Source organism: Anaerococcoides asporogena, from assembly GCF_029590275.1.
In the GTDB taxonomy this organism is placed as follows: Bacteria; Bacillota; Clostridia; order Clostridiales; family Clostridiaceae; genus JG1575.
Genome location: NZ_CP120965.1, coordinates 1,666,337 through 1,781,679, shown reverse-complemented (window position 1 = coordinate 1,781,679; position 115,343 = coordinate 1,666,337). Strand labels below are relative to the sequence as shown.

Genomic DNA, 115,343 nt, shown 5'->3' with positions numbered 1-115,343 from the left:
TCATCGTGTCCCGGATCCGTATCAATGATTACGGGTATCCTGTTCATCCCTATCTCCTTCAAGTTGTAATATCGAATCAGCCGAGGGCTGCTTTCTTCTTTGGCTTGGCGGTGCTTTCCCTGGGGATCAGTTCGAGTTTGATCACCATGGTGGAGTCACTGTGGTCCACGCCTTCGATGACATCGATGAGGCGGCGGACGGTGGCATAACCCAGTTCATAGCTGGGCTGGCGGATGGTCGTCAGGCCGGGGGTATTGATGCTGGCCAGGTAGATGTCGTCAAAGCCCATGACGCTGATGTCCTGCGGGACTTTGATCCGGCGCTCCTTCAGCGCCTTGATGGCGCCCAGGGCAATGAGATCATTGCCGCAGAAGATGGCGGTGACTTCGGGATCCATCTCCCAGGTGCGCATGGCTTCATAGCCGTATTCAAAGCTGAAGGGGCCGCCCAGGAGCAGGTTCTCATCGTATTCAATGCCGGCTTCGGTCAGCGCCCGGCGATAGCCTTCCAGACGTTCTTTGGAGACGCGGATGGTGAGGTCGCCCGACAGGAACAGGATGCGGCGGTGGCCCAGGCTGATCAGGTACTTCACCGCGTCGTAGGCGCCGGATTCGTTGTCCGAGTGAATGTGGCCCCGCACGCCGGGGAAATAAACATCACGGTCCAGCGTGACAATGGGCACGGAGATTCGAAAGCCTTCTTCCAGCTTCCGGTTGCGCTTGACGGAGGCCGCCAAGGCGATGCCGTCCACCTGTTTCTGGGTCAGGGTGTCAATGTATTCCATCTCTTTATTGAGATCGTCGTCCGAGTTGCAAAACAGCAGACTGTAGCCCCGTTCATGGGCACTGTCCTCTGCCCCCCGGGCCAGATCCGTAAAGAAGGGGTTTCGTACATCCGGAATGATGAGGCCAATGGTCCGCGTGACCTTGGTCTTCATGCTCCGGGCCAGTGAATTGGGCCGATAGTCCAGTTCCCGGGCAATCTTGCGAATTTTTTCGATGGTCTTTTCCCCGATGTCCTGATGCTTTCCGCTGATCACTTTGGAAACCGTTGCCGTCGATACGCCGGCGATCTGTGCGATGTCTTTCAATGTGACTGACATGCTGTCCGCTCCACCTCCTTCCTTAATCGATTAAGTAAACCGTTACCATCATATTAATTTACCGTCTTTCCCGTTGTCAATAAGAAAGCGGTAACATTTTCAAACTAATAAAATACCGTCATTTCCTGTTTCCCTTTTACCATTATTGTTGATATACCGATAAAAAACTTCTCTTTCATCCACTGTCCACAAGCCCCTCAGAAATCCCTTCCGACCGAAATTGCAGTTTCGCACCGATATTTCTCAACCGAATTGTTCAATCCGTGGAGCAAACCCAGAATTCTGGTCTGTCCCTCCTCGAACAACTCCCTTTCCAAAAAAGAAAAAAACGATGTCCCATTCGAACACCGTCCGCAGCGAACCATACGCTTTGTCTCTTATTATGTGGTTAAGGTAGTCAAATGGTACATCTCATGCTGTTCCACCTCCGCTTTGACAAACAAGGAGTGTCTGACAAAACCTTCCACCAGGGCATTGCTGGGAAAGCAGAGATTGACCTTATCCAGCTTCAGATTCTCTGCGCCGGACAGAATCAGCGAAGTGGCGATGCCTTGATGCCGATGCTGTGGGCTGACCCAGAGAAAATTGATTTTTCCGGCGGGGCTCATGGCCAGTGCCCCCACCATGGTTTCCCCTGCCTGAACGCTTAAAAACTGGTGTCCCTCCTGTTCGGCATAACTTTCTACATCACTCTGCCAGTTGATATGCAGATCGGGCAGGCTTCTTCTCAGGTTAACAATGGCTTCATAGGTCGTGCTCGTGACCGGCCAGTCTGAGGTTACTTGCCGCTGTAAGGTCTTAACCTCCGCTCCGAAGTACTTCAGGTCATACACCGGCTCATAGCCTAAGGTCTTATAGAATCGAATTGCCCGATCATTGCCTTTGATCACTTCCAGAAAAAGCTGCCTGCAGCCCTGAGCTTTCGCAGCCTCCAGGTGGTATCGATACAGCGCCTGGGCAACGCCTGTTCCCCTGTAGTCTGGCGCGATGCAAAGCGTGCCGCAGCGCATGGTAAGCATGCCATCCCAGTTTCGGATGCCGCCCAGGATTAGCCCCACCGGGCGATCCTGATCATCCGCAAGAAAGGAGACCTCTCGAGAATTGCCTTCCGGTCCGAAGAATCGTTGTTCAAATTCATCCTGGGACATGGTCAGGGGTACGACGTAATCCGAAAATCCGATGGAGAACGCCTGAAAGATGTCCGAAATTGAAACCTGGCTGCAGTCCTTATAAGTGATCATGTGTCAAAATCTCCCCTCTCCTCACGCTTTATCCTGCACGTACTTTGTTCCCTGCTGCATGGACAGCTCTGCTCTGGTCAGCTCCTTGCCCAGATAAGCAGCATGACTCAGTTCGGTGACCCATCCCTGGTCGATGATGGTCCAGTAGATGTCCCTGGCATTGTCCCCGCGGATCATCCGCAGGAACTCATTGGTATTGGCATAGTGCTCCACCAGAATTTTCCCGACCTGAGGCTTTGGCACAATGACAAAGTATCCGGCCGGATCCAGCTTCACACGGTGCGGATCCTTCCCAGCAGCCTGAACGACCTGTGCCGTCGAAGCGGTCATAGCGGTCATAGCTGTCGAAGCGGTCGAAGCGGTGGGAACTGTCGAAGAAACAGTCTTTACCGATCCTGGCGGTGTCCTATGCTGCAATGAACCGACCGTTGAGCCTTCCCGATCTTTCGTCCAGGATTCAGTCATGGGCTTCTCCATGGGCTTCTCCATACGATTCTCGAAGGAGTTCTTCATCGAATCGTCGATGGAATCAGATGCTGCATCCGAAGCGGAGCGAATCCTGTGAAGCTCATGGACTTCCCTGAGTTTCTCCAGGATGATCTCGGGATCGATGCAGCCGATCCGATCAATGAGAGTGATCTGCGCTCGGAAGGCATTGACTTCATCGATCGTCACATTCGTCAGAACTGGCTTTCGCCCTTTGGATCCGATCACTCTCCGGTGTTCATCGACTCCGTGATGGATCAGGCAGGAAATGGTGTTTCCGCTGAAATGGCCGTCGGATTCCTCCCCGCAAAGGATCAGATATCGGATCGAAGGAACGGCCAGGACATTCCGGATGATCTTATCAATGCCGATATTTTCTGTTTCGGCTTTTCCAACGATGCTCAATCCCCGAGGCTTGGCCTCATAGATCTGATCCGCCAGGTCTGGACTGGCCAGGGTTGTTATCGTGACCGGGCAGTTCGCTTCCAGGGACAGCACATGATACTCGCCCATGGCTGGCAGCCGCCCGAAGTAGTCATTCTCCCCCGATTCATTCGCAATCTCATGGGTACTGTTCAGTTCTGGAAAAATTCGATCAAAACCATTGGTAATTTCTGCTGACCAGCATTGCTTGCAGCCGAGTCAGTTGTACTCGCTTTTCTCCATCAAGTCCAGGAACCGCTGCACATCGGTCAGCAGTTCTTTGGGCTCATCTCCCGGAAGCTTCCGAAGTTCCCGTTTTACCGTCTCCAGGGTCCTCCCCATGCATTTGCATTTTATGCATTTCTGAACGTCTGCTGCACCAAGAACCAGCTCTCTGAATCCGGCAATTGATTCTTTTGCTGTCATATTAAGATCACCCATCTCCCACAATCGCCTAATCATATACGAAAGGACATTTATTTCCAGGCAAATCTATTCAGACTCATACTATTCGCCAATGCGCTGAAATATCCCACTTATTTGATGAAAAACAGCTTCTACTTTTGACCAATCCTGTGGTTCATCAGAATATAAAAGATTTTTATGGAGACTTTCATAATTCAATCGCACATCCCGATCCAATTTATGTTTCCATGACTCAAAATCATACGATCCACATGGATCATATCCATCGGGACACGTTCTCTTTAATAAATAAAACGAATCATTTTCTTTCGTAATCATTACAATTTCTTTTAGTGAGACCGGATCATTCAAGAAAGTTTGAATCTCCTTCATCGAGTACAACCTTACTACATCATATAAATGCCTGGCTTTCAAGCTTAAGGAATCCGAGTAAGCATGACGTTTTACAGCCATCACTTTGTCTAAAAAGGTTCTTTCTATGTTCAACACATTAATTGTCACGCTTTTCAGACCAAACTCCATAACATCATTGGAGTGATTATTAGACTCCAAATAGTCTTGAATGTAGGAGTTGAAGATTTTTTTCTGGAAAGGGTGGGGTTTGGTTTCTGAACCAATTTCCAACTTAACTCTCTCTATAGCTTTATGTTCCGGCGTAAACCAGATATAACAACTTTTATTCCGTTTGTTTCGTTCTGTAAAATTCTTTTCAGAAAATGCAGATCCGATTAGACATTGTTCAATTTTTTTTAGATTCTTTTCAATTGCATTAATGTTAATCTCTCCCGAAGGAATATAAGTCAAGTCGATATCTTCAGAAAATCTTTCAATGGAACCTGGATAACATTTACTCAGAGATGTTCCACCTTTAAAAACCAAGGAATCCCTGTATTCGCAAGTAGCAATATTGCTTAGTATTTCAGTAATAAAATAATCTTTTCTAATTGCTGTAGAAGGTATTTTTCGCCATTTACTCGTCAGACCAATCAGATCTTCAAATTCTTTACTTTCGTGGAATAACATTCAGGTCCTCCAATATCTTCAGATTATACTTGGAATTTTTACTCAAATACTGATCAAGATTATGATTGACCTTCTCATTGTCTAAGATGGCTTTCAGCGCAGCCAATGTGCTTTTTTTGAATGAAATATCCTTCAGTATTTTTTCGAGGTATTTATCTTCGTATTTTACGATCGTGCTTTTTATGTACTCCTGCAGCTGATTCGTCTGAATATCCTGTATTTCCTTTAGATGTTCAAGAACATCCAGCAGCTGGATCAGTGATTTGACCGGTTCGCTAAATGTTAGATTGGACTTTCTGATTAAAATATGCTGAACTTTACTTTGCGTATAATCTGTCTTATTCGAATAAATCAATATGGACTTGGCTAATTGTGTAGTTAATCCAAGTTGATTGTAAAGTCGATATCCTAACAGAACACCTTTGGTCTGTTTCTTCCCAAGAAAATACTCGATGATCTGATTTTCATCAGAATTGAGAGAACCAAAACGTGTCTGTTTTGGTTTACAATAGAGACCTTTTGATACCTTATATACTACCCCGGCTTCAGCCATCCTGGATAAATTTTTATGAAACGCTGCCGGAGTAACTCCGCATTTGTGAACTTCATCGAAAACTCTTCTTGAGTTAAAGACTTCTAGATCTTTATATTTTCCAATATTACTTCCCAATATATTTTTTGTTGACATGATTCAAGTGAGAAACTCACTCTTCACCTCGCTTTCTATTAACATGAAATGATGCATGATTTGACGGATGCGATGCATTATGTTAACCCTTTCATTCCATCCCTTTCAGATCTACTCAGCTTTTCTGACCCGAATACAGCAAGTAGTAAATCGAATTGCATTGTATTACTTTCACCATACATAGAATCGAAGGACACGTCAAGCTTTTTTATATTTTACTTGACATATATACCGCTGGAATCAGCTTAAATTGCTGACTCACAGCTTTAACATTCCATTAGTTCAAGGGTATAGCCACATCCCTCTGAATTCTTTGACTGATCCTTTTCGTTATTTTTTACCAATGTCTGACCTTGTGATGACTGAGTTCCGTGAGGTCTGATGGCCCTAATGAAAGATATTTTATACTTCAATTCGTAGTACCATGGCTCTCCTCTCAGGATTTCCTCTAATGCCTGCTCCACCCTTTCATCAGTATTTTCTCTTAAAGACGCATAAAAAGACAACAAGTCCACCTGGGGCTTATATGTAAATATTCCGGGGTTATAGTCCCAAAGTTCCAGCTCCACCAGTTCCTCATCTTTCATAAGATCCTGATTCGTGATTGGTTCCAATTGGCCTATTTTCAGTGCTTTTCGATCGATTGCCAAAACTGGATGACTCGGTGGATTGATCATGGATAAATCTGCCAACGCTTCCAGTACGGCACTAAATGCAGTTGAAGGCTTGGCGCAGGTTTTCCCGAACATCGAATTCTTGCTCTTTTATTGCAGCATCACTTCATTCCATTTGATCCGTACCCCTACCCTTTGGGTGGGCAGGGATCATTGCCATAGGAGTCCTTTGCACGGATTCTGCCTGTCTGCCCATGGATCACGACCTCTGATTTTTGGTTGGCTGCAATTTTCCGAGCTGATTTGACAGCCTCAGCCTGAGTTCGAGTTCTGACTGTCGCTTTCGAGTTACCGCTTCCTTTCACCTGCCAGCCGCCTTTCGGATGCGGCGTAACATGCTTGTTTTTTCCCATTTTTTGTTTCATCTCCTTTCGACTATTCTGTCATCCTTCGTATTCAACAAGGACCTTACTCCTGAAATTCAATATCCTGTTCCGCAATATTATGAATCTCAACTCGATTTTGAACCTCGATGACATTCACCAGCCACATCCGAGCATAGCAGTTCTTTATGAATTCATTGATGCGGTTGACTCCATCGATTGATTTAAGAGAGACCACCACCCCGAACTTGATCCCTTCGCCGAATTTATCTTCCAAACGCTCCATTGTCTTCAGACTGATCCCCCAGAGACCGCTGTCATAGCGTTTTTTGTCACGATTGTTGGATGTTTGGACTTCCCGGGTATGCTTCACATTGTCCCATTTACGATATAGTTTTCTCGCATCCTCTTCCCAGGTATAAGTACTCGTATCCATCCCCTGGTAATTGTTATTAATGGGCTTTAATATTGTTTTTGAATTTTTCTGGGTGATTCGACCCAATTGCAGATCCAATTCCGTATTCGTATAATCTACGCCCTGATTTCGTGAGCAGCAGGGAAAATAACACAAGGTTGCCTTTGCAATGAACGGGTGTTTTTCATTTTTCACGGGAACTGGAATATTGAAATTGTAGGTATCATATTTTTCTGAGGTACCATCCAAAATGAACTGAATCTCGTCATCCTGACTTTGAGTAACTTCCTCGATTCTGATCGGCACAATTCCGTGTCCGATCAGATTCGGATCATATTCCTGGCTGGACCAACCGGTTGCAGAATGGATCAGCAGCGCTTTCGCTACCTCTCGGTTAAATCCCAAAATATCGATAAGATAGGACATTTTTCGAGAAATCCATGGTGCTGCATAAGAAGTACCGCATACCTGTGCTTCGCCCACAGGAGTACAAACCCTGATTCCCTGCCTGCGATCCCCGCCATAATAGCTGATATCCGGTTTCGTGAAAAATGACAGGACTGGTCCGCTTCGGGAGTAACTGGCCGGTTGTTGATCAAAGGATACCGCATTAACTACCAGAGAATTTATGGAATCCGCCGGTGCGCCAATGGCCATTCCTTGACCTGCCGAGTTGGGAGGTTGATTGGTTCCGGCAATTACAAAGATGATATTGTGGTCAAATTGGAGCTTATCAAGGAATGCTGCTTCAGGCGAGATGAAATTCGGATTGATTTCGAGCATGGAACCTAGTGACAGATTCCATACTTTAATATCTGTATTTGAACGGACAATATCCCTGATATTTCTCAGAATTGAAAAGGAACTGAATTGTCCGCCGGTGGCAACTCCAAAATGGCGAACTCGAAATCTGCCGCAGCCATCATCCAACTCACGGTTAAAGGACGGACCATCCACAATGATCGAAGTTACGGCGGTTCCATGAGTAAAGTCATTGTTGGCGATTTGAATGGCAGGATCCACACAACTCTCAAAGGATACCCACTCAGAGAAATAAACCGATTCATCGAACATCGTGTCAATTACTCCGATGGTTGGTTCGTTATTCGGCGGTGGTATGCTTAATTTTCTATCCCTCAAGAATTCGAAGTCATCCTTCACCATCCTGGATATATCACTCACAGCCATAGATATCAGGTAAGGGGCTCTTTCCCGTAAAAGAGCCAGTTCATCCGGCCTGAGCTGGATCGTTGTTTCGTCCATCACCTTTTCAAAGGATAGATCAAGACCAATCTTCTCCAACACCGTTTTTACGTTATGATCCGTCTGAAAAATTGTGATGATTGAATTGTTCTGAACTGGATTGTCATTAACGAATACATCAAATTTTTCAATATAATGCACATCTGTAATGACGTACGTGAAATTTGTTTTCCTGATTCCTTCAGCCGGCAGTTTGATTTCTCCGGACTTAATTTTTTCCAGATCTTCATGGCTTATTGATCCCTGAAAAATCTGATTGACGATCTGAATACATTCATCCAGCCGTTTTATGGATTCTTCAATGACATCCAGTGACACATAATGAGTAATAATATGTTTTGGTGACTGATCCAAGGTAAACCGCGCGCCAACGATCGTTCTATTTGCAGTATTCTGACCTTTTGACATAAGCCCTTTTATCCGGTTGCTTTTAGTTGCGACTTTATTGTAATAAACGCTGACCAATGCTCCGTCGATATATCGCTCCTGACTCCAAAATTTGATCTGATGCTGCAGTTCATTTCTTAATTTTTCCATCTCAGAAACTTGAACCGATTGACTTTTTGGAAGGCTGGGCAAACCAGGCCGGGATGAATTAGGCGCCTGTTCAAAACGTCCTTTAAGCTGCAAGAGATTATTCATTCCTTAGACTCCTTTATCTCCCGTGATACCTGGCTTTTTGATATTCCGGTCAGTAATTCGATCTCACGAACAGTGAAACCCTTACTCTGCATTTCTTTGTAATCAGCACTACGGTTCTTTCCAAATGTCGATGCATACAATCGCTTCAAATAATCGTATTCGTTATTTGGATCACTGAATGCCAAACTAGTTTTTATCAAATTTTTCAATTCTCCTGGATAAGGGATCGGATCCATGCAATTTAAAATCTTGCGGTATAACCTCATATTCCTGCCGGCTTTTTTGAACTTAACCAATAGATCATTGAGAATAATTTCTCCTATCTCCACCAAATCTTCCCTGGTATATCGACTGAAATCGATCACGGAATCAAATCGTCTGATTAACGCTTTGTCAAAGGAACGAAACAAGTTCGTTGTTGCAATTAACATGACCTGATCACTGAGCCCGTCCAGGCCTTTTAAAACAGCCGAAGTTGCCCGCCCCATCTCCCTTAAATCATTGGAATTGATACGATCAATGGCAATGGCATCCAGTTCATCAAGTAATATCAGAATGCGCTCGGGGTGCGGAAAACGATTGATCTCATCAAACAATGCCGCTATATTCTTGGAAGTCTGACCCAATTTGCTGTCAATTACGGTATCGAAATTGACAGCAAACAATTCCCGGTCCAAGATTCGAGCCAATTGCTTGGCTGTTTCCGTCTTGCCTGTACCTGGCGGTCCTTCGAACAGAAACTTATTAACGCCAACATTATGGCCTGCCGCATTGATTATACCTACTACATTGTCTTTAATGGAATCTGGCAAGGGAAGCGGATCGGTGGTTACATTCACTTTTTTGAAATATCCGGATGTCGTTTCATCCATTTGCGGAACGAATGTATTCACATCCGATAATAATGCAATAATATACTCGGAGAGCTGATAATCATTTACGGTATCAAAGTGTTTTGCTATTTCATAAGCTTCATTGCGAAATGCAGCATCATTTTTTTCTGCGTGGTATTTAATCAAATTTAAAACGTTCTTCTTTTTCATTTCTCTTCACCCCTCACCTAATGATACCACTTCGGGACAACTTTGCAATATTAGGGACAAAATGCTATTTTTAACACTTAGATCCATTAAAAATTCGACCACGTTGAGATAACATGCGGTGTCAAAGGAACAGCCCGACTTCATCAAGCTGATGCTGAATGAAGTCGGGCTGTAAAGAAATGAATAATTTTTCGTATGAGTCAATCCATGACCAGAACCTGCCGGTCCGATTACTCGTTTGCGCCAGGGTTAAGGCATGAAGTGCAGATTTTTGGCGTAAACATAGCCAATCTTTCCGTCCACATAGACCTGCCACCAAGTGGAAGAGGTCTTTTTAATAATAATGAAAACGGAACTGCGGGGGAGCTTCGTGATGACGGAGTAACTGGTGGACGGACCGGTTCTGAGGTTGATGGGTTCCAACGTGATGTAGCGTTGAACCGGGGTAACAATACCCACCAGGTATTTCGCAGAAACATAACCAATCCATTGATCATACTTCACCTGCCACCAGGTATCATTGACTTTCTGTAGCTGTTGCAGCAGCGTTCCTACTGGTATCTTATGGATGATGGTGTTGGCTGTGGACGGACCACTGCGCAGATTCACTGCCGTTTTGACCAGATAGATCGTTGTATCGGCGGGCTCAGGCGGAGGCGTTGGAGCCGGCTGATCGATGACTGGCTTCAGGTAACTGCCGGAGACAAAGCCCTTGGTTGTGCCTGCCAGTATCTGATACCATGTGGTGCTGGGCTTACTGACCAGTTCGACCAGTGTGCCGATGGGCAGCTTCCTGATGATGCTGTAGGCAGTGGATGGGCCGGTACGCATATTTACCGCGGGGTTTACCTGATGAACCAGAGCAGAGTCAATTTTTTGCAGATAGTTGACTGATACATATCCTTTCTTTCCAAGATGTTCGATGAAATACCAGTTATTATCGCGATAGTTGACTTTCACAATGGTTCCCTTAGGTATGCTGCCCTGGGTGGAATACCAGGTGGACGGACCGCTTCGGAAATTCAAGGAAGTCGCGGTCACTTTGGCATAATAAGGAAATTCCGGCACTTCTACCGGCTCGCCGGCCGGAACCCATTTGGCATAGAGGCTCTGGGTGTATTCGTCGGCTTTGTCTTTGGCAAAGTCCCAGCATCGTTCGTAGGTATTGGTGTGGTACCAGCCCGCGAAGGAATAGTTTTCTCTGGTAGGAGGTGCTGGTTCAGCCAGATACCCATTGGAGGTAAATTGATTCGGAACAACGGTCCCACCCATTGAATCAAACACAATGTCGTATCCACGTCTGATGTCATATTGTGTCAGGTCGGTTCCATTGGGGTTCAGCTTGACGTTTTCCAGCCTGGTTTCATTACCGGCCATATCCGAAATGGAGACGTAGTCCAAGATATACGTGCCAATGGCTGAGCCAAGCGCCGGGTGCCCTTCATACACTCCCGGGGATTTTTCTCTCAGACTGAAAGAAAATGTCTTATGAAGAGTATTCATTGCCCAATCCGGTGCAGCATAACTTCCGGTAACGTCGCCTTTTAGACCCTGATCATCAGAAACTCGCACTGTCATGATGATCCCGTTCGTATAGCTGACCTTATTGTGAGAAATTGTCAGAGACTCTATGACCGGCGGTGTCGTATCCGGCGGTGTGATATAGTTCACCGTAATGTCACAGTGATCCAGCTTCATGGTCTGCAGCTCCTGCGGACCTCTGGTCGCGTTATGCAGCACTACTCGGTTGCAGCCTTTATCCTTCAGTGAAATTTGACTGATAAACCACGTTCCGGCCGGAGCCTCCTTGGGCAGGATCAGCTGTCCGGTGTATGTTCCATTGCCCTGACTGGTCAGTGCCACGTCCTGGTGTCCAAAATTAGGCCCTTCATAGTCGACCATGATGCTGCCGTCAATGCCCAGTCCGACATCACTGGCTTGAACCGTCACATTCACGGTCTCGCCCTGGAGCACGCTGGTTTTATCTACGGACACGGCTGTGACCACCGGTGGCGCGATGTCCTGGTTGGGATTGCTTACGATAAAATCCGCTCCGCTTAAATCCTCCGAATCCGACAATTCCGGATCCAGCACCAGGTTGTAGATTTCACCGAAGGATCCATCCGCAAATGGGATCAGTATATTTGTCAGAATATAGGTTCCGCTTTTTGCGGTCTCATCGATGGTTACACTGCCATGGTAGAAACCATCTGACCCGACTGCGAGTGTGAAGCGATAACTCGACTCATACTCCAAACTGGAAAAACCTGCCTCCAGTTCACCTGACACGCCGGTGACCCGATCGTCCAGATCCAGCGTCACGCTTACTTTGTCCCCTACTTTTGCTTCTTTCGGACTGGAGGTCACCGATACCACTCGCTTGAGCGGGACAGGCTCCGCCTGAGCGACCGACGCTCCACTCAATCCTTGGAACAACCCCAGAAACAGCACCAGTGCCAGCAGCGTGCTGATGCTTTTCTTTCCACATTTTTGGTTCATAGTACAAACCCCTTCGTTTTTTTCGCTGATGGGCCAAACCACAATTCTCGCAATGATTCAGCCTGCAGAACGATACTGTAATTATCTCTGAATTAAGGACCATTATCAAAGCAGTTCCGAATAATTACTATAAATAATTCTCAACACGTTAGGATTAAATCAAACTACGTTCAAATCTTTGATTTCTTTGTAGGATGTTCATGAAAATACATTGTTTTTTAAATAGTAAAAAAACTGCCCATCCCAGTTCCCAACACGCCGATCATGTCTTATGCGCCTTGGCGACCTGGTCTGATGGTTGTTCGGGAATCCCGGATCTTTGTGATTGCCGCTTCACGGGCTACTTCAGTGACTACTTCAATGACTGCTTCAATACCAATCTGACAGAAAATACAAATGACTGCGGTCCGCCCCATTCCTGGCTTTGCCAGGATATAAGGCGGACCGCTGAATACGCTGTTGGTCCGGTTGCGACCGTCAGACAACGCTATGTTTAATTCTAATTGCTTGGTGTCACATTTTCGTTCCGTTGCGTCCTTATGGCATGAGGTTCAGATACTTGGCTGAAACATAGCCGATCTTACCGTCTACGCAGACCTGCCACCAGGTGGAGGAGGTCTTCTTCATGAGGATGAAAATGGAACTGCGGGGCAGTTTGGTAATGACGGAGTAACTGGTGGAGGGGCCGGTTCTGAGGTTGACGGGATCCAGGTTGATGTAGCGCTGAATCGGGGTGACGATGTCAACCAGGTACTTGGCGGATACATAACCGGTATGATCCCCATCCTTCACCTGCCACCAGGTATCGTTGACTTTCTGCAGCTGTTCCAGCAGTGTGCCGACCGGCAGCTTGCGGATGACGGGATTGGCGGTGGACGGACCGCTGCGCAGGTTCACCGTTGTTTTGACCATATAGATCGTGGGATCGTTGGGGGCTGGCGGTGGAGTCGGTGCCGGTTGAGCGCTGACGGGCTTCAGATAGCTGGCGGAGGCATAGCCTTTGGTTGTTCCTGCCAGAATCTGATACCAGGTGGTGCTGGGTTTGCTGACCAGTTCGACCAGTGTGCCCACCGGCAGTTTTTTGATGATGCTGTAGGCTGTGGACGGGCCGGTGCGCAGATTGACTGCGGGACTGACCTGATAAACCAGAGAAGCGTCAGTCTTTTGCAGGTAGGTAGCTGATACATAGCCTTTCTTTCCCAGATATTCAATGGAATACCAGTTGTTGTCGCGATAGTTGACTTTAACAATGGTTCCTTTGGGGATGCTTCCCTGCGTGGGATACCAGGTAGATGGCCCGCTGCGGAAATTCAGGGATGTGGCGGTAACTTTGGCATAATGCGGGAACTCCGGTACTTCCACCGGCTCTCCGGCCGGAACCCATTTGGCATAGAGCTTCTGGGTGTAGACATCGGCTTTGTCTTTGGCAAAGTCCCAGCGCCGTTCGTAGGTATTGGTGTGGTACCAGCCGGCGAAGGAATAGCCTTCCCGGGTGGGAGCGGGCGGTTCCGTCAGATAGCCGGTGGAGGTAAACTGCTTCGCAACCCCGGTTCCGCCCATGGAATCAAACAGGATGATATATCCCCGCTTGACGTTGTACTGGCTCAGGTCAGTTCCCTTGGGGTTCAGCTTGATGTTTTCCAGCCGGGCTTCGTTGCCGGCCGCATCCGAAATGGAAACGTAATCCAGGATATACGTGCCAATGTCTGATCCAATCCCCGGGTTCCCTTCATAGACGCCCGGAGTTTTTTCAAACAGCATGAAGGAATAGGTTTTGTGGAGTGTATTCAACGCCCAGTCCGGTGCCGCATAGCTGCCGTACACGATGCGTTCCAGATCCTGATCATCGGAGACACGCATGGTCATGGTGAATCCGGTGCCCGAGGTGACCTCATGGTTGGAGATTGTCAGGGACTCAATGACCGGAGCGGTTGTATCTTCTGGCGTAATGGAACCTACGGTCAGATCACAGTGATCCAGATTCATGGTCTCAAGCGCTTCCGGATCCCTGGTGGCGTTTCCAAGGAACACCAGATTGCCGGCCCGATCCGCCAGGATGATCTGACTGATATACCAGGTTCCGGCTGGGGCATCCTCCGGCAGGGTCAGCTGACCGGAATAAGTTCCGTTGCCTTGACTGGTCAGCTCCAGATCCAGGTAGCTGTCCTCGGGTCCTTCATAGCTGACCAGGATGCTGTCCTCAATGCCCAGGCCGATGTCACTGGCCTGCGCCGTAACGGTCACGGTCTCCCCCTGCAGCAGGCTGGTCTTATCCACGGAGACAGCCGTGACGACGGGCGGTGTGATATCCTGATTGGGATTGTTCACGGTAAAATCAGCCCCGCTTAAATCTTCGGCTTCCGGCAGTTCCGGATCCAGCACCTGATTGTAGACTTCCCCGAAGGAGTCGTCTTCAAACGGAATCAGGATATTGGTCAGGATATAGGTCCCGGTTTTCGCTGTCTCATCGATCAGTACGCTGCCTCGATAAAGACCATCGGTCTCAGGTGCCAGAGTGAAGAAATAGACGGCTTCCTGTTCCAGATTCGCCACCGCCGCGAATAGTTCACCCGCTATGCCGGTGACCGTATCGGCCAGATCCAGCGTTATCGTTACTTCATCCCCGACCTCAGCCGTCTTCGGGCTGGAAGTCACGGAACCGACCAGCTTCGGCGCAACGGGTTCCGCCTGAGCGACCGACGGCACGCTCAATCCCTGAAACAGCCCCAGAAACAGCACCAGTGCCAACAGCCAGCTGATCCGTTTCTTCCCACATTTTTGGTTCATAGTACAAACCCCTTTGTCATATTCGCCCATGAGCCAAACCCTGATTCAATCAATGATTCAGCATTCATAACGTTATCATTATTATCTCCGAATTTATGAACTTTATCAAAGCTTTTCCGTATAATCAAACGGTTTTTCTTTAAAACAAGAGTGTTAAATTTTATATTCAATCATAAAGATGATTTTTCCGCCTGAATGTTACCCTAAAAAGTAGAAAACTTCAAAAAAGCACCTGCACCCGTCAGATCCTTGGGACAAGGATCTGACGGGTGCCTTAATAGTTCGACTATTCAATTCTTGGAGTATGTTCCTCTTTGAATATGTTCCTCTTCGAGTATATTTCTCTACGGTATGTTCGGCTTCGAGTGTTCCTCTTGGAGTGTTCCCCTTCGGCGTTCATCATTGACTATATCAATTTCGATTATTTCGTTTTTGGGAACAGGTACTGAAGACTGCGGTCCTCGGTGTAGGTCTTGAGGAACTCCAGGTCGTAGATCGTGGAGAGGACCTCGGGATTGATGCACTCGCCGGGCTTGCCGACTTTGACAACTCTGCCCTCATGGAGCAGGATGATCCAGTCGGAGAAGTCTCGGGCCAGGTTCAGGTCGTGCATGACGGCGACCACGGTTCGCTGCGGGGTCATTTCCTTGAGGCTTTTCAGGATGCCTATCTGATGGCTGACATCCAGATGGTTGACGGGCTCATCCAGGAGAATCCAGGGGGTGGCCTGGGCGATGGCCCGGGCCACGGACACCCGCTGGAGCTCGCCGCCGGAGATCCGGCTGACGGGCTGATCCTTGAGGTGGGTGGTTTCCGTGATGCGCATGGCGTCTTCGCAGATGCGCCGGTCCTCCGGCGTGGGATTGCCCAGCTGCTTGATGAAGGGATATCGTCCCATTTCCACTACTTCCCGGGCGGTGAACTCATAGTCGTTCTGGAACACCTGGGGGACGTAGGACAGCTGTCTGGCTTTTTCCAGGGGCCGGTAGCCTTTCAGAGGCCTTCCCTCGAGCAGGATCTCTCCTTGCGTGGGCTGGAGCAGTCCGAGGAGCAGTTTCAGGAGGGTACTCTTGCCGGACCCGTTGGGTCCCAGGATGGAGATGAACCGGCCTTTGGGAAAGGTCACGCTGATGTCTTTGAGTACGGGTTTGACATCGTAGCCGAATCCAAGATGCTTAACTTCCATCAGCTTTTCTCCCCTCCCCGGCTTCTGGCCAGGAGCCAGATAAAATACGGTGCTCCGAACAGTGCGGTGACCGCTCCCACCGGGAGCTCCGCCCCGTCGATGAGGGAGCGGGCAATGGTATCGGCCACCAGCAGGAAGATGGAGCCTGAGATCATGGCAAAGGGAATCAGGCGCTTGTGGGAGGGGCCCACGATCATGCGCATGATATGGGGCATCATGAGCCCGACGAAGCCGATGACGCCGGTAAAGGCGACGCAGACGGCCACAATCAGGGAGGAGTAGATCAGGATGCGGATCTTGACTCGTTCCGTCTCTACGCCCAGGGAACGGGCGACTTCCTCGCCGGAGGTAAGGATGTCCAGTTCCCGCCAGTTGGAATAGAGCAGGAAGGAACCAAGAATTACCACCGGTGCCAGGATGGCGATCTGGAGGTAGCTGACGCTGGCCAGGGAGCCCATGGTCCAGTAGACGATCTTGGAGACGTTCTGTTCGTCGAAGACCAGGATCAGGGACACGATGGAAGACAGAAAGTAGCTGACGGCTACTCCGGACAGGAGGAGCGAAGTCATGGAGGTACGGCTGCGACGCATGGCGAGGCTGTAGACCAGGAAGGTCGAGGCCAGAGCGCCGGCAAAGGCTGCCAGGGTGACTGCGCCGAATCCGGCAACGGACTCATTAATGCCCAGACTGATGGCCAGGGCGGCGCCCAGGGTCGCTCCGGAGGAGATGCCCAGGATGTAGGGATCAGCCATGGAGTTGCGGAAGACGCCCTGATAGGCGCAGCCGACGCCGGCCAGGCCGGCACCGGCGAAGATCGCCGTCAAAATCCGGGGGATCCGGATATTGAACAGAATGATTTCCTTGGATCCGCCCTGTTCCTGGGCCAGTCCCAGAAGTGCCAGGAGCTTGTGCCAGAGAATGGCGATAGTTTCGTCGACGCGAATGGCCGCATCGCCCATGGTGACGGATCCCATGCTTAATAGCAAAAGGAGGACCGCCAGCATCAGAAAGAGCGGCAGATAGCTTTTCTTTTTCTGTTTCATGGCATCCTCCTTGTGACCCTGGATCAACCAGGTTGATATGTCTAGTATCATGATACATCCATCAGCTGGTTCAGTCGATGAATGACACGGTTTTGATTTTCTTCGGGTTCTCTACTTGAACAGCTCCGGGTGCAGGATCCGGGCGATGGCTTCGACGCCTTCGGCCAGACGGGGTCCTTCGCGGTTCACCAGGTTGTCATCCACTTCCATGACGCGGTTTTCCTTGACAGCCGTCAGGTTCTTGTAGGGTTCAGTAGTCTTGAACTCCTCGGTGAGCTTGGCCATGGAGCCGATGACAATGTACTGGGGATCCTTCTCGGCCAGTTTCTCGGTGGTGAAGTTCCAGCCCTGTACGTCTTTGGCAATATTGTCGCCGCCGGCCAGAGTAATCAGTTCATGCAGGAAGGTGTCGCCGCCGGCGGTGTAGTCGCCGTTCTTGCCGAAGCCTGCCACGTAGTAGATGGAGACCGGAGCCGCATCCTTGACTTTTGCTGCCACAGCGGCGATGTCTGTCTGAATGGTTTCGGTCAGGGTCTTGGCTTCGACGTTGGCATTGAGCATGCGGCCGATTTCTTCCATGTTTTTGTAGGATCCGTCAATGGTGTTGCCGGTGAAGATCTGTACCACTTTGGCGCCGCTTTTTTCGATCTGTTCGACGACTTCCTGTTCCATGAAGGAAACCAGGATCAGGTCGGGATTCAGCTCAACGATCTTTTCCACGGAAGGTTTGGTCATGGAACCGACGGATACAACATCCTTGGTTTGTGCCGGGTAGTCACAGTAGTCGGTGCGTCCGACCAGCTGAGCGCCTTTGCCCAGAGCATAGACGACTTCGGTATAGGTGGGTGACAGGGATACGATCCGCTGGGGTTCTTTGTCAATGATGACGTCCTTGCCGTCAGCGGTCTTAAAGGTATAGGGATAAACCGTTTCTGCAGCAGCCTGAGCGGCTGTCGTGGACGGAGTGGTGGCTGGCTGGGTCACGGCCTGGGTGGAACCGGATGTGGTATTGGCTCCAGTGGCTGGTGACTGAGTCTGGCAGCCGGCGACGCTGAGCATAAGGAACGTAAACAGTGCGATGATTCTTGAGAATTTCTTCATGGTTATTTTTCCTCCCGGATATCTACATAATCCTGTTTGTTGACTGAAACATCATGAAAGGATGCCATGGTGCCGAGGGTGAACATCGAGCACTCCATGAGGTTCATGGCCAGGGGGCAGCCGGAGCCTTCGCCCAGGCGCATTTCCAGGTCGAGCATGGGGCGCAGGCCGAAGGCCTGCTCCACCGCCCGGGCACCGGACTCTTTCGTCTTGTGGGACGAAAATGCATAGTCCAGGATGCCGGAGTGGAAGCCGCGGGCCAGGGCCAGGGCGGCCATGGATATGACCCCGTCGAGTACGAAGGGAATGGAATTGGCGGCGCAGGCCAGGTAGGTTCCGGCCATGGCGCAGATGTCCGCGCCGGCCAGCTTGGCCGCTGCGTCCAGGATGTCCCCGTAGGGTCCGTTGATGGCCAGGGCATCGCGTACGACATTCACCTTATGTCGTACGCCGTCCCGGGTCAGGCCGGAGCCAAAGCCAGTGGTTTCCTCAGGGGGAACTCCGGTTAAAAGACTGATCACCGCCGAGGAGGTCGTGGTGTTGCCCACGCCCATTTCCCCTGCTCCGATCAGGTTGTAGCCGGAGTCGATCAGTTCCTGAGTTCTCCGAATGCCGGCCAGCACGTACTGGGCGGCATCATCCCGGCTCATGGCCGGACCAAGCCGCATGTTGTCCGTGGAGCGCCGCACCTTATAAGTAGTGTGGCCCTCAACATCTTCCAGTACGGCCAGATCCTCCAGGAACACCTCCACGTGGTAGAACGCGGCGATGCAGCCCAAGCCGGAACGGCCGCTGAGGATATTCAGGCATACCTTGTAGGTTATGTCCTGCGGATTGGTCGAGACGCCTTCCTGACAGACCCCATTGTCCCCGGCATATACCACAACCGCTTTTTGAAACGGCTGAGGGTTGCCCCGGGTGATGGCCCAGATCCTCTCCCGGATCTCCTCCATCTTTCCCAATGAACCCAGCGGCTTGCACAGGGAGTCATTGTATTCTCGGGCTTGAGCCAGATACTCCGCTTCAATCGGAGCAATCCGGCTTACGACCGCAGCGATTTCTTGTTCGAAGGCGCTGCCGTTGGGTTGGAAATTAAAAGAATTCATCGTATCACGTTCCTTGTTGAATTAAAAGCAAAAAGAGCAGTCGGTCGCCCTACTGCTCATGAAGTTAATCATTTCAACCAATAGTATTTTCCACCCGAAAATTTTTAGGATCCACGGAAGGCAGGTCTCCTGGCTCGTGTCTTCAGGCCTTGCCTCAACCCTTCCCCATCGGACTTCCCGATGAGTGGTTTTCTTGAGGTTCGTAGACACATACAGTAGCGGGGGCTGCTGTGGTTTTTCACCACATTCCCTTTTCACCCAAATTCTTGGGCACCTTCGATGATGGTTATTCAGTTACATTCCCATATTAGACTCCCACCCGAGTTCTGTCAATGCAATTTTCCCGGTTTATGATATATATCAGGCAAGCGGACATAGAACAAAAGAATCATAGCTATTCAGTGGTACTATTGAAAAAATGTTTGAATTACTGGAATAAAAATCGTTTCGATACATAAACGTTATCAACAAAAGTATTGCTTATAAATGCTATCCATTTCACTATGAAAGTTACCCCATGACGGATTTTCATTCTTCTCTCGGTCAGTAAGATAGTATTGGTATTTGTAAAGCATTTTCAATGCCGTCTGATCAGACAATTTTTTTCGGTAGAGGTAATAGATCAGTTCAAACATTCTAATTGCGTGAATGTTGTCCAGACCCGTTGACCACTCTTCTGCCTTTTCAATGAGCTGCAATGCATTATGATCATGAGCCGCAAAATATAGAAGTTCTTTTACAGCAATATACGCCAGCGACTTAACCTCTCCACGATCATCTTTATTGTCGAGTAATGGTTCGTATTTGGTTCGGGGTACAATTCTTGATTCAATTGCGTCCCTTAACATTAATTCTATTTCTGTCAAATCTGTATCTTTAAGCAGGGTTAAACGGGCTGCTTCAGGATCCATTTTCTGATCTATATAGTTTTGAGGTGAATGTCCGACCAGTTCTGCATAGACCGCCTCGTGGATAGCAAGGTTTGGGAAAGCTTGAAATATCGGTTCCAACCAAATCTCTTTAAACTGATCGAATTTAATTGGGCTCTTTGTAATTGGCGTTCGATCGGGAGGGATAAGGAAGTTCGCATCCAGGGTGATGGTTTGCTTCGGATTTTTAATAATACCTATAAAGGCGGTATTAGGATCAGACAGATGAATCTTCATTCTCATGCTCCCCACTAAAAAACGCATCAAGTTCATCAACATCTTCTTGTGAGGCTCTGATCTCAAAGCCAAATTCATCTGGAGTTCGATTAAATAATCGTAAAGTTTCTGTAAAATGGTCCTCATCAATAAGGTTATCTTCAAAATTCCGGATAATAATCTCAATCTCATTTGGTGAAGTACCAATGTTAAATGTTTGTTGGTTTAATTTTAGAAAAACGTCTTTATTAAATGCCTGACCAATTTTCCAATACTCCCCTTCAGGATCACGTTCTTTAACGGAATAAAGGTCTTTGTATTGATCCGGTGATATTGCTTTTATTTCTTCAAGCCTTCTGACCAAAGAACGGTACGGCAGCCACCATGTACAATGAAGTCTGGCAATGAACCTTATAAGGATTTTTGTTGGTATTTTTTGAAGTGATGATGTTCTGAATTCTTCTAGAATGATACTTTCAAGTACCTTTTTAGGCAATAAAAATTCTGCTGCAAAGCGATTAGCTTTCACTTCAATCAAATTACTTCCTTCAACTTGATCTCTGCTGAGATGTGATCCAGATTTTGTGTAATAGTGATATAACTCATGAGCAATTGCAAAGATTTGCTTATCAAAATAGTCTGCCGTATTCAAACCGATAAATGTTACTCTTGATTCGTTATCTTCAGAATGCATCAGTGCTGCTGAAAAAGCTGGACGATCACCTTCCGATTGGATGGGATATTCCAGCAATTTAATCTCTAAATTATCCAATATAGTGAATATGTCATTGGCAATAACTGTATCCCCTACATAGCCTTGAGTTTGGCGATTCTCTTCAGCCAGTTTTCGGATTTCTTCTATCTGTAATTCATTTAGCGTGATTGGATTCATTTTCAAATGAGCTCCTTAGTTTAATCTGTTGTCTAAGCGATAGCATCATAGAAAATAACCTTTCTACGCCCTCTTCTTCCCGTAGAGTCAAAGCTTCACTTCGAAGTGCAACAAAAGAATTGGTTCTATCTTTCTCAACAAACATTTCGGTTAGATCAAATCCCAGGGTATTTGATAAAGCTTCAAACTGAGTTATCGAAGGAGTATATTCCTCTCTTTCTATGCGACCAATTGTAATTCTGTTAATTCCTGTCATCATTCCCAGTTCTTCCATAGTTAGCCCTTTCTCTTCTCTTAATTCTCGAATGGTTTTAGCTAATCTTTGGTGTGATAATTCTTTCATTTGAATCCCCCCTTTCAGCAATCGACTTTATTTCTACTTTCATGATACAAATAATAACGCGGTAAGTCAATTTTCGTTATTATTATATGTCAATGTTATTATTTCTAACGCGAAGCCATTAGAACTGCACTAATCTTCTTCCCGGTAATAATTATGCTATCTATCATACATCGGCAAACAAATTAGCATCAATGAGGCCTAAGAATCCTGTTTTTCTAGATAATACCTCACAATCATCTTTTTCAGCATAGATAATCAAATGTATCATTAGATTATATCCACATAAGGACTGCCACATTTCCAGACAGCGCAAGTCATGAAGTGTGGCAGTTCTATCGATGGAATACTAGTTTTCACTTTTAGAATCGAAGCATGATGTTCGCTCTCTTGATTCGATCAGCGGGGCTGAACCTCATCCGGGATATAGCACTTGTAGCGCTGGTCACCTAGGCGTTCGTCAAACTCTGCTTTGGCTTCGAGGCGAGCCTGGGGATCGTTCAGAAGATCCAGGGCGGTCATGGCCATGACTTTAGCGGCGTAGAGCATGCCTTTATGGACCATGGGGGACTTGCCGCAGGCAACCCACTGCCAGGAATGGGGTGCGGTTCCCAGCGGATAACAGGCAGAGGTAAGCTGCACCGTAGGGGCGTTGAAGCTGGCATCTCCGACATCGGTGGAGCCTGGAATCGCCTCATCGGTCACTTTGTAGGGTGCCAGCTTTCGGGCTATGGGGCTGGCCATGATTTCTTCAAGTTCAGCTTTGTCGGAGTTGAAGTAGATGTTGCGGACAGAGCCTTTGGCGTTATTTTTGGAGGCTTCGTCCAAGCTGTTCCAGTAGGCCTTGGCATAATCCAGCTCTTCCTGGGTATAGTCGATTTCTCCCAGTTCCTCCATGTTGGCATACATCACCCGGCCCAGGCGGTCATTGACGATGTATTCGGAGCAGGCGCTGTCCCAGACGATTTCAAGCTGGGTTTCGGTCATCAGGGCTGCGCCCTGAGCAATCTTGACTACCCGATCGTAGATTTCTTTGACTTCCAGGGATCTGGGGGCCCGGATGAAGTAGAGCAGGCTGGCGGTTGGCTGAACCACATTGGGAGCTGGTCCGCCGGCATCGACGTAGGCATAGTGGACTCGGGCGGTGGGGAGGATGTGTTCTCTGAGGTAGTTGACTCCGATGTTCATCAGCTCGGCGGCATCCAGGGCACTGCGTCCCTGATGGGGAGCTGCTGCGGCATGAGCACTGGTTCCCTTGAAGTTGAAGTATACCTGGAAATTGGCCAGGCTGCTGGTTCCCCAGATCCGGTTCTCGCTCATGGGGTGCCAGGTAATGATGGCATCGAGGCCGTCGAAGACGCCGGCCCGGGCCATGAAGGCCTTTCCGGATCCGCCTTCTTCGGCCGGGCAGCCGAAGAAGCGGATGGTCGCCTTTGCTTCATCCCCTGCCAGAGCTTCCTTGACGGCCAGGGCGGCGGCCAAAGCACCCGCACCGAGCACATGATGTCCGCAGCCATGGCCGCTTTCTCCCGGGATCTGGGGCTGCTTTTGGACAAGGTCGGCGACCTGGCTGAGATTCGGCAATGCATCGTATTCACCCAGGAAGCCGATCACCGGCTTGCCGGTGCCCCAGGTGGCGATAAACGCGTCAGGCATCCCGGCGATCTCCCGCTGGATCTCAAATCCAGCTTCCGTTAACGCATCAATCAGTGCCTGCGCCGAGATGGGCAGATGGAACCGGGTTTCCGGGTTGTCCCAGATCAGATCGCTGAGCTGGGTGAACCGGCCTAAATTGTTATCTAAGTACTGAACTGCGGTTTCTTTCTTTGTCATGGATGCCTCCTATGGAAAATTGAAACAAATGGGGTAAATCTTGTTTTCGTAGTAGCCTCGATTAATCTGAACTGGCCTCGATGGATCTGAATGATCAGGAATAAAATGCCGATTGAAGGATAACCGGCTTACTTGTTGAATCGGATAAACCAGTCATACCATCAGAATACTCCGATCATGGCGGATAAGCCAGGGGCTTATCCGCCATGATCCATCAACTTTTTTTGACCTGTTTTGACCTTTTGACCTTTTGACCTTATGATCTTTTGATCTTTTGACCTTTTGAGCTTATGAGCTTATGAGCTTATGAGCTTATGAGATTTTGACCTTTTGAAAATCAGGCCTGAACTTTTCTCTTATCGTTGAACCAGGCCAGGCCGACGGACAGGAGCATGACGCCGATGAGAACGTAGCTCTGTACTTTGCCGAACTGAGCCGGCCCAATGACCAGGTAGGCAAGGAGTGCCAGCGCCAGGGGGAAAAGTGAAAGCTTAGGCTTGCGCACAAGATTTGGGATGGCAATGGCTCCCAGGATGGCTGGGGTGATGTTGTCAAAGCCGGGCTTGAGAACCGGGGTCTGGAGGATGGGGAGTATGAAGCTTCCCAGGACGAACATGCCCAGGAACAGAATAACGGTGTTTACAACAGAGGACACTCCAACGGCCAAAAGTGCAATGGCCTCCCCTTCCCGGCTGCCTTGTTCTACTTCGGCGATCTTCATGCCGGAGATGGCACAAGGCAGTTTCATGTTGAGGATGTTGCCGGTGATGCTGCCTAAGTAGATGCCGCCGGCTCCCAGGACGGGATAATAGGAAATATTTTCCACTACAGCCATGGGCAGGAACATGGCAATGAGGCTGGAACTGGCAAACAGAATCTCGGAGACCTTGATGTCCAGTTTGAAATAGATCTGAATTCCCAGGGGAACGGCAATCATGAAGGCCAGGGCGATGATGCTGGTGATCCGGCCTAGCCGGTTGATGGAACGATCATAATCCATGGATGACTGATTGAAGTCTTTCGATGTCATGAGTAACCTCCTTTAGGCCAGATTGCTGAACAGGATCGCTGCTCCCATGCCTACTATGAGGGCAATGGGCAGGGAGAAATCCTTGATCAGGCTGATTTTTGTTGTTTTGCTGAGCTGTTCCGCTGCCAGGACCGCCAGTCCGGAGACAAGGAAGGTCACCATGGCAGTCGGCTTGGCGGTGTTGGCCATGTAGGGAATGGACAGTACGGCCAGCATGCCGGCAAAGAGCGCCGCTGAAAAAATCGGCATGAAATTGCTTTGCTTGGATTTGGCTTTCTTGGTCATGGCATCGAGCTTGCCCATAAAGAAGATATTGAAGACAATGCCCCAGATGATCCCAAGAGTCATGACCCACATGACGATTCCGAAGATGTTCGGAGTCAGTCCAGGGTCAGAGATGTCTTTCAGTCCCATATTGACGACTGCTACATTGGCAGCCATGCTTTCATAGACCGCGGAGCCAACCACTGACAGTCTCAGCCAGGGGAAGTATTTGCCCAGGGGTATGGCCAGGGCAAACATCATGACCAGGATCGGGAGTGAAGGAACGATGGAAAAAATAGCGCTGTTGGTAATGACTTTTTTCACGACAGGTTTCTCGATTCCCAGTTCATCGGCTCGCTTGAGTGCTTTCTGGATGAACAGCAGGGATTGCAACGCGACCATAAGGATCGTAAGCGCAACCAGGACAAACATGATGTTTGAATTGGCCAGTTCTAAATACTTCATCTTTTGTTGCTCCTCTTTTGATTGAATAACGGATGCGCCTGGGCATCCCCAAAAGTACCTATATATAATTATAACGGAAAAGCAAAAGAAAGAAAATCAGTTTTTTGTATTATTTTCACCAAATAGCACGAATATTTCTCATTATAGTTATCACCCTCATAACGAAACGATTGTTCCATTGCAAATCAAATCGATTTCATGGATAAGCATTTCTTTCACTATTGCCCCTATTTCAAACATCAGCTTCGAGAGAAAGCCCGCCGGGGATCGTCCTTAATTCGGACGTTCCCCGGCGGGCTCACTGATGCATGACATTGCAGTCACGCGGTTTACTATGCTATGTTTGATTGGTTTGATTGGGTATGAATGGTTGTCTGGCTTTTGGCCGGCTGCACCCGCAGCCGGAGAAAGGTGTCTACTTGGCTTTGTTGGCCAGAGCTTCTACGTTTTCTTTAAGGGCTTCGTCTCTCAGGCGAGCATCGGGATCGAAGCCGTGCTCAAGGAGGAAGGACCGAATGCCGGAGGTAGCGTCAAGCAGCTTGGATACGCTCTTTTCCTGGGCCAGGGTGTCAATGAACATGGCCATGTAGGTGGAGAGGTCTGCCTGGGAGAACCATTCAGCAGCTTTGATTTCTTCGGGTACGAAGTTGAGGTTGGTGGAGAAGACTTTGTCGATGATGCCCTGTTCGTATTTTTCATCGAACTTGCCCCGGCCTTCGGTAAAGAAGGCGAAGGTGGAGGCAACGAAAATCTTCTTCGCTCCGCGGACGCGCAGTTCGGCGGCAACGTCGAAGACGGATCCGCCGGAGGCGATCATGTCATCCACAATCAGGACGTTCATGCCCTTGATGTCGCGGCCGATGTACTCATGCTGTACGATGGGGTTCTTGCCGTTGACGATGCGGGAATGATCGCGCCGCTTGTAGAAGAGACCGATATCGAGGCCCAGTACGTTGGCGTAGTAGATGGCACGGTCCATGGCACCGGTGTCGGGTGAGATGACCACGAGTTTTTCCTTGGGGTCAAACAGCCAGTTTTCGGTGGTAAGGAAGTGCTTTAAGATATCCAGGGTCGGATAGATGTTGAGGAAGGATACCAGGGGGATCGCGTTCTGGATCGTGGGATCATGTGCGTCGAAGGTGACGATTTCGTCAACTCCCAGCTTTTCCAGATCCTGCAGCGCCATAGCGCAGTCCAGGGATTCTCTGGCTTTTTTCTTGTGCTGGCGTGAAGCGTACAGCAGCGGCATAACAACAGTTACTTTGTTGGCCCGGCCGTTCATGGCGGACAGCACGCGCTTGATGTCCTGCAGGTGCTCATCGGGTCCCATGTTAACTTCTTTGCCGTACATCTTGTAGGTTACGCCATAGTTTGAGACGTCTGCCAATATGTAGATGTTCTTTCCGCGGACGGTCTGCGACAGGCGGATCTTCCCTTCTCCATTCTGAAAACGGGTCTGTTCCACGGGAATCAGGTAGCTTGTGACTTCCTCTCCATTACGGTCGAAGTTTTCTCCTCTGGCCCTGCGGCTTTCAACGATGGTCTTGTCCACCAGCTTTGCAATATCGGTGCAGCTGTTGAGTGCGATGATCCCGAGATCTGAGTTGGGATTTCTAAATTGATCAGACATTCATTTACTCCTTTGCGTTTTACTCCTCATCTATTCTAAATCGAAACGATGAAAATTCCAACAATGATTTCGGCCAATTCTGCAATAAACCCAAGGTTATCTCCGACCAGGCCGTTTATTTTCTGCCGGCAGATTCCATTGAACAGCAAGGTAACCAGAATAACGGTCAGGATTCCGAGTCCGGCGCGAACCGGGAGGTGGAAGGCAAACCCGATGGCCAGGGGCACCAGGACGTTGGTCAGGAGTGCCAGCGGCATGATGTTGGCAATCAGGAGATTGGCGGAGGAGTTTTCCTTGGCTCGTTTCCCCACATAGGCTAACAGAACCAGGGCAAACTTTCCGGTGGCGGCCAGCAGCGGCAGGAAATAGATCTGATTGGCATCAATCAGCTGATACAGAATGTAGCTTTTCATGGCGAGGTTCAGGAAGATCCCGGCGGTACCGTAGGATCCCATGGTGGGATCCTTCATGATTTCCAGGATGCGTTCCCGGCTCCGGCCGGAAAAGAGTCCGTCCAGGGTGTCGGCAAAGCCATCCAAATGAAAGGCTCCGGTCAGAATCAGATAGAGCGTCAGGGTGAGCAGTGCATTGAGCAGCGAGGGAACCCGGAGGTAGCGCAGTCCCTGGGACCAGGCCAGGGGGATCAGGGCGACAAAGGCAGCGTGCAGGGATGACAGGCACATGGCCTGTCGGACGTTCGCCGGAGAGTAATCCAGATTCCGCTTTACCGGAATTCGGGTAAAATACTGGGTTAACAGCAGGATCCAGTGCATTACTCCACCCTGCCCTTCAGTGCCAGCGGCAGTCCCGACACCATGAAGCAGACGGTGTCGGCTTCTCTGGCGATGTACTGATTGATAAAACCGGCAAAGTCCACGAAAATCCGGCCGAGCTTGTACTCTGAGATCAGCCCCATGCCGACTTCATTGCTGACGAGGATCAGGGTTTTGTCAAACTTGCGGGCAGCAGTCAGGAGTTTTTCAAACTCCGCCTGCACCCCGACATACAGCTGATCCACTTCCCCCGGATTCATGTCCTCCGGGTTGTCGGATCCATAGAACAGGAGGTTGGAGATCATGTTGGTGACGCAGTCCAGCAGGACATACGAATGCGGAGTCTGGCTCAGCACCTCATCCAGGTCCCGGTAGCCCTCATGGGTCGTCCAGAGCGCGTTTCGGGACTCGATGTGATGTTTGATCCGTTCCTCCATTTCGGCGTCCGTACGGACGGCAGTGGCGATATAGAGCACATCGTCGGAACCGGTTAATAATTTTTCAGCATAGGATGATTTCCCGGAGCGTGCTCCTCCGGTGATCAGGATAATTTGTGACATGTCAGCTCCTATCAGACAGCGGCAATGAACCACTGATTCCAAAGAAAGTTAAAAAAATTCAGTTCCTGCAGCATTATCCAAAAACAAGTCATAAAGCTCATGCAGAACCCGTGAGGGACACGAAAAGTGTTCCCCGTCTATCAATAAATATAACATGGATAAAATGGGAAGCGGCAGAAGAATTGAAACAATTCTTCTGCCGCCCAACAATCAGTCGAAATTTCATCACCCTTAGGAGCCAAATACTTTCATCAGTTCGATCGGATTATAGATGGCATCCATGACCAGTCGGTCTGTGATGTACCGGGCCCGGATCATGGCGCAGTTGTTGAAGTAGACACTATGGAACACATCCAGATTATCCATGTTGATGTAGGAGTATATGCTGCGCATCACGCCGCCATGGGTTACGATCATGATCTTTTTCTGAGTGTCTTTTTCTTTGGCAATGAGTTCTTCAATGAAGTGCTTCACCCGGTTGTACATCTCCAGGTGGCTTTCCCCACGATTCGGTTTATAGTTGTTGAAATCAGCATTCCACTCATCAAAGGCCTGAGGGTACTTGGCTGAGATGTCCTGGAAGGTCAGGCACTCAAAATCTCCCATGTTCTGCTCGTTGATGCGGCCGTCGATTTTGGCCGAAGCAGGATGAAACCCCATGAGTTCCAATGTTTCGTGGGTTCGGGTACGCTCTGAGATATAGATCTCATCCGGCTGATAGTTCAATTTATTGATGAAAATCCCGGTGGCTTTGGCCTGTTCCCTGCCTTTTTCGGTGATGGGCGAGTCCGTAAAGCCATAATAGAAATTCTTTGAGTTGGCGACGGTCTGGCCATGCCGGATAATAAACAGTTCCATAAAAATAACCTCCTGCGCTGTACCAATATTATATCAGCTGCAGGAGGTCCATATTTAAGCACTTTGTTAATTCATGACAAGCAATTCGTTAATCTTCCGCGTGGTAATGCACCCGGAAGAACTCCGAGATCTTAATCAGGGTACCGGTCAGAATTCGAGCTTCCTCTTCATTCAGCTCACTCAGTATCTGGGAAATCATCTCTTCATGATAGGCCTCATGAAGATCATAGGCTTCCTTCCCCTTTTCCGTCAGATGAACACGCACCACCCGGCGGTCTTCTTCGCCTCGGTTTCGTTCCACATAGCCCTTGGATAACAGCCGGTTGATGGAAGTCGTCAGCGTACCCACCGTGATGTTCAGCTTATCCGCCACATCGGTCATCTTCATGGACTCTCCAATCCCAATGGCATCGATGGTATGCATCTCACTCACGGTCAGATCCAGATCCGACTGTTCCCGAATCACCCGCTCTTCAATCCTCAGGATCTTATTAAACACATTCACGAATAAATGGTTAAGTACTTTCCGCTCTTCCATTATGGCAAACTCCATTCCATATACTAATTACTATTATCTTACCATAACTTAAAGCATTCCAAGTCTTTATCACCAAATTCTGAGACAGATTGCTCACCGAACTGCTGATCCTTCCAAATACAATTTATCTCTTCCAATGTGATCTGACACGTTTTGAACAAACAATGATGAAGTCGAAAAGCATTTGGATCAGAAAACCTCAAAAAAACTTTTAGTTATCAGACTTTGTAGTTCACCATGATCACATGATTCGGTGTATTTCTTTTGCCAAGCATTATCTCAAATACTTGCTGATAATGTTTATTCCACTCAATCTCATTAGTAGGAATGTATGAATCATTGACGAAATTCAGAAGCACCAATTTGACACTTCTTCCCTGGTTGATCAAATGGCTGAGAAAGGTTAATCGGTTGCCTAACTGGTAATACTGATTCATCCAGATATTTTCATCGAATGCATGTAATTGTGCCGCGAATGAGTCATGGGTGTTTCGCATGGATTCTCTGATTAAATCAAGACTTTTCAAGCTGGTGGCTGTACAACGTGACTTGGTTTCAGTCAGATGCCCTTTCGCTTCTACCAATAGAACGCATCCATGCTCATCCTTCCCGATGGCATCCCACCACGGGCCACGACTTGGCCAAAATTCAAAGTCAGCGCCCTTTAAGCCAGGTACTTGGTGAATTCTCATTTCTTCGTATGAATCAGCCAAAGGGGACAGCCACGTTATTTTCCCAATACTGGGATCCTGCTTCTGAATTTCATGGGATAAATTTATTCCAGAGTTGGAATTTACAAGAGTCTGAATCCAGTACTTGCTCCCCTTGATTCCTCTGCCTTTTGAAGTATTGCTTGTCATAACCGTCGAGTTCCTTCTCGACTCACCTCACTTCACATAAATTTCAGTTACATGGCTGATTAATCACGCGATATTAACAATTTTGCTGTTCGAATCTCCAGGCATCACGAACCATGTCTTCGATTCCAAGTTCAGCCTTCCAGCCAAGTTCTGTTTCCGCTTTGGCTGCATCAGCAAAGCAGGTTGCGATGTCGCCAGGGCGTCGGCCGACGATCTCATAAGGAACATCGACTCCGTTGACTTTCATGAAGGCATTGACCAGTTCCAGGACGGAGGTGCCGTTGCCGGTTCCGATGTTGTATACTCTGGTACCCTTCGTCAGGTTCTCGATAGCTTTCACATGGGCTTTTGCCAGATCCACGACATGGATGTAGTCCCTGACGCCGGTTCCGTCTACTGTATCGTAGTCATTTCCGAATACGCTGAGTTTCTTCAGCTGCCCCTTGGCAACTTTTGTCACAAAGGGCATCAGGTTATTGGGGATTCCATTGGGATCTTCTCCAATCAGACCGCTTTCATGAGCTCCCACCGGATTGAAGTATCTCAGCAGGACTACTGCAAATCCATCATTTGCTTTCACGGTATCTGTCAGGATCCGTTCGCTCATGGCCTTGGTTTCGCCATAGGGATTGGTTGTTTTCTTCAGTTCCATTTCTTCTTTCAATGGGGATGGCTGATCTCCGTATACGGTCGCAGAGGAACTGAAGACGAATTTCTGAACTCCATACTTGACGCACAACTTGCTTAATACCATGGTTGATACCAGGTTGTTGTAGTAATACTCGATGGGTTTGGAAACAGACTCTCCGACTGCTTTGAGTCCGGCAAAGTGGATGACGCCGTCGATCGGATGATTTTGAAAGATCGGTTCGAGCTTTGCTTCGTCCGTTACATCGATCTGATAAAAATCGGGTCTCACGCCAGTGATGGCAGCCAGCTTGTCCAATACTTCGATTTTGGAATTAACCAGGTTATCGGCAATGATGACTTCATGATGGTTCTTCAGCAGTTCGATGACGGTATGACTGCCAATAAAACCTAATCCGCCGGTCACTAAGATTTTCATATGTAGGGGGCACCTCGCTATCATTTATTTTATTGAAGGGGTTATGGCGACATTCTTATTGACCTTCTCGCCAAAGAGCACCGACTGATTCTTAACTTCTTGGATATATGCCGCCAGTACCTCATCCGAGATATACGTGATCCTGCCTGAAGTCACAGCTTCATCATAGTCTACCTTCTGGACATCTTGAAAGAGATCCACCCCTTCAATTTCCGCCAGGATCTCAGCGGCTGCTTCTGTAGTGATCTGACAGCCATCCGCTCCGTAGACCTTGTATCTGTTATAGATGGATGGATTATGGGTGGCCGTAATCATGAGTCCCGCAGATATCTTCAGATACCGGGTTGCAAAGGAAATGGTGGGTACTGGATTTAGGCGTGGCCAAAGATGAACCTGGACTCCGTTGGCTGCCAACACCACTGCAGCAGTCTGGGCAAATTCATCGGATTTTACGAGAAGCAGATTACGTGTTGGATAACCCAATTCATGCTTACTGCAGATGGGCTTAAATTATATTAAATAAATAGCATAACTGCTTTAATCCGATCGTCGTATGAATATTGGTTATTTCACTCTAATGATACCGGCCTTAGCGGAAGCTAAGACCGGTAATATTCACTTTGAAGTCCACTAACATTGGGTTTAGAGTCCAGTTAAGTCCAATGTTTTTTTCCCTGAGGCAATTTCTCGCATGTTGATGATCCCAGTTTCTATGAAAACGGCATTGTGTATGATTCGGTCCATAATAGCATCCGCATGGACGCCCCCTCCGAGTTTGTTGTGCCAATCTTCCTTCCGAAATTGGGTACAGAATATAGTCGAACCAGAATCGTATCGCCGTTCAATAAGTTCAAACAGGAAATGCTGTTCTAAGTCAGAAATCTCATCCATCAGCCACTCATCGATAATCAGTAATGGGATTCCAGAATATTTCTTTAAGAGCTTATGTGGTCCACCGGTTATTAGTGGACTCATCGTATTCCATGAGCAAATCAGGCATCCGGATATATCGAGTCCGAAATTGCATCTTACAGGCTTGTTTTCCCAGCACACACCCCAGATATGTTTTGCCGGATCCTGTGAAACCCTGCAGAATAATGTTCGTGTTGGTTTTAATATATTGGCAGGTCGCGAGCTCCAAGATCATTTGTTTTTCCACACCCCTTGGTACGTAGAGGACATCAGCGATATCTGCAGAGGGTATTCTCAGTCGGGCAGACTTAAGAAGACGGTGAAACTTGGCTACAAATTTTTCCTGATAGAGGTAGTCGATCATCATCTGCAGACGTTCATCGAACGTCAGGCTGTTGCTATGAGCCTCAATATGCTGCATTTCCAAATAGCTGATGAGTTCCAACAAGTTCAATTCATTTAGCTTTCTGCGCGTTTCTTCGTTTATCATTTGTTTCGCCCTCTGTAGTATTCGGCTCCTCGTACATAGCCTTTCGGAGTAACTTCGGGAGCTTGAGCGCTCTGTTTACCGTTTGAGTATAGAACGTCTTGATTGGCTGACAGGATTGCTTTAAGATGGTGGTAACGTGGAACCCTGACTTTAGTCAGTGCTAGTTCACAGGCGGTCTCCAGCCTAATGTAACTAGTAAAATAAAGTATACCAATTTCGGCCATCAGAAAGGGACCAGTTTTCGCCAGAAAGTATACCACTTTGTGCCACTAAGGAGCCCACTTTCATCTGTTGTATGGTAACCTCTAGGGTATCAATGACCATGGAGGATTTTCAATAAATGAAGGAGTTTTCAATGTACAGTAAGATTAAAAACCTGGAGCGTATTGGGTTCACTCAACGGCAGATTGCCAGAGTCCTCAATATTAACCGTAAGACCGTCGCTAAATACCGAGCAATGCCCTTGGACGAGTTTATGGACTATCTTTCTGCCAACCGCAAGCTTAGCTCACTGGACGAGCTCAAACCAGTCATTCTTGATTGGCTTTACGCTTTTCCCAGCATGACAGCTGCTCAGGTCCATGACTGGATTTTGGAACACTACCCGGAAAGAGAGACGTCCGAACGAACGGTCAGCCGCTATGTTAAAAACCTCAGGCTTGATTTCGGAATCCCTAAATCAGCGCCAGGCAGGTGCTACGAGGCTGTGGACGAACTGCCAATGGGCCATCAGATGCAGCTGGACTTCGGCGTCAGGAACATGCCCTTGCCGGATCGGCAAGGTTCCCGCAAGGTATACTTTGTGGGGATGGTTCTGGCTCACTCCCGATACAAATGGGGCTATTTCCAGACTCGACCGTTTACCTCCATCGATTTAGTCCGAGCCATGACTCGCGGATTCCAATTCTTTGGGGGATCCCTAAGGAGATCGCTGTGGATCAGGACAGCATCATTGTCGTCAGTGAGAACAAAGGCGACATCATCTTCACTCATGAGTTTGAGCAGTTTAAAAACCAGATGGGCCTGAATATCTGGGTCTGTCATAAAGCCGATCCAGAGTCCAAGGGGATGGTGGAGAGCACCGTTAAGTTCGTGAAGCGCAACTTCCTGCCCCATCGTTTCTTCATGGAGGAAGAGGATCTCAACGAATCATTTCTGGCCTGGCTGGCGCGGACTGGGAACGCCAAAGTCCATGGAACGACAAAAAGTACCGGCTCAAGTGTTTGAATTGGAACGCGAACACTTGCGAGCGGTACAGTCTAAAATAAATAACCTTAGCCCAAGTATAATGCGAACGGTCCGGAAAGACAACACCATTCTCTACAACAGCAATCGGTATTCTCTCCCTCAGGGAACATACACAAAACACCCGGAAGTGACTGTTACCGCCACCCAGGACGAGCTGGCCATCTATGATGCCTTCGGCAATGATCTTCTGGCTAGGCACTCCATCAGCCCTTTGCGCGGCACTCTGATCAAACTGACCGAGCACCGCAGAGACAAGTCGGCTTCTTTGGATAAGCTGGAAGGCCAGATTCTCGAAGGGTTGGACAGCTTAGTCACTGACCAGTGGAAGGCATACCTGCGAAAAATTCGCGAGCACAAGCCTCGATACTATCGAGATCACCTGACGATGCTCAGACAACTGACCTTGGAACTGCCATTTCCGACACTGGAAGAAGCGATGCACTACTGCGCTGATCGTGAGCTGTACAGCATCAATGACCTGAAAAGCGCTGCCGAATATATTGGCCAGCAAGCCACAGTGGTTCAGCCTCCACTACTGGAGATCCAGCCCATCAGCAATCCCACCATCGTAAATCTGAACACCCAAAAGCGAAAACTCTCGGACTATCAGTATCTGGGAGGTGACACCCATGAATAAGACCCAGCAATCCGTTGTGCGGCTTGCCACCGCTATGCGGCTCAAGCCGCTAAATTTCCACGACTTGTTCCGGGATGGGCTGACGCCCCTGGAGAGCGTCGAGGTCTACCTCCAAGCCCAGTTACACCTCAAGGAGGAGCGCACCACTCAACTTCGGCTCAAGCGCTCGAATCTTCCCGTTAAGAAAACCCTCAAAGAGTTTGACTTTGGCTTCCAGCGCAGCGTCACCCGAGAGCAGATGCTCCGGTTGACTGACTGCTCCTGGATCGACGAGGCCTATAACATCATGTTTCTGGGGCCGCCCAGCGTGGGCAAGACTCATCTTGCGACCGCATTGGCCTATGAGGCCCTGGAACGGGGCTACAGTGTGTCATTTGTCAGCCTGGATGATTTAATCCGGCAACTTAAGACAGCAGACATCGCACCCTCCTCCAAACGGAGAGTGAACTACTACAGCAAATGCGACCTGGTGGTGATTGATGAGGTGGGCTTCCTTCCCGTTAACAATGCGGAGGCAAACCTGTTTTTTCGGTTTGTCAGCTCAATGCACGAGAAGACCTCCCTGGTAATCACCTCGAACAAGGGATTCAATGAATGGGCTGGCTTTCTGGGTGACGAGGTGATCACCACCGCCATTCTGGATCGACTGGTCTTCAAGTGTGAGATCTTCAACATGAGTGGAGATGGCTACCGGCTGAAGCACCGCAAATCAATTTTATAGTCTAAACCTAACATCAACAGAAAGTGGGTGGAAAACTGGTATACTTTCTGGCGAAAATTGGCTTATTTTACTTGACTGCTTACACCTAACCTCTGAATAGCTTTTGGTGAGACGAAGAACGGACAGGGAAGAATTATATCCCTGTTCTTTGATTTTTACCATCGAGAAGATCAAATCAATAACTTGCCTTGTGGATGGCCCGATTTTAGCCGCCCACTGCTTTATGCGCACATCGTCCCACTCGGTATACTTAAGCTTTTCAGGCATGTCCTCTTCATGGGTTGAATATTTGTTTGTGACATAGGCTGGAAATTTCGGATGCGTTTGGATCCGCTGGTTGTTGCAGTAAATGGCCAGCTGCGTGTCAGTGATCCTCAAATCCACTTTTTTTCCAAAGTATTGGAAGGGACATGAGTAGTAGTTTTTAGCATATACCACGTGAGAGTTTAATCCGATCGAGCGACTGTATACCCATTCAGCTGTTTCATAAGGAATGTCAGGAAGACGGTGCAAATACCGCTGCTCTTCTTCCAGGAATACTTTGATCCGACTACCTCGCGCTTTTGAAAATCAGCAGCATTGTATTCTTCAGAGCTAACCAGACGTCCTGCCTGAGTTCCTCAAAAGAGGTGAATTTTCGATTCCTAAGTTTAGCGATGACCGCAGTGGCGATATCACCCACTGTGCTTTCAATGCTAGGCTTATCACGTTTATCGGAAATTACCGATAAAAGAGATAAGCCTTCTGCCGAGGGCACGGTCAATGTTATTGAAACCTGGATCATGGCAGCGCTGAGAAATTACAAGTTCTTCTCCTTTGAAGAGCTGAATGCGGCCATCAGGGAGAAGCTGCTTGAGTTCAATGCCAAGACTTTCCAAAAAAAGCAAGGAAGCAGACTTACTGCGTTTGAGGAGGAAGAAAAGGACTTCCTCATGCCGCTGCCTGCTTCACCGTATGAAACGGCTATCTGGTCAAAAGCCACCATACAACCTGATTATCTCATAGCGGTCGGAGATTGCAAATACTCTGTGCCCTATGAGTACATCGGTAAAGAAGTCGAGATTCGCAGCACGGAGAAGACGGTTGAAGTATTCTACCAGAGTCATCGGATCGCTTCCCACATCAAGAAGTCCTATTCTCCTGAACCCATCTATGTCCCAGAGCATATGCCCGAAAAGCACCGAAAGTTCATGATGTACAATGGCGAACATTTTGAAGACTGGGCAAGAAGCGTGGGTAAATCAACGCTGGTCGTCACCAGGCACTTCCTGACCATGCACAGGGTGGAGCAACAGGGCTATAAGCCTTGCGCCTCATTGATGCGTCTTGCTGACCGCTACTCCACGGAACGCGTCGAAAATGCCTGTGAGAGAGCACTGATCTATACGCCCAATCCAAGTTTGAAGATCATCTCAACGATACTAAAGAACGGGCAGGACAGAGTAGAAAGCCACATCCCTGATACTAGTCCAAATCAATCTCGGGGGATCACGCGAGGAGCTTCTTATTTCAAGGGAGGTGACCGCTCATGATCCGTCAGTCCACCATCGATAAGCTGCATGATCTCCGCCTTTCCGCCATGGCAGAAGCCTTTGAAGCTCAATGTAATGACCAGACGTTTGATCCGCTGGCCTTTGAGGATCGTTTCGGCATGCTGGTCGATAAGGAGTGGGACAAACGCAAGAGCACAAAGCTGCAGACCCTGATCCGAACAGCAGATTTCCGCTTTCCCAATGCCTGCATGGAAGATATCGAATATCATCCCGACCGTTGCCTCGACAGAGGCCAGCTGTTACAGCTGTCCACCTGCAAATATATCTACAACAACCACCACATCATCCTGAAAGGAGCTTCCGGCAACGGAAAGACCTACCTTGCTTCTGCTCTGGGGATTGCTGCCTGCAGAAATTTCATCAAGGTTCGTTATATCAGATTGCCGGACCTTCTTAATGAACTGGCAGTAGCTCAAGGTTCGGGCACATTCGAAAAAGTCATCAAAGCCTATCAAAAGGTAGATCTGCTCATCCTGGATGAATTCCTCTTGTCTCCGCTGGGGAGCGATCAAGCAAGAGCACTGCTTGAGATTGTAGAAGCCTGAACAGTTCGGGGTGCTATTATCTTTTGCACTCAGTTCGAACCAGGAGACTGGTATGGCCGGATCGGAAGTGAGAGTGACGCGACTGTATCGGAAGCTATCATCGACCGCATCATCCATAACTCCTATGAGATCATGATTAAGGGTAAGATCTCAATGAGAGAACGTCACGGTATAAAGGCCTCGAACAAGGGAGACTATACACCATAAGTCCACTTGAATAAGAACTAATCAATAAACAGTTGCACTCCTTCCGGAAGCCCTGCACATTTATTCCGGAAGGAGTGCACTAAAATACCGGAAAGATCGCACAATTTAACTGGAATATTCACTTCTGCTGGAATTGGATGGCCGGTTACTTTTCTTGTTGTCTCAATTACTTGTTTCACTGAGTAGCCATTCCCGTTTCCAAGGTTAAAGATATCACTATCATTTTCTTTTCTTAGATACTCGAGCGCTTTATAATGAGCTGAAGCAAGATCCATAACATGAATATAATCTCTTACGCATGTTCCATCTTCAGTTGGATAGTCATCTCCAAACATAAAAATCTTCTCGCGCTTTCCAAGTGGTACCTGAAGAATAAGTGGAATAAGATGTGTCTCTGGTTGATGGTCTTCACCTATTTCACCTGTCTCATAAGCTCCTGCAGCGTTGAAGTATCTCAGCGATACGTACTTGGTACCATAAGCCTGGTCAAACCATTTCATCATTTTTTCCATGGCAAGTTTTGTTTCGCCGTAGGTATTTGTAGGACTTGTCTCTTCTGACTCCATAATTGGTATAGTCTTTGGCTCTCCATATGTAGCTGCAGTTGATGAGAATACAATCTTATTTACACTATTCTCTTTCATCACGTCAAGTAGACAAAGCATCCCATAGACATTATTATAATAATATTCATATGGCTTTTCCATGCTTTCTCCAACTAGAGAGTTGGCTGCAAAGTGAATAACCGCCTCAATATTATGGTTCTTGAAAACTTTGTCCAGTTCACCTTTATCTCTAATATTAATTTTATACAGATGATTCACTTCAATAGAAGTCTCATGGCGCTTTGCATATTATCAATAACGATTATTTCTTCATTTTGTTCCTGAAAATATTTTACTGTATGTGAGCCGATATATCCTGCTCCACCGGTAATTAGTATTGGCATTACTAGAATCCTCCCTTTCATGACTGATATCAGCTATAATATCACACCGATTTATCATTCTTTAGAAACTGCAACATCCTCAATACTAGAATACATTGATTCATAATATTTCATATAGTCACCAGACACGATATTCTTAATCCACTCTGTATTATTTAAATACCATTCAATAGTTTCTCTTATGCCTTGTTCAAAGGTATATGCCGGACTCCACCCCAATTGAGTTGTAATTTTAGTGTTATCAATTGCATATCTTCTATCGTGTCCGGGTCTATCCTTAACATACTTAATTAAATCTTCTGATTTACCTAAGGTTTCAACTATTAATTTAACAATTTCTATATTAGCCTTTTCATTATTTCCACCAATATTGTAAACATCTCCATCTAAACCTTTATGTAGAACTGTATCAATCGCTGAACAGTGATCAGATACATGGAGCCAATCCCTTACTTGCATTCCATCGCCATATACAGGTAAGTCTTTTTCCATAAGACAATTATTTATCATAAGAGGAATTAGTTTCTCTGGGAACTGATATGGTCCGTAGTTATTGCTGCAACGGGTTATATTAACTGGCATTCCAAAGGTTTCATTATATGCTCTAACCACCATATCTGCACTAGCCTTTGAAGCGGAGTAAGGGCTGTTAGGCATTAAAGGCATTGTCTCTACAAACATACCTGTTTTACCTAATGCTCCATAAACTTCATCGGTCGAAACTTGCAAAAATTTAACTCCTTCTTTGTATTCCTTGCAATACTTATCATTAGGATTAATCTTCCAATGTTTCTTTGCTACATCAAGTAATGTCTGAGTACCTATGATATTTGTGGTTAAAAATACCTCTGGCTCTTCAATACTTCTATCAACATGAGATTCTGCAGCAAAATTTACTACATTATCTATGTTGTTTGATGAAAATATCTCTTCAATCTTTTCTCTATCTCTGATATCCGCTTTGATAAATGTGTAGTTGGGGTTATTTGATACTTCTTCCAAGCTTACTAAATTGCCTGCGTAAGTCAATACATCTATATTTATAATTTTGTAGTCAGGGTGCTTTTCTAACATATGCTTTACAAAATTGCTTCCAATAAATCCTGCACCACCTGTAACCAAAATAGTTTTCATAATCTCTTCACCTCTATATCATTTACATTCAATTTATTACTATATTTCATCTAATTCCTTAAGAAATCCCTTTAAATAATCTAAATCTATAATATAATCATTTTCATTTATTAAATCAGCATTCAAGTATTCACTTTCCAAGCCATTTATATATGCTAAAGATGAAACCATATATTTATTTTTCTCTTTTGGAACTATACATATTACTTTAGAATTTTTAGGCATATAAATCAAGTTAGTGAAAGCTGCTCCTTCTGCTCCTGCTAATACACTTACTTCAGAAAACAGCTTTATTTGATTTTCATAATCTAGCTCACCGGGAGAAATAATTTCAAATCCATGTTCACTAAATATTCTCGCAACATCACTTTCGTTTTTCAGATAATTTCTACTGACATCTTTCCTTGAAATAAAAACCTTCCTTTCCTGAAATTCTCTCGCACTGCTTATTTTATTTTTTATTTCTTTATACATCGAATATGGTTTGTCTGCATAATAGTTTCCAGAGTTTTCATAATTACTTGAAACCCTATATATTGGATTCCACGAAACCATAGATGGATATACTAAATTAACGACATTGTACATGACATCTCTTTTTATGGGAATAATTTCTCTTTTATTTTTATTAGCAGCATTAATTAAACTACTATAGTATTCACATGCTCGTTCATCAATTAATAGTGGGTAATCTTTATATTCTTCTACTTGATCTATGTAGTACAATCTTGCTAGCAAATCTATTGTGAAATGATAGTAATTATTGGCAGCATGACCAACTATAGTAATACCTTTTTCAATGGTAGTTCTATCATATATATACGAAATTTCAATACTTAACTTTTTTTTGTCAATTTGTAACACAGAGCCATAATTAAAGTTATAGTTTTTAGAATTTCTTTGAAAGGGAATATCATACAAACAATAATTCTCAGTAATAACGAAGTTATTGCCGCCTATAACACTAGCATTATTTATCTCACAATAATAAATTTCAGGTAATAGCTCTTTTTTAATAAAAGTTTCACTATCATCATTATAGTATTTTGGTATATATGATTCCCTATAGATTTCTTTTTCTAAAACTATATATTTCAGTTTTATTTGATCACAAAAACTTTTGAAAGTTATTAGATTATATTTTTTTTTCTTTCCAAGTAAAGCTTTTTTTGCTTCGTGGAAATTAATATACAACCTAAATGCAATTTGATACGCACTTTTATTTTTAAGTTTTTTCTTTACGAAACTTCTCACGGAACCCTCCTCAATATTTTTGTTTTCTTGAATTCTCGTACGCGCTTCAATTACTTAATTAAGAAACTATACCAAACATTCAAGACCCCTATGCTACTCTACTATACTTGAAACATATTGAATTATCTAATTACACCCTTCTATATTTCTTCCAATAAAGACAGAATGTACTGTCCATAGTCTGTCATCTTGAGACTTTCACCAACTTCTTTGAGTTTATTATCGTCGATAAATCCTCTACGCCATGCAATCTCTTCAAGGCATGCAATATAGAACCCTTGTCTTGATTGAACCGCCTCTACATATTCTGCAGCTTTCAACATTCCTTCTGGCGTACCTGTATCTAACCATGCCATTCCTCTGCCTAAAAGAACAACATTCAAATATCCTTTCTCTAAATATGCATTATTAATTGAAGTAATCTCTATTTCGCCACGGTCTGAAGGTTTTACGTTCTTAGCAATTTCCACAACTTTATTATCATAAAAGTATAAACCTGGTACAGCATAGTTTGATTTTGGATGTTCAGGTTTTTCTTCTATAGAAAATACTTTTCTATTCTCATCAAATTCTACAACACCAAATGATCTAGCATCTTTTACAGGATACCCAAAAATAACTGCACCTTCTTTTGCTGAAATAGCTTTACTTAGTACTTTTGTTAAATCCTGACCATAGAAAACATTGTCACCTAAAATCAAACAAACACTGTCATCACCAATGAAATCTTCTCCTAGAATGAATGCATCCGCTAATCCTCTTGGCTTGTCCTGTATTTTGTATGAAAATTTCAGCCCGAGTGATGATCCGTCACCAAATAATTTCTCATATACTGGTGTGTCTTCTGGAGTCGAAATAACTAATATTTCCCTGATGCCCGCCAACATAAGTACAGAGAGCGGATAATATATCAATGGTTTGTCATAAATCGGCAACAGTTGCTTTGAAACAGCTTGAGTCATCGGATACAGTCTAGTTCCTTTTCCTCCAGCAAGTATAATACCTTTCATATTCGTCCCCCTAACTCTTTATGATTTCACAGATTCTATCCACATCTTTCATATCCAAATCTGCGTACAATGGTAACGTCAGCACACGTTCAGCAACATATTTAGCAACTGGTGTTTTTCCCACATCGTATAGACCTTTATAACACTCAAAGCTATTTGTAAGTGGATAGAAATATTTTCGTGCAACTATATCATTCTCTTTTAATATTTCAAACACTTCATCTCTTGACATTTTATAACCATCAAATACTACTGGAAAATATGCATAGTTGCTTTCTATTCCATCTTGTTCTTGTGATAACTTAATACCAGCTATTCCTTCTAAATTTGCATTGTATCTTTCAACAACTTTTTTGCGCTTAGTGATTTCGTTATTAACATGCCTTAGATTGCAAATACCCATAGCAGCTTGGAATTCGTTCATCTTTGCATTTCCACCTACATACTCAACTGACTCAGGACCAGTAATTCCAAAATTCTTCAAATCATTTAGAACTTGCTTTATTGAAGAATCATTATATGTGACGGCGCCACCTTCTATAGTATTAAAAACCTTTGTGGCATGAAAACTAAACATAGATGCGTCACCAAAGGTTCCTATTCCTTTACCATTTACTTCTACCCCAAAGGTATGAGCTGCATCATAGATAACTTTAAGATTATGTTTCTTAGCAATTCTATCAATGTTTTCTACGTTACAAACATTGCCATAAACATGAACTGGTATAATAGCTGAAGTCTTTTCAGTAATTAAACCTTCAATCTTATCCACATCTATCGTATAGTCATCTAGGTTTATATCACAAAACATAGGAGTTAGACCATTACGAACAATTGCATGGGTTGTCGATGCAAAAGTAAAGGGAGTTGTGATTACCTCTCCAGTTAAACCTAATGCTGCTATTACACCCTCAAGTGCTAAATGCCCATTTGTATATAATGTTATATTTGGAACTTTTAAGTATTCTAACAATTGAAACTCCAATGCTTTATGCTTAGAACCCATATTAGTAAGCCATTTGCTTTCCCATAAATCTTTTATTTCTTCTATATATTCTTCAATATCAGGCATTGAAGATTGAGTTACTTGGATTTGTTTTTTCATTGAACCACCTCTCTGGAAAAATCTTCTTTTAGTATCGCCATAATAACCATATCTACAAAAGTTCCGTTTTTGTAAACTGCTTTACTCTTAACACCTTCTCTTTTAAATCCTACTTTGTCATATAAAGCTATGGCTCTTTGATTGCTTCCTAATACAGATAACTCAACTCGATTTAAATTCATGTCTAAAAATGCATGTTTTAAAATCTCATTTGTAGCGTAATACCCAACGCCTTTTTCTCTATTAGAAGAATCGCCTATCATAATATGAAAAACAGCAGTTTGGTTGAAACGATCTATATTAGTAAGGCTTACTAAGCCTATTATTTGATCTTTGTCATTGAGAATAGAACACCTTATGGCATTACCTCGATTTGACATATAACTGTCGTACCATTTATAATCTACTTCCTTATTGATATATCTAAAAGGAGCACCCAGTTTATCAATAAGTTCTTTACCAGAACGCCATGAATTAATTATTGGCATATCATCTCTTTCAAGCTCTCTTAATCTATACATTGTTCCAGCTCCTTTAATAAAATTTTCATATCCTCTGTCCCATATCTCTGATCACAAGATAATGGTAAGATATTTGCTACATAATAATATTCAATACTGTCTTCACGATTTTCTTTTAATACATTAGGCCATAGAGTAGGAATGTATATTTTCCTTTGAGCTAGTTTTTTTTTGACTTCAATTCCATTCTCAACATAGTATGGATAGGCAAAAGGACCATATGGCGACTTAATGTCTAAAATATTTGTATGCTTTAATCTACCGTGAAGATATTCTAAGTTTCTATTTCTAGACTCTATAATCTTTTCGTAATCAATTGCCCCTAAAATATTTCTTGTAAGCTTTGACATTTTTTTGATAGGTAATTCCTTGAAAGATTCATCATTTTTCTTGAACTCATTATAGAAATCTGATGCTTGTCCTTCATACCTTCCTAAAATATGTTTCATACGAGAACTCGATTCGTCTTTTTCTAGTCTTTCATCCCAAATAACATCGGTGGATAAATAAGCTCCATCCGGTACACCAAAGAATTTTCTGCAGGAATAAATGGTATCTATACCTGGAATAGGTTTCTGAAAGAAAGACTGAGTATTATCTAAAATGATATTATTATATTTATCTTTAAATTTCCTGATTACACTATCAATAATTTGTCCATAGTAATTAACTATATATAAGAATTCATCATTTCTTAATTCTTTGTCAAAAATAGGCAAGAAATCTCTTCCGATATGGTAATACTCATAATCAATCTTATTTCTATTTAACATATCCGACACAGAATTACATAGAAAATATGGTAAATATATTTTTCTTATTTTCTTTGCATTTACTAAATATAATAAGGCATTACGCCCTGTATTAAGTTCAACAAAATTTTCATAATAAGGTTTATCAATCAATTGATCTAATTGAAAATAGCCTCCAATTTCTCTCATCAAATCACCTACTCCACAATTACTTCAATCCATTTTTCAGGATTGGAAACAAATTCCATCTGTTCTTCTTGAGTTTGAAACTTTACAAACAGTATTCCTATAGCTTTATTAGCTGCATCAAAGTACTGGACAGAATCTCCTTTTTTCTTATATATTACTCTCTTAATAATTTTATCTTCAATTCTGTTTTTATATCTAATATCTATAAAAGATCCATTGTTGTCTGTGTGTATGTTATGAGTTGCATAAAAACCAGGATTTACTTCTGCGTCTAAAGTTAAACTATTATTTCCAATTGAAGTTTCTACTGTACCTCCAATCAAATCCACATTGTTTATTATTCTAAGTAAATCAGGAATCATATTTCCACCATTACGTGGACCCATTTCAATTAAAAACACTCTGTCCCTTTCATCAATCATAACTTCAAGGTTAAATCCACCGAACTTTATATTTAATATGTCAACAACTTTTTGTATTTCTTCTTTTACTTTATGTATTCTAGATTCACTTATTAATAGTGGATAACTTTTACCAACAGGAACAAGCGTATTTACTTTTGGATCTCTATGGCAATTAAGTAATCCCCAATATACAACTTTACCATTTAATACAAAACAATCTCCGCCGATCATAAATTCATGGTCTTGTACAATAAACTCTTCAACAATAATATTTTTATCTCTTGAATTATCTAATGCTATTTTATATGCTTCTTCAAAGTCTTCTAGCTTTTCAACCTTGCTCACACCTTTACTTCCTGAGGAATCAATAGGTTTAACCATTACCGGAAATGTAAATTGACTTATTTCATCCTTGGCACTTTCAAGTGATGAAAAACCTTTGGCTTTTGGACATTTAAAGTTATTCTCTCTTAAAAACTGTCTAAACTTGTCCTTAAAAGCTAATATTTCAACAGATTTATATGGGTTTGTTGGAAGTCCAAGTTTTTCCGCAACATAAGCTGCTGTTGGTGCGGCTGGATCAGACGCATATGCTACTATTCCATCTACTTTTTCATTTTTTGCAACTTCCAGTATTGCATCTTTGTCAGTTGTGCTTACACAATAGAACCTTTTAGCATAGTTCTGCCCTGGGTTGTCTGGTAGATAGTCGCATAAAACTGTATAATACCCTTGACTATTTGCATATTCTATTGCGGGAACTTGTTGGGTAGAACCACCAAGTAATAGTATTCTTTTCAAAATTAATCACCTCAATCTAATCTATAAAATTTTTTAATTTCAAATTTTATTATATTTATCAGTTTAATCCATTAGTTAATAGAGATTACTTTTTACGAAACTTCTTTATATAAATTATAAATTCAAAATTGAATAGTAAATAACCTTTCTTTTATAACTTTAGTTCAATAACTTATGCTTCCTAAATGCATCATAATAGGCTTTAGCAGTATAAGAATTTTTCCTATCTTCTACTAATTTTCTACTTAATTTCCCATGTTCAATTAGTTTATCTGGATTTTCAATATATTCCGATACGGCATTTACAAACTCATCAATATTTAGGCTACAGATAAAACAGTTTTCTCCATGGATTGAATGCTTATCAATATGGTTAATTTTAGTACTAATTACAACACCCATGCCTGAAGCTCTCGCTTCTATAATGGTGCCGTTACCGTTTGAATAATTAGCTGGTAAAATCAAAATATCTGATTTTTTATATATCAAATGCATATTATTCCAAGAGTCAATTTTGTCCAAAAAATGTACATTATTTAATTTACTGTTACTGATATAATTTATACAAGCTTCCTTTAAAGGACCATCATTATTCATATATAATTCTATATTAGGATACTTGGCAAGCAACTTCTCAAATACTTCTAATGCAAATAATGGTTGATATCTATCTACTAGCCTATTTGCAAATAAGATTCTGAAAGTATTACCTTGTTTTTTGTACCGTAAGGGATGATTATAGTATTCTTCAATATCTTGAGGATACTTACCTATTTCAACTTTTTCAACTGGAAATCCAATTTCCTCAATAAATTGTTTAGCAGCAACCTCTCCCATTCCAATATACAAATCAGCGCCACTACACATTTTTCTAATTATCTTCATCTTTATTGAGGAGTTTTCATTGCTAGCAATCTCAGTGGATTTATATCTTAAAGGTTCACTCATAAAAGCTACTTTAACTTTTAGTAACTTAGCAATTCTCATTAGCAACCAATGCCATGGCATAAAACCTCCAAACAATATCACATCAGGTTTAAATTTAAATAGCTCATATATGACACCAAAAGATATGTAACCAAGTTTAGGAACCCTGACGGATAATCTCATTATTTTGCACTTATTACCTAATGGTATCTTCCACCATTCAGGTCTTCCTTTTTCTATATACTCATAAAACCAAAACTCAGTATCAAGGAATTCCTGTAATGAATCACAAAGTTTTACTTGGTAAGGTGCCGCCATATTGCTAATAAAAACATATTTTTTTTTCACTATTTAACTCCCTCATAACATAATATCTGATTCTGAACACATTATTTATCATCAATTGTCATTTCGTTTTAATATTAATTTCATTCGTGTAAGTAAATTTCTAGCAGTATCTCTATCAATTATAGAGTTTAATATAACTAAACTAATGCCAAATGTTAAAGATACTTTAAGTGCATAAATTATCCAATCATAGAAACTATCACTAGTTAATCTTGTAAATACGAAACTTAGCAAATACACAGCCACTATATTTAATAATATTTGTATTAAATACTTTCTTACTTTTATAGTTAATAAATTATCATATACATAAAAAACAAATATAGCTGTTCTAACTGTCGCCGTGATAGCTGAAGAGATCAAAACCCCAGTAATACCTAACTTAGACACAAGTAAAACTGATAAAATAAAATTAACTATAGCCTCAATCAGATTTGGAAACTTATTATCATTAAACATACCAGCACTTTCTGATAATGTTTTTGCAGGAGTACGTAACGCTCTTGCAATTCCGCTAATTACAAACATAGATCCTAGAAGCGGTAGTAAATAGTTTACGTTATCAGCATCTTGTACATAAACAGATATAAAAGGTTTAATTAATACTAATGAGCACCCATATGCAAAAAAGGTTATAACTGTATATAAAAACTCAAATGACTTATAACTTTTATTCAAGACTTCAAGATTTCCAGAAGCAATGATACTTCCGAAACCTCCTTGCAATCCAAAAGACATAACTCCAATTAGACTTATTAAGCTACTAAATACAATATTATAAACTGAATATATGCTAGCTTCTGTTAACCCTAGCATAATTGCAATAATTATTACTGGAGTATATGTTATCAATATATCTGGAACTTGATAAATAAAAGCATCCCATCTTTTGCTTATTGCTTTATAATTAGGAGGGACATTCAAATTGATAAAAGTATAATGCTCATTAAAATATCTTTTCATCAGGAATAATCGCAAAATATACGACGATAATAGCGCAATCATTACCCAAATTATCGAAAGTTTTAACTTAATAGCTAATATAGCTAAACAAGTATATAATATAAACCCATAGGTTTGTTGTTTTGATTGTATATTAGCTTGTTGATCCGCTATTAGATAAATTCTATAAGTACTTATATAAATATGTTCAATAATGGAACCCATGCCTGCAATGATGATAATTTTAGTAATTAACCTAGGATCTAAATCCGAATTGGTTAAATTAGGAAAAACAATTGCCATTATTAATATAAAAAAAGCAAATATATATCCTGAACTCTTGTATGTCCTTTTTGTTGCTGATAATATACCATTTATTTTGCTTATTTCATTATTATAAATTGGTTCATATAAGGCTACTGATGAAGCTGCTCCTAATCCAATTACTAAAATACTGCCGTAGTTAACCATTTGCTTAATTGTACTTACAAGCCCATTAATTTCAGATCCATACGTCTTGATTAATAATCTTGGTAGAATTAACCCACTAATTATTAAAACAATCTGATTAATAATACTTGATCGAACATTTATAAATGCCTTTTTTGTTCTCGACATTGCATACACCTAATTCCTTCGAGTTATTCTTCGTAGAAGTTTCTTTTTTAAGTTCTTAAATCTTAATTCTATAAAATGCCAGTAGAATATTTTATGTTTACACATCTTTTTAAGAAAATTATTGTTTATTTCAAACCATTCTTCATATCTATTAGGAAACATGATAAACTTATCAACATTAGAAAAATCTTCAATGTTTAAATTCATTTTTCTTTTTTGAAAATGAACATACATCGATTCTGTAACTTCAATTCTATCACCATCTAATACATTTTTATAAAGTTTACCCTTATTAAATATATATGCAGCAGGTCTTTTGATAAATTCTTTGCTCTCTTCAACATCTCTGTATGATACAAAGTTTGAGTACTGAATGCAGATGTCATCAAAAAATATCTCATTATAACACTTTTTATTTTTAATTTTCACCAATTTATTCATTCCTCCCCATTTTAAAGAACCACCGCCTTCATCAAAAGCATAAGAATAATCGCTTGTAAATACAGTTTTATAGTCAATACCATTACATTTACCAAGGGTCCTGTACCATGAATTCACATTACTATTATTTCTGTATAAAGTACAATGTCCTCGGGCAAATATTCTATCGTAGTTGTCTAATACCTCTGGAGTAATAAATACAGAAAGATCACCCCAAATTAGATCGATATCACAATGACCCCAAAAATCATATTCCTTTATGTATTCTTGAAATAAATCTCCATATGCTGGTTTATAATCACACAGTTTATATGGACTATTTAAGCAAATTTCAAAACTGAATTTATTCTGAAGTAATTCTTTTATTTGTTCAAAAGTTTTATAAATAACATGAACATTTGCTGGATAATTATATTGAGTCTGATCATCAGTAAATATAATCCAGTTAAAATTCCTATTATATGAGCATGATATAAGCCAAAGTTCAAATTCCTTTGGTAATTTTCCAAAATACGGAATTATAAATGCAATTTTATGCATTATCCTTACCTCCTTATAGTTAAGTTATATCAAAGTATTTTAAGCTAATTACTAACAGATACACGAGTTATTTTTTTTATTACAACAATTGGCAAAAGTAAAAACAATACAAAATATAAGTTACTTGGCAAGTAACCTCTAATTAATAACTGTAGATTTGCAGGTAAAAACAAAGAATATATCATTATATTCATTATGTCATTTTTTCTATCCAAAAATTTATTTTTAAAGTAGTATGCAATACGTCCATAGATAAACATAAAAAATACTACACCGAGTATACCGAAAGAATAGTAGAATTCTCCTAAATTTGGATATGCTTGTCCTGCTGCTGCTGCATACTCAGAAATACCAACCCTCATAGCTTCAATTCCAGTAGCTCCAGGTTTTCCTGGCCAAATACCTCTAGGAATTAACATTACTAGTGTATAGATTAACATTTGATCAAAATACATATAAGGTACTTGATTAGGAACTGCTTTTATTACACCATAATAAGTTTTATAAATTCTAAAGTTGTAAAATACTGATTCAACAGAATTTTTAAAAGAAAACATATCTAAAGTGGCTCCACTTCCTCGTCTAATGTCACCTCTAACAACTTCAAGCAAACCTATCAATAAAATGGAAATAAATAATCCTATGATGATATATCGTAATTTTACTTTTTTATTATTACTTATTAAATACATAATAATAATTCCAGCCAAGTAAGTTAAAATTATAAATCTAAAACCCATAGTAAAATGCACTGCTAATGTCATCCAAAACATAACTACTTTTAATATCTTAGATTTGCCAATTTTTAAGTATACTAAAGAAAATGGTAATAAACTATAACTAAAAATGTATAAAGAACCTAATGCAATATCTGAAGTTATACTTTTGTCTATATTGCCATAAAATCCCATTCCTAAAATGTACACAATATTAAAACCCATGTTTAGATAAAAATATATCATAGATATTATTAGACATCCAATCCAACCCACCACTGATATTATAATCGCTTCATTATTTTTATATTGATATACTTTGCCAGAATAAATTTTTTCTCCAATAATACTATTAGGTTTATATTTATAGGTAATAAAATAACCAAAAATAAATCCACAGAAACCCAGTAATGCAATTAGTGTGCCTTTTACTCCATATTTAAAAAGATTAACTCCAAACCATAAAATTTTATTATTAAGAATATCATATATAGGAGTTACAATGAACATTAATATATATATTGTTAAAATAAAGACTACGGGGTCAAAAATACTAACTTTATATTTATAAAATAAAAATAACACTACCAAAAGCATCAGATCTAATGTAAATAAATTTACGTAGAAATTAATTAATAAAACTGAATCATTTATACTTAGCGATGAAAATAAGCTTATCGCATTAAATATAATTATTATGAGAAATATTATTAATGGTGTTGATTTTTTCATCTTTCACTGAACCTCTCATATTACTAAAATTTTTTATGCAGTTTTAATGAGTAACCCTCCTATTAAATTTGGGTTGATTTTTCTTACTATATTATGTGTATTAAGATTACAATTGTATTTAAGTACTTCTCTATATATAATACTCTAGAGAAAAATAAATTAATCATGTCGTTAATATTTTTCTTTCCTCTAACCTAGATTAATTTATAGAGCTTAATATATAGATTAATACATTTGTTCTTATCAAATATTTTACTCCTATTTAAGCATTCTTTTCGGATTAGTTTACCACCTTTAATCTTTTGAATATGAGTAAACAATTCTAATGTACTCTTATTTTCAATACTGAACCCGCAGTTCAAACCTATACTTTCAGGGCTACCACCGGTATTAAATGTTATTACTGGAGTTCCACAAGCTAGTGATTCTAAATTAGTCGTAGGAAAATTATCTTCTAAAGTTGGATTGACAAAAACATCTGCAATAGAATAAATGCTAGCTAATTCAGAAACATTATTCGTTCGTGTAATACCAATTATGTTATTAGGTAAACCCTTCTTTTGCTTTTCAGATAACCCTACAAGGATAATTACTTCATCTTCATGTAACATTTTTGCTAATTCAATAAAATACTTTAGGCCCTTTCTTCTATCCCAAATACTTGCAACGCCTAGAATAACAAATTTATTTTCAATATTATTCTTTTTCATAAAATCACTCTCAGTTGGTTTGAAAACATCTAAATCTATTCCATTATTTATTACTTTTACTGGATATTCTTTAAGAAACGATTGTTGTACTAAATTAGCTAACCATTGTGATGGTGTGACGATATTGAGATTTTTTATACCAGTGAAAATTTCTTTTTTCCTTCTATAGTTATCTTTAGAGTTATCATAGATTATACTACTAGGATATGCCTTCTTTTCAGGACAGCCATAACAGCCTCTCTTCCACTTATTACATCCAACGTAATCAAAATAAGCACAATGACCTGTAAAACTCCAACAATCATGAAGAGTCCATACTACAGGCTTATTTGCTTCTTTTAAATAGTCAAATAGAATTTCAACATTTATATAATAACCATGAATGTTATGTAGATGAATAATATCAGGATCAAGTTCTTTAACTTTATCAATAAATTCAATAGTAGCTTTTTTAGATCCAAACCCATGTTTATCAAGTACTCTTGTTTTTGCCACATGAGTGTAATTGTCAATTCTTGTCCCAATTCTTATCGCATTATCACAGTTCTTTGGCAGATCTCTTCCGTATGCGATATAACTCTCATGGCCTTGTTCAATTAAGATATTGTGAATATCTGTAGCAATTCTTCCAGTGCTACCAATTCCACAAACGGAATTAACCTGCAATACTTTCATTATCTATTTCCCCCAAACAACTCTATTCACATAATCTGTGTAAGATAAAATAATTCTTAACACTTTTTCTGACACATTAGGCATACTATAATCTGCAACCAGTCGCAATGTATCTTTTTCTTGAGTCTCTAAAATCTCTAGTCCCTGAAGAATTCTTTCTTTCTTAAGTCCAACCATCATCACTGATGCTTCTTCTATTGCTTCAGGACGTTCATGAGCTTGTCTAATATTAAGAGCTTTAAACCCAAGAATTGATGATTCTTCACTAATTGTCCCACTATCACTTAAAACAGCTTTTGCATACTTTTGAAGTTTCACATAATCATTGAATCCAACCGGCTTCATAGTCTTAACCAATGGATTAAACTCAATTCCTTTTGATTCAATCATCTTTCTAGTTCTTGGGTGGGTACTCACGATCAAAGGCATCTGATATTTATCTGCAATCGTGTTTAAGCTATCTACTAAATCCATGAAATTTTGTTCAGAGCTGATATTCTCTTCTCTATGAGCAGAAACCACAAAGTATTTCTCTGTTTCAAGTCCTAACCTTTGAAGCACATCCGACTTCTCAATATCATCTTTTCTTGAATTAAGAACTTCAAACATCGGGCTACCTGTTTTAATGACTCTATCTGCAGGAAGACCTTCTCTTAAAAGATATTCTCTAGCAATATCACTATAAGTTAAGTTGATATCTGCTGTATGATCAACAATTTTTCTGTTTGTTTCCTCAGGTACTCTCTGATCAAAGCATCTATTTCCTGCCTCCATATGGAATATAGGGATATGTCTTCTCTTTGCTGCAATAGCGCATAAGCAGCTATTTGTATCTCCAAGTACTAGAAATGCATCAGGATTCACTTCTTCAAGGATAGGATCAATCTTTACTAGAATATTCCCTATCGTTTCCACTGCTGTACCAGTAGCAGCATTGAGAAAATAATCTGGCTTCTTTAAGTTAAAGTCATTAAAAAACACTTCATTAAGTTCATAATCATAGTTTTGTCCTGTATGAACAAGAATATGGTCAATTGCTTCAGATTCATCTAATTTATTTATAACAGCTGATAATCTGATTATCTCTGGCCTAGTACCAACGACTGTCATGACTTTTAATTTCTTCATCAGTTATACCTCCAAATAATAAGTATCAGGCTTTTCAGGGTCAAATGGCTCATTGGCCCACATTATGGTAACCATATCTATATCACCAAGATTCTCTATGTTGTGTGTATAACCCGTTGGGATATCAACGACTTCCATTTTTTCACTACTTACGAAATACTCTAACACTTCATCTGAATCTATTTTTCTAAACCGGATAACACCCTTACCACTTACAACTAGAAACTTCTCATTCTTCGTATGATGCCAGTGATTACCTTTTGTAATTCCAGCTTTTGATATATTTACTGAAACTTGACCACGTTCAGGTGTCTTAATGAATTCAGTAAATGATCCTCTCTGATCAACATTCATCTTTAAATCATAACTAAACTGGTCTTCTGGCAAGTAACTTAAATATGTACTGTAAAGCTTCTTTGTAAATGCATCAGACATGTTAGGTACTGACCTATTTTCTCGACTTTTTTTGAATGAATAAATCAAGTTTACTATTTCACCTAGAGTACTGGTGTGTACTACGGGTACTTCACAAAACTCTCCTACTTTATTCTCATTTCCTTCAAGTGAACCAATCAGCTCATTAACTACATCATCTATATAAACAAGGTTCATTCCTACGCTTGGATCATTCACTTTAATAGGTAAGTCCTGAGCAACATTATGACAAAAAGTAGCTACGGCACTGTTATAATTAGGTCTACACCACTTACCAAATACATTTGGAAATCTGTAAACAAGGACTTTAGATCCAGTTTCTTTGCCGTAAGTAAATAAGAGATCTTCTCCTGCCTTTTTACTTTCACCATAAGGATTGTCTAGCTCAGCTTGAATGGAAGACGAAATCATCACTGGGCAGGTGTTGTTATGTTTCTTAAGAGAATCTAATAGAGCGGAGGTGAAACCAAAGTTACCTTCCATAAATTCAGACTGCTCTTTTGGACGGTTAACTCCCGCGAGATGAAACACAAAGTTCGCTTCTTTGCAGTATTCATCAAGTAAAGAAGGATCTGTATCCCTGTCATACTCGAAAATATCATCGTACTTTCTATTTCTCAGCTCTGCTATTAAGTTTTTTCCTATGAAGCCCTTTGCCCCAGTGACTAAAATTTTCATTATCTATCCCAACTTTCCAATTGTTCTCTTACATAATCAAGCTGCAGTAGCTTTTCTTTAATCTGCTCCAAATTGAGTCTTTCTGTATTATGAGAATTGTACTCATCTTCAGATGAAAGTTTTTGATCTCCTTCAACAAAATACTTGTCATAGTTTAGATCTCTCTTATCAGCTGGCACTCTATAGAATCCACCCATGTCTTTTGCTACAACATGCTCTTCTTTCGTTAGAAGTGTTTCATATAGCTTCTCACCGTGACGAGTACCAATTACTTTGATTTCATTATCTGCTATAAAAAGCTCCTTAACTGCTTGAGCTAAGTCCCCTATGGTTGAGGCGGGTGACTTCTGGACCATAATATCGCCAGCTTCAGCATTCTGGAATGCAAACACAACAAGCTCAACAGCTTCTTCAAGACTCATTAGAAACCTTGTCATATTTGGATCAGTTACTGTCAGTGGTTGTCCATTCTTAATCTGATCAATAAACAACGGAATAACAGATCCTCTAGATGCCATTACATTCCCATATCTTGTTCCACAGATAAGCGTTCTGTCAGGATCAACGGTCTTTGCTTTTGCAACGAATACCTTCTCCATCATAGCTTTGGAAATACCCATAGCGTTTATAGGATATGCTGCCTTATCTGTAGAAAGACAAATGACCTTCTTAACGCCCATCTCGATTGCGCCTGTAAGTACATTGTCTGTTCCTAGTACATTGGTTTTAACTGCTTCAAGTGGAAAGAACTCGCATGAAGGTACCTGTTTGAGGGCAGCTGCATGAAAGATATAGTCAACTCCGTGCATTGCATTTTTTACGCTTGAAAGGTCTCTAACATCGCCTATATAAAATTTTAATTTATCGTTTTTGTATAACTTTCTCATATCATCTTGTTTCTTCTCATCACGAGAAAAAATACGGACTTCTTTTATATCTGTATCAAGAAATCTTTTCATAACAGCATTCCCAAAAGATCCTGTCCCACCTGTTATTAGTAAAGTTTTTTCTTTAAACATTATTTATCCTCCAATGCTGCTCTGAGTCCAAAATAAAGATCCATTCGATCTAACAGAGCTTGTTTATCAAAGTTTTCTTCATAATACTTCCTAGCATTATAGCCTAATATCTTAAGTTCTTCTCTGGACTTGCTTGATAGCTTTATAACATTATCAGCTAGTTCTTCTGCATTCCCTGGTCTACCACATAAACCTGAGTCAGATTCTTTGATAATCTTGGCTGTCTCTCCAGCTGCAGATGCAATGTTTGGAATTCCGCAAGCCATATAGGATTGAAGTTTAGCAGGTATAGTCATTGCAAATAAAGGGCTATCCGTCAAACTAAGAAATGCAGCATCACTAGCAGCCATGAACTCTGGTATTCTAGTTGCCGGTTGCTTTGGGATGAAATTAAACATATCATCCAATCCCTTAGCATTGACTATATTTACAAACTCATTCTTATATCTGCCATCTCCAACGATATTAAATCTTATCTGTCTTTCAGATTTAGTCTTTATGATTTCTGCTGCTTTTGGAAGAATATCTAGTCCTTGGGCTGCTCCTATATTCCCTGCAAAAATGATATTGAACGCATCATCTTTAGGTATCTCTGGGATACTCATTTCCTCAATCGGAATATAAAAATCTTCAGCATATTGCGGCCAGTACTCGATTTTATCTAGTGGAACTCCACGATCATTAATAGAGTTAACGAAGCTTTCTGACGTGGTAAATATCCTAGTACAGCCTCTATATATGTAGTCAACCATTTTACCAATGGCACCAATAATTTTCTTATTCTTGATTCCGGTTATTATTTCAACATTTTCGGGCCATAGATCTTGAACATACAAGTAGCAAGGAATCTTCCTCTTCTTTGCATACCAAACACCAGGAAGCGCCTGTGTCATTGGAGAAACTTCAAATATAAATACATAATCCGCTTTAATCTTAGTAAACATCTTCCAGAAGAAACCTGATACCACAAATGACAAATAATTAAAAGCAAGCATGATTGAATTATTTCCTCTCGGAACTAAAGGAATTCTTATGATATCCATACCGTTATAGGTTTCTTTTCTTTTCTTGAATAGTCCATATCCATCATAGTATTTACCTTGAGGGTAGTTTGGAATGCCTGTGACTACGGTTACTTTGTATCCTCTTCTCACCCACTCAGTGCATATATCATTGATACGAAACTGCTCAGGGTAGAAATATTGCGCGATTACTAATATATGTTTTTTCAAGCTCTTATCCACCCTTCCTACTTATTTCTCAGTCAACTCAATAGATTCTTTAAATGTTCTTATTCGGTAATTCGCCTTATCGTAGTCACTCATGGACTTCTCATAAACCAAATTGCCGAATACCTTATTCACTATCCCAATCCCAAACATAAATCTAATCAGCCAATTCAACCAACTGATCATCCATATTTTCTTCCCATGTACATCAGCAATCGTCTTAACTAACTCACTGGTCTTCACATACTCTGCATTTTGTGGAAAGAACAATCCGTTATCTTCATAATCAATCATTACCTTAATGAACTCACAAAGATTATCTATATGAAGCATACTGCGCTCATTATCGATATCAGGAAATATTGGTATCTTCTTAGCCATGTTAGCAAGTCTTGGATAGTTCCCTTTAGACCCTTTCCCATAGATCATAGGTGGCCTTACCACAACTATTTTGAAACCATCAGATTCTAAGTTTTTGATACCTTCCTCAGCCTGTAGTTTACTGTTTCCATAAAAGTTACTCGGTGTTGGAACGGTATTTTTATCAATAACTCTCTTGCTACTGCTGCTGTCTCCATAGACAATAATGCTACTCATAAAAATGAACTGCTTTACACCTTCTGCCTTGGCCTTCTCAGCAGTTTGAATTGTTAGATCTCTATTTACATTATAGTAGAGGTCTTCCATCTTTGGATCAGATGATACATGAGCAATCCCAGCCACATGAAATACCACATCATATAAGCTGAAATCCTTCTCTTTCCATGACCCATCTTTCATGTCAACCGTATCTACTTTATATTGATCAGGTTCTCTCATGAGCCAATTCTCTAGAGATGTACCTATATAACTGTTTTTTCCAGTAATTAGAACTCGCTTCATCGTTTCACCTCTTATAAGTTGGAATGACTCGAACCTTTACTTTCTTCTTTATCCTTAGTCATCTTTGCAATAACCCCAGTTCCACCTTCAATTACACCTTTGCTCTTTAGAACAGCTGTAAAAGTTCCTATGAAACATATAAGGTCAAACCAAAGACTTCTCTTTTTAACGTATTCCCCATCCAACCTAGACTTTTCTTCTATAGGCAATTCATCTCTACCATTAATCTGCGCCCATCCAGTAAGACCAACTGGCACATCATTAGCACCGTACTTATCTCTTTCTTCAATCAGATCATACTGATTCCAGAGTGCTGGTCTAGGCCCGATGATGCTCATCTCACCTTTAAAGATGTTAATGATTTGAGGGAGCTCATCTAGAGATGTTTTACGTAGGAACTTCCCTACCTTTGTAATCCACTGATCTGGATTTTCAAGAAGATGTGTTGGAGTGTCCTTCGGTGTATCAATTCGCATGGTGCGAAACTTCAATATATGAAAATGACTCTTATGGATCCCGACTCTCTTCTGTTTAAAGAGAACAGGTCCAGGGGAGTCAAGCTTAATTGCTATAATAAGCACTAAAAAAACAGGAGATAATATGATAAGTCCGAGTGTAGAAAGTATGATATCTATTAATCTTTTGATTTTTAAATAAACCATGATAGTTCCTCCTGCTCAATGTAAATGTATATTGGTGGTGTGTAGAACACCTTGATTTTCTTGTTCTATATGTAGTGTTTCGCATTATTTCCAGCGCTATATATTGCATAATTCCATCTCATGATTGGATGGAGAGACGTGTAATGTTTCTGTAACATTAGTACATTTTGCAGTTATGCTGAAACCCTTGATATTACAGCCTTACAGTCTCTTTATCCTTTCGCCATACTCACGTCGAATTTCACACCCAAATCAAAAATGCTATTTTGCTTCATGGCGTCATTCAGTTGTTATACTTCAGTAACATATATCTATTGTCTGCCGTAGCTCTTCATCTTTTGTTTCCACATATAAGGTAATACACGATTAAATTTGTCATTCTTCCGTCTATATTTTACTATTAAAAAATAACAATCCTAATGTTATCCATATTGGATTTAAATTGCTTACTAAGATGCCTTTAAAAAACTGCTAAGTTTAAACTTAATCGTTCATTATAATCATTTATCTCAGCTATTGAGATTAATAATTTAAGCGATTTATATTTTCAGATTATTGAATGTCGGACAGTGTTTGTTCGGAATGTTCCAAGCATATTTGCCCACAAAAAAACTTAGGGCGAATTAGTGAGTATGCGTTTATTTTTGATCGGGCTTTTAGAACAGATCCTGCATCAACATGCGCAAATGCTCCAATAAATGAATCATGGTCAATAACTGCACCAGGGCCTACTATCGATCCCTTCTCTATAATTGTTTTTGTATTCACTACCGCTTTGGGAAGTACTATAACACCTTTTTGAATCGTAGCAGATGGACTGACATAAGATGATGGATGTATCAGAATTGGTATTTCAAATCCATAATCATGGATCATTACATAAAACCTTTCTCGTAATTTGTTATCTCCAACTGCTGGAAAAGCAAATTGATACATTGATTTGTACTTGCCAACTTCATCACATCGATCCATTGCTAGCGGAGAACTATCATCCAGGAAATCAATTCGATCAAAGATACCCATAGCTTCGGCAGTTTCTTTAACCACTAATCCATGGCTCCCTGCGCCAAGTATTACTAGGTTACAGTTATCCATTCGATAACATTTTGTTTCCATAATATCTACAACTACCTTCCTTTATTACTTTTTCTATTCTATCTGACGAAAAGGACTATTTAATGGCAAAATAAATAAAGCCGTACAAAACCCAGGATCTAATCGCGTTTATGAGCAGCTTTTCTATTTTGTTTAGTTGTGAGAATTAAAATGGTAGAAGCCTGATTGAATGTCAATTGATGCCTTTGAATCCTTTACCTCTGTTTTTATATCTATGGATTCTTCTGGTACTTTGCTCAACTGACTAAATGATACTAGATCATGGTCTTCATAAGATGTTCCAAAAATGATCGCCCTGTTGAATTAGCTTAGAGGCAAATATGAAGTCTAAAAAAATTGGGTCAATCACAAAAATTGTGGGATTTTCCCAAGTTGACATGGAGCCTCTGTCGGCGTGGTTCCGCCAGACTTGCCGCTATGCTGCATAAATGCTGGGCTAGTCGGCCAGTCAGGCTACCACGTCGACCTCTCCGTGTAAACAGGGAAAATCATAATCCCACATAAAAAGTGATTGAGCCAAAAAATTCCATATAAATATTGATCGATCAAACTCAAGCAATTAAGTCGCCTCCAATAGTTATATATTACGTAAATAAACGATAAAATTTCGTTAACCATTTAGTAACTTTATCATTATAACATATTAATCTGAGTTTTACAGAGTTTTATACTAGAAACTATTCCTTAACGACCAATTGATTTTTACGTGGACGTCCGCGCTTACCCTTGTTCGTCTTTTTCACCACGTAGTCCGGGGCGCATCCCTCAGGGATCTCAAGGCCAAGAGCCTCGCATATGTCCACCTGTTTCCCCACAAATGGGGTAATGTACGCCTTCGTGTTGGGGTGCTCGATATAGCGAATCGGCCTCATCTCGTTTAACACATCCGCTACCGAATGAAACTGTTCGCCCAGCTTTGTTTTGCGGACATGGCTTAGGTAACAGCCCATGATCTGGGCAACAAAGAGAATAAAGGAACGACCAATTTTTCCAGTTTCCGTTGATGTACGCTGGCGGTCGGCTCCCAGGACCCCTTTCATCAGGGCAAAATACTTCTCCTGTTCATCCCGCAGCCTGTAATGCCGGTTAGCACTCAACGCATCCATGTCCAAACCATGGGTCGTGTTGGCAAAGAAACCTGCTTCTCGCCGACACCGGATGACCTTGGTCTCATCCAGGCTGAAGTCCTCCAGGATTCGACTTTTCGCATTATACTTCAACCGATAAAACCGGTAGACCTGTTTCAGCGTTTCATCATCATCCAAGGGGATTTGGTTAACAAGGGACGCTTCCAAGGCTTCTTTTTGAGCTGCCAGAGCAATGTCCAGATCCGTCAGTTCATTGCCTCGGCGGATGGGATCAAAGTACAGGTTCAGTTTCAGATTATCTGCTTTCTTAAGGTTGTCACGCTGCCCTTCGATCTGGTAATCCATATCTTTCTGCAGATAGTAGATCCGTTCCTCCGGATCCACTTGCATACCCTCCGGGTGGTGGCCGAAGTTTCCGAATTCATCGATCAACTGACGAACGTGTTTCTGGCCGGTTTTGGTTCCCATGATCATGCGTTGCTGCTGGTCGATGTATAGTTCCAGATTGCGGATCGATTCATACCCCCGGTCAGTGATCAGGATGATTCGTTTCATGCCAGCCTGTTTCAAATCCTTCAGGATCACGGCCAGGCTTCGGGAGTCAGGGGTGTTTCCGGCAAAGCTTCGATAATAGACTGGCATGTGGCCATCCAGGGTGTAGACTACTACTTCCAGGGTCTGTGGAAGGGGCAGATGTTCTTTGTTCCGCCCGTAATGGATATCCGCCAGCGAGTGTCCGTAGCTGGAACAGCTTGTGGAATCGACGGCACACAGCTCATTGTCGTGGAGTCGGCGTGCCCGCAGACGCAAGAACGCCATGCGATCCTGCTCTGTAATGGACTGGGTAAACCTGGTAATATACGGAGAAGAGAGTGGCTTTGCCCAGGGGGTCTTGGCTATGCGCTGCCAGGAAGCCAGCTGGTTATAGGTCTCTCGTCCACAAAGAAGATAGAGGGCCAATGTCATGAGGGTATCAACTTTTTCCTTGTCCCCATCAAATGTGCTCATTAGGTCGAATCTCAGGCCGGTCTGTTCCGCAATCTTCTCCAACAGCCATATGTCGCCATAGAGCCGGTTCTCATCCTGACTTTCAATAACCGGCCTTCCCGCCTTCCGTCGTCCTGACAGTTTGTCAATTTCACTTAGATCCCAGCCTTCCGGGAAGATGAGTTTACCTCGTTCCTCAATAGACTCCAGAAGATAATTCTTTCCCGGAATAAACTTAAGATCATCTGTTACCGTCCCCCAATAAACGTAACGGTATTCCCGTTTTCCGGTCTTTGGGTTCACTCTGGCCGGCTGTGTACTGGCATAGTGGTATCCATTATTGTGATGAATCGATACCCGGTAAGGGCTGTTAGAATCCGTGGGACGAGCCATTGTTATCCCCTCCTATTATTAGTATAATTATACTAATAATAGGAGGGGATAACAAGATGGAAAGGACTGATTTTCTCAGACATTACAATGGTTTCAGGAGTTTGCAGATCGTTACTAGTATAATTGTTTGCAAAACTTAGAATATTAATGGTTTATGAATTACCTAGAAAACCATTTTGGAAAATAAAATATTAATCTTTTTCAGTTCCTGTTTTTCTTTTTACATCCATTCAAATTTAAATTTTGTTCAGTATTATCTAAATCGCGATTGGAATTATCATTCCGTCAATATTGAGTGATAATTTTCTTCTATCTGAATTATACTAACATCTTGACAAGACATTTTTGACCAATTACTCAATTTATGGTTGTTTTTTACTGCCATTTTTTTATTTAGTGTTAAATTGATTAGATCCTTTACACACCCCCAGATCCTTGAAGTCATTACTGCTGCACATTCTCATCAATGCACTTTTTACTCACCGATTAAAGCTACTTTCTCTACATTGGGCTGTATCTCATTACCTAGACCATAGAATCTGCATCATTTCAAATGTCCTTTGGACTAAAACTCGTCTACTTTGATTTTCTGGAATCAGCGAACGACCAATCGGGATGGTAGTTAGTTTAAATATTATTTATGAATTGCATTCAATCTTGACATTCTGATGAAATCTTTATTGCGTATAATGAATTAACTAAAAAGATTTACTGCCATTATGCGAAGGCTCAATCGTCACACTATGAATCCTCTATTGACGGATCCAAGCATATCTGGCTGGTTGTCGATAATGAAGATCTTCAACCTGCCAGCTGCACAATCAGTCAGGCTTTCCTCTGAAAGGAATAAAAATTAAGGAGACACTTTGAGCATCAAGATCAAGACCGAACTTTCTGATCCCATTTTTTATGCTTACTGAACACTGGAGAAACATTTAGGAAAACACTGATTATTTGAGGTTAACGTTTCCCAGTTCGTTCATTATGTTGTTTTTTTGCTCATGGGTGCACAAAAATGCTTGATTTTAGTGCGATTTCAGCCCGTTTTGTGGGCTACCCCCCAATTTTGGGCGCACTTATCCCATGCAGAATTCTTTCGTTCGTTTTGCACGAATACAATTCAACAAATTGGCGCTGGCAAACAAGATGTTGAATCTATTCAAATTTTTGCTGATCCCCCGATAAACTACTTTGGCATAACCAAAGAACCGTTTGACGATCAAAAATGGGTGCTCCACTTTGCTTCGAACGGATGATTTGCGTTGTTCAATTGCCCGGTCCCACTGGATCCCGGGATAGTTCTTATTGGTCTTGATCTTAGAAGGGCGAACATTGCTGCGAAATTCAATAGTAGATAAGTGCGGATCCTCGGTGAATTCTTTTCTTGACTCGACTCCATTATAGCCGGAATCTCCGTAAGCTACTTCATCATCGGGACGAATCAGTTTGTGTGTCTCGTTTATGTCATGGACATTGGCCGCAGTCCCTGTGACTGTATGGACATACCCACTGCCGGCGCAAACTCCGGTATGAACCTTCATCCCAAAGTACCACTGATTGCCTTTCTTTGTCTGGTGCATCTCAGGGTCTCGTTCTCCCGTCTGGTTCTTGGTAGAACTGGGGGCTGCAATAATGGTGGCATCCACGATGGTGCCGCCATGCATCATTAGTCCGGCAGATTCCAAGCGTCTGGTGACATCATGAAAGATCTTCTCCCCAGAGAGATGGCTTTCCATTAAATGGCGAAAGTGAAGAAGCGTGGTTGCGTCAGGCACTTGCTGCGAGATGAAGTCCAGCCGCATGAATTTGCGCATGGCATAACTGTCATAGATGGCGTCTTCCATTGCAACATCGGAGAGGTTAAACCAATTTTGCATCAGGTACATCCGAAGCATTGTTTCAATTTCGATGGGCTTTCTGCCGCGTTTTCCCTGAGGATAGTAGGGGCGAATCATCTCGACCCAATCTTTCCAGGGAATGATAGTTTCCATAGAATCAAGAAACTCTTCTCTCTTTGTAGTCTTGCGGCGATGTGCGTATTCAAAATCACTGAAAGTCTGCTGCTTCATAAGAAAAACCTCGCTGGTAACGTAATACTTAAATTATATCGTGAGAGCGTTCCTTAGAGTTACAGAAAACAGAATTAATCAGCGTTTCCTTAGATAGAAACCTCATGATTCCTGCTTCACCAATTGTTTAACGCCCTACATTGATTTACCGCTGTCAGGATACCTCACTTCACTGAGTGCCTCAGCCTGGAGGCACTGATCTAATCAATCATATCGATACAAGGAGGTAGCAAGATGAAACATACATCGAGACGACTGCTCATTGTTGTTCTGGTACTTCTGCTTCAATTTGGATTGGGATCCCTTGCTGAGAATTTGAATATGAAGTTACTTCCCCCTGCAGGTGGACAGACAGCATATGCCGCGGAAAACAAAGTAACCACGGTGAACCTGAATCTTCGGACAGGTCCCGGTACCAGCTATTCCATCATTCTGACGATCCCGAAGGGATCTACGGTGAGTGTACTCTCCACCTCCAATGGATGGTCCAAAGTAACTTACAAGGAAACCACCGGATATGTTTACTCCAGTTATCTGGCTTCACCCACTGGAACCCGTTATTACACCACGGCTGCGCTGAACCTTCGTACCGGTCCAAGTACCAATTACTCTATTATCCTGACCATGCCAAAGGGAGCAGCTGTCACAGTCTACAGCATCTCCAACGGCTGGGCAAAATTAAGCTACAGCGGAACGAATGGGTATGCCAGTACCACCTATCTGAGCAAAACAGCTCCCAGCACAGAACCCACTACCTTAAGAAAGATCTTCAAGGGCGTCACCAGCTACTCCGGCCGACGGATCGCCATTACCTTTGATGACGGAGCTACCGCCAGCCAGGTGGATCGAGTCCTGACGATTCTTGATAACTACAATGCCAAAAGTACCTTCTTCTTTACCGGCAACTGGATCCTGTCACACCCCGTAACGGCTCGAAAAATCGTCAGCCGCGGCCATAAGATGGAATCCCATACCATCAGTCATCCGGATCTCACCGATCTCAGTGATTCCTCGGTTCGTTACCAGCTGACCCGCTCCCGTGAGATTATCAAAGATACGGTGGGCACGACCTCCTACCTGATCCGGCCACCGTATGGTGCTACTAGCTCACGAGTAGAACGCATCGCCGGAGAAGTCGGCTTCAAGTACATGGTCATGTGGTCCATCGACACCGATGACTACATGAGCACCACCTCCACCTCAGAGATTATCTCCCGGGCCGTCGCAGGAGCTTCCAACAATAGCATCCTCCTTCTCCACCCCTCCCACACCAAAGTCATTGATGCCCTGCCCAGTATTCTCCGCCAGCTCAGAGACAGAGGCTACATCTTCGTCACCGTCAACTCCATGCTGCCGTAACTTAACATTTCATACAGGACTAGTCCCCCAGGCAGCGCCTGAGGGACTAGTCCTGTTTTATTGTATTGTGAGCATTCACTCGAGTATGCCTTGCCCCGATATGCCACTACTCCCCTCACCATCCAGCGTCTCAAAAGTCCTTCTCATTCTTCTTTGACTTGCGATCTTTCGCTCGATTGTCTTAACGTCTTAGCCTCTTTAAGTCTAAGGTTTTATAGACCTTAATCTCTTTAGTTCGTAAATCTTGAGAAATTAAGGCCTGGATGCAATGAGGGTGTCTGCTTTCCAGATGAAATGACACCGCATTCAACATTCCTGATCTCACCACTGTCGATAGCAAATGCATTTTTCAGTTATTTCTGAAGTTCATATTCGTATTAATTCAGGGAATTTATTCGCTGAATGTGTAAAATAAATAGACTCCCTCGAGTATAATAAAAATGTAAAGGAATACATTTTGAAGTGTCTGGAGTGGATATTGGAATGAAGAAACGAAGTCTGAAAGAACGTCTGAGTTATCAACTGGATCTGATCATGTCCCGTGGAACCACTTCCCTGATTCTGTTCTTATCCCTCATTACACTCTTCCTGGTGGTTCTGGCAGGAATCATTGTCATTCTCGTGGAGAGAGCCTGGGCCAATGGCTCTGTGCTGTATGCCGTCTGGAAATCATTCACCCTGACCCTGGATCCGGGCAACCTGGCCAGTGTCGAGGGAAGTCTTGGCCTCATCATCATTGCTGCCATCAGTACCGTGGGCGGTATCTTTATCACCAGTACCCTGATCTCCATCCTGAATACCGGTTTATCCTCGCGCATTGAAAAGCTGCAGCGCGGCAATGCCACAATCATCGAGCAGAACCACACAGTAATCCTGGGATTCAATCAGTCGGTCTTCCCCATGATCCGGGAACTTCAGATTGCCCAATCCAATCAGAAATCCGGCTGTATTGTCATCCTGGGCAATGAAGACAAGCTGGACATGGAGGAACAGATCCAGCGTCGGATCCCCGCCGCCAAAACGACGCGTATCATCTGCCGCAGCGGGGATCCGACCTCCCGTACCGACCTGGAACGATGCTCCATCGAGACCTGCAAGTCCATCCTTGTTAATCTAGATGAGGATCATGAAGTGATTCGGACTCTGCTTGCAGTGTCCAGCTACTTGAACCAGGAGACCATACTGAAGGAATACCCCAATGTCCGTAAGATCCACATAGCCGCCTCCATCAAGGAATCCGTCAACCTGAGTGTGGCCCGCATTGCCGGTCAGGGCTATGCGGATATCCTCCACTTCAAGCTCATCATCTCTCAGATCATGGCTCATACCTGCTATCAGCCAGGACTGTCCTCCGTCTATATGGAACTGTTCAATTTCTCCGGGGATGAGATCTACATTGAATCCTTCCCCCAGCTGGAAGGACTGTCCTTTCTGAAAGCTCAGCTGGCCTTCTCCGATTCCACAGTGATCGGAATTTCAAGAAACGGCCGCACCCTGATCAACCCGGATCCCCGCACGAAGATCGAAAAACAGGACCAACTGATCCTCATCGCGGAAGATGATCACTTCGCTCAGCTCAGTGATGACCTTCCCCAGATTGCTCAGATCAGCGATCCCGAATCCGTGACCAGATACCGCATGGCTTCGGCCGGCAAGCTCCTGATTCTTGGTCACAGCGAAATCCTCCTCGATATCATGAAAGAACTGGATGAGTTCCTCCCCAGGAATTCCCAGGTCACCATCGCCGGCAAACGCCGAAACGGCATCAGTCCGACGTTCCTGAAAGACCACCCCTTTCACCACCTGGTCATTGAATGCATCGAAATGGACATCACCGATCGTTCCAACCTTGAACAGCTCCTGTCCCAGGATATCGAACACATCCTGCTCCTGAGTGACTCCGACCTGACACCCGATCAGGCCGATGCCAAGACCCTGACCATACTTCTTCAGATCCGCGACCTCGAGAAAAGCTTCAATCACCGCTTCAGCATTACCAGCGAAATGCTCGATGTCCGCAATCAGGAACTGGCTCAAGTCACCGATGTCAATGACTTCGTCATCAGCAGCAACATCACCGGACTTATTATGGCTCAGGTCTCAGAGACCCGTGACTTGAATCCGATCTTCACGGAACTCCTCGACTCCGACGGATCCGAGATCTACCTCAAACCAGCCTCCAGCTATCTGGAACCCGGTAAGCCCATCAGCCTCTATACCGTGACCCAGCTGGTCAGCCTGCGCCATGAAGTCTTCATCGGCTTTAAACGCAGCCTCACCGGATCCAACGGCCAGCGCACGTATGATCTTCAGGTCAATCCACCCAAGAATCGATCCATCACCTTCTCTCCTGAGGACTGGCTGGTTGTCCTGGCTCAGGACTAACACCAAGGCACATTAGATAAATTAAGAAGGACCCAAAAGGTTAACACCACCTGTTCAGTCCACGTCCCACGAAAAACAACGATTCCACCCGTTCGACCAGCTCCAAATCTTTAGTTCACGAACTCCCCCTATCAATCAAACTTATATTCCCCTTTTCAATATTTCCCTACCCATATTCCGATCGGCTATATGTTAAATCGCCTCTAATGCGCTCAAAGAGACCTCAGACCATATGGCCTGAGGTCTCTTTGCTGCCGGAGCATCATTTTTGATGATTTATTAAGTTGACTCAATCGTCAATTCTGTACGAATACTCAATAGATACCCCGCATCGCTTAGAACAAATAGTTGAAGAGCCCGAAGACTTGACCAAAGGAATCTGATAGCAATGTGTTGCCTAATATGCTGAATAAGACCGCCGTCACCAGGTAGGAACCTAAAATGGCATGAATCATGTCTATCGCAGGTTCTTCTTTCATCTGACTCCTGATGCTGAAAAGAACTCCTGCATTCACTACACTGGAAGCCAAAACGATCAGCATAACCATCAAACCGAACAGATAGTAATTCTTAATCAGAACCGCAAAGAATGAAACCACGAGCAGAGCCACCGGCAAAACATACAACGTGCCGTACGCTCCGAATACTTCCTTGTAGGAAACCCCGGCTTTCATCCAACGGCCAACCAGCATCAGGACACCGACCACAGCTGCAGCAATCGCAGCAAATGTCAGGAACGGAATGAGCACCATGTCAGTAAAGGATGGTTTGAAAAAACTCAGCATAAAAAAGAGCAGCAACGGAAACAGGAACGAAAAAATACCAACCGTCACCATGCCGAACATCTGTACCTTCGGTTCCGCCATATCCTGGCTCACTTTAAATGGCTGCTTCATCGCCCGTAAGAAATATTGGAAGTAGTCCTTTGCATAAGCCATACTTTTTGCCACAAACTCATTGTTCTGCACTACTGACAGGTCTCGACTAAACACCTCCGCGCCCGAGGACTGCAAACGGTCTGACCCGTCTATGGCTTCATCGATTTTGTTTTGGGCCTCACACCTTGAACAGACAACCTCGTTGTCTGCCATTTTGTTCCCGCAAGTCTTACAATACATACACCTTCTCCTTCTGAATGTTACTATTTAAGTAATGGCAGGCAATTAACCCTACATGCGAAGCCTACCCCATTTTAGTAACTTCGCCATTCATCATCTGTTAAGTTTGTGGTTGCAGGAAACTCTTATAACTCTATCATATCGTCTTGAGACAATTGTTTACAATTCTTTTTTCAATATTATCGTATGTAATATCAGAATATAAAGCTGTAACCTTGACGCAGCGCCAGCTGAGTGATAAACCAAGATTAGATCAGCGTTCGAAAGGCCCTGATTCGCTGGCGAATCAGGGCCTTTCAACGACTGAAATTTCATCCCAACCAGGGATCCAACGAGGTATATCATGTATATTGACTTAGGTGATATTGTCATTCGAGATTTTGAGCGAAAAGACGCTCCCTCCCTGCACCGCATCGTCCGGGAAAAAGGCATCCTTCGCTTCATGAGAGACTGGTCCGAAGGCGGAGCCCAGCCGGAAGGCTATTATGGATTCATCGATTGGATGCAAAAGCACAAAGATAATACCAACGTCTGGCAGAACCGGCGGTTCGCAGTAGTCCAAAAGGAAAACGATGAACTGATCGGAATGGTGGGCATGGGAGAAGAAGACCTGCTCCACGAAGTAGAAGTAGCTTATTTTATGAGCGAAGCCTGGCAAAGAAAAGGCCTGACCGTCCGAGCGGTCAATGCCCTGGTCGACTGGTGCTTTACTGTTTCCGACATCCCCTACCTCATCCTGACAATCGACCCTGCCAATGTTCCATCCTGTCGCCTGGGCGAAGCCTGCGGCTTCGAGCTCTTCGAAAAAAGAACCCCCATCGGACATAAGCAATCCGTCATGGAAAGCGACAGCTACTATTACTACCGCAGATACCGTCAGCCAACAGCCACTAACTAAATCATTTGACCCAGGCGCAACGGACTGGCAGGCATAAAACCGCTCCAGCAGCCGAGTACAGGTGATCTGCCTGCCTGACCAGTAACCTGAGCACCTTACCTGTAAGTTACGTACCGAATTTTGAAATATTTGCTCTTTTTGATTCGCCTGCCAGCATCAACAGTCCACTCAGGACAAAGGAGCGGAACAGCCAAAAGCTGCTCCGCTCCTTTGTTACGATTCCAAACAGATAACGCTGATAACCCTGATAACCCTGATAGACCTAATAAGCCCATTATCCCTGATGATCCTGATGATCCTCAGGATCAACAGGATAATGTGCAGCTTAGGCCAGGTAATCCCGTACCGTCTGAACCAGCAGGGCGGCGCCGTCCTTGAAGAAGCTCTCATCCAGGTCAAACCGGGAATTGTGGTGTGGGTAGACCTCTCCGTCGATGGCTCCGGGATTGTTCAGGAAGAAGAAGGTTCCTGGGACTTTTTCCAGGAAGTAGGCCATATCCTCTCCGCCCATGACGGGTTCTTTCATCTCCAGGAGACGGTCTTCTCCGACTACTTTCTTTGCAGTTTCCTTGAAGAAGTTGGTAAAGGCTTCATCATTGATCAGCGGCGGGTATTTGAAGTCATATACCACTTCGGCATCTCCCCGCATGGCCCGGGCAATGCCCTGAGTAAGTTCTTCAATCCGGCGGGCCGTGCGGCGACGGGTCTCGTGGTTCAGTGTACGGATCGTTCCTTCGATCTCCACTTTGTCCGGGATGATATTCTGATTGAATCCCCCGTGGATCCGGCACAGTGACAATACAATCGGATCCACCGGCTTGGTTTCGCGGCTTACCAATGTCTGGAGAGCGGAACCCACCTGCATGGCAATGGAGATGGGGTCAACCGCGTTATGGGGATACGCCCCATGGGATCCCTTTCCCTTGATCGTCAGCAGGATCCGGTCCATGGAAGCCATCATCGGTCCCACCTTGTATCCGATCATGCCCTTGGGGATCTCCGGGAAAATATGACCGTTATGCAGACCAATCACTGCGTCAAGCTTCGGGTTCTCCAGCGCGCCTTCCTCGATCATGGGCAGAGCGCCGCCGGGATATTCCTCACCCGGCTGGAACAGCAGCTTCACGGTACCCTTGAACTTATCCCGGTTCAGCTGCAGCGCCTTGGCAGCGCCCAGGAGCATGGCTGTATGTCCGTCATGGCCGCAGGCATGCATATTGTCATTCTCTGAGGTAAACTCCAATCCTGTTTCCTCCGGAATCGGCAGCCCATCCATATCAGCCCGCAGACCAATCACCTTGCCCTCGCCCGTGCCATGGATCAGCCCCACAATGGCATTCCCGTTGACCAGCGTTTTAAATTCGATCCCCAGTGAAGTCAGCACATCCTGCACATACGCACTGGTTCTGGGCAGCTCCAGTCCCAGCTCCGGCATCCGATGCAGATCTCGTCTCCAGCGGATCATATCCGCTTCCACTTCAGCTGTAATCCATGATTGTTCCATAAGTACCTCCGCATTTCATTCAATCTTTTGTTCATTTGGTTTTTCTCGTTCTGTTCGATCAACTATCTGCTGTCATATAACTTCCTGTCAAAATCATGACTCTGTCTGACACACTGACTTGATATGACTCATTGACATTCTCCACCTCATTGACATTGTCCATCTCTTTGACTCTATCCACCTAATTGACTCTGTCAGATTCACTGACTCTGTCAGATTCATTATCACTGTCTGAGTATTTGAGCTGATTCGTTATATATGCAATTAGTTATTATTTATGAATTTTTATACATAAGGTATTATACCTTGCTTGCATTGCAATATCTATACCTTATCCCTATTTTCTCTACCTGTATTTTTCATTATAACACGTATAATTATGCACTTCTTTTCGATATCCCACCTGAATAGTTCAATACTGTTAATCCATGCTAATTTTCACTTTCTTACTATGAGGCCCAATCAAATCGTTTTACATGCGAGACTCTTATATTTCTCCAACCTTGGCATAGCCCTGACCAGGGCAAGGTGATTTAAAAATTAAGTGAACCAAATGCCCGCTTAAAACCGAAACGACCACCATTCAGCTACGTGCGCTGAATGGTGGTCGTTTCAGTGCTAATAATTTTCCTGATCAGCATTCCTGATCGCAAAGGTAAGCGCTTCAAAGTGCTTCAGTGCCGGGAACCTGCTATGCCTGCAGATAGTCCAGTACCATCTGAACCAGCAGAGCCGAACCCGTTGCGAATGTGCTTTCATTGAGATCAAACCTGGAATTATGATGCGGACAAATGTGACCGTCAATGACTCCGGGATTGGTAAAGAAGAAGAAGGTACCGGGAACCCGTTCCAGGAAGTAGGCCATATCCTCTCCGCCCATGACGGCTTCTTTCATCCAGTAGACCTTGTCAGCTCCCACGATCTGTTCAGCCGAGCGGCTGAACAGATTTGTAAACTCCTCATCGTTGATCAGCGGCGGATACAGGTTCTCATAGATAATCTCGGCATCTCCCTGCATAGCCTGGGCAATGCCCTTGCACAGTTCCTTGATCCGTTGAGCTACCCGGATTCTGGTTTGTCCGCTTAAGGTCCGAACGGTACCTTCCATGACCACTTCATCCGGAATGATGTTGAAATTGGAACCCCCATTGACTTTACAGATGGAGAGAACCACCGAGTCCGTCGGCTTGGTTTCTCTGGAGACCAGCGTCTGAAGCGCTGAGCCAATCTGCTGGGAAATGGTCACCGGATCCACGGATTCCTGCGGGTAGGCTCCATGAGCCCCCTTGCCTTTCACCCGGATCTGAACTTTGTCCGTGGAAGCCATCAGCGGACCGGCCTTAATGCCGACCATGCCATGAGGAACCTCGGTCGAGATATGCCCGTTGTGCATGCCGATCACCGCATCCACCGGTGGATTCTGCAGTACCCCTGCCTCAATCATAGGCAGAGCTCCACCCGGATATTCTTCCCCCGGCTGGAACAGCAGCTTCACGCAGCCCTTCAGCAGATGCCGCTGCGACTGCAGGATCTTCGCCGCGCCCAGGAGCATGGCCGTGTGGCCATCATGGCCGCAGGCATGCATCCTCCCATTTTCAGAAGCAAACGCCAAACCGGTTTCTTCGACAATCGGCAATGCGTCCATATCTGCCCGCAGCGCGATCACCGGTTTGTCCATATTCCCCCGAATCAGGGCCACAATGGCATTGCCGTCCATGACCGTGTAATATTCGATCCCATGCTCATTCAAAACCTTCTGAACATAGCCTGAAGTCTGCGGCAGCTCGATGCCAAGCTCCGGGATGCGATGCAAGTCACGCCTCCAGCGAATGATATCCTCTTCGATTTGTTGTACTAACGTTCTAACATCCATGTAAAAATCCTCAAGAGTTCAAATTTTTCAAGGCTCCGATCAAGCAACCCGATGAATGATCCCTGTCCCCATACTTCCCAGACTTTCAGTTCAAGCAACCCTGCCCAAATCACTCTGTCAACCCTCTGCTGTCATGCCCTGTTGTCATACCCTGTTGTCATACCTTGTTGTCATGCCTTGTTGTCATGCCTTGCTGTCATACCTTGCTGTCATACCTTGCTGTCATACCTTGTTGTCAAACCCTGTTGTCATACTTCATTGTCTACTTTGCTGGCATGCCTGATGTTACTTTCCCGTTCTGTTTTTATGGAATATCCTTCGAACAAGTTTACTTCTTCTGATTCTCTGTATGTGACCAACTCATTGAGAACTTAAGAAGTGAACATTCAAAGCTTCTGGCTTTATCTTAACATAAGCTGTGTTCTTCGGATGATTGTCTCTGGTTACTGTTACCTTGAGCATTGCCTTCATCATTACCCTGAACATAGCTTTGATCATTGTTCCCTGCTTCCGATCCCTGTATCAGGGGATCGGAAGCAGGAGAACTGAACCTTCGGGTCAATCCGAAATGGGTGCTAAACTCGTCTCAGTGAACGATTGACAGAGGGAAACTGAAGGAAAAAGAGGGAAAAAGAGGGAAACAGAGGGAAACAGAGGGAAACAGCGGTTTCATTTGAGATATCCTCTGGGCTGATTTAAGTATCCCCTGGTGATTAGCTCCTGGCGTACTCGATGACCAGCCGGGTGTTGTTCTCGATGGCATCCCAGTGGGTGCGTTCGTAGTGGTGGGTGCCGTCGACCCCCATGCCAATGCAGGCGAAGTTGACATCCGCGCCCTGGAGGACGGAGATGCTGGCATCGGAGCCGTAGCGGAAATGGACGTCGACTCGGTAGTCGATGTTGTTCTGCTGGGCTAATTCCACCAGACGCTTGCGGAAGCCGAAGTCATAGGGGGTGCGGCTGTCTTTGGCGCAGATGGTGACGGCGTGCTCATGGGAGGTATGTCCTTCTCCCACCGTTCCGATATCCAGGGCCAGCATTTCATAGACGGCATCGGAGATGCCGGATACCCCATGGCCCAGCTCCTCGTAATTGCTGATGAACAGATCCAGGGTATGGGACGGCGTGATGTTGTTGTCCACCATGTACTTGACGGCGCCGAACAGGACGGCGACGCAGGCTTTGTCATCCAGGTATCTGGATTTGACATAGCCGCTCTCGGTGATGATGGTTCTGGGATCAAAGGTGACAAAATCCCCGACCCGGATGCCCAGATCCAGGGTTTCCTGTTTGCTTTCCGTCGGCTCGTCAATCCGGATCTCCATGCTCTTGGGCGTTCTCAGGGTTTCTCCGGCGGATTCGGAATGGATATGGATCGATGCTTTCTCCGGCAGGAACGAACCGTTGTAGGTGGTTCCGTCCATGGTTTTGATGATCAGGTTTTCCCCTTCGTAGGCATTCCAGGGGAAGTTGCCGATGTTCGCGATGCGGCAGCGGCCATTGGACTTGATCTCCGACACCATACCGCCCAGAGTATCGATGTGGGCCGCGATCAGGCGGTGGTTCTCATGATCAGTTCCCACCATCTGTCCGATCAGAGCGCCCTTCCTGGTGGTTCTGGTCGGGATGCCGAGGGACTCGAATTCCTGCTGGATTCGCTCCATGGCGGCACCGGTGTCACCGGCCGGGCTCGGAATGCTCAGCAGTTCCTGCATCAGATCCAACACGTACTTTTTGTCAATATTCATGCTTATGCCTCCGCCTTTGCTGTATGTAAATGACAGGCGACGTAGCTGCCGCTGTCCGTCTTGATTAACTCCGGGTTCTGGTTTTTGCAGACATCCATCCGGTAGCGGCAGCGGCCGTAGAAGCGGCAGCCGTCGGGCGGGTTGATCGGACTGGGCACATCGCCCTCCAGGATGATCCGGTTCTTGACCGAATCCAGCTTCGCGACGGGAATCGCCGACAGCAGGGCCTGGGTGTAGGGATGCAGCGGATTCCTGAAGATCGACTGATAGTCCGCCATCTCCACGATCTTGCCCAGATACATGACCGCGATTCGGTCACTGACGTGCTTGACCACACTCAGGTTGTGCGAGATAAAGAGATACGTCAGGCCGAACTGCTTCTGCAGGCTGTTCATCAGGTTCAGAATCTGAGCCTGAATGCACACATCCAGCGCCGAAACCGGCTCGTCCAGCACAATGAACTCCGGCTGCAGCGCCAGCGCCCGGGCAATGCCGATGCGCTGCCGCCGACCACCGTCCAGTTCGTGAGGGAATGCATTGATTAAGCGCTCCTCCAGACCGACGACCTCCATGACCTCACGCACCCGAGCCTGAGTTTCCGCGCTGGTTTTGTACACGCGGTTGACATAAAGCGGCTCGGCAATGATCTCCGCCGCGCTCAGCCGCGGATTCAGCGAGGAATACGGATCCTGGAACACGATCTGCATCTTCTTGCGCATGTTCTTCATATCCCGGCTGCCGTAAGGCACGATGTCCTCGCCTTGGTAGATGACCTGCCCGCTGGTGGGCTCATGCAGACGCATGATGGCCCGGCCCGTCGTGGACTTACCGCAGCCCGATTCTCCAACCAGCCCCAGGGTTTCCCCCTTGTTGATGTAGAAACTGACATCATCGATGGCATGGAGCATCCCTTTTTTCGTCTTGAAATACTTCTTGAGATTATTGACTTCAATTAATTTTTCTGCCATACCTATCTTCCTTTTCCCATCACGGCACTGTCTTCATACAAGAAACACCGGACATAATGACCCGGTTCCACTTCAAACTTGCCCGGCTTGGATTCCGAGCACTTCGGCATCACCTTCGGGCAGCGCGGATGGAACGGACAGCCGCTGGGCAGATTCGTCGGGTCCGGGGTCAGCCCCTGAATGACCTGAAGCTCCTCCTGATCCGTTTCCAGATCCGGAATCGAATTAAACAGGCCGTTGGTGTAGGGATGCAGCGGATTGGAGTAGAGAGCCCGCTTATTGGCGTACTCCACGGCATTGCCCGCATACATGATGGCCACATGGTCGCAGATTTCGGCCACGATGCCCAGATCATGGGTAATCATGATCATGGACGTCTGATACTGCTCCTTGAGCTGTTTCATCAGTTCCAGCACCTGCGCCTGAATCGTAACATCCAGGGCCGTCGTCGGCTCATCGGCAATCAGCAGGCTGGGGTTGCAGGCCAGCGCGATGGCGATGACCACGCGCTGCTTCATGCCGCCGCTGAACTGATGCGGATAATCCTTGGCCCGCTCTTTCCGGATCCCAACGGTCTCCAGCATGATCTCGGCCTTCTTCCCGGCTTCCACCTTGTTCACCGACTCATGCAGCTGGATCATTTCGGCGATCTGATCGCCGACCGTCATGACCGGGTTTAAGGAGGTCATGGGATCCTGGAAGATCATGGCGATCTTCTCGCCCCGGATTTTCTGCATCTCCCGCTCGGACTTCTCCAGCAGGTTCTCTCCTTCAAACAGAATCTCTCCGCTGGTGATTTTCCCCGGAGGATTCGGAATCAGCTGCATGATGCCAAGAGCCGTCGTGGTTTTTCCTGCGCCCGTCTCGCCGACAAAGCCCAGGGTTTCCCCGTAGCCGATGGACAGATCCAGATCCTCCACCGCGTAGACAATGCCCTCGTCGGTTTTGTATTGAATCGATAAATTTCTGATATCCAATAATTTTTCTGATTTATTCAATGCTATTCTCCCCTGGTCATTCGCTTAGTTTTTCAGTTTCGGATCAAGTGCGTCCCGCAGCCCGTCGCCCAGGACATTCAGAGCCAGAATCGTCATGACGATGGCCAGTCCGGGGAATAAGGTCATGTAGGAGTAATCCCGGATATAGCCTCTGCCGCCCGACAGCATCGAGCCCCACTCCGGGGTTGGCGGAGCAATGCCCAGTCCGATGAAGCTCAGACCGGCCGCCGTCAGGATCGCCAGGGCAACGCCCAGAGTCGCCTGAACAATGATCGGCGCCAGCACATTGGGAATGATGTGCTTGAAAATGATCCGGGCGTTGCCGGAACCGGCGGCGCGGGCTGCCTCCACGAATTCCTGGCCCTTGATCGAAAGCACCGAAGCTCTGACGATCCGGGCATAGCCCGGGATCGAGGAGAAGCCAACGGCAATCATCAGATTCGTCAGACTGGGTCCCAGAGCCGCCACGATGGCAATGGCCAGAAGGATCTGCGGGATCGCCAGGGCCACATCCATCATGCGCATGATGATGTTGTCCGTCATGCCGCCATAGTAGCCGGCCACGGCGCCCAGCACCCCGCCGATGACCACGGCAATGCTTACGGCGATGAATCCGACCTGGAAGGAGATTCTCGAGCCATAGACGACCCGGCTGAAAATATCCCGGCCAAACTCATCGGTACCGAACCAGTGCGCCGCGCTGGGCGACTGGAACGCGTCCTTCAGACTCTGCTTGTCATAAGAATACGGGGCAATGACATCGGCAAAGATCGCTACCAGGATCAGCATCACAATGATGAAGAGCCCGGCCACCGCCAGACGGTTCTTCTTCAGCCTCCCCCAGATTTCCTTCAACTGACTTTTTTTCTTCTTTCTGGTTTCCGGTAGTCCGGCTGCTGTTGTGTTGGCAGCCGCTTTTTTGTTCGTTTCACTCATGTCTGTTTACTCCTTTGTCCGACTAGCTGTACTGAGATCTGATTCTTGGGTCAACATAGGCATATAGCAAGTCGACAAGAAGATTCACTATGCTGAACATGATGGCAATGAACAGTACACCGCCTTGAACGACGGGGTAATCCCGCATCTTGATGGATTCCACCATCAGCCGGCCGATGCCGGGGATGGAAAAAATCGTTTCCGTCAGAACCGCACCGCCCAAGAGACCGCCAAACTGCAGTCCGGTGATCGTGATGATCGGAATCAGGGCGTTGCCCAAGGCGTGCTTAAGAATGACCACCCGCTCGATCTGTCCCTTGGCTCTCGCCGTGCGGATGAAATCCTGACGGATGACCTCCAGCATGCTGGAGCGGGTCATGCGGGTGATGATGGCCACCGACTGCGCCCCCAGGGACACGGCCGGCAGAATCATGTATTTAAAGCTGCTGAACCCAGAGGATGGGAGCCAGCCCAGATTTACTGAGAACAGGATAATCAGGAGCAGCCCCAGCCAGAACACCGGCATGGAGATCCCGACCAGCGCCAGAATCATGGTAATGGAGTCAAACCAGGAATACTGCTTGACCGCCGAGAAAATTCCAATGGGCACGCCCAGAAGAACCGCAAAGGCCACGGACAGTCCCGCCAGCTTCAGCGTGGCCGGGAATGCCGCCGTCAGTTCCTGCATGACCGGCCGCTTCGTAACATAAGATTTTCCGATATCCTGGTTCACCACCAGTTTCTTGATGTAGTTGCCATACTGGACCAGATACGGATCGTTCAATCCCATCTCATCCCGCAGTTCCTGAACCTGCTCTTCCGAAGCAGATTCTCCCAAAGACAGCCGCGCCGGATCCCCGGGCGTGATGTACATGAGCGTAAAAACAATGAATGATACCCCCAACAGAACGGGGATTAATAAAAAGATTCTTCTGATGATGTATTTAATCAAGATGATTCCCCCTGATATTTCTAAGTGCCTTATGATCAACGGGGGGTATATTGCTATACCCCCCGTTTCATCCCGTAGATTATTCGAACTTTACATTGTAGAGAACGTGGTATCCAAAAGGACTTGGAGTAAATCCTTTGACATTCTTGGAAGCTCCTACAACCTGCTCACCATTGGAGAGGAATACCCATGGTGCCTGTTCTTTGACGACTTTCTGAATTTCCTTGTAGACCGCTTCGCGCTCTGCGGAGTTCTTCATGACACGGCCATCCATGATCAGCTTGTCCACGGCGTCATTCTTGAAGAAGGAGTAGTTTCCGCCGGAACCGGCTTTGGAGGAATGCAGCGGGGCGTAGACTGCGAGATCCGGATCAGGAGTCTGGCAGGTCCAGCCAATCATGAACATGTCCTGCTCGCCCTTTGAAAGGCCATCCAGGTAAGCGCCCCATTCCAGAACCTTGATCTCGACATCAATGCCGATTTCCTTGAGCTGGCTCTGCATGATGGTCGCCATGTCCACACGCTCTTTCTTTTCATTGGTCCAGATGGTGGTTTTGAAGCCATTCTCAAGGCCGGCTTCCTTCATCAGGGCCTTGGCTTTTTCTACGTTGTATTCGTGAACTTCCAGGGATTTGTCCGAGTAGAGTACATTCGGTCCGATGGGTCCGACCGCTACGCGGCCAATGCCCTTCCAGACGGATTCCACAATGGACTTGGTATCCAGCGCATAGCTGATGGCCTGGCGTACCTTGCTGTCGGTAAAGGGTGCTTTCTGGTTGTTGAATCCCAGATACTGGGTGGAGTTGTCAACGACTCTCAGGATCTGCAGCTTGTCATTTTCCTGAACGCGTTTCAGGTCATTGGCTGAGATTTCATACGCGATATCCACTCCGCCGGACTCCAGCTCGATGGTACGGTTGGTCGGCTCCGGAATGACACGGATGGTCATCTTGCTGAAAGCGGGCTTGGTGCCGTAGAAATCAGCAAAGCGTTCCAGTTCGACTTTGTCGCCCTTGGTCCAGGAGACAAACTTGAAGGGACCGGTTCCTACCGGTTTCATGGCATAGCCGTCTCCGGCTTCCTTGACTGCCTTCTCGTTCAGGATGTTGCCGCCGGTATGAACCAGGCCTGCCAGGAAACCGGTCACCGGGTTCTTGAGCTTGACAACCAGATTGTAGTCATCGGTGATTTCAAACTTGGTGGTATCAATATCTCCAAAGATATGAGAAACGGTGGCGGATTCAGCAGCTCTGGTCAGTGTGAACTTGACATCGCCGGCCTTGAGCTCTTCGCCGTTATGGAACTTGACGCCCTTCTTCAAAACAAACTTGTAGGTGACATCGTCGACCTGCTCAAAGGATTCAGCCAGCATCGGCACAACTTCGCCCTTGTCGTTGAGCTGAACCAGGGTGCTGTAAATCTGAGCCATTACGTTGGATGAAGCGACGTCATTGACTGCGTGAGGATCCAGAGACTTTGCATCATAGGCGGTTGCCACAATCAGTGCGTCCTTGGCAGTTCCTGCCTGAGTTGCCGGGCCGGACTGAGCACAGCCTGCCATGACGGATGTCGCGAGCAGCAGGCTCGCAAAGATCGCCGTGATTTTTGCATTCTTCTTTAACATTTGTTTCCCTCTCTTTTTTTGGTTGATTGTCGGTTTCCCTTGGTTGAACTGGTTCTGATACTCATTGGTCGGATATTGCTTTACTGTGTTTCAGATTCCATTGAAGTACACTGCTTCCCGTGTCGCAGCCGGATCGAATGCCTGAGCAGATCATGCCGCAGGTCATACATGAAACCGACAGCGGTTAGTCGACCCTCAGCATGTGCGTCAGTGCCACGGTGGTTTTATACATGTCGCGAATGTTGATCGTTTCATCGACGGTATGAACCTGGTCCATGCCCACACTGATGATGGCACAGTGGTACCCCTTTGAACTCAGGATGTTCGCATCACTCCCTCCTCCCGTGATGATCGGTTGTGGTTCTATTCCAGCCCGTTGAAAGGCTTGAAGACAAGTTTGATAGATCGTGGACTCCTTGGACAGCTCAAAGGCCGGATAGCTGATATCCGACACGAACCGGTACCTGGAACGGTACTGTTCCGAAATCAGCTCACAGCACTGCATCATATGGTCCGTCTGCTCTTCCAGCTTCTTCATGGAGTGCGACCGGACTTCCGCGATAACAGTGACTTCGTCGGGCACGATGTTGGTGGCCAGGCCGCCTTCGATTTTGCCCAGGTTGACCGTGGTTTCAAAATCGATCCGCCCCGTATTCATCCGCGCGATGCTCTGCGCCGCCACCATGATGGCATTGATGCCCTTCTCCGGTTCAATCCCGGCATGGGCTTTCCTGCCGTAGAATTTCATTTCGATGTGGCGCATGGCCGGTGCCTTATAAGCCAGGATTCCGGCAGGACCCGCCGCGTCAATAATGACCATGTTCCGGGCCGGCAGCATGCCGGTATCGAAATTCTTCGATCCCTGCAGCCCCTGCTCCTCACATACCGTAAACAGCAGATACAGATCCGGATGCTCCTGGTTTTCTTCCAGGATATGCTCCACCGCCTCAATAATAGCGGCTACTCCCGCCTTGTCGTCCCCGCCCAGCGTCGTCGTCCCATCGGTCCGAATCAGATCGCCATCGATGACCGGCTTGATCCCCCGACAGGGCTGGATCTGATCCAGGTGCGCCGAAAAGCAAATCGGCTCCCGGCCCGGAACCCCCGCCCGGAAAGCCACGATATTCCCGCAGTTGCCGCCAATCCGGTTCCCCGCGTCATCCATCGTTACTTTGAACCCCCGCTGACTTAAGTGACTGCTTAACCACTTGCCCATTGGGAATTCATCAAGAGAAGGACTCTCCTGCTGTAATAACTCTAAAAAGGTTCTGACAAGTCTCTCTTCATTAACCACGCATATTTCTCCAATTTTCATCGTTCAGTAATACGGTCAGACACGTCACATATTTTCGGCAGTTTCCTAAATATGTCCGATATGTACAAAGTGTAAACCTTATCGTTTACCAAGTCAATATTATTATGGCATCCCATGATTTATTCGCATTTTCGCAACAATCCTCCCAAAGATTGCTATTTTCCTGCCAATAATTCATCGATGTTGTCCCCCTTTCTCCAAATTACTAAATCTACGGAAGTTGTCACTGAATACTCAAACTCACTCAGCCAGTCATCCCAGTTCTTTTTTAATGATTCGGAGTAAATAGTCCATCTCGGTCGACGATGTACCTCGTCATTGATGACTCTCTGCGTTCTATGAATGAAGGTCATTGATCGTTCCATCGATAATGTAGATATAGGAGAACCATTCCACCTCCAGCCTGTGATATTATTAAAAGCAATAACTAGCAGCTTATTTGGATCACTGCGGGGAGGAACCGGCTTTGTCTCATTATGTATACGAATTTAATTTTCCGATTCAGTATGATTTAGCTTTTGAAATCACAAGGAATACAGCCACTGGGATGGGCGGTTCGGTAGAGACTGATCTCAGTACCGGACTCATCAAAATAGAGCTGGGCATCCAATGGGATGTGGATGCAGTATCCTATGCAATCGGCGTTCGGACTGCTGGAACCAGAACCTTCCTCGAGATCGATGTCACTCCCCTCACCCGTAAATCCCTTTTCAATAAAGATGCGGAAAGCGTGCTGGGAAAGAAAGCGCTCCGGTACTACGATATCTTTATTTCCAGGCTGAACGACCAGCTGGAACAGCCCAAAGCATCCGAACCCTTCAGTTCACTGATTGGGACTCTCACTTTTCAATTTACAACCGAGCCAGATCCGGCCTATGACTTTATTCATCAAGTCTTATCCAGTTTCGCGGAAGTGAAGGCTTTGAATTCAACCAGTGGTTCCATTCAGGCGAACAGCATCGGAGCGTTTTACCAGATCGACATCAAATCGTCAGGAACCTCTTTGGCCTATGATGTTTCTATTGATCCCTTCATTGATCCGGCACTCCCCGTCAATAAAAGAAAGGTGGCTCTTGAGTATTACAAGCTCCTCAAGCAGCGAATTGGCGAGGGTTTAAAATCCTTTGATCAACTTTGGGACTTAATCCCGCCGGATGAATATACAGCAGCGATTCACCGGCCACTCGCGAAAGAGGACATTTACGAGGCCGTTCTGCAGACCGCCTACGTCTTTGGCTCTGTACTTCATACAGACTCGGATGCCAGCGAAGTTCATGTGGTTCGTGAAACGAAACCTGATTTACCCGGTTTCGAACTTCGAATCAAAGTGATCCCTTCTGAGCCGGAAATAACACTGGATATCAAGACACTCCCTGGAAAAGACAATGACCTCTTTCAGACAACCAAATATTCGAAGAAACACTACCAGGAGTTCTTGGAATTACTGAATCAGGAATTTAAGAAACCTCAATATTTGTGGCCGGAATTTCACGCAACCCAGAAAGCTGGCCTCCTTTTAGCGATCAATGAGAAGGACAACACGTTCTTTTTGCCGAGTTTACCGAAAGAAAACTCGTCTGCCGGACACAATCGGATATTCCATTTTGAAGATCTAATTGGATATGAGTTAATCGAAGATGAGGAAATCAAGTCAAAGAAGAATAATCTGCTGACAATTACCGGAGGGCTGGCTTATGGCCTGCGAGGGTCTGTTGCCGGATCCATGATCGGAAGACATAATAAAACGGTCTGCAACCAGATGCAAATTGCACTGCGATTTAATAATCTGAGTGACCCGATTCAGTTTATCGTTCTGAATAATCAACCGGTCAATAAAAATGGGGTTCGCTACAACGAGCTTCGCCATATCGCGTTGCAGTGCACTGCGCTGCTTGAAATCATTTTGAACAGCAACAAAAGCAAAACCCAGCCACAGCTTGTTCAGCCGCCGTTCCCTGCTTCTGATGCGGATGAGCTTCTCAAGTTTCATGAGTTGATGGAACGAGGAATCCTCACTGCTGAGGAGTTTGAAATGAAGAAAAAGCAAATTCTGGGCCTTTAACCAAAAAGAGCGATCAGCCATCCGAATCGGATGGCTGATCGCTCTTTTTGCTATTGCGGTTATTTCAATTCTCTTTTTTCTATTCCTGGATATATTCTTTGCTTGGATTTTTCTATTCCCGGATTATTTCTGATCCTGGGTTATTTTGCATTTCGACAGGATGGATCATAACCTGTTTCTGATCCTGCCCTGCCTCACTCCAGGTTGATCTTGACGATTTTCTTGGGACGGCCGACCCCTTTGGCGACAGCAAAGGATAGGACCTCGGCATAGTGGGCATCCAGGAACTTATCCAGGATCCGGCGGGCACTGCGTTCGGTGATGCCCAGGTACTGGCCCAGGGTATCGGAACTGAAGGACTCCACCTGATGCTTGCTCATGATGGAGAGAATCTTGGACAGGTATGTGGAGCTGATGCCGATCTGCTCGGCCAGTTCATTGATCCGGCGATCAGATACCTGCAGCGAGTAGACCTGTTCCTTGCTGTCCCGGATTGGTCCCCGGACATTGCTGTTCTCGTCCACGATGTAGAAGGCGGCACCCGAGTTCTTCTGGGCGATTTCCAAAGCAGTGGTGGCATTGTACTCCGCATTCCAGCCCGTGTTGCCAAACCCCAGTCCGGTATGGATAATGATCCGATCCTTTTCAAACTCCGACAGGATCTTGATGTAATGATCCATGCTCTCTTCATCGGCCAGAGTCCGACGGGTTCCGAAGATCATGTACTTGTCGTTGCCCACCTGGAACATACTGCCCTGAACTTCTCTCAGGTAGCTGATCAGCTTTTTCTCAACCAGGTTGCGCTTAATCAGGTTATCGTACTGCGCCGTTACGATGCTCTTCATGTTCTTGATCTGAATCAGAAGGATCGCAATCTGATTCGCGGTAATCTCGCTGGTGCGGATTTTACTGATCAGGTTTTTCATGGACATCATGATCAGCGGCGTATTCATGTTCAGACGAAACACCGGCGCACCCCGCCGAAGCAGTTCATCATAAACGGCCCGCAGGGCACTCAGGATGACATCGACCTTTCCTTCCTGCCAAAGAGCCAAATGATGCTCCACCACATCCGTTTCATTCATGACCGAATCATAAGGCATGGCGTAGATCGTCTCGATCTCCAGACTGAACTCCTTGGCCACCATGCGCACCAGATCTTCATCAATAATGTCAACACTGAGCCGCTTGAAAGGCACATTCTGATCCTTGATTTCCCAGAAGGCCTTGATCAGGCTGGAATCATTCCGGGAGATCGCCTCGTAGGGCTTGGTAATCCGCCCCAGCTTCTCCGCTTCGCCCAGCAAAGCCGTACCGGTAAAGAGCAACCCCTCCGAGCCATTCAATGCTTCATCCAGCACCTTGCCGACATCTTCCACCTTTTCACTGATATAGACCCGATACTCCATGCTCGGAAAATACTCATGGATAACCGGCAATACTCTCTCCACTGATTTAACAGGACCAATGATCCCTATCTTCATGAATCTCCTCCGATGTCAGATCGTTCACCCAGAGCTGTCCTGGAATCCAGGACAAGCCCCATTAGATTCACGCGGCCTGTCCGCGCAATCGAAAGACCTGATTTAATAAAAAGCTGAAAGCATAGCAATTGATCCATAAGAAGCCTATTTCCACCTATGCTCCGTGTAATAATCATTATACTAAGTAAAACTTAAGAACGGAGATATATTCTGATTCTTTTACGGTAAAAAAACAGCGGCAAGCAACAACCCGGAATTTTTCCAGGACCGCTACTGCCACTGCCACTGCCACTGCCACTGCCACTGCCACTGCCGATAATTATTTCAAAATCCGGATCATTTTTGCAAACAAAAAGGCTCAATCATAAATTCTGTGGGATGGTGGATTCCTTACGTACGTTTTACGACTCATATCGAATAACTTGAGGAAGAAGTATTCATCATCTGGATAGCCGTACCCTTGTCGACGTAGTGTCTTAATCTTGTTGTTGATCCCCTCGATTTGACCATTCGAAATACGGTAGGTCGCATAAGCTATAATCCCTTCAAAATGTCTGTCCATCAGGCGCCCAAACCACTGCAGGTGCTCATTCTCCGAGGCATAGCATACTTCCATGACCTCCGTGATCAGACTAGCCATTTCCGGCTCACTGGCGGCCTTGTACGCCTCCGAGAGCATCTCTTTGACGAGGTCAACTGTGAACAGAAGCTGGTTCTCCTGGATGAGCTGGTCGTACTTCTCCTCACTGCCAGGACGACGCGTGATCTCTGCCCTTTGGAAGAGCGTACCGCCCTTGGACAAGGGTTTGCCCTCCGCGGCCTCCCGGTCTTTGCGCTGCAGCGTCTCCCGAGAAGACATCAGGATATAGCGGGTCCTCTTGAGGGACTCAGCAGCTTTGTACTCACCCATCGCCTGAAGACGCCTCTGTTCGTCTTTGCGCACTTCAGCGACCACTTTGTCATTGAAATTCTTGATGATGTGGAAATGGTCGAAGACCGGCTGGATGTGGGGGCACTTTTCCTCAAAGGCTTCTTGGAAGTCTGAGTTCATGTCCGAGGCGACTGCTTCAACACCGTCCATCCACTCGAGACCGACGTGCTCAATGAAGTCATAGACGACCTGCTTGCGCTTGCCATGGGCGATCCAGAGGATATGGCCAGTCTCTATGTCGATGATATGAGTGGCGTACTGGTGGCCCCGGTGAAGCTTGAACTCGTCGATGCTGAGGCACTTTGCCTGCCGCTGGGGCTTGATGAGCTTGCCATCCAGGGTGTACATTTCCTCCAGGCGTTTCAAGTCGATCGCTTTGACTGTGTTCTTGCCAAGACCAGTAATCTCAGCGACTTGCTTGAGGTTGTAGGTTCCGATGGCGAGAAGATCCCTAGTGTATTGCAAAAGTGGTTGCGAGATCCGATGACCTTGTGCCTGAAAGGGCACCTGCTGGACTCTGGTGATCCCGCAGGTTGGGCACAGTAATTGATTCTTGTCGAATTCCAGGGAAGTATAAGTGTGCCCGAAGTTCAGGTGCCAAAGACTACATGAGGACGTATTGTTAATGTGCATGAAGCCCCCGCAGTTGGGGCAGGCGCGATCGGTGTCATCTAGCTTGAGGACTCCATGCAACTGAACAACACTCTTACCGGAAACGGCGGAATGCTGCGAACTATGCGTATTAGTAAACCCAACAAGAGATGAAGGGATGTGCAGAAAATTTTGGGAATCATTGATTGTGTTAGCCTGTCCATTCTGTGTATAATTCATTCAGAGCCTCCGCTGTGCTTGGATTTGTACATCCGTCCAGATGCATTTCCATCATAGCGCGGGGCTCGTTCTATTATCAAATGTTATGCCGGTTTGGGGAATGGATCTAGTCGGTCAATCCCACAGAATTTGTGATTGACCCAACAAAAATAGAAATAAGTTTCTGAGCTTTATTCTCATCACTTATTTCTATCAAACGTTTTAACGAGATAACATTCGTTTTAATTTAAGTTCACCTCGTCTCTCTTTATCTGGCGAAACTAAATTTTTGCGAATCTTTTTTCCTTTGTTTTTTGGGGTGGAAATAATCCTCACGAATGATTCCACTGCTTCTTTTGTTGTCAATGTAAAATCCTTCGTGAATGATGAAGTGGCCATCCTGATCCCTCCTGTTTTATATAATATGCTTTACTCTCATAGACTTTATACTATTTTAACATACTTAAGGATATGACTAGATTCAATCATACCCTTACTAAAAACGTATCAATGAAATCAATGGAAATACAATCAGCAGTATGTCGACTCAGAGTAATGAACAGCTGATTCGGCAGTCTTACTCTGAGTCGAATCAATCAAAATAAGTCCCGTTTGATTATTCCTGAATCCGTTCAACCAGAATCTCCGCCAGAAGGGGATCTGCTCCGAATGGCCGGCCCAGCTTAATGAGGCCGCTTCTGTTTTTAAGGAACTTCTCGATTTCTCCAGGAATTTCCTTTTCCAGATGCATGCCCGAGAATAAGAAATACGGGACTACCCGGTTCTGCGTGACTCCTTTCTCCAGGAGTCGGTTCAGTAGCCATCGAATAATCTATTCCTGCCATAATGTTTTATTCGCTGGATCAAAACCCCGTATCCTGGAAGGTACTCCCAGTTATTCGTTTGGTTTTGCAAGCAGAATCGCCGGTTCACCGGTGAGACTGCGCCGGCGAAAGCGCAGGAACAGGAAAATGGCCCGCATGGTGATATCGATCAGAATGGCCAGCCAGACACCGGCGATATCCCAGCCCAGGCGGATGCCCAGGAGGTAGACGCCCACGACCCGCAGGCCCCACATGCCGATGATGGTGCTGTAGAGCGGGGATTTGGTGTCCCCCTGCCCCTGCAGGGCACCGGCATAAATCAGATTGGCAGCCAGAGGCACCTGGGCAAAGGTATCAATCCTCAGAGCTGTGATGATCTTGCGAATGGCCTCGGCATCCCTGGTAAACCAGGTGGCAAACCAGGGAGAGCCGATGAACATGATGATGCCCAGCACGGCCATCACACCCGCCCCCAGCCGGAAGGACAGAACGCCATATTCATAGGCCGCTTTCCGGTCGCCTTTGCCCGTCTGATTGCCCACCAGGACGGAAGCAGCGGCAGCCAGGCCAAAAGCCGGCATATAGTTGAACGCCTCCAGATTGCCGGCAATGGAGTGAGCGGCATAGGTCTTGACGCCCATCGAGATAATCATCCCGAAATACAGTACCTGCCCCAGCCGCATCACCAGGCGCTCGAGAGCCGCCGGCACCGCCAGCCGGACCAGCTCCGTGTAATTGGATCGGGCAAATACATCAGATACTGAAAATCCCACCTTCGACTGCCGGATTTTCCGGTACATCAGGATCACTCCGACCAGACGAGCCAGAACCGTACCAATGGCCGTTCCCAGAATCCCCAGGGCCGGAATCGGCCCCAGCCCAAAAATCAAGATCAGATCCAGCCCGACATTCAGCACATTGACCAGACTGTTGACCATCAGCGGTGTTCTGGCATCGCCCGTTGCCCGCAGCATGGTGCCAAATACCGTCAAGAGCGAGATCAGCACCGAAGCAGCTCCCACCACCTGAAAGAACGGCAGCGCCTGAGTCACCACCTCTGCCTGAGCTCCCAGGAGCCCCAGCAGCTGCCGGGAAAAGACCAGGGACGCCGCCCCAAACAGAGCCCCACTGACCAGCGCCAGACCGGTGGACTGAACCGCGATGCGCCGGGCTTCCTCCGGCTTGCCCGCTCCCAGATAGCGGGAGATTAAAGAGGACGTACCAACCCCCAGAGCAATAAACACCGCCAGATAGATGGCAAAGATATTGCCCGGATTCCCACCGCCGTTACTGCCAGCAGCCCCAGCCGGGAAATCATCAGCGTATCAATGAACCCCACCAGCGTCTGCAGGATGCTCTCCACTGTAGCCGGCACCGCCAGCTCCAGTATTTCCCTCACCTTGTTATTCCGCATTATCTAATTCTCTCTTTCCCCAAAATATAGTTTCGTTGTGGGTCCGTTCAGACCCGTCCCAGCAGCACAGATCTTCTACCTGTGAGTGCATCTCCGATTAAAGAAACTTATCGACAGCCCGGCCGAGATCCTCCAGCACCTGATCATCGCCTGACTGCACGGCATCCACGACGCAATGCTTGATATGGTCTGCCAGTACCAGCTTGCCGACATTGTTGATTGCCGAGCGGACCGCCGACAGCTGGATCAGCACTTCACTGCAGTCCCGTCCTTCTTCGATCATCCGCTTGATGGATTCCATGTGTCCGATGGCCCGGGACATCCGGTTTACGATCCGCTTGGTATCCTGGTGAGAATGAACCTGTTCGCTCATATAGTCCTCCTGCGTTCTGTTTTCTTTCAACTGAAGTTTCAACTGGATTATTGACTGAAGTATCCACTGGATTATTGACTGAAGTATCTACTGGATTTTTGACTGTAGTTTCATTTGTTGTTTCATCCGAATGTTCAATGATCGCTTCCTGTGGTTTCAACCGGTCAAACAGCTGAGATTTATGAATTCCTGCCACAGCTTGCCACAGCCGGCCTCAAATGCCGGTCTTACTGAACCTATCCCCCCAGGGGGGATAGGTTCAGTATAAGGCAAAGCGGGTGCCAGTGGCAATCCCCGGGAAAAATAAAGGATCGGCAGCTGGGTTGCTCTGATGTTCCGGCTGTGCATTTTCACTCTGCTTTGTCTTCCTCATTCTTCAGATTGTGCTAAACTAAAGTGAAAGTTTATGAGTGAAATCGAGAACTATGCATCGGAAAGAACATTCAGGGTCGGGATAACACCCCGAAGAGCGCATAATCATGTGCTTTGCCCTGTCCCTATTCCTGGTTCACTTTGCCTGCCTGTTTTTGCCGATTCACTCAATGAGGCCCGCACCGGCCGCACCGATATTTGCTTCTGACAACGCGCCCTGCGCTGAGGAGTTTGCCATGGATCTTTTGGAAATCAACTATTTTCGACTCTCCCCCATCAAACTGAATCAGGAACCGCTGAATCTGCCCTACAGCAAGGCGGAATGGATTCTCTATCTGCTCGGGATGGAGGAGACCATGACGCGCACTCAGCTGTGCGAAATTCTCTGGGGCGATATGGATGAGGAATCGGCGCGCCGGAATCTGCGCAATGCCATCTACGTCATCAAAAAAGCCACCGGCCAGCCCCTGGTGCAGTCCATGGGCAAGCACCTCCTCGGCCTGGAGCCTAACCTCCATGTCCTGACGGATCTTAACGCCCTGCGCCGGACCGGCGAGGGCCTGCCGGCATTCCCGGACTTCTATCATGAGGACTTCCTCCAGTCGCGCCTGCCCAAGGAAGAATCCGGGCTGCGCGACTGGATCCTGCAGCATCAGGAAACCTGCCGCGACCACTATATCAACGGCCTGATGGAGCGCATCCGTTCCCTGACCGACGACGACAGCAAAGGCATGGTCTGCCGCCGCATCCTCGAACTGGATCCCTTCCACGAAGGCGCTCTCCTGGAACTGTTCCGCCTCACCCTGAAGAAAGGCAAGACCAATCAGGCCATAGAACTCTACAACGCCTACAAGCTGCGCCTGGGCCTGGAGTACGGCATTGCCCCCTCTGATGAATTCCAGGACATCTTTCACAGCCTGACTGACCAGTGCTGCGATCCTGCGCAGATGGGCTTCCAGTTTGACTATGTCGACCGCAATCAGGAGCTGGCGACTCTGCGCCAGTCATTGACCGACTTCTGTCAGGGCCAGAAAGTTCCTTCACTGTATCTGTGCGGCGAACCGGGTTCGGGCAAAACCCGCCTGCTCTCCGAGCTGGCTTTGCCTGAACCCGGGGCCGGCTCCCCCTGCGTGGCTCTGAAGCTCGAATGCTATCCCCATGAATCCGGGTACCCCCTGTTCCATCTGTCCGCTCTGCGCGACAGCCTCCTCGACGGACCGTACCGTCAGAAAGTCCTCTCCGCCCTGACCCGCGCCGGCGGCTTCGCCTCGGAATTCTGGCTCTATTCCACCCTTCAGGGACAGGATCCCCTGACCCTTGGTGCCAGACTGGTCCAGGCCCTGCGGGCCATGGATCCCCCTCTGCGCCTGGTTCTCCTGGTGGACAACTTCGCCGATCTGGACGAGTCCACCCAGAAGGTGCTGGATTATCTGCTCAGTGCTCAGAGTGACCGCTTCTTCTGCGTCTTGACCGGCCGCAGCCCGGACATCCTCGACTCCCCCCTCCTGGTTCATCTCCAGGAACGGGGCAATCTCCAGAAAATCCTGCTGCCCCGCTTTTCCCGGACTGAAAGCGAAGCGCTCATCACCCGCTACGCCACCCCCGAGTCGGATCCCGAAGCCCTGATCCGACTGAGCCAGGGCTCCCCCTTCTTCCTGCGCGAAGCCATTTATCGGACCAACCAGAAACTCAGTCTGTCGGAACTGTCCGACTGTGCCCGAAACCTGACCACCAGCCTCTACCGGGCAGCAGCCCCGGCCGAGCGCCGGCTCCTGGAAGCCTGCGCCCTGTCCCGCCGCCCCCTGACTCTGGAGGACCTGTCTCAGGTTCTCCAGCTGGATCCGGTAGAGTGCACCCGCCTGGCCGAATCCCTGTATGCCAAGCAGCAGATCGAGTGGAGCGTTGATCCCCTGGGCAGTCTGACCGTCCGGATCTGGCACCCCGCCTATGTCATGGACCTGCGCGGACGCCTCAGTGAATCCCAGACCCGGGCCCTGCACGGAGCTCTGTTCAGCCACTGGTCCGCCCGCTTCCTGGCCGAACCAGACAGTCGCGGCCTTCTGGACGAAATGATCTATCACGCCACCGCCTGCCAGAACCGGAAGCAGATCCTGTTCTGCAAGACCACCCGCATGGAACTGGATTTCGATATCTACCATGAAGTCTTCCCCGTACTCCGGGCCGGCCGCGTTCACGACCTGGTCTGGCCCACCGCCACCGTCGATGACTTCAGTCAACGCTTTGATGAGGTGATGGCCCTGTATAAGTCCATGCCCCAGCTGCGCCAGCCTGACATGATCCACCTGTACCTGCGCCTGCTCTACATTCATGGCCGCTTCTACAAGGATCGCGGCATCTACGACTCCGGCCTTGGCTCCATCCGCAAAATGATCCAGATCGCTCAGCTCCATCAGTTCCACGCCATGGCCTTCAAAGGCTACATCCAGCTGATCCACCACTGCATCAACCAGGCCGACTACACCGGCATGAGCGAAATCATCAATCTGGTCCGAGACAGCCTGTGGGAACAGCTGACCCCCTTCGACCAGATGATGCTCAATAAATTCCACGGCTTCTCCCTGCTGCTGTCCGGCCACCAGTCTCAGGGCGAAGTCCTCCTGTCGGAAGTCCTTGATTTCTACACCCGGCAGGACATCCTGGAAGAGTATGCCCTGTGCCAGGCCTCCGTCCACTTCTTCCTCGGAGAAGGGGCCCGGGTCAACGGCGATCTGCCCACCGCCCTGGACCACTACGAAGACGCCATGAGTCTGTGCAACGAAGAAAGCGACCTCGCCACTATGGCTATCCTCCTCTCCCGCATCGGCACCCTGCAGTACCAGCTCGGAGAAACCGACGCAGCCCTGTTCTACCTGCGCCGCAGCGTCGCCTGCTATGACTCCGTCATATTTTCATGGGGCCGGCAGGAAGCCCAGGAACTGCTCAGCCGCCTGACCAGCTCCCCTCCCGCCCACCGCTGAGACAGCCAAGGCATCCCGTCAGAAGCGATCAGCACTGCAGCCCTGCCGCTCCTTCGGCAGAAAGTTCAGTCCTGACTGCCGCTCCTTCGGCGAAGAATCGAAACCCATCGGCAAACCCGTCAATTCATTCCGTCGAATGTTTGACGGGTTTTTGACGCTGGCTGGCTATAATGTGAATAAGAAAACGATTAGACCTGGAAAATGAAGAATGTACGACAGGCGCAAGGCAATCATGTTTCGGCCGGAGGGCTGGGCTGCCTGACAGCGTCCCTGGACTCTACCTGTTATCAATCTTCTTCATCGGGTGGAATCCTTCGACATGAGTATCCTGGATTTTAATAATATCCTGTGACATGCGGATCCTGGAATTGAATATCCTGGGTAAGAATATCCTGGATAAGAGTATCCTGGATAAGAATATCCTTCATTACCTGGGGCACACCGGAAGAACCCCTGGCCATCTCCTCCGGCAATCCCGACTCCTCCTACGTCGGCATGGAAATGGACACCGCCGCCATCGCCGCCGCCATGGTGGCCAAAATGTCGGAACGCCGCACCAACCGCCTCATTGACGGCTCCATCTCCGGCAACCCCTACTTCCTGGTCTCCCAGCCCGGCCTCAACAGCGGACTCATGATCACCCAGTACACCCAGGCCGGCCTGCTCAACGACATGAAACGCCTCTCCCTGCCCGCCGTGGTGGACAACATCCCCACCTGCGCCAACCAGGAAGACTACGTCGCCATGGGCTACAACGCCGCCAAGAAGGCCCTGGAATGCGCCGAAAAGCTCGAACAGATCCTGGCCATCGAACTCCTTGCCGCCTACCAGTCCTATCCCTACCTGCCTCAGGATCTGGCCCGCTCCCAGACCACCGAAGCCCTCTGTCAGCTGATCGCCACCAAAGTCCCCCTCCTCCGGGAAGATGTGTTCCTCTACCCCCACATCCAGTCCCTCATCTCCTTAATCAACTCCGGAGCCCTGCGCCGCACGGCGGAGACCATCCTCGGACCACTGGCATAATAAGGAAGCAACCAGAAGCCTTTGTCACCACAAAGACTCCTGGTTGCTTTTTTGATTCTTAATATGAATAGAAATCAGATTGCCCATTCCCGTGTCCCTTTTTTAATGCGGCAGATATTCTAATTCATTCACCAACCCGACCGCTCAATCCTTCAGTTAAAAATCAGGCTCCTTCTTAAACTCTGTAAGAAGAACCCCTCCTCCAGCCCAGATCAGGGGACATCCAGATGTCCCCGAAAAGAATTTTCAGTTTCAGGACATTCAGCACACCTGCTCTGTGCTGATATTAACTTTTTGCTGTCACCTCGACCTAATCACTGGATATCCGATTGATAGCAAACAATTTCACCCAGATTGGGTGTTAATTACAGGAATAATGATCATAAGGTACCCATGGATATAAATCATTTGAGAGCTCTCGAATCAAATCCGGTTCCTAACCTTCACCCAAAAATTCCATAGTTACGATACATTTTCAAAGAAATATAATGGTAATGACTCTGGGTTTTAGCTACTTTATTGATCAACATGCTTCGAAAAAAGAGGGTTCATCTGAGGCACAAACTTAAATATTACAAACCGAATTTAAATTCTTTAGTGATAAAAAAGGCTCAATCACTTTTTATGTGGGATTATGATTTTCCCTGTTTACACGGAGAGGTCGACGTGGTAGCCTGACTGGCCGACTAGCCCAGCATTTATGCAGCATAGCGGCAAGGCTGGCGGAACCACGCCGACAGAGGCTCCATGTCAACTTGGGAAAATCCCACAGTTTTTGCGATTGACCCATAAAAAACTTAGGAAATATTTCTTTACCAACAAGCATTTGGTCATATTTATGAAAAACGGTGATTAAAAAGTCAATAGGATAATGGAATAATTCAAAATGGTATTACGAATTGATCTCGCTTTTGGGTCTACCTGGATAATTCTACACTGGCACGAATAATAGAGAAGTAGAAAAATTCAAGTAATGCGGAATAATCATTTTCTTTATCGGCCAGTAAGAGTGCATCAATATATTTCTGTTTGTCTTCAACCTTAACATAAACGGGTGTAAGGTTATTACGAACCATCATCAGGTTTAAAAATGCTCTTATTACTCGACCATTTCCATCCGGAAAAGGGTGAATAACGGTTAGCTTGTGATGAATAATAATACTCTCTTTTATAAACTCGCTTATTTTTATCTCTTTTCTTCTTTCAAAAACCAAATGAAGTTGCTGATCTAACACAAGCAATTCAGTTACGATCTGATTGGGTGGAATCGGTTCGATTTTTGCACCCAGGACCATAGTATTATCCACTCTAAATTTCCCGCCGTACTCTGGATAAGGATAAAAGCTATATAATTTGTTATGCAGGGTCATAATATCAAAAACACTGCAGCTATTCTTCATCGGCATCTCAAAAATTGATGAATACATTTCCGAATGTCCTGCTACTGATAAAAATGCCTCGTTCTCTTCTTTGCAATATTGACTATTTTGCATCTTTAAACGTAAGTCGCTGACAATCTCAGCAGCAGCTTCTTGTTCGATATCCACTCCTTCCATCCGACTGTCATTATAAATATAGTTATTTTGAAAAACATAAGAGGCATAAGCATTGCTAGGCAAAGAAAGTCCGTGTTTGTAGTTGTCAATGAGTTGTTCAAACAAAACAACATAGTGGAATCCGCGTAATTTTCTGTGCGCTTCCGGTTTATATTTTTTTATTTGCTTCCTAAGTTCTTTCAATTCGGTGTTGCCTTGTAATGTATGAGTACAGTAATTAACCCGGATCGCGCATGATTCAAAACTTACACCGAAAAAATCCGCAATCTCAAGGATGTCATCGAAATTTACATAATCGTCTTTTATTCTTTGCTTTACCTGTTCCTTAAGCTCAGGTAATGGCATAAGGAGAGCAGACGCAAAGCGATCAGCGAACCATTCGGCTTTATTTTTCTTCCCGATTGGACAATATTGCTCTTGCGCTCCCTTTAAAAAGTGACATAATTCATGGGCTGCAGTAAATCTTTGTCTTGTAATCGGTCTGTTTATGTTAATACCTACAATCGGTATATCATCTGGATCTTCCGCAGGGATAAAGACCCCCTCCAGTTTTCCGAAGTCTCTAAGGAGGAACTCGAGACCTTCATCTACCAGCATCTGAAAAGGGTTAATGGGATATGTGATTGAACGGCCTTTGAATGATTCAGCTAAGTAATACTCAGCCAATTGTTCAGCATCATTTCTAAATTTTACAATTTCGTGAAAATCAATCATTGTTTCTTCTTTGTTCCTTCATAAGCTTTTTAAACTTCATTAGGCTCAGTATTTCCTCCTGATCTCGTTCATCAAGCTCGCTAAAACTTCTGGCAAACATAGTCTCTGGCATTTCAGAGTTATTCCCATAAAGGAGACTGTCAGCAGATAACCCGAATAAGATGCTGAATTTAGCAAGTTCTTCTGCGCTCACCTTTCTATTTCCCAGTTCGATTTGTGTAACAGTTGCGCGGTTCATCGACATGTAATTTGCAACATATTCTTGAGAAAGGTTCAAGTTTGTTCTACACTCTTTGATACGATCGGCTAATGTCTTCATAATGGTCCTCCTATATTTATTAACCAGTACCTCATTTAACTAAGTATACGAAACATCGATAGGTTTTGCAACATATAATGTTATATTTCCTAACTTTACATATCCAATAATCACTACATCCACCACAGACATATTCTTTTTTAATTCAAACAGTTAAGCTGATACACATCCTGTCACATGCTGAAACTTAAATTCACTCGCAGGCATTCCTGCTTTGTTCGACCTGAAATTTTTCATTTTTTATAAACATCATAACGAAAAAGCGTTCTTCTGGGGTGTATCAAATCCAGGATGAATATATCATTTCACATCATAAACCTTGGATTTGATCCGGTAAGAATGTAAAAAAAGGGATCCCAGGATGATGAAGGGCATCCGGGGATCCAAGGTTTGAGTTGAGGATTTCGTTTTGGAGAATTTATTTGGAAATTACGAGGGAGTCAATGGGGATGAGCTTGGGTTCCGCGTTGGGATCCACTGTAATCTTGTTCTTGACGGCGTTGACCATTTCCTCGAGGGACTTGGCGCCGATCATGGCAGGATCCTGAGCGATGGTTGCGGCCAGCTGTCCGTCTTCTACCGACTTGACGGCTTCCGTGTCTCCGTCTGTTCCGACTACGAGGATGGAACCGAGCTTGTTGGCGTTGATAACGGCCTGGAGTGCTCCCAGAGCCATGGTGTCGTTGGCACAGTAGATAGCCTTGAGGTCAGCGTTCTGCTGAATGTAGCTGGCAGCTACGTCCAGAGCTTTCTGGCGGTCCCAGTCTCCGGGGAGTGATCCGACGATGGTCATGCCGGCTGCGGTGAAGGCTTCGGTAGCGCCCTGCTTTCTGGCTTCACCGGAAGTGTTTCCGGCTTTTCCTTCGATGATGGCAACTTTGGAGCCCTTTTCAATCTTGCCGTTGATGAACTCCGCGCCCTTCTTGCCGACGGCTACGTTGTCCGTGGTGGCGAAGCCGATGACTGCGCCGCCCTGAGCTTTCAGCTGAGCCATGTCGAGTTTTTCATCGATGTTCATGACATAGATGCCCTTCTGGTTGGCCGAAACGACCGCGGGAATCAGGTTGACCGGTGACAGCGGAGCCACACCGATAGCGGCGTATCCGCCGTTAACGAGGCTTTCCAGAATCTTGAGCTGTCCTTCAGTATCTTCCTCGGACTGAGCGGCCAGGATGTCAACCTTGACATTGAGTTCCTTGGCTTTGGCTTCTACGCCCTGCTTCATCTTGACCCAGAAGTCAGAGGACTGGTTCTTCAAAAGAACGGCGTAGGTGACTTCACCGGCAGCAGCCGTGGTGGTGGAAGGCGTAGTTCCGGGGGTGGTTCCGCCGGCAGTCGTTGCCGGAGCGGCAGGCGTGCAGGCAGCCAGGAGTGAAATCGAGAGCACAGATGCGGAAAGGATGGATAATGCTTTTTTCATAGTAAGCCTCCTAAATTTTTATTTATAACCCTTGGGTATAAATCAGAATGATGGACATGGACTGTTCCATGGGCAGTTCCATGGACTGCTGCATCGGGGATCTTTGCGCCTGTGGCGCGGATCCGCTGGTTCCTGGATAGTCAGGCCCGCGCTAACGGGAGCGCTGCTTGATGAGATAGGCACCGCCCAGCACGCCGCTTTGCTGATTGTGGGCAGCAAACACGAATTTCACCGTACGGTACGGGAATGGCTTTCTCAGCCGCTTTCTGATTTCCTCCAGGAGAGTTTCCTTGGGGAAATCGGTCATGAAGAGCACCCCGCCGCCCAGGACAATGGTGTCCGGGTCCAGGATATTGGCCTCCGTCGCAATGGGCATGGCCAGGTTCTGAACGTATTCCAGCAGCAGCGGGTGCGTCTGATGCTGGGAGAAGATGCTTTCAATGCGGGCTCCGGGGATCATGGCCACCAGTTCGGTGAGCCGCTTGCCCGAGCACAGCAGCTCGGCGCAGCCGGAATTGCCGCAGCCGCAGGCAGCCGTTACGCCCGGGAACGGGATATGTCCCAGTTCGCCGGCGGCTCCGTGGGAGCCCTGGTAGCTCCGCCCCTGAATATAGATGGCGTTGCCCAGTCCGGTGCCGTAGTAGAAGCCGAGAATCGTCTGGTCCCGGTCCGGGTCCAGCTCCATCTTGTGGATGTCGTGGTAGAGCAGGAAGTTGACATCCCGGTCAATGTAGACCGGAAGGTTCAGCTCCTGGGACAGCAGGTTGCCCAGATCCAGCTCGTTGAGCACGGGCAGGTTGGGCGTAGAGTACACATAGGATTTATCCTTGCTGACAATGGACGGCAGTCCGATGGTGATGTGCTCCACCTGATCGTCCAGGCCGTGGGTCCGGATGTAGCCGCCGATCACTTTCACCAGCTGTTCCACCGGGCCTTTGGAGATGAACCCGATGGGGCGCTGTTCAAAATGATGCAGCTGATCCTGGTCGTCGATGGTGCCGATCCGGAAGTTCGTGCCGCCGATGTCGATGCCGATGATATTTGTCAAGGTGCTTCACCTCTCCCTTATATCTCGACGCCGGTCTTTTCTTTGAAAGTGGCCGCCATCTTGTCCCAGGCCCGGTCGACGTCATGATCCAGGTTGAACAGCCCGGAGCTGCCCACGATGAAGACTTCGACACCGGCTTCGTACATATCCTTGAAGGTCCGTTCGTTGCAGGAGCCGTCGATCTCGATCAGGTAGCCGTAGCCGTTCTCATCCTTGAGCCGCTTCGCCTCCCGGACTTTATGGAGCATTTCGGGGATGAAGGGCTGGCCTGCGAAGCCGGGGTCCACGGACATGATGGTGATTTTATCGACTTTATGAATGTACTCTTTGATGTAGTCCAGGGGAGTGGCTGGATTGAGTACCACGCCGAACTTGCAGCCCAGGGACTTGATCTGGTTGATGATGCGGAAAGCCTGAGAGTTGATGGTCTCCGCCTGGGGACAGATGTAGGTGGCGCCAGCCTTGGCCAGGGCTTCGACATAATCCGCCGGATCCGTGACCATCAGATGACAGTCGATTTCCAGATCCGTGGCCGGGCGGATGCCCTTGACGAAATCCGGGGACAGGGTGATGTTCTTGACGAAATGGCCGTCCATGATATCTACGTGGAGCAGATTGGCCCGACGATTGAGCACATCCAGGGTTTCCTTGACCCGGAGAATGTCCATGCACATGAGGGAAGGTGAAAATTTAACCATAAGCGATTCCTTTCCAGCCGCGAGCTGGCAGTAAGTAGTGGCGCGGGCTATTTCTTGCGGGCCAGCAGCATGTCGATGGTAACGGAGATGATGATCAGGCCGCCCATGACGATCTGCTGATAGGAGCTGGGAACGGTGAGTACCGTCATGCCGTAGTTGATTAATCCAATGATGAGACCGCCGATGACGACGCCGAAGATCTTGCCCTTGCCGCCGAAGAAGCTGGTACCGCCGATGATGGCAGCCGCGATGGCGTAGGTTTCAAACCCGGTGCCGGCGGCCGGTTCGGCTGCGCCGACCCGACCCAGCAGGACGATTCCGGCGATGGCGGAAGCAGTTCCGGAAATGATGAAGACCAGCAGCGTGTGCAGCTTGATGTTGATGCCGGAGTACCAGGCGGCTTCCTTGTTGCCGCCCAGCGCGTAGATGTTGCGGCCGACCTTGGTCTTGGTGGTGAAATAGATCAGCACCGCAGCCACTGACAGCGCGATCAGAACGGGTACGGGAATGCCGAAGACCCGGTTGGATATGAACTTGGTGAAGGACACCGGGAAGCCGAAGACGGACCGGGCGTTGGAGATGATCAGCGTGATGCCGCGGAAGATCGCCTGGGAGCCCAGGGTGATGATGAAGGGATGGACACCGGTCTTGTTGATGACCGTTCCGTTGAGGAAGCCCAGGAAGGCGCCCAGGAAAATGCCCAGGGCCACGGCCAGCACCGGATTAACCCCGCCGACCATCAGCTTGGCGGTCACCATGCCGACCAGGGCAGCGACGGATCCGACGGACAGATCGATGCCGGCGATGAGGATGGCGAAGAATTCACCCAGGGCCAGCAGGATGTTGACCGAACTCTGGGTCAGGATCTGCGGCACGCTGGTGGCGGAAAAGATGGCAGTAGGCTTGATGATGGCCAGCAGCGCGATCAGGATGATCAGGATCGACAGCGTGCCATACTTGCCCCACAATTCATTGAAGGATACTTTGCGATTGGTTTCCATAGGTTACTCCTTTACTTTTGGTTCTCGCCAGTGGTGGCCAGTACGATTTTCTCTTCGGTGGCGTCCTGATTGCGGAAGGTGGCGACGATATGTCCTTCCCGATACGCATGGATCGTGTCACTGACCGACAACAGCTCAGGCAGTTCGGAGGAGACCACGAGGATGACCTTGCCTTCATTGGCCAGGATCCGCATCAGTTCATAGATCTCGCTCTTGCTTCCCACATCGATGCCCTTGGTAGGCTCATCGAAGATGACGACCTGGGAGTTGGCGGCCATCCATTTGCCCAGGATGACCTTCTGCTGATTGCCGCCGGACAGTTCCACGATGTTCTGGTCGATGTCCCGGCATTTGATGCGAAGCGCTTTCTTCTGAATCTCCGCCTCGGACCGCTCGTACTTGTTGTCCACATGACCCGTCATCCCGAACAGACTGGAATTTTTCAGAAAGGAGATGATGGAGATGTTCTGCTTGATGTCGAAGTTGTGCATGAAGCCTGTTTCGCGCCGGTTCTCCGTGACCATGGCAAAGCCATTCCGGATGGCGTGATATGGGGACTTGTTCTCCACCGCTTTCCCTGCCACTTTGATGGTTCCGGCCTTCAAGGGAGAAACCCCGAACAGGGCATTCATCAGTTCGGTGCGGCCGGCGCCGATCAGTCCGGCAAAGCCGACGATCTCGCCGCGGCGGACCGTAAAGGATACATCCTGGACCGAACCGTCTTTTGTGGTCAGATGATCCGCCTCAAAAATGACCGGTTCGGCGGAAAAGTCCTGAATGGCTTCATTGAGGTAGGTGCCGGAGATCTCCCGCCCCACCATCATGGTAACCATCTGGTCGATGCTGGTGTCCCTGACCTCCCGGGTGCCGACGTAGGTGCCGTCCTTGAGCACCGTGACCCGGTCGCCGATGGCCTTGATCTCATTCAGCTTGTGGGAGATGAAGACAATCCCCTTGCCCATCTGCTTCAGGTCGCGGATGATCCGGAACAGGTTCTCCGTCTCCACATTGGTCAGCGACGTCGTGGGTTCATCCATGACGATGATGTCGGCGTTGCTGACCAGCGCTTTGGCGATTTCCACCTGCTGCTTTTCCGAGGTGCTGATGTATTCCACCAGCGCCATGGGATCCCGCTTCATGCCGATCTGTTCCATGACCGCTTTGGCTTTCTGCTTCATGGTGTCGTAGTCCACGATGTCAATGCCGAAGCGCCGCTTCACCGGCAGCCGGCCGACAAACAGGTTCTCGGCGATAGACAGTTCCTTAATGACGCTGAGCTCCTGGTAGATGACGCTGATGCCGTTTTCGTAGGAATCGGCCGGCGTCAGCCGTTCAAACTCCTTGCCCTTGATGGTGATGGTGCCCTCGGTGGGCTGATACACGCCGCTGAGGATCTTCATCAGGGTAGATTTGCCGGCGCCGTTCTCGCCCAGAAGGACGTGAACCTCACCCGGCCGAATGTCAAAGGATATGTTATTCAGCGCGGTGACTCCGGGAAATTTCTTGGTTACATGATTCATGCGGACTAGTTCTTCCATCATTACCTCCATACGTTCAGTTCGTGGGATGCTCCGGCGCTCTGCCGAAGGTTCTTCAAGGGGCGACCCGTCGGGTCGTGCTGCCCTCGACCAACTTCACCGGGATCACCACGGTCTGAAGAAAGTCGTGTTCATTTGAAATCAAGTCCAGCATCTGCCGGCAGGCTGCCTTGCCCATCTGTTCATAGTCCTGGGCAATGGTCGTAATCTGCGGCCTGGAGTACTTGGTCAGCGTATTGCCGTCAAAGCCGATGAGCTGAATCTGTTCCGGCACCTGAATGTCCGCGTCCTGCAGGCCGTGGAGAGCTCCCAGGGCCATGACGTCATTGGAACAGAAGATCCCGTCCACCTGCGGAAACATCTTCAGGACCTTCGGGATGGCGTCATAGGCACTTTCATAGCTGACCGCCGTCTCCACAAAAATCTTCTCCGCCGGTTCCAGTCCAGCGTCGCTCAACGCCTTGATGAAGCCGTAGTAGCGCTGATCCACCGTGCTGATCCGCCGGGCATCCCGAATCATGATCGGATACCGGCAGCCCGCGGCCAGCAGGTGCTGGCCGGCCATATAGCCACCCTGATGATTGTCCGAGTGCACCAGATTCGAGGCATTGCGCGGGCTGCGGTCCATGTACAGAACCGGAATGTCATACTCGGTCTCGAGCTTGGAGACATCCGACTGACCGGAGATGTAGATGATGCCGTCCACCTTGCGCGAGATGAAATTCTGAACCAGCTGATCTTCCCGCTGCTCATCTTCATTGGTGTCGCAGACAAACACGGAATAGTTCTTTTGAAAGAAGGAATTGACCAGCTCCCGTACCACCCGGGAGAAGAAGTCATTGGTGAGATCCGGCACGATGACCCCCACAGTCTGAGACAGGTTGGTCCGCAGACTCTTGGCATTGCTGTTCGCCACAAAGCCGGTTTCCTGGATGATGCGCCGCACCTTTTCTTCTGTTTTGGCTGAATATCCCCCGCTGCCGTTAATGACACGGGAAATGGTCGCGATGGATACCCCGGAAAGCTTGGCCACTTCCGTCATGGAAAGCTTCTTTGCCATGGTCTTTCCCCCTTTCAAACGTAAACCTTTACGTTAATTTACTTAAATTTTACGTTAAAAGTAAACGAACGTCAACCCTCCCAAGGGAAATTTAATCCATAAAAATAATTATCCAAAAGTATCAATCCGACAGGAATGATTCTAAACTCAAACCCGAAAAAAAGAAGAACCCCACCATCAGGGCTCTTCTCAAGGATTATGAAACTGATATCAGTAGGGGTAACCTTCTACTTGTCTGAGAAGGTTAGCATTACGTTCTTTTAAAACATAAAAGTGGTTTGGGTGTCGAAAGTGAGGTTTAAGCGATCTGAGTTCTCAATTTAATTTCTATGATTGGATTTTTGATGATGATTAAGCTGAAAGCTTGTTTGTGATGTCGAGAAAACAAGACAGAGAGTGCCTTTACCAGGACTCTCTTAACATTGATCGCCCCGATTTTCAGGGTGAACCATGTTTTTGAGCGCACGAATCCCCGGACGGGTATCTGGTCTACGTGGTATCTTCTTCGCAGGACCGATGGAATCCCTTCCACTGCATTTCTCATCCTTGTGAGTTTTTTATATTCCTCTGTGGATAACTTCCTCAAATACTGAGCTCTGGCTACGGTTTTGGCACTTATCGTGACGACGGCATGCTTTTTCTGGTTTTTTACCCGACAGGCTTTGCGGTTTTTGCAGCTATTGCAATGCTCTTTTAAAAAGAACATGCGATAGCTGTCCTGGTTGGCGTTGTAGGTGGTTTCAACGGGAACGCGCCACTGTGGGCAGTAGCGGACCTGATGGTCCTCTTCGTCAATCAGAAAGTCACCCAGGATGACATCCGGATCTTTCCCGAGCAGCGTTGTGGTGACCAGCCGGATATTGTTCTCCCTGGCGTTCTGGATGTTGTCTTCTCCCCCATAGGCCCCATCAGTTATCAGCGTCACTGGTTCTTCCTGCACGCCAAGTTCATTCACCACTTCCCGGCAGAAGGCTGAATCGCTGTGGATATTTTGCTCATAGCCAAACTGAGTGATGATGGCTCCGTTTTCGTCGATTGTTTCCACGATGTTGCCGACATAACCCTTATGGCATTCTCCTGCTTTTCGGCGGAAAGTAGCGTCGGGATCGGATGGGTTTTGAAGACTGTCCGTCCGGATCTCCTTCTTGTTCTTGGGCTTAATGGAACCATCCTCACCATATTGGGCTTGTTCTTTCAAGACTCGTGTTAATGTCTGATATTCCGGGGTTTCTTTGTAGGACCCGGCACTTGATCTGGCAAGGGATTCCGCATCGGCCAGGGCCTTCTCAAGGTTCAGTTCCAGATCTTCGGTTTTGCTCCGGTATAGGGTGTTATTCTTGTGTCCGTCCTGAAGATACAGGGAAAGTCTTGGTGTCAGTACCTTTTCTCTGCCATCGGCCTGGATCAGCCGTGTCAGATTACTGATACTGGTATAGACGATTTCAAGTCGAGACATCTTTTGCAGCTGGAAGCGATCATGACACTATCCATTCGTTTCAGCGAAGGATTGATGTCCATGAAATCCACCATTTTTTCAGCCATGGCCAGCATCTCTTCTTTGAGCAGATCCACACCCGTCTCCATTTCATAGTAATAGAGCCGTTTTCTGAATCGGCTCAGTGTCCGGTCGCTGATGGGCTGTTCCAGGTAGCTGGTGGTATTGAGGGCATACTGGTACTTAACATCCGTAAGGATATTTAAAAGCAGCTCATCATCCGTGAGCCGGCACATCTCCTTCAAGAGGAGGGCAGCGACCACAATATTCACCGGAGTATTCGGTCTGGAAAAAGCATTGCTGCTGTAAAGAACAGCAAATCGTTCCTCATTGATGAGAGGAAAAATGGTCTTGGCAAAAGCACCAGCCCAGGAATTTAAAATGAACTTCTTGGTTCTGTCGGTCAACTGATTGAAATTGTCGTCCAAACTCAATTGCTGATGTTTGTTTGCTGAAAAACCCATTTATAAACCCACCTGTTACTAAAAAATTTCTATTATATTTTACCATAACGCATTCAGTCAGACTTTAAGTGGGTTAAATTGCCACTTACATGTTTTGACACCCTAACCAAAAGTGGATTTCTAAATTCTGTAACTTTATTCAGAATCCCAGACCAGAGAGGCAGATAACCAGCATCGCGGGTGCGTCGATACAAACAAAGAATTTAGTTTTATTAAACCAACATTTTACAAAAATCAGAGTGAGGCGGGACTTCGAGAAATCAATCAAATCGCAAACGGTCCATAGTCTTTGGAATATGCCGTTTCTTTATTCAAAGTCTAATTTTGTTATAACTATACGAAAAATTTTCAAAATCTCGGTCACATGTCTAGAAAAACTTAAAATAATTAAATCATCACTAAATTTTAGATTAGATATTAATAAAGGATGAAAATTGTCTTACCAATGAGTTATAATTTAATTAAAACGTTTTCTGATTGCGAAAAAATTGATGATTGATTCTTCCAAAAAATAACTTTGAGTCTTGGAGAAGGGGGTTACTTTTGAGTTTATTTGAAAAATTCAAACAGCGGCAAAAAATTCGCAGCAATATGGATTTGGGGACTATGGACCAAATCATCTTGGAAGCTTTGCCCAGCTGCCGCATTTGGGGAGACCTGGACATCACTCGGGAGGAAGCGGAGTGCATTAAGCAACGGATCTGTGCGAGACTGCACAGTACACCTCAGTTTGTCCAGTTAAAAAACCTGGTGTCAAAATACCCTGCAGTTTTTATCACGGATATGACCAATTTCGTCCTTTATGAGTATGACAATATCAATTTTTGGGAAGCCTGGTCTGATCGTTTCGGTCTAAAAATCACTTCCGCACAGCAGGGTGAAATCGGTCGGATGACCCATGCGCTTTTGAATGAACGAGGCTTTCGAATTCTCCGCGATGAGGGTTATATTTATGTCAGTACTTTTCTATATCAGGCAGGCATACCTGGCGTAAGTTATCACAAGCTGTTTGATATTCTGGACAGCACTTTGAATATTCCTTATGTACAGGCCCAGGACATCCTCGAGGAAATTACCGGATACCGCAGTTCTCTGGTTGACGTATCCGTCCGACGGCATTTTAAAGATCACGAGGCCGGAGTTGAGGTCATCCAAAATCTGCGAGATATGATGCGTGAACTGGGTAATATAGCCGAGGAATCAGAACTTCCTGAAATCCCAGGTATCCCCCAGCGGGTTGTAGAACAGTACCAGATCTGGTGTGTCAGTCTTCACCATGGTAGTCTTCGGCAAAGATCCAGCAGCCAGTATTTCGTAGCGCCCAAGATTATTCACGATGAAACGAGGGGAGTCTGTATCTGGATACCGGAGCAAATCCTGCACAGTGACGCCATCTATCGACTTCGGTGGGAAGTAAGGACAGGCGATCATCGACTGATTCGAAGCGTTCTCCAGGATGTTTATGCCCGGGAAGGCGTCAACCGGACACTTATCAGCTTCGTTCAGGTACCGCCAGCCGATGCTTATCAGGTGGTTCTCTATGACGATGACCGAGATGAACATCCCATCACTGAACCGTGGCAATTACCTGGTCTGGATCCCCTCTCGCCGATCCTTTTCTTTGACAAATCCGGTTTGCGGCTGGATCCCGCACGAGCCAGCCTCAGTCGCCAAGGTCTAACTGTAGTATATGATTCGAAAGCTGTTGTATTGTCCCCTCAATCTCTGATTCAGGAGGAACGATATCTCCACCGAGATTGGAATTCCTGCAGAGCCATTCGCTTTTTCTCCGTTTTACAAGACAGCGTTCTTAAAGTTTCTACAAAAAGATCAACCCTGACTATCGAAACCAATACAGCGCTGGAATTAGATCTTTCTCCGCTTGGCACCCTCTTTGATGAACACTGGCCAGACCAGCAGATTCCTGTTTATACCAAATTCCCGCAAATTGAAATTCGAGGAGCTAATGGCAGCGAAACATCTTCTCTGAACGGTTGGCAGCTGGTTCTGATTGACGGGTATCGCAGGCGAAAGTCAGTCGTCAACCTGACCGATCTGCCCTGTGAGCATCTGGATGAATGTCTTCGTTTTTCCCTGACCGACTGGGCTAAGAAGCACTTCCCCGATGATCATGGCAAGTATGAGCTTCGCCTGTATCAGGGCTCGGTGAACCGACGTCAGGTCTCCTTCTATCTTGTACCCTCTGTTCGCTGGGATTCTCAGTTCCAAAGCCTGACTCTCCATCCGTCCGATCCATTCGCTGATGCGATCTTATGGATACAGTCTCAGGATGCGGGACCATTTCAATTTGATAGTAATGTTGAGACGAAAGAAGTACTGCGTAAAGGAAAGACTTGGCTCCAGATCCGCCTGATCACTCAGACATCCATTTTAAGGGGGGTGTGGACTGGATCTGACGGCCAGAAGATTCCGTTTCGTAAAACCCTTCGGCCATTGGAGTGGAATCTTTGGGAGGAAGGTTCTGATGTTTTGGATCCCTCCGGACAGCCGAGAACTTTTTATCTGAACGAATTCAAGACAGGTGCCTGGAGATTGCATCTGGATATTACTGATCCCGTCTCTTTTGATCAGATCCGACTCCAGTTGGAAGCTGCCGATGGAACCATGCTGCAGTTCCATGATCTCTTACCTGATTATCAGGGCATTGCCCACTCTTCCCTGCACCGGTTTCAAGACACAATAGCTCATCACCCTCTTCCCCAACGGCTTGTCCTGAGACTTGCTAAGGGAACAACCGATTTTCGCCCCATGTTGATTGCCTCGGTAGTCAACTTTGTGCAGTTGAAAGAACCCATGTACCGGATGGTAAGTGATAAGCCGGCTATTCTTTGGAAATATGATCCCGCCAACGATTTTACCCATCATGAGTTGAAGCTTATTCCCCTGCATAATCCGAAACAACCGGTACTGCAACGTCCCCTTTCTCCCTTGAAAACTTTTTCAAATCGTCAATATCAAGGCATTTTCCTGACTGATCCACTTCCCGACGGAGTCTACCACATCGATACCGTGGATCAGGAGGAACTGAGTTTCTTTACTCTTCCCGAAGAGCAAGTTCCGATCCATGACCGAGATCATCTCCTGGTTGTTAATGGAAAAGAATATCTTGCCCGCCATCAAGCATCTGATACCAGAAAAGTCTCTGACTGGCTGGCAGCAGCCCGTGTCGCTCAAAGCAAGGACGAATGGATTGAAGATCTCAGGAATCATTTGGAGAAAGCTCTGCGAAACGGCAATTGGGAGTTTGATCCTGAGCGATCTGCCCAGCTACTGTTCTCACTGGTCTTATCTACTTCCGTCAGATCGGGACTGTCCCCTGCAGTTAGAACTGTCATCGAGGCTATCCTGCAGCTGATCAGCGAACGACTCATAACCAACACCCACCGAACCGTCCTGCTTCGTCACCTGCTTGAATCTTCCCTGGACGATGAGTCAGCCCAGACCATCATCCAAACCTTGCAACTCTACCTGTTCCAGCCAGATGGAAAAACCCTCTTTGAGCGTACCCATCTCTCTAATGCCTGGAACTTAAATGAATCACTTGCTGTCCTCATTAATCTGCGCGACAGTTCCGCCAAAGTCAGCATGGACGTTGAACGCGTGATAGACCGCATTGGCGACGATACCCTGGCCAAGCTTCTCTTTTTCCCTGACCACAAAAAATGCAGCAGTGATCATTTCGATGAATGTTTTGAATGTTTCCTGGCAAATCATGGTGGCTGTCCCAGCGTGCGCTTTAAGCATTCCTTTGATGTCTGGGGCGACCGCAGCGATTATCAGCGTCTGATCTGTTATGACCGCAATGACGTCAAAATCCGCGAACCCAAACCAGAGGATACAACCGGTTTACCGGTCCTGGGTAAGACTTATCTGCGGCTGTATTATGATGCAATCAATAAAAATCGGGAGAATCTGAATCATTACTCCCAAGCTGCAGAAGGCGAATTCGCTATCATCGAAGACCTTGCAAGAACCCATCCCGAGACGCTACGCGAGGTTAAACCAGCGCTTCAGGCTCGCAGCTCCCAAGGTCAAGATCTGTATTTTTACTATAACGCCCAAGCAGCCGTAATTCAGGCACTGAGCCATTCCCATGTCATCGCCCCGCATGAAGTCAGGAAACTTCTGCCCTTCTGGCGTCATTCCCACAATGCCTGCCCAGATCTGGTCTATCGCGATCTCATATTGGCTGAACTCTATTCCATGACACTAAGGAGGAACTAGCACCCATGGCCATGAATCCTGTCCACACTACTCACCGCATTGAATCAGACTACCTCAACTACCTGCGCTCCATCTTAAAAGTTAAAAGTGCTGAGCTTTCACGAAAGGCCAATCAGGTTCTTACTGCCACGCCCTTCGTCAAGGGCCCTTTTCTGGAATCGACACCACCTTTTGTAACTGGTTCTTCTTTAGCTGAGCTCATTGATGAAGGGGTAGCCTGTGTTGATTTCCGTCGTCTGGAGGAATCAGCCGAGATTCATCGTCCTCTCTACGCTCATCAGGAAGCCTCCTTTCGCCAGATTGTCAGTGAAAAGCGCAATTTGATTGTTGCCACTGGTACCGGCAGTGGAAAAACAGAGAGCTTCCTCTATCCAATCTTCAATGAGTTGATGCGTGCGAAAAAAGCGGGAACCCTGGGTCCTGGAGTTCGTGCTCTACTGCTCTATCCCATGAACGCTCTGGCCAATGACCAGATGAAACGACTGCGAGGACTTCTGAAAGATTATCCGGACATTACCTTTGGGCGTTATACTGGTGAAACTCTGGATTCAGAGCGAAAAGCCCTAGATGATTATCAGCTGAAGAAAGAAAAGGATCTGCGCAGTCATGGGAAAGTGCGTGGCAGAGACTATACGGCAGCAGATCTGCGCCCTCTGCCAAATGAACTGATTTCACGGGAAGCCATGCGTAAAACACCACCGCACCTGCTCCTGACAAATTATGCCATGTTGGAATACCTCCTGCTTCGACCGGATGACACGACCTTCTTTGATGGAGAACTGGCAAATAACTGGCAATTCATTGTCCTGGATGAGGCGCATACGTACAAGGGAGCAAATGGGACAGAGATTGCCCTGCTCCTGCGCCGACTCAAGGAACGAATCCATACCGACCATCCGCTGCGTTGTATTGCCACCAGCGCTACCCTTGGAAGCCCTGATGCTTTGCCCGATCTGGCACGCTTTGCCCAAAATATCTTCGATGAACCATTTGAAGTCTGTGACATCATCACTTCACAGCGTAAAAAAAGGGTCATCGAACCTGATATGGATCGCTTCGAATTGGCTGATTATAAGCGCTTTGAAACTGAAGTAGCAGCCATCACTTCTGAAGACAAAGGTAACGCCTGGCTTCATGAACGCCTGGTGAAGGATGAGAGAATCATTATCCTTCTGAATTATTTGGAGAGCCGTCCGAAAAATTTTCAGGCCGTTGCTTCGCACGTCTTCTCAGACCTGTCAAATAAAGCTGATCAGCAGGCCGCACTGGTCCTGCTCATTCAGCTGGGAGCCAGAGCCAAACTAACTCCTGACAGCAATTCATTAATCCCCGCTCGCTATCACCTCTTTGTCCGAGCCCTTGAAGGCTTCTATGTCTCTCTATTTCCCGACCGCCGCGTATACCTTGACCGAAAAGAGTTCGTCTCCATCAGTGGACGGGACATCCCGGCTTTCGAACTGGCTGATTGTCAGGAATGTGGTCAGGAGTACCTCATCGGACAGACAAGGGACAGCATGCTTCGACCACCCAGGGAAGGCGAGCCGCTAGAATATTATCTGCTTCCCCATGAAGCAGTCGAATCCGATGAGCCTGAGACCAATGGGGACGATGTTTCCTTTGAAATTGCCAACGTTAAAAAATTGGAGCCTTATGATCTCTGTACAGCTTGCGGCAGGATCCATCCGGCTGGCATCAAGCAGCGAAAGTCATGCTGCGATGTACTTGAATCGAGCAAAATTCTAAGAGTCTACCGCCTCCAAAGCAGTGCTCGGGAAGTAAATACCTGTGTCGCTTGCGGTGCTGTTGGGCATGGCAAAATAAAACGATTCATGACTGCTAATCAGCCCTCAACATTCATCCTGGCCAGCAGCCTCTATGCAATGATCCCACCGCAGAAGATCGATCAGAAAGGCCTCCCAACCGTTGGAGGTGACGGCTTTTTTGATCTTCAGGAGGAGGTGCGAGACGAAGCCTGGTACGATGAAAGCGGCCGAAAACTCCTGGTTTTCTCGGATAATCGCCAGGAAGCTGCCTTTTTTGCAGCCTACATGGAGAATAAATACAATCAGCAGATGTGGCGCAAGCTAATGCTAAAGGAATTGCGTCAGCATCCCGAGGGCTTCCTCCTGGTTGATTTTCTATCCATCCTGGTAAGGCGAGGCAAAGAAGCCGGTCTTTTTGATGATTCCCTGACCCAGGCAGAGAGAGAATTTATCGCCGGCGTATACCTGATGAAGGAATTCACTGGCTTTGAGAGAAACAAAGGATTAGAAGGCAGCGGCTATATTCACTTCATGCCTTATGACCTGAAACTGCAACGGGGTGCCTGGGGATTTTCTTCCGAAGAACTCAGTGAATTATGCGCGGTTCTCCTCGATACGTTCCGGTTCACTGGAGCAACCACCTATCCCGAACACGTCGATCCGGAGAAGGAGCAGTTCAGCCCTCGCAACCGACAGGTTTATTTCCGGAAAGCGGAAAGTGGTTCAGTCCGAAAAAGTACAATAACCAGTTTCCTCCCCACTGGCTCAGCCAGTAACCGACGCCTCGATTATTTAAGCAAAATCCTTCAGGTGCGCGGCCTGAATCCCAAATCAGCCCGGGAAGAAGCGCTTTCCATCCTTGCAGCCATTTATGACCAGATTATTCCCGGTCTGCTTCAGATGAACTACCTCTCCACCACCACCCTCGCCGGAGAAGGTGCTCTGCTTTGTCTTAATCATCGGAAATGGCACATCTCTTATTATAAGGATCATGATGAAGCTTGGCAGTGCAATCGATGCGGCCGGATTACAAGCCACAATGTACATAAAGTTTGTCCCGAGTTCCGCTGTCATGGCAGTCTGGAGCGAATGAGTGCCCATCAGTTCAGGGACGATCCCTATTATGCACCGCTCTATGCAGACGATAAACTCCTGCCAATGATTTCTCGCGAACATACGGGACAGCTGACCAAGGATACCGCCGGCTCCACTCAGACCCAGTTTGAGAACGGTGATATCAACGTTCTTTCCTGTACCACAACTTTCGAAATGGGCGTAGATGTAGGGCAGCTGGAAGCCATCCTGTTGCGCAATGTCCCACCGGAAACCGCCAATTACGTCCAACGGGCTGGCCGAGCCGGCCGGCGTAAGTCTTCCACCGCCTTTTCATTAACCTATGCCAGACGTAACAGCCATGACCTGAACTACTTCCAGGATCCCACTGAAATCATAAGCGGCAAAATAAAGGCCCCCTATATCGAACTCAACAATGACAAAATTGCCTCAAGACATGTCAATTCCATCGTTTTGGCCTGGTTTTTCCGATCTACCTCATCAGGTCGGGAATATTTCCGCGGCAACGCAGAGGCCATGGTGGGAAGTCGAAATGGCCTTTCGGCTGATATCGTCGAGCTGTTAAACCTTGAACTGTCCAAAAGGCCTGAAGAATTGATTTCAGCCATCGAAAAAATACTGACCCCTGCCATGATGGAGAAGCTTCGCATTCGAGACTGGAAATTCGTAGACCAGCTGGCAGGCGAAAATGGTGTCCTATCCCTGGCGGTACAGGAGCGAAAGGACGAACTCGACCAGCTGGATGAACACTACAGGGCGCGTATTCAGAAAAAAGAACGGACAGACGATCTGCTCCGTCTGATCAAGACCCTCGAAGATCAGGGAACCATCGCGTTCTTAGCCTCCGGCGGAGTGATTCCCAAATATGGTTTCCCCATTGATGTGGTTAAGCTCGATATCCTCGCCAAATCAAGTGAGGCTCGTTCTGTCGACCTTTCCAGAGATCTCAAGCTTGCTGTTTCAGAATATGCCCCGGGCAGCGAGATCATCGCCGGTGGGAAGATTTGGACCAGCTACGCCTTGAACCGGGTTCGAGACAAGGAATGGCCGGTACACTACTTCTGGGAATGCCCCGACTGTCATCGTTCCACTTTTCCCGAGGAACTGACTACATTGGAGGACGTGTCAGATCAGGATCCTGTACGCTGTGAATGTGGTATGACTATGAAGCAACGTAAAATGATTCGGCCGATCTTCGGATTCTCCACAGCCTGGGATGATGAGGGTCGTTCCGTCGGGGAAAGCCGTCCTCAACGATTCTACCCAACACGGGTTCAGTTCGGTGGGTTTGATCAGGCGGATCCCCTTAGTCTGGAAGAGAACCTTCAAAGGGAGATTCCCATTGGAGACCGTATCGTGAAAGCCCATTATGCCCCGCAAGGCAAGCTGGTTATTATGAACCGGGGTCTCAAGGGAGCCGGTCTGCTGGTCTGCAAATATTGCGGCTTTGCTACCACTAATTACGGCGGTCCACCAGAACACCAGACCAAAATGGGCAGGACCTGCTCAAACAAGTATCTAATCAACACCGCCCTGGGGCACATCTTCAAGAGTGATGTCCTGCGCCTGAAGTTCCCACCTCTGAGTCTTCGTCAAATTGAAGAGAAAGATGCTTGGATTACTTTGCTCTATGCCATTCTTGAAGGAGCCGCTGACGCCCTCGGCATCGCCCGAGATGATATCAATGGTTGCATGGACTACAGTGAAGAACAGCCTGTTCTAATTCTTTTTGATGAAACACCTGGCGGAGCCGGCCATGTCAAGCGCATCTACCATAAGCTTGATGAGGTATTGCGGAGCGCATGGCTACGAGTCGATGGCCACTGCAATTGTGGTGAGGAGACCGCTTGCTACGGCTGCCTGCGCAGCTACTCAAACCAGCTGGATCATGACCGTCTGGCCCGTGGTTTAGCGCGCCAATACCTGGAGTGGCTCCTTCTCAGTTCTGTCAACATGACGGCAACCCCGCTAGCAGCCCTGAGTGATAATACGGAAAAGAATCCGACAGAAACTACAATTCCAATCCCAGCTCCATGGCAGGAAACCCTGAAGCAGATGATGCGCCCAAGCAGCGATGCCAGTCACCGATATGCCATGGAACTGATCCGATCCGGCAACGTACCGTCACCGGATGCAATTGGCTATGAATTGGTTTCTGAAGAACGCGGTGTCTTAGGCTACGAAGCAGAGATGGCTTGGACCGAACGCAAGATCGCATTGCTCAGTCATGACGATCCCGACCTCATCACAGCTGCTCAAGCAGAATTCAACGCTCAGGGGTGGCAGGTTTTCACCATCGACCAGCCCCCCCAGGATCTGATTCGGATCCTGCAATAAGGAGTAAGACATGGCAAATTTCAAAAACAATCTGGCCGTGGCATATGCTGACACGTATTTCCAAGCCTGTAAAAAACTCCCATCCAGTGTACTGCGCGATGAAATGACATTCCGACAAAAATTTTCCAGTGACCCGACTTCTCCGGGCCTGAATTATGAGACACTCCACG

At 46.3% G+C, this 115,343-nt stretch carries 95 protein-coding genes, 2 pseudogenes and 1 riboswitch (2 of these 98 running past the window's edge); of the genes and pseudogenes, 14 read left to right on the top strand and 83 right to left on the bottom strand.

From position 1 onward, the window contains the following. The 33 genes from P6M73_RS08385 to P6M73_RS08225 form a co-directional block, all read right to left on the bottom strand. Nucleotides 1-47, bottom strand: partial view of a nucleoside hydrolase gene (locus P6M73_RS08385; protein ID WP_277855654.1) — the start only. It extends 907 nt beyond the left edge of the window; the window shows 47 of its 954 coding nt (coding positions 1-47); the start codon lies at nucleotides 45-47; its stop codon lies off the left edge, out of view. A 29-nt stretch (nucleotides 48-76) separates the two neighbouring features. After that, complete coding sequence (locus tag P6M73_RS08380; protein ID WP_277855653.1) at nucleotides 77-1,102, bottom strand: LacI family DNA-binding transcriptional regulator; 1,026 nt, start codon at nucleotides 1,100-1,102, stop codon at nucleotides 77-79. A 380-nt stretch (nucleotides 1,103-1,482) separates the two neighbouring features. Further along, nucleotides 1,483-2,343, bottom strand: coding sequence for a GNAT family N-acetyltransferase (locus P6M73_RS08375; protein ID WP_277855652.1), 861 nt, complete (start codon nucleotides 2,341-2,343; stop codon nucleotides 1,483-1,485). Between the two features lie 21 nt (nucleotides 2,344-2,364). Beyond that, nucleotides 2,365-3,342: a DUF4346 domain-containing protein gene (locus P6M73_RS08370; protein WP_277855651.1), complete on the bottom strand. Its 978-nt coding sequence runs from the start codon at nucleotides 3,340-3,342 to the stop codon at nucleotides 2,365-2,367. Between the two features lie 129 nt (nucleotides 3,343-3,471). Further along, nucleotides 3,472-3,678 carry a hypothetical protein gene (locus P6M73_RS08365; RefSeq protein ID WP_277855650.1) on the bottom strand — a complete coding sequence of 69 codons (207 nt, stop codon included), beginning with the start codon at nucleotides 3,676-3,678 and terminating at the stop codon, nucleotides 3,472-3,474. Nucleotides 3,679-3,759: 81 nt separating this feature from the next. Next, nucleotides 3,760-4,701, bottom strand: coding sequence for a nucleotidyl transferase AbiEii/AbiGii toxin family protein (locus P6M73_RS08360; RefSeq protein ID WP_277855649.1), 942 nt, complete (start codon nucleotides 4,699-4,701; stop codon nucleotides 3,760-3,762). Beyond that, nucleotides 4,682-5,389 (bottom strand): DUF6088 family protein, encoded by a 708-nt coding sequence (locus P6M73_RS08355; protein WP_277855648.1) that lies wholly within the window; start codon nucleotides 5,387-5,389, stop codon nucleotides 4,682-4,684. The genes P6M73_RS08360 and P6M73_RS08355 overlap by 20 nt, the downstream gene beginning before the upstream one ends. Nucleotides 5,390-5,655: 266 nt before the next feature. Next, the gene (locus tag P6M73_RS08350; RefSeq protein ID WP_277855647.1) at nucleotides 5,656-6,138 is read right to left on the bottom strand and encodes a hypothetical protein; all 483 of its coding nucleotides are present in this window, start codon (nucleotides 6,136-6,138) and stop codon (nucleotides 5,656-5,658) included. Nucleotides 6,139-6,191: 53 nt separating this feature from the next. Beyond that, nucleotides 6,192-6,416: a DUF2188 domain-containing protein gene (locus P6M73_RS08345; protein WP_277855646.1), complete on the bottom strand. Its 225-nt coding sequence runs from the start codon at nucleotides 6,414-6,416 to the stop codon at nucleotides 6,192-6,194. Between the two features lie 55 nt (nucleotides 6,417-6,471). After that, nucleotides 6,472-8,706, bottom strand: coding sequence for a S8 family peptidase (locus P6M73_RS08340; protein ID WP_277855645.1), 2,235 nt, complete (start codon nucleotides 8,704-8,706; stop codon nucleotides 6,472-6,474). Further along, complete coding sequence (locus P6M73_RS08335) at nucleotides 8,703-9,749, bottom strand: ATP-binding protein (RefSeq protein ID WP_277855644.1); 1,047 nt, start codon at nucleotides 9,747-9,749, stop codon at nucleotides 8,703-8,705. Before P6M73_RS08335 ends, P6M73_RS08340 begins: the two co-directional genes overlap by 4 nt. 249 nt (nucleotides 9,750-9,998) lie before the next feature. After that, nucleotides 9,999-12,248: an SH3 domain-containing protein gene (locus P6M73_RS08330; RefSeq protein WP_277855643.1), complete on the bottom strand. Its 2,250-nt coding sequence runs from the start codon at nucleotides 12,246-12,248 to the stop codon at nucleotides 9,999-10,001. A gap of 537 nt (nucleotides 12,249-12,785) precedes the next feature. Continuing rightward, on the bottom strand, nucleotides 12,786-15,035 hold the full coding sequence (locus tag P6M73_RS08325) for an SH3 domain-containing protein (protein WP_277855642.1): 2,250 nt from the start codon (nucleotides 15,033-15,035) through the stop codon (nucleotides 12,786-12,788). A gap of 421 nt (nucleotides 15,036-15,456) precedes the next feature. Continuing rightward, a complete protein-coding gene (locus tag P6M73_RS08320; RefSeq protein ID WP_277855641.1) occupies nucleotides 15,457-16,221 on the bottom strand; it encodes an ABC transporter ATP-binding protein in 765 nt (254 codons plus the stop codon). Next, nucleotides 16,221-17,264 (bottom strand): FecCD family ABC transporter permease, encoded by a 1,044-nt coding sequence (locus tag P6M73_RS08315; protein ID WP_277855640.1) that lies wholly within the window; start codon nucleotides 17,262-17,264, stop codon nucleotides 16,221-16,223. The genes P6M73_RS08320 and P6M73_RS08315 overlap by 1 nt, the downstream gene beginning before the upstream one ends. Before the next feature lie 111 nt (nucleotides 17,265-17,375). Then, nucleotides 17,376-18,365 carry an ABC transporter substrate-binding protein gene (locus P6M73_RS08310; protein ID WP_277855639.1) on the bottom strand — a complete coding sequence of 330 codons (990 nt, stop codon included), beginning with the start codon at nucleotides 18,363-18,365 and terminating at the stop codon, nucleotides 17,376-17,378. Between the two features lie 2 nt (nucleotides 18,366-18,367). Continuing rightward, nucleotides 18,368-19,471, bottom strand: coding sequence for a nicotinate-nucleotide--dimethylbenzimidazole phosphoribosyltransferase (gene cobT / locus P6M73_RS08305; protein WP_277855638.1), 1,104 nt, complete (start codon nucleotides 19,469-19,471; stop codon nucleotides 18,368-18,370). A gap of 102 nt (nucleotides 19,472-19,573) precedes the next feature. Further along, nucleotides 19,574-19,764: riboswitch (cobalamin riboswitch) on the bottom strand. 171 nt (nucleotides 19,765-19,935) lie between these two features. Next, a complete protein-coding gene (locus P6M73_RS08300) occupies nucleotides 19,936-20,637 on the bottom strand; it encodes a hypothetical protein (RefSeq protein ID WP_277855637.1) in 702 nt (233 codons plus the stop codon). Then, a complete protein-coding gene (locus P6M73_RS08295) occupies nucleotides 20,618-21,508 on the bottom strand; it encodes an ImmA/IrrE family metallo-endopeptidase (protein ID WP_277855636.1) in 891 nt (296 codons plus the stop codon). The genes P6M73_RS08300 and P6M73_RS08295 overlap by 20 nt, the downstream gene beginning before the upstream one ends. Then, entirely contained in the window at nucleotides 21,486-21,851 is a 366-nt protein-coding gene (locus P6M73_RS08290) for a helix-turn-helix transcriptional regulator (RefSeq protein ID WP_277855635.1), read from the bottom strand. Before P6M73_RS08290 ends, P6M73_RS08295 begins: the two co-directional genes overlap by 23 nt. 396 nt (nucleotides 21,852-22,247) lie before the next feature. Next, nucleotides 22,248-23,681, bottom strand: a complete 1,434-nt coding sequence (locus P6M73_RS08285) for an amidohydrolase (protein ID WP_277855634.1) — start codon at nucleotides 23,679-23,681, stop codon at nucleotides 22,248-22,250. A gap of 337 nt (nucleotides 23,682-24,018) precedes the next feature. After that, nucleotides 24,019-24,711 carry a hypothetical protein gene (locus tag P6M73_RS08280; RefSeq protein ID WP_277855633.1) on the bottom strand — a complete coding sequence of 231 codons (693 nt, stop codon included), beginning with the start codon at nucleotides 24,709-24,711 and terminating at the stop codon, nucleotides 24,019-24,021. A gap of 12 nt (nucleotides 24,712-24,723) precedes the next feature. Then, entirely contained in the window at nucleotides 24,724-25,440 is a 717-nt protein-coding gene (locus P6M73_RS08275) for a DUF5058 family protein (RefSeq protein ID WP_277855632.1), read from the bottom strand. Between the two features lie 415 nt (nucleotides 25,441-25,855). Beyond that, nucleotides 25,856-27,070: a ribose-phosphate pyrophosphokinase gene (locus tag P6M73_RS08270; RefSeq protein WP_277855631.1), complete on the bottom strand. Its 1,215-nt coding sequence runs from the start codon at nucleotides 27,068-27,070 to the stop codon at nucleotides 25,856-25,858. A gap of 35 nt (nucleotides 27,071-27,105) precedes the next feature. Then, complete coding sequence (locus P6M73_RS08265; protein WP_277855630.1) at nucleotides 27,106-27,843, bottom strand: adenosylcobinamide-GDP ribazoletransferase; 738 nt, start codon at nucleotides 27,841-27,843, stop codon at nucleotides 27,106-27,108. Beyond that, entirely contained in the window at nucleotides 27,843-28,403 is a 561-nt protein-coding gene (gene cobU / locus P6M73_RS08260) for a bifunctional adenosylcobinamide kinase/adenosylcobinamide-phosphate guanylyltransferase (RefSeq protein ID WP_277855629.1), read from the bottom strand. The genes P6M73_RS08265 and cobU overlap by 1 nt, the downstream gene beginning before the upstream one ends. Before the next feature lie 231 nt (nucleotides 28,404-28,634). Continuing rightward, a complete protein-coding gene (locus tag P6M73_RS08255; RefSeq protein ID WP_277855628.1) occupies nucleotides 28,635-29,261 on the bottom strand; it encodes a histidine phosphatase family protein in 627 nt (208 codons plus the stop codon). An 88-nt stretch (nucleotides 29,262-29,349) separates the two neighbouring features. Then, the gene (locus tag P6M73_RS08250) at nucleotides 29,350-29,799 is read right to left on the bottom strand and encodes a MarR family winged helix-turn-helix transcriptional regulator (RefSeq protein ID WP_277855627.1); all 450 of its coding nucleotides are present in this window, start codon (nucleotides 29,797-29,799) and stop codon (nucleotides 29,350-29,352) included. Nucleotides 29,800-30,017: 218 nt separating this feature from the next. Beyond that, the gene (locus P6M73_RS08245) at nucleotides 30,018-30,659 is read right to left on the bottom strand and encodes a hypothetical protein (protein ID WP_277855626.1); all 642 of its coding nucleotides are present in this window, start codon (nucleotides 30,657-30,659) and stop codon (nucleotides 30,018-30,020) included. A 73-nt stretch (nucleotides 30,660-30,732) separates the two neighbouring features. Then, the gene (gene galE, locus P6M73_RS08240) at nucleotides 30,733-31,725 is read right to left on the bottom strand and encodes a UDP-glucose 4-epimerase GalE (RefSeq protein WP_277855625.1); all 993 of its coding nucleotides are present in this window, start codon (nucleotides 31,723-31,725) and stop codon (nucleotides 30,733-30,735) included. A gap of 24 nt (nucleotides 31,726-31,749) precedes the next feature. Beyond that, a complete protein-coding gene (locus P6M73_RS08235; RefSeq protein ID WP_277855624.1) occupies nucleotides 31,750-32,208 on the bottom strand; it encodes a phosphohexomutase domain-containing protein in 459 nt (152 codons plus the stop codon). A 159-nt stretch (nucleotides 32,209-32,367) separates the two neighbouring features. Beyond that, nucleotides 32,368-32,616: an ATP-binding protein gene (locus P6M73_RS08230; protein ID WP_277855623.1), complete on the bottom strand. Its 249-nt coding sequence runs from the start codon at nucleotides 32,614-32,616 to the stop codon at nucleotides 32,368-32,370. Nucleotides 32,617-32,668: 52 nt separating this feature from the next. Further along, complete coding sequence (locus P6M73_RS08225) at nucleotides 32,669-33,127, bottom strand: ATP-binding protein (protein ID WP_277855622.1); 459 nt, start codon at nucleotides 33,125-33,127, stop codon at nucleotides 32,669-32,671. A gap of 933 nt (nucleotides 33,128-34,060) precedes the next feature. Here P6M73_RS08225 and P6M73_RS08220 point away from each other — a divergent pair. From P6M73_RS08220 to istB, 3 genes are read left to right on the top strand one after another with little or no spacing between them, the layout of a single operon-like run. Then, complete coding sequence (locus tag P6M73_RS08220; protein ID WP_277854891.1) at nucleotides 34,061-34,354, top strand: hypothetical protein; 294 nt, start codon at nucleotides 34,061-34,063, stop codon at nucleotides 34,352-34,354. Beyond that, nucleotides 34,320-35,012, top strand: a complete 693-nt coding sequence (locus tag P6M73_RS08215) for a Mu transposase domain-containing protein (protein ID WP_277854890.1) — start codon at nucleotides 34,320-34,322, stop codon at nucleotides 35,010-35,012. Before P6M73_RS08220 ends, P6M73_RS08215 begins: the two co-directional genes overlap by 35 nt. Next, nucleotides 35,005-35,733, top strand: a complete 729-nt coding sequence (istB, locus tag P6M73_RS08210) for an IS21-like element helper ATPase IstB (protein WP_277853478.1) — start codon at nucleotides 35,005-35,007, stop codon at nucleotides 35,731-35,733. Before P6M73_RS08215 ends, istB begins: the two co-directional genes overlap by 8 nt. Here istB and P6M73_RS16990 read toward each other — a convergent pair. Next, on the bottom strand, nucleotides 35,728-36,246 hold the full coding sequence (locus tag P6M73_RS16990) for a Mu transposase domain-containing protein (protein WP_489666478.1): 519 nt from the start codon (nucleotides 36,244-36,246) through the stop codon (nucleotides 35,728-35,730). The two genes, istB and P6M73_RS16990, sit on opposite strands and share 6 nt — an antisense overlap. A gap of 143 nt (nucleotides 36,247-36,389) precedes the next feature. Here P6M73_RS16990 and P6M73_RS08205 point away from each other — a divergent pair, with 143 nt between their 5' ends. Together P6M73_RS08205 and P6M73_RS08200 are read left to right on the top strand one after the other, a co-directional pair. After that, on the top strand, nucleotides 36,390-37,265 hold the full coding sequence (locus tag P6M73_RS08205; protein WP_277855621.1) for a Mu transposase domain-containing protein: 876 nt from the start codon (nucleotides 36,390-36,392) through the stop codon (nucleotides 37,263-37,265). After that, nucleotides 37,262-38,038: pseudogene (locus P6M73_RS08200) on the top strand (ATP-binding protein). The gene P6M73_RS08205 and the pseudogene P6M73_RS08200 overlap by 4 nt, the downstream one beginning before the upstream one ends. A 119-nt stretch (nucleotides 38,039-38,157) precedes the next feature. On the opposite strand, the pseudogene galE (P6M73_RS08195) reads toward P6M73_RS08200, so the two are convergent. The 22 genes and pseudogenes from galE (P6M73_RS08195) to P6M73_RS08090 all read right to left on the bottom strand — a co-directional run. Further along, nucleotides 38,158-38,987: pseudogene (galE, locus tag P6M73_RS08195) on the bottom strand (UDP-glucose 4-epimerase GalE); the annotation flags it as partial. 54 nt (nucleotides 38,988-39,041) lie between these two features. Then, on the bottom strand, nucleotides 39,042-40,121 hold the full coding sequence (gene rfbB / locus P6M73_RS08190) for a dTDP-glucose 4,6-dehydratase (protein ID WP_277855620.1): 1,080 nt from the start codon (nucleotides 40,119-40,121) through the stop codon (nucleotides 39,042-39,044). A 39-nt stretch (nucleotides 40,122-40,160) separates the two neighbouring features. After that, on the bottom strand, nucleotides 40,161-41,375 hold the full coding sequence (locus P6M73_RS08185; RefSeq protein WP_277855619.1) for a glycosyltransferase family 61 protein: 1,215 nt from the start codon (nucleotides 41,373-41,375) through the stop codon (nucleotides 40,161-40,163). A gap of 140 nt (nucleotides 41,376-41,515) precedes the next feature. Continuing rightward, nucleotides 41,516-42,385, bottom strand: coding sequence for a glucose-1-phosphate thymidylyltransferase RfbA (gene rfbA / locus P6M73_RS08180; RefSeq protein WP_277855618.1), 870 nt, complete (start codon nucleotides 42,383-42,385; stop codon nucleotides 41,516-41,518). A gap of 10 nt (nucleotides 42,386-42,395) precedes the next feature. Next, the gene (locus P6M73_RS08175) at nucleotides 42,396-43,490 is read right to left on the bottom strand and encodes a DegT/DnrJ/EryC1/StrS family aminotransferase (protein WP_277855617.1); all 1,095 of its coding nucleotides are present in this window, start codon (nucleotides 43,488-43,490) and stop codon (nucleotides 42,396-42,398) included. Further along, nucleotides 43,487-44,011 (bottom strand): GNAT family N-acetyltransferase, encoded by a 525-nt coding sequence (locus P6M73_RS08170; RefSeq protein WP_277855616.1) that lies wholly within the window; start codon nucleotides 44,009-44,011, stop codon nucleotides 43,487-43,489. Before P6M73_RS08170 ends, P6M73_RS08175 begins: the two co-directional genes overlap by 4 nt. Further along, a complete protein-coding gene (locus tag P6M73_RS08165) occupies nucleotides 43,999-44,952 on the bottom strand; it encodes a hypothetical protein (protein ID WP_277855747.1) in 954 nt (317 codons plus the stop codon). The genes P6M73_RS08170 and P6M73_RS08165 overlap by 13 nt, the downstream gene beginning before the upstream one ends. A gap of 8 nt (nucleotides 44,953-44,960) precedes the next feature. After that, nucleotides 44,961-46,157, bottom strand: coding sequence for an ATP-grasp domain-containing protein (locus P6M73_RS08160; RefSeq protein WP_277855615.1), 1,197 nt, complete (start codon nucleotides 46,155-46,157; stop codon nucleotides 44,961-44,963). Nucleotides 46,158-46,316: 159 nt separating this feature from the next. Next, complete coding sequence (locus tag P6M73_RS08155) at nucleotides 46,317-47,432, bottom strand: glycosyltransferase family 4 protein (RefSeq protein ID WP_277855614.1); 1,116 nt, start codon at nucleotides 47,430-47,432, stop codon at nucleotides 46,317-46,319. A 51-nt stretch (nucleotides 47,433-47,483) separates the two neighbouring features. Then, nucleotides 47,484-48,992, bottom strand: a complete 1,509-nt coding sequence (locus tag P6M73_RS08150) for a lipopolysaccharide biosynthesis protein (protein WP_277855613.1) — start codon at nucleotides 48,990-48,992, stop codon at nucleotides 47,484-47,486. Between the two features lie 9 nt (nucleotides 48,993-49,001). Next, complete coding sequence (locus tag P6M73_RS08145) at nucleotides 49,002-49,973, bottom strand: DUF6625 family protein (RefSeq protein WP_277855612.1); 972 nt, start codon at nucleotides 49,971-49,973, stop codon at nucleotides 49,002-49,004. 44 nt (nucleotides 49,974-50,017) lie between these two features. Next, the gene (locus P6M73_RS08140; RefSeq protein WP_277855611.1) at nucleotides 50,018-51,421 is read right to left on the bottom strand and encodes an O-antigen polymerase; all 1,404 of its coding nucleotides are present in this window, start codon (nucleotides 51,419-51,421) and stop codon (nucleotides 50,018-50,020) included. 194 nt (nucleotides 51,422-51,615) lie between these two features. Beyond that, the gene (locus tag P6M73_RS08135; protein WP_277855610.1) at nucleotides 51,616-52,806 is read right to left on the bottom strand and encodes a glycosyltransferase; all 1,191 of its coding nucleotides are present in this window, start codon (nucleotides 52,804-52,806) and stop codon (nucleotides 51,616-51,618) included. Between the two features lie 3 nt (nucleotides 52,807-52,809). Beyond that, nucleotides 52,810-53,934, bottom strand: coding sequence for a non-hydrolyzing UDP-N-acetylglucosamine 2-epimerase (gene wecB / locus P6M73_RS08130; RefSeq protein WP_277855609.1), 1,125 nt, complete (start codon nucleotides 53,932-53,934; stop codon nucleotides 52,810-52,812). 3 nt (nucleotides 53,935-53,937) lie between these two features. Then, a complete protein-coding gene (locus tag P6M73_RS08125) occupies nucleotides 53,938-55,047 on the bottom strand; it encodes a capsular polysaccharide biosynthesis protein CapF (protein WP_277855608.1) in 1,110 nt (369 codons plus the stop codon). Beyond that, nucleotides 55,047-56,066 carry a polysaccharide biosynthesis protein gene (locus tag P6M73_RS08120; RefSeq protein WP_277855607.1) on the bottom strand — a complete coding sequence of 340 codons (1,020 nt, stop codon included), beginning with the start codon at nucleotides 56,064-56,066 and terminating at the stop codon, nucleotides 55,047-55,049. The genes P6M73_RS08125 and P6M73_RS08120 overlap by 1 nt, the downstream gene beginning before the upstream one ends. Next, nucleotides 56,066-57,298, bottom strand: coding sequence for a glycosyltransferase family 4 protein (locus P6M73_RS08115; protein WP_277855606.1), 1,233 nt, complete (start codon nucleotides 57,296-57,298; stop codon nucleotides 56,066-56,068). Before P6M73_RS08115 ends, P6M73_RS08120 begins: the two co-directional genes overlap by 1 nt. Before the next feature lie 21 nt (nucleotides 57,299-57,319). Continuing rightward, entirely contained in the window at nucleotides 57,320-58,177 is an 858-nt protein-coding gene (locus P6M73_RS08110; RefSeq protein ID WP_277855605.1) for an NAD-dependent epimerase/dehydratase family protein, read from the bottom strand. Between the two features lie 11 nt (nucleotides 58,178-58,188). After that, nucleotides 58,189-58,839, bottom strand: a complete 651-nt coding sequence (locus P6M73_RS08105; RefSeq protein ID WP_277855604.1) for a sugar transferase — start codon at nucleotides 58,837-58,839, stop codon at nucleotides 58,189-58,191. 552 nt (nucleotides 58,840-59,391) lie between these two features. Next, complete coding sequence (locus P6M73_RS08100; protein ID WP_277855746.1) at nucleotides 59,392-59,934, bottom strand: PglD-related sugar-binding protein; 543 nt, start codon at nucleotides 59,932-59,934, stop codon at nucleotides 59,392-59,394. 698 nt (nucleotides 59,935-60,632) lie between these two features. Further along, nucleotides 60,633-62,423: an IS1634 family transposase gene (locus P6M73_RS08095; RefSeq protein ID WP_277855603.1), complete on the bottom strand. Its 1,791-nt coding sequence runs from the start codon at nucleotides 62,421-62,423 to the stop codon at nucleotides 60,633-60,635. A 1,076-nt stretch (nucleotides 62,424-63,499) separates the two neighbouring features. Continuing rightward, complete coding sequence (locus P6M73_RS08090; protein ID WP_277855602.1) at nucleotides 63,500-64,492, bottom strand: IS5 family transposase; 993 nt, start codon at nucleotides 64,490-64,492, stop codon at nucleotides 63,500-63,502. Between the two features lie 234 nt (nucleotides 64,493-64,726). On the opposite strand from P6M73_RS08090, the gene P6M73_RS08085 reads away from it, so the two are divergent. Further along, entirely contained in the window at nucleotides 64,727-65,851 is a 1,125-nt protein-coding gene (locus P6M73_RS08085; RefSeq protein ID WP_277855601.1) for a polysaccharide deacetylase family protein, read from the top strand. A gap of 483 nt (nucleotides 65,852-66,334) precedes the next feature. Continuing rightward, on the top strand, nucleotides 66,335-68,236 hold the full coding sequence (locus P6M73_RS08080; RefSeq protein WP_277855600.1) for a CASTOR/POLLUX-related putative ion channel: 1,902 nt from the start codon (nucleotides 66,335-66,337) through the stop codon (nucleotides 68,234-68,236). A 335-nt stretch (nucleotides 68,237-68,571) separates the two neighbouring features. Here P6M73_RS08080 and P6M73_RS08075 read toward each other — a convergent pair whose 3' ends face one another. Continuing rightward, on the bottom strand, nucleotides 68,572-69,327 hold the full coding sequence (locus tag P6M73_RS08075; RefSeq protein WP_277855599.1) for a hypothetical protein: 756 nt from the start codon (nucleotides 69,325-69,327) through the stop codon (nucleotides 68,572-68,574). Between the two features lie 370 nt (nucleotides 69,328-69,697). On the opposite strand from P6M73_RS08075, the gene P6M73_RS08070 reads away from it, so the two are divergent. Continuing rightward, the gene (locus P6M73_RS08070) at nucleotides 69,698-70,252 is read left to right on the top strand and encodes a GNAT family N-acetyltransferase (protein WP_277855598.1); all 555 of its coding nucleotides are present in this window, start codon (nucleotides 69,698-69,700) and stop codon (nucleotides 70,250-70,252) included. A 325-nt stretch (nucleotides 70,253-70,577) separates the two neighbouring features. On the opposite strand, the gene P6M73_RS08065 is transcribed toward P6M73_RS08070, so the two are convergent. The 9 genes from P6M73_RS08065 to P6M73_RS08025 all read right to left on the bottom strand — a co-directional run bounded on the left by P6M73_RS08065 (nucleotide 70,578) and on the right by P6M73_RS08025 (nucleotide 82,170). Next, complete coding sequence (locus tag P6M73_RS08065) at nucleotides 70,578-71,756, bottom strand: M20 metallopeptidase family protein (RefSeq protein WP_277855597.1); 1,179 nt, start codon at nucleotides 71,754-71,756, stop codon at nucleotides 70,578-70,580. A 691-nt stretch (nucleotides 71,757-72,447) separates the two neighbouring features. Further along, nucleotides 72,448-73,629, bottom strand: a complete 1,182-nt coding sequence (locus P6M73_RS08060) for a M20 metallopeptidase family protein (RefSeq protein WP_277855596.1) — start codon at nucleotides 73,627-73,629, stop codon at nucleotides 72,448-72,450. A gap of 713 nt (nucleotides 73,630-74,342) precedes the next feature. Next, on the bottom strand, nucleotides 74,343-75,377 hold the full coding sequence (locus tag P6M73_RS08055) for a M42 family metallopeptidase (RefSeq protein WP_277855595.1): 1,035 nt from the start codon (nucleotides 75,375-75,377) through the stop codon (nucleotides 74,343-74,345). A gap of 2 nt (nucleotides 75,378-75,379) precedes the next feature. Further along, complete coding sequence (locus P6M73_RS08050; RefSeq protein ID WP_277855594.1) at nucleotides 75,380-76,345, bottom strand: ABC transporter ATP-binding protein; 966 nt, start codon at nucleotides 76,343-76,345, stop codon at nucleotides 75,380-75,382. Between the two features lie 2 nt (nucleotides 76,346-76,347). Next, complete coding sequence (locus P6M73_RS08045; RefSeq protein WP_277855593.1) at nucleotides 76,348-77,343, bottom strand: ABC transporter ATP-binding protein; 996 nt, start codon at nucleotides 77,341-77,343, stop codon at nucleotides 76,348-76,350. 24 nt (nucleotides 77,344-77,367) lie between these two features. Then, the gene (locus P6M73_RS08040; RefSeq protein ID WP_277855592.1) at nucleotides 77,368-78,279 is read right to left on the bottom strand and encodes an ABC transporter permease; all 912 of its coding nucleotides are present in this window, start codon (nucleotides 78,277-78,279) and stop codon (nucleotides 77,368-77,370) included. 22 nt (nucleotides 78,280-78,301) lie between these two features. Further along, on the bottom strand, nucleotides 78,302-79,231 hold the full coding sequence (gene nikB, locus P6M73_RS08035; protein WP_277855591.1) for a nickel ABC transporter permease: 930 nt from the start codon (nucleotides 79,229-79,231) through the stop codon (nucleotides 78,302-78,304). A 79-nt stretch (nucleotides 79,232-79,310) separates the two neighbouring features. Next, a complete protein-coding gene (locus P6M73_RS08030; RefSeq protein WP_277855590.1) occupies nucleotides 79,311-80,855 on the bottom strand; it encodes an ABC transporter substrate-binding protein in 1,545 nt (514 codons plus the stop codon). 184 nt (nucleotides 80,856-81,039) lie between these two features. Beyond that, on the bottom strand, nucleotides 81,040-82,170 hold the full coding sequence (locus P6M73_RS08025) for a M20/M25/M40 family metallo-hydrolase (RefSeq protein WP_277855589.1): 1,131 nt from the start codon (nucleotides 82,168-82,170) through the stop codon (nucleotides 81,040-81,042). A 1,003-nt stretch (nucleotides 82,171-83,173) separates the two neighbouring features. Between P6M73_RS08025 and P6M73_RS08020 the strand changes: the two genes are divergently transcribed. Beyond that, nucleotides 83,174-84,232 (top strand): SHOCT domain-containing protein, encoded by a 1,059-nt coding sequence (locus P6M73_RS08020; protein ID WP_277855588.1) that lies wholly within the window; start codon nucleotides 83,174-83,176, stop codon nucleotides 84,230-84,232. Nucleotides 84,233-84,426: 194 nt separating this feature from the next. On the opposite strand, the gene P6M73_RS08015 is transcribed toward P6M73_RS08020, so the two are convergent. The 7 genes from P6M73_RS08015 to P6M73_RS07990 all read right to left on the bottom strand — a co-directional run bounded on the left by P6M73_RS08015 (nucleotide 84,427) and on the right by P6M73_RS07990 (nucleotide 90,068). Next, nucleotides 84,427-85,716, bottom strand: coding sequence for a hypothetical protein (locus P6M73_RS08015; protein ID WP_277855587.1), 1,290 nt, complete (start codon nucleotides 85,714-85,716; stop codon nucleotides 84,427-84,429). A 358-nt stretch (nucleotides 85,717-86,074) separates the two neighbouring features. Next, nucleotides 86,075-87,478, bottom strand: coding sequence for an ISL3 family transposase (locus tag P6M73_RS08010; protein WP_277855586.1), 1,404 nt, complete (start codon nucleotides 87,476-87,478; stop codon nucleotides 86,075-86,077). A 201-nt stretch (nucleotides 87,479-87,679) separates the two neighbouring features. After that, nucleotides 87,680-87,856, bottom strand: coding sequence for a hypothetical protein (locus P6M73_RS08005; RefSeq protein WP_277855585.1), 177 nt, complete (start codon nucleotides 87,854-87,856; stop codon nucleotides 87,680-87,682). A gap of 217 nt (nucleotides 87,857-88,073) precedes the next feature. Next, nucleotides 88,074-88,274, bottom strand: coding sequence for a sirohydrochlorin chelatase (locus P6M73_RS16985; RefSeq protein WP_489666499.1), 201 nt, complete (start codon nucleotides 88,272-88,274; stop codon nucleotides 88,074-88,076). A gap of 78 nt (nucleotides 88,275-88,352) precedes the next feature. After that, nucleotides 88,353-89,525 (bottom strand): MATE family efflux transporter, encoded by a 1,173-nt coding sequence (locus tag P6M73_RS08000; protein ID WP_277855584.1) that lies wholly within the window; start codon nucleotides 89,523-89,525, stop codon nucleotides 88,353-88,355. Further along, nucleotides 89,489-89,695 carry an MATE family efflux transporter gene (locus tag P6M73_RS07995; RefSeq protein ID WP_277855583.1) on the bottom strand — a complete coding sequence of 69 codons (207 nt, stop codon included), beginning with the start codon at nucleotides 89,693-89,695 and terminating at the stop codon, nucleotides 89,489-89,491. Before P6M73_RS07995 ends, P6M73_RS08000 begins: the two co-directional genes overlap by 37 nt. A 97-nt stretch (nucleotides 89,696-89,792) precedes the next feature. Next, nucleotides 89,793-90,068, bottom strand: coding sequence for a metal-sensing transcriptional repressor (locus tag P6M73_RS07990; protein ID WP_277855582.1), 276 nt, complete (start codon nucleotides 90,066-90,068; stop codon nucleotides 89,793-89,795). A gap of 608 nt (nucleotides 90,069-90,676) precedes the next feature. Between P6M73_RS07990 and P6M73_RS07985 the strand changes: the two genes are divergently transcribed. Continuing rightward, nucleotides 90,677-93,418 (top strand): ATP-binding protein, encoded by a 2,742-nt coding sequence (locus P6M73_RS07985; protein WP_277855581.1) that lies wholly within the window; start codon nucleotides 90,677-90,679, stop codon nucleotides 93,416-93,418. A 372-nt stretch (nucleotides 93,419-93,790) separates the two neighbouring features. After that, complete coding sequence (locus tag P6M73_RS07980) at nucleotides 93,791-94,441, top strand: aromatic amino acid lyase (RefSeq protein WP_347276331.1); 651 nt, start codon at nucleotides 93,791-93,793, stop codon at nucleotides 94,439-94,441. A 917-nt stretch (nucleotides 94,442-95,358) separates the two neighbouring features. Here P6M73_RS07980 and P6M73_RS07975 read toward each other — a convergent pair. The 10 genes from P6M73_RS07975 to P6M73_RS07930 form a co-directional block, all read right to left on the bottom strand. Then, complete coding sequence (locus P6M73_RS07975; protein WP_277855580.1) at nucleotides 95,359-96,711, bottom strand: ImmA/IrrE family metallo-endopeptidase; 1,353 nt, start codon at nucleotides 96,709-96,711, stop codon at nucleotides 95,359-95,361. Further along, the gene (locus P6M73_RS07970; protein WP_277855579.1) at nucleotides 96,704-97,030 is read right to left on the bottom strand and encodes a helix-turn-helix domain-containing protein; all 327 of its coding nucleotides are present in this window, start codon (nucleotides 97,028-97,030) and stop codon (nucleotides 96,704-96,706) included. The genes P6M73_RS07975 and P6M73_RS07970 overlap by 8 nt, the downstream gene beginning before the upstream one ends. 418 nt (nucleotides 97,031-97,448) lie before the next feature. Further along, nucleotides 97,449-98,450, bottom strand: a complete 1,002-nt coding sequence (gene alsB, locus P6M73_RS07965) for a D-allose transporter substrate-binding protein (RefSeq protein ID WP_277855578.1) — start codon at nucleotides 98,448-98,450, stop codon at nucleotides 97,449-97,451. A gap of 151 nt (nucleotides 98,451-98,601) precedes the next feature. Continuing rightward, complete coding sequence (alsK, locus tag P6M73_RS07960) at nucleotides 98,602-99,498, bottom strand: allose kinase (protein ID WP_277855577.1); 897 nt, start codon at nucleotides 99,496-99,498, stop codon at nucleotides 98,602-98,604. A 17-nt stretch (nucleotides 99,499-99,515) separates the two neighbouring features. Then, the gene (alsE, locus tag P6M73_RS07955; RefSeq protein WP_277855576.1) at nucleotides 99,516-100,196 is read right to left on the bottom strand and encodes a D-allulose 6-phosphate 3-epimerase; all 681 of its coding nucleotides are present in this window, start codon (nucleotides 100,194-100,196) and stop codon (nucleotides 99,516-99,518) included. A gap of 47 nt (nucleotides 100,197-100,243) precedes the next feature. Further along, complete coding sequence (gene alsC / locus P6M73_RS07950) at nucleotides 100,244-101,197, bottom strand: D-allose ABC transporter permease (RefSeq protein WP_277855575.1); 954 nt, start codon at nucleotides 101,195-101,197, stop codon at nucleotides 100,244-100,246. Nucleotides 101,198-101,208: 11 nt separating this feature from the next. Further along, on the bottom strand, nucleotides 101,209-102,738 hold the full coding sequence (locus tag P6M73_RS07945) for a sugar ABC transporter ATP-binding protein (RefSeq protein WP_277855574.1): 1,530 nt from the start codon (nucleotides 102,736-102,738) through the stop codon (nucleotides 101,209-101,211). Nucleotides 102,739-102,790: 52 nt separating this feature from the next. After that, the gene (locus P6M73_RS07940) at nucleotides 102,791-103,795 is read right to left on the bottom strand and encodes a LacI family DNA-binding transcriptional regulator (protein ID WP_277855573.1); all 1,005 of its coding nucleotides are present in this window, start codon (nucleotides 103,793-103,795) and stop codon (nucleotides 102,791-102,793) included. A 298-nt stretch (nucleotides 103,796-104,093) separates the two neighbouring features. Then, nucleotides 104,094-105,251: a transposase gene (locus P6M73_RS07935; protein WP_277855572.1), complete on the bottom strand. Its 1,158-nt coding sequence runs from the start codon at nucleotides 105,249-105,251 to the stop codon at nucleotides 104,094-104,096. After that, entirely contained in the window at nucleotides 105,209-105,754 is a 546-nt protein-coding gene (locus P6M73_RS07930) for a transposase (RefSeq protein WP_277855571.1), read from the bottom strand. The genes P6M73_RS07935 and P6M73_RS07930 overlap by 43 nt, the downstream gene beginning before the upstream one ends. 543 nt (nucleotides 105,755-106,297) lie before the next feature. On the opposite strand from P6M73_RS07930, the gene P6M73_RS07925 reads away from it, so the two are divergent. The 3 genes in view from P6M73_RS07925 to P6M73_RS07915 are tightly spaced (at most 10 nt apart) and all read left to right on the top strand, a layout consistent with a single transcriptional unit that may run on beyond the window. Then, the gene (locus P6M73_RS07925; protein WP_277855570.1) at nucleotides 106,298-109,999 is read left to right on the top strand and encodes a hypothetical protein; all 3,702 of its coding nucleotides are present in this window, start codon (nucleotides 106,298-106,300) and stop codon (nucleotides 109,997-109,999) included. Between the two features lie 5 nt (nucleotides 110,000-110,004). Next, nucleotides 110,005-115,173 carry a DEAD/DEAH box helicase gene (locus tag P6M73_RS07920; RefSeq protein WP_277855569.1) on the top strand — a complete coding sequence of 1,723 codons (5,169 nt, stop codon included), beginning with the start codon at nucleotides 110,005-110,007 and terminating at the stop codon, nucleotides 115,171-115,173. Nucleotides 115,174-115,183: 10 nt separating this feature from the next. Further along, nucleotides 115,184-115,343: the 5' end (the start) of a UvrD-helicase domain-containing protein gene (locus P6M73_RS07915; RefSeq protein ID WP_277855568.1), read on the top strand. 1,973 nt of this gene lie beyond the right edge of the window; the window shows 160 of its 2,133 coding nt (coding positions 1-160); the start codon lies at nucleotides 115,184-115,186; the stop codon falls past the right edge of the window.

Excerpts from the sequence above, each read along its gene's own strand:
- P6M73_RS08350 (WP_277855647.1), bottom strand. The coding sequence starts at position 6,138 with ATGTTCGGGAAAACCTGCGCCAAGCCTTCAACTGCATTTAGTGCCGTA.
- P6M73_RS08370 (WP_277855651.1), bottom strand. The coding sequence starts at position 3,342 with ATGGGCGAGTATCATGTGCTGTCCCTGGAAGCGAACTGCCCGGTCACG.
- P6M73_RS07945 (WP_277855574.1), bottom strand. The coding sequence starts at position 102,738 with ATGATGGAAGAACTAGTCCGCATGAATCATGTAACCAAGAAATTTCCC.
- P6M73_RS08365 (WP_277855650.1), bottom strand. The coding sequence starts at position 3,678 with ATGACAGCAAAAGAATCAATTGCCGGATTCAGAGAGCTGGTTCTTGGT.
- P6M73_RS08255 (WP_277855628.1), bottom strand. The coding sequence starts at position 29,261 with ATGGAACTGTTTATTATCCGGCATGGCCAGACCGTCGCCAACTCAAAG.
- P6M73_RS08100 (WP_277855746.1), bottom strand. The coding sequence starts at position 59,934 with ATGGATAACTGTAACCTAGTAATACTTGGCGCAGGGAGCCATGGATTA.
- P6M73_RS08320 (WP_277855641.1), bottom strand. The coding sequence starts at position 16,221 with ATGGAAGTTAAGCATCTTGGATTCGGCTACGATGTCAAACCCGTACTC.
- P6M73_RS08205 (WP_277855621.1), top strand. The coding sequence starts at position 36,390 with ATGACCGCAGTGGCGATATCACCCACTGTGCTTTCAATGCTAGGCTTA.
- P6M73_RS07920 (WP_277855569.1), top strand. The coding sequence starts at position 110,005 with ATGGCCATGAATCCTGTCCACACTACTCACCGCATTGAATCAGACTAC.
- P6M73_RS08060 (WP_277855596.1), bottom strand. The coding sequence starts at position 73,629 with ATGGATGTTAGAACGTTAGTACAACAAATCGAAGAGGATATCATTCGC.
- P6M73_RS08110 (WP_277855605.1), bottom strand. The coding sequence starts at position 58,177 with ATGAAGCGAGTTCTAATTACTGGAAAAAACAGTTATATAGGTACATCT.
- P6M73_RS08340 (WP_277855645.1), bottom strand. The coding sequence starts at position 8,706 with ATGAATAATCTCTTGCAGCTTAAAGGACGTTTTGAACAGGCGCCTAAT.
- P6M73_RS08300 (WP_277855637.1), bottom strand. The coding sequence starts at position 20,637 with ATGAAGATTCATCTGTCTGATCCTAATACCGCCTTTATAGGTATTATT.
- wecB (WP_277855609.1), bottom strand. The coding sequence starts at position 53,934 with ATGAAGAAATTAAAAGTCATGACAGTCGTTGGTACTAGGCCAGAGATA.
- istB (WP_277853478.1), top strand. The coding sequence starts at position 35,005 with ATGAATAAGACCCAGCAATCCGTTGTGCGGCTTGCCACCGCTATGCGG.
- P6M73_RS08075 (WP_277855599.1), bottom strand. The coding sequence starts at position 69,327 with ATGGCAGACAACGAGGTTGTCTGTTCAAGGTGTGAGGCCCAAAACAAA.
- P6M73_RS08275 (WP_277855632.1), bottom strand. The coding sequence starts at position 25,440 with ATGAAGTATTTAGAACTGGCCAATTCAAACATCATGTTTGTCCTGGTT.
- P6M73_RS08335 (WP_277855644.1), bottom strand. The coding sequence starts at position 9,749 with ATGAAAAAGAAGAACGTTTTAAATTTGATTAAATACCACGCAGAAAAA.
- P6M73_RS08105 (WP_277855604.1), bottom strand. The coding sequence starts at position 58,839 with ATGGTTTATTTAAAAATCAAAAGATTAATAGATATCATACTTTCTACA.
- P6M73_RS07990 (WP_277855582.1), bottom strand. The coding sequence starts at position 90,068 with ATGAGCGAACAGGTTCATTCTCACCAGGATACCAAGCGGATCGTAAAC.
- P6M73_RS08175 (WP_277855617.1), bottom strand. The coding sequence starts at position 43,490 with ATGAAAAAACAAATCCAAGTAACTCAATCTTCAATGCCTGATATTGAA.
- P6M73_RS08280 (WP_277855633.1), bottom strand. The coding sequence starts at position 24,711 with ATGACATCGAAAGACTTCAATCAGTCATCCATGGATTATGATCGTTCC.
- P6M73_RS08165 (WP_277855747.1), bottom strand. The coding sequence starts at position 44,952 with ATGAGAGAAATTGGAGGCTATTTTCAATTAGATCAATTGATTGATAAA.
- P6M73_RS07970 (WP_277855579.1), bottom strand. The coding sequence starts at position 97,030 with ATGAAGACATTAGCCGATCGTATCAAAGAGTGTAGAACAAACTTGAAC.
- P6M73_RS08085 (WP_277855601.1), top strand. The coding sequence starts at position 64,727 with ATGAAACATACATCGAGACGACTGCTCATTGTTGTTCTGGTACTTCTG.
- rfbA (WP_277855618.1), bottom strand. The coding sequence starts at position 42,385 with ATGAAAGGTATTATACTTGCTGGAGGAAAAGGAACTAGACTGTATCCG.
- P6M73_RS08095 (WP_277855603.1), bottom strand. The coding sequence starts at position 62,423 with ATGGCTCGTCCCACGGATTCTAACAGCCCTTACCGGGTATCGATTCAT.
- P6M73_RS08285 (WP_277855634.1), bottom strand. The coding sequence starts at position 23,681 with ATGACAAAGAAAGAAACCGCAGTTCAGTACTTAGATAACAATTTAGGC.
- P6M73_RS08225 (WP_277855622.1), bottom strand. The coding sequence starts at position 33,127 with ATGATAAACGAAGAAACGCGCAGAAAGCTAAATGAATTGAACTTGTTG.
- P6M73_RS08315 (WP_277855640.1), bottom strand. The coding sequence starts at position 17,264 with ATGAAACAGAAAAAGAAAAGCTATCTGCCGCTCTTTCTGATGCTGGCG.
- P6M73_RS08050 (WP_277855594.1), bottom strand. The coding sequence starts at position 76,345 with ATGGCAGAAAAATTAATTGAAGTCAATAATCTCAAGAAGTATTTCAAG.
- P6M73_RS08140 (WP_277855611.1), bottom strand. The coding sequence starts at position 51,421 with ATGAAAAAATCAACACCATTAATAATATTTCTCATAATAATTATATTT.
- P6M73_RS08325 (WP_277855642.1), bottom strand. The coding sequence starts at position 15,035 with ATGAACCAAAAATGTGGGAAGAAACGGATCAGCTGGCTGTTGGCACTG.
- P6M73_RS08125 (WP_277855608.1), bottom strand. The coding sequence starts at position 55,047 with ATGAAAATTTTAGTCACTGGGGCAAAGGGCTTCATAGGAAAAAACTTA.
- P6M73_RS07985 (WP_277855581.1), top strand. The coding sequence starts at position 90,677 with ATGGATCTTTTGGAAATCAACTATTTTCGACTCTCCCCCATCAAACTG.
- P6M73_RS07935 (WP_277855572.1), bottom strand. The coding sequence starts at position 105,251 with ATGTCTCGACTTGAAATCGTCTATACCAGTATCAGTAATCTGACACGG.
- P6M73_RS08015 (WP_277855587.1), bottom strand. The coding sequence starts at position 85,716 with ATGAAGATAGGGATCATTGGTCCTGTTAAATCAGTGGAGAGAGTATTG.
- cobU (WP_277855629.1), bottom strand. The coding sequence starts at position 28,403 with ATGTCACAAATTATCCTGATCACCGGAGGAGCACGCTCCGGGAAATCA.
- P6M73_RS08270 (WP_277855631.1), bottom strand. The coding sequence starts at position 27,070 with ATGTCTGATCAATTTAGAAATCCCAACTCAGATCTCGGGATCATCGCA.
- P6M73_RS08230 (WP_277855623.1), bottom strand. The coding sequence starts at position 32,616 with ATGGATGAGATTTCTGACTTAGAACAGCATTTCCTGTTTGAACTTATT.
- rfbB (WP_277855620.1), bottom strand. The coding sequence starts at position 40,121 with ATGAAAACTATTTTGGTTACAGGTGGTGCAGGATTTATTGGAAGCAAT.
- P6M73_RS08310 (WP_277855639.1), bottom strand. The coding sequence starts at position 18,365 with ATGAAGAAATTCTCAAGAATCATCGCACTGTTTACGTTCCTTATGCTC.
- P6M73_RS08145 (WP_277855612.1), bottom strand. The coding sequence starts at position 49,973 with ATGCATAAAATTGCATTTATAATTCCGTATTTTGGAAAATTACCAAAG.
- P6M73_RS07975 (WP_277855580.1), bottom strand. The coding sequence starts at position 96,711 with ATGATTGATTTTCACGAAATTGTAAAATTTAGAAATGATGCTGAACAA.
- P6M73_RS08135 (WP_277855610.1), bottom strand. The coding sequence starts at position 52,806 with ATGAAAGTATTGCAGGTTAATTCCGTTTGTGGAATTGGTAGCACTGGA.
- P6M73_RS08355 (WP_277855648.1), bottom strand. The coding sequence starts at position 5,389 with ATGTCAACAAAAAATATATTGGGAAGTAATATTGGAAAATATAAAGAT.
- P6M73_RS08265 (WP_277855630.1), bottom strand. The coding sequence starts at position 27,843 with ATGCACTGGATCCTGCTGTTAACCCAGTATTTTACCCGAATTCCGGTA.
- P6M73_RS08090 (WP_277855602.1), bottom strand. The coding sequence starts at position 64,492 with ATGAAGCAGCAGACTTTCAGTGATTTTGAATACGCACATCGCCGCAAG.
- P6M73_RS08360 (WP_277855649.1), bottom strand. The coding sequence starts at position 4,701 with ATGTTATTCCACGAAAGTAAAGAATTTGAAGATCTGATTGGTCTGACG.
- P6M73_RS08055 (WP_277855595.1), bottom strand. The coding sequence starts at position 75,377 with ATGAATATTGACAAAAAGTACGTGTTGGATCTGATGCAGGAACTGCTG.
- P6M73_RS07930 (WP_277855571.1), bottom strand. The coding sequence starts at position 105,754 with ATGGGTTTTTCAGCAAACAAACATCAGCAATTGAGTTTGGACGACAAT.
- alsE (WP_277855576.1), bottom strand. The coding sequence starts at position 100,196 with ATGGTTAAATTTTCACCTTCCCTCATGTGCATGGACATTCTCCGGGTC.
- P6M73_RS07940 (WP_277855573.1), bottom strand. The coding sequence starts at position 103,795 with ATGGCAAAGAAGCTTTCCATGACGGAAGTGGCCAAGCTTTCCGGGGTA.
- P6M73_RS08040 (WP_277855592.1), bottom strand. The coding sequence starts at position 78,279 with ATGAGTGAAACGAACAAAAAAGCGGCTGCCAACACAACAGCAGCCGGA.
- P6M73_RS08250 (WP_277855627.1), bottom strand. The coding sequence starts at position 29,799 with ATGGAAGAGCGGAAAGTACTTAACCATTTATTCGTGAATGTGTTTAAT.
- P6M73_RS08150 (WP_277855613.1), bottom strand. The coding sequence starts at position 48,992 with ATGTCGAGAACAAAAAAGGCATTTATAAATGTTCGATCAAGTATTATT.
- P6M73_RS08290 (WP_277855635.1), bottom strand. The coding sequence starts at position 21,851 with ATGAAAGAATTATCACACCAAAGATTAGCTAAAACCATTCGAGAATTA.
- P6M73_RS08215 (WP_277854890.1), top strand. The coding sequence starts at position 34,320 with ATGGAACGACAAAAAGTACCGGCTCAAGTGTTTGAATTGGAACGCGAA.
- P6M73_RS08245 (WP_277855626.1), bottom strand. The coding sequence starts at position 30,659 with ATGACAAGCAATACTTCAAAAGGCAGAGGAATCAAGGGGAGCAAGTAC.
- P6M73_RS08005 (WP_277855585.1), bottom strand. The coding sequence starts at position 87,856 with ATGGCCACTTCATCATTCACGAAGGATTTTACATTGACAACAAAAGAA.
- cobT (WP_277855638.1), bottom strand. The coding sequence starts at position 19,471 with ATGAATTCTTTTAATTTCCAACCCAACGGCAGCGCCTTCGAACAAGAA.
- P6M73_RS08010 (WP_277855586.1), bottom strand. The coding sequence starts at position 87,478 with ATGAATTATACACAGAATGGACAGGCTAACACAATCAATGATTCCCAA.
- P6M73_RS08330 (WP_277855643.1), bottom strand. The coding sequence starts at position 12,248 with ATGAACCAAAAATGTGGAAAGAAAAGCATCAGCACGCTGCTGGCACTG.
- galE (WP_277855625.1), bottom strand. The coding sequence starts at position 31,725 with ATGAAAATCTTAGTGACCGGCGGATTAGGTTTTATTGGCAGTCATACC.
- alsC (WP_277855575.1), bottom strand. The coding sequence starts at position 101,197 with ATGGAAACCAATCGCAAAGTATCCTTCAATGAATTGTGGGGCAAGTAT.
- P6M73_RS08065 (WP_277855597.1), bottom strand. The coding sequence starts at position 71,756 with ATGGAACAATCATGGATTACAGCTGAAGTGGAAGCGGATATGATCCGC.
- P6M73_RS08030 (WP_277855590.1), bottom strand. The coding sequence starts at position 80,855 with ATGTTAAAGAAGAATGCAAAAATCACGGCGATCTTTGCGAGCCTGCTG.
- P6M73_RS08025 (WP_277855589.1), bottom strand. The coding sequence starts at position 82,170 with ATGAAAATTGGAGAAATATGCGTGGTTAATGAAGAGAGACTTGTCAGA.
- P6M73_RS08070 (WP_277855598.1), top strand. The coding sequence starts at position 69,698 with ATGTATATTGACTTAGGTGATATTGTCATTCGAGATTTTGAGCGAAAA.
- alsB (WP_277855578.1), bottom strand. The coding sequence starts at position 98,450 with ATGAAAAAAGCATTATCCATCCTTTCCGCATCTGTGCTCTCGATTTCA.
- P6M73_RS08080 (WP_277855600.1), top strand. The coding sequence starts at position 66,335 with ATGAAGAAACGAAGTCTGAAAGAACGTCTGAGTTATCAACTGGATCTG.
- P6M73_RS08375 (WP_277855652.1), bottom strand. The coding sequence starts at position 2,343 with ATGATCACTTATAAGGACTGCAGCCAGGTTTCAATTTCGGACATCTTT.
- P6M73_RS07995 (WP_277855583.1), bottom strand. The coding sequence starts at position 89,695 with ATGCGGAATAACAAGGTGAGGGAAATACTGGAGCTGGCGGTGCCGGCT.
- P6M73_RS08295 (WP_277855636.1), bottom strand. The coding sequence starts at position 21,508 with ATGAATCCAATCACGCTAAATGAATTACAGATAGAAGAAATCCGAAAA.
- P6M73_RS08380 (WP_277855653.1), bottom strand. The coding sequence starts at position 1,102 with ATGTCAGTCACATTGAAAGACATCGCACAGATCGCCGGCGTATCGACG.
- P6M73_RS08170 (WP_277855616.1), bottom strand. The coding sequence starts at position 44,011 with ATGTATAGATTAAGAGAGCTTGAAAGAGATGATATGCCAATAATTAAT.
- P6M73_RS08120 (WP_277855607.1), bottom strand. The coding sequence starts at position 56,066 with ATGTTTAAAGAAAAAACTTTACTAATAACAGGTGGGACAGGATCTTTT.
- P6M73_RS08345 (WP_277855646.1), bottom strand. The coding sequence starts at position 6,416 with ATGGGAAAAAACAAGCATGTTACGCCGCATCCGAAAGGCGGCTGGCAG.